The sequence below is a fragment of the Bradyrhizobium sp. CCBAU 53415 genome, assembly GCF_028128735.1.
GTDB lineage: Bacteria > Pseudomonadota > Alphaproteobacteria > Rhizobiales > Xanthobacteraceae > Bradyrhizobium.
On record NZ_LBJF01000022.1, the window covers coordinates 170,230 to 282,601 of the forward strand.

The following is a 112,372-nucleotide window of genomic DNA, read 5'->3' on the forward strand; positions in this document are numbered from 1 at the left end:
CAGTCCCTCCGGCAACGTGATCGCCCAAAACAATGCTGCGCCCGTCGAGCACAATAAGGCTCAAGCTTTTCTGTTCACGGGTCGAAAGCGCCCCGCCAACGGCTGGGACCCGGGCACCTACAAGGCGGAATACACCGTTGAGCACGCCGGCCAGGTCGTGCTGAGAGAGCTCTGGGAACTCCCGGTTCGATCGCGTTGATCCAGGATATTTTCCGTTGATCCGCGGAGCCCGCATCCGCCCGCCCGCCGTCAAATCCCCTCGTCCGCGCAATCCCGACAGTTCCATCGGTTGCTCAAACCGCCCGCGACCGGTATAGGGCCATGGAAAGGATCACACCATGTCCGACATGCGCTTGATTGTTGCAGGAGCCGGCGGCCGGATGGGACGGGCGCTGACGCGGGCGATCGCCGAGAGCAAGGGCGCGGTGCTGGCCGGCGCGCTGGAGGCGCCGGGCTCGGAACTGCTCGGCAAGGATGCCGGCGTGCTCGCAGGCCTGCCGGCGAACGGAATCAAGCTCTCCGCGGATCTCTGGGCAATGTCGAAGGATGCCGACGGCATCCTCGACTTCACCGTCCCGGCGGCGACCATCGCCAATGTCGCGATCGCTGCCGAGCGCGGCATCGTCCACGTCATCGGCACGACCGGATTGTCCGGTTCCGACAACGCCGTGATCAGGAGCGTCACCAATCGCGCCGTCGTGGTGCAGTCGGGCAATATGAGCCTGGGCGTCAACCTGCTCGCCGCGGTGGTCAAGCGCGTTGCCAAGGCGCTCGACCAGAGCTTCGATATCGAGATCGTCGAAACCCATCATCGCATGAAGGTCGACGCGCCCTCGGGCACGGCGCTGATGCTGGGCCAGGCTGCAGCCAGCGGCCGCGGCGTCACCCTCGATGAACATTCCGAGCGTGGGCGCGACGGCATCACCGGCGCGCGCCGGCCGGGCAATATCGGCTTCGCGTCCTTGCGCGGCGGCACCGTGGCCGGCGATCACAGCGTCAGTTTCCTCGGCCCGTTCGAGCGCCTGACGCTGTCGCATCAGGCCGAGGACCGCATGCTGTTCGCCCATGGCGCGCTGAAGGCGGCACTGTGGGCGCACGGCAAGCAGCCGGGGCACTACTCCATGGCCGACGTGCTCGGCCTCGCCGACATCTGAACGAACCCAACGGAAAGCAGTCAATGAGCGAACGTCTTCTCGTGCTCGTGCGCCACGGCCAGAGCGAATGGAATCTGAAGAACCTGTTCACGGGGTGGAAGGATCCTGACCTCACCGAGCTCGGTGTGAACGAAGCCAGGGAAGCCGGCCGCAAGCTGAAGGCGCAGGGTCTCGTGTTCGACGTCGCCTTCACCTCGGTCTTGACGCGCGCGCAGCACACGCTGGATCTCATCCTCGCCGAGCTCGGCCAGACCGGTCTGCCGACTTCGAAGGACCTCGCGTTGAACGAGCGCGACTACGGCGATCTCTCCGGTCTCAACAAGGACGATGCCCGCAAGAAATGGGGCGAGGACCAGGTGCTGATCTGGCGCCGCTCCTACGACGTGCCGCCGCCCGGCGGCGAAAGCCTGAAGGACACCCTCGCGCGGGCGCTGCCCTATTACGTGCGGGAGATCCTGCCCGGCGTGCTCAACGGCAAGCGCACCCTGGTTGCCGCCCACGGCAACTCGCTGCGCGCGCTGATCATGGTGCTGGAGAAGCTCTCGCCGGAGGGCATCCTGAAGCGCGAGCTCGCCACTGGCGTGCCGATCATCTATCGGCTCAATGCGGATTCGACGGTGGCCTCGAAGCTGGATCTGGCGGGCTAATCGACGCTGTCATTCCGGGGCGCCCGAAGGGCGAACCCGGAATCTCGAGCTTCTCAGGCGCGCAATTGCGCACCATGGTTCGATACTTCGCATCGCCCCGGAACGACATCGGAAAGTCACTCCATCCCCAGCTGCCCCGCTTCCCAGCCCAGCATCGCCTGTTTGCGGGTGATGCCCCAGTGGTAGCCGGTGAGCGTGCCGCTCTTGCCGAGCGCGCGATGACAGGGCACGACGAAGGAGACCGGATTCTTGCCGACGGCAGCGCCGACGGCGCGCGAGGCCTTCGGGCTGTTGATGTTGCAGGCGATGTCGGAATAGGACACCGCGCGTCCCATCGGAATCTTCAGCAGCGTCTCCCACACCCGCACCTCGAAATCGGTGCCGATCAGGACCACGCGCAGCGGCTGATCCGGCCGCCACAGCCTTGGGTCGAAGATGCGCGCTGCGAGCGGTGCGGTGCCTTCGTGATCTTCCACATAAGTGGCATTCGGCCAGCGCCGCGTCATATCGGCGAGCGCGATCCCCTCTTCGCCGGGATCGGCGAAGGCAAGTCCAGACAGCCCACGGTCAGTGGCGATCACGATCGCGGTGCCGAACGGCGAGGGATGGAAGCCGTAGCGCAGGGTGAGGCCGGCACCGCCGTTCTTCCACTCGCCTGGCGACATCGCTTCGTGGGTGACGAAGAGATCGTGCAGCCGGCCCGGCCCCGACAGGCCGGAGTCGAGCGCCGCGTCGAGGATGCTGGCGGACTCCCTGAGCAGGTTCTTGGCGTGGTCGAGGGTGAGCGCCTGCATGAAAGCCTTCGGCGTGATCGAAGCCCAGCGGCGGAACAGATGGTGCAGTTCATCCGGCGTGACGCCGGCGGCATCCGCCATCGCCTCGATGGTCGGCTGCGCGCGCCAGTTCGCCGAAATGAAGGCGATCGCCCGGCGCACCGAATCATAGTCGCGCAAGGCGGCGTTCTGGGTGCCCGGCTTGGCCAGGCGCTGGTCATGTATCGCGAGGGTCATCATGACCGGAAATGTAGGAGAGGGGGTGGCTCGAAACCACCCGATTTCTGACCGTGCTCAGGTCACCGGATTATAGGTCGGTCCACGCCGCGCAGCATTCAGGGCTCCGACCAAGGCATTGTAAAAACTGGCTTTTTCATCAGGTCCGAGAAAGCCGGCGATGAGCAGCCGGCGGCCGCGCGAGATCAGATAGAGGTGCTCGATGCCGTATTCCTCGTCGACCTCCTGGTCGAGCCGGACCCAGAGCGGATTGAAGGTCCATTCGGCAACCTGGCCACGATGGCTGACACGACGCACGCGCAGTTCCGACGGTGTAACCACGATCTCCTCGCTGGCCCGCGCCGCGCGGAAATTAACCTTGAAGGCCCACCAGATCACCAGCACGTCGAGACCGAAAAAGCCGAACACGGGCCAGGCGCCCATCATCAGGAAGGAGAGGCCGGTGATGAAGCTGACGACGCTCAGGAACAGCATCACGGCGAGGAAGCCGGCGCGGTTCAGCGAGCGGTGCGGCGTCAGGCGCGCGGAGAAGATCTGAGGCTCATCCTCCATTTCGGATCGCGCGCTCTCAATTTCGTTGCCTGTGCTCATCGCCCATCAGTATATCCCGATCATGGCGAAAATCACCCGCAAGCCGGCCCCGCGCAAAGCGGCGGTGTCGAAGAAAAAGGCAAAGCCGGTCGCGACCAAACCGAAGGCGCCCGCGAAGAAATCGCTCAAAGCCATGAAGCCGTGGACGCCGGCTGAGGTCCACGAGGTCTTCAGCCGTTTCCGCAAGGCCAATCCGGAGCCGAAGGGCGAGCTCGAGCACGTCAATCCGTTCACGCTGCTGGTCGCCGTGGTGCTGTCGGCGCAGGCGACCGACGCCGGCGTCAACAAGGCGACGCGCGCCTTGTTCGAGGTCGCCGACACCCCGCAGAAGATGCTCGATCTCGGCGAGGAGCGGCTGCGCGATTACATCAGGACCATCGGCCTCTACCGCACCAAGGCGAAGAACGTGATCGCGCTGTCGGCGAAGCTGCTCAGCGAATTCGGCGGCCAGGTGCCGCGCACGCGCGCCGAGATCGAGTCGCTGCCCGGCGCCGGACGCAAGACAGCGAACGTCGTGCTCAACATGGCCTTCGGCGAGCACACCATGGCGGTCGATACGCATGTCTTCCGCGTCGGCAACCGAACCGGACTTGCGCCCGGCAAGACACCCCTGGAGGTCGAGCTCGGTCTCGAAAAGGTCATCCCGGCCGAGTTCATGCTGCATGCCCATCATTGGCTGATCCTGCACGGCCGCTATACTTGCCTCGCGCGCAAGCCGCGCTGCGAGGTGTGCCTGATCAACGATCTTTGCCGGTGGCCGGAGAAGACGGTGTGAGATCGCGGTGAGTTCGTTTGAGGTTAAGTCGTGAGTCAACAAGAGCAAAGTCCATCATCGGCTCCGGCCGCACCGCCGGCCTCATCGCCCAAGCCAACACAGCGGCCGGCCACGCCGCTCTGGAGCCGGCTCGCGATTCCGCTGTTTGCGGTCATCGTCGCGCTCGCCTTCGTCGGGCTGGCGACGCTGCGCTTCGACGAATGGGTCGGCAGTGCGGTGATCCAGACCACCAATGACGCCTATGTGCGCGCCGAGCTGACGCGGCTTTCGAGCCGCGTCTCGGGCGAAGTGCTCAGCGTGGGGGTCACCGATTTCCAGCGCGTCAAGGCCGGCGACCTCCTGATCCAGATCGATCCCGCCGATTACGAGGCGCAAGTCGCGCAGGCCGAAGCTGCGGTCGCCGCGGCGCAAGCCGCGCTCGACAATCTCGCCAACCAGATCGAGCTGCAATATGCGACGATCGCGCAGGCGCAGGCCGCACGGCTGTCTGCGGAGGCCATGGAGGTCGAGGCACGGCAGGAGCAGGAGCGTCAGCAATCGCTGTCGCAGACCGAATCCGGCACGCGCCAGCGCCTCGAGCAGGCGGTGGCCGCTTACGCCAAGGCACAGGCCGACGTTCGCGCGAGCCGCGCAGTGATCGCGGCCCAGCAGCATCAGCTCGAAGTCCTGCAAGGTACCAGGAAGCAGCGCGCCGCCGATGTCGAGGCGGCCAAGGCGACGCTGGCGGGTACGAAGCTCAAGCTTGGTTACACGAAGATCACCGCCCCGTTCGACGGCGTTGTCGGCGAGCGCCAGGTGCAGCCCGGCGACTACGTCAATATCGGCACCAACCTCATCAACGTGGTGCCGCTGCCCAAGGTCTATGTGATCGCGAACTACAAGGAGACCCAGCTTACGCATGTGGCACCGGGCCAGCCGGTCGAGATCACCGTCGACAGTTTCCCGCGCGAGAAGCTGCGCGGCCGGGTCGAGCGCATTGCGCCGGCGACGGGTGCACAGGTGGCACTGCTGCCGCCCGACAATGCAACAGGCAATTTCACAAAGGTCGTGCAGCGCATTCCCGTGCGCATTCAGTTCGATGACGACCAGCCGCTGGTGGCGCGGCTGGTGCCGGGCATGTCGGTGGTCACCAGCATCGATACGAAGGCCGCGAATGGCCGAAAATGACGGTGCCAGCCGCGAACCGCTCTCGCGCGGCGGCGTCGCGCCGCAGCCCCTGTTCGCCGTCGTGGCGGTGCTGCTCGGCTCGTTTCTCGCCAATTTCGACAGCCGGCTGACCACGGTCGGCCTGCCGGATCTCCGCGGCGCGTTCTCGCTCGGTTTCGACGAGGGCGCCTGGCTCTCCACCGCCGGCATCGGCTCGCAGATATTCATCGCGCCTGCGGTGGCCTGGCTTGCCACGGTGTTTGGCCTGCGCCGCGTCCTTGGCATCCCCAGTCTCGTCTATGCCGCCGTCGCGTTCATCATTCCCTTCGTGCACGACTATCCGACATTGCTCGCGCTGAGCGTGGTGCATGGTCTCCTGCTCGGCACCTTCGTGCCGGCGACGCTGATGATCGTGCTCCGCAATCTGCCGATCCGCTGGTGGCTGCCGGCGATCTCGATCTATGCGATCCGCGTCGGCTTCGCGTTGGACACCTCGACCTCGCTGGTCGGCTTCTATGTCGACCATCTCGGCTGGCAATGGCTGTACTGGCAGGGCGTCGTGATCGCGCCCTTGATGGGCCTGATGGTCTATCTGGGCACGCCGCACGAGCCGGTGAACCGCGCGCTGCTGCGCGAGGCCGATTGGGGCGGCATGCTGCTGCTCGGCGCCTCGGTGTCGATGATCTATGCGGGGCTTGACCAGGGCAACCGGCTGGACTGGCTCGGTTCGGGCACGGTGATGGCACTGCTCGCAGCGGGCGCGGTGCTGTTTCTGGCCTTCTTCCTCAACGAATCGCTGGTGCGGCAGCCCTGGGCGCATGTGAACGTGCTGTTCTCGCGCAATATCGGCCTGGGACTGGTGCTGATCCTGCTCTACACGCTGACCAGCCTGTCCAATGCGTCGCTGGTGCCGAACTTCCTCGCCACCATCGCGCTGCTCAGACCGGAGCAGAGCGGCATGCTGCTGCTCACCTATGGCGCCTTGCCGATGTTCGTGCTGGTGCCGGTCTCGATCTGGCTGCTGAGGCATTTCGATACGCGGACCGTGATCGTCGTGGGCTTTGCCTGCTTCGCCGCGGCCAATCTTTGGGGCACGCGACTCACTCACGACTGGGCACGCGAGGACTTCGCCGGCATCGTGCTGCTCCAAGCGCTCGGGCAGTCGCTGACCCTGCTGCCGTTGATCATCACGCTGCTCTCCAACTCCGATCCGAGCCGCGCCACCTCCTTTGCCGCCTATATCCAGATCATGCGTCTCGGCGGCGCCGAGATCGGCGTGGCGCTGATGGGCACCTGGCTGCGCGTGCGCGAGCAGGTCCATTCCTTCTATCTCGGCCAGAACCTTGCGGTCGGCGATGTCGACGTGGTGCAGAGGCTGAAGCAGCTTGCCGATCACTTCGCCGCCTATGGCACAGGATCGGCGCAGGCGCGCGCGGTCGGCACGCTGGGGGGCATCGTCCAGCGCGAGGCCAATGTGCTCGCCTATATCGACGGTTTCTGGCTGTGCTTCTGGCTCGCGATAGCCGCGCTTGCAATCGTCGCGCTGGTCACGCGCGCGCCGACGGGTCCCTTCACGCCGGCGCCGTTCGGCTTCGCCAGGATGGTGTTGCGGAAGTGTGGGGTGCAGGTGAGCTGAACGAGTTCACGCCGCGGGGTCGGTCCCCTTTCCCACTTGCGGGAGAGGGGCGCACCTTTGCTGGCACGCAGTGAAGCGTCACCGCACCTGCCGCGCCGGCTCGACCAGCTCGGGCCGCGGGCCCGATAGCCGCTTGTGCATGTGGACCATGAAGGCCATGCCGAAGATCGGCGTCGCCAGATTGACGATCGGGATCGAGACGAAGGCGGCGATGAACAGGCCGGCGGTGAAGATGGTCGCGGCATGGTCGCGCCGCATCGCCTTGGCTTCTTCCGGGGGGCGGAAGCGCATCGCGGCGAGCTCGAAATATTCACGGCCGAGCAGCCAGGCGGCGGCGAGGAAGAAGATCAGGAAACCCGCGCCGGCGAACAGTACCAGCGGCAAGGCGGCGAGGTAGACCAGGATCGTCAAGAGGGCGGTCTTGATTCCCTCGAGGATCGCCTGGCTGAACGGCAGCGCCACGCCGGGCCGCTCGGCCGGATAATGCTCGCGCTCGACGATGTCGGCGACGTCGTCGACGAACAGGCTCGCCACCAGCGAGGTAATCGCGGGCATCAGGAAGACGCCGCCGAACACGACTCCCAGGCCCGCCGCGATCGAGACGATCCACGACAGGACTTCGATCGATGAATGCCAGCCCGGCCCGAGCAGGCCCTCCAGCCAGACCTCGCCATTGGTCGCAAACCAGCTGAGCAGCCGCTGCAAACCGATCGCCAGCACGGTGATCAGCACAAGCGCCAAGCCGATGGATCGCCACAGGATCGAGCGCATCGGCGGCGAGATCATTTGTGACAGCGCCTTGATGGCGGCATCCAGCATGGGGCACCCTCTCAGGTCAACACTTCGCGAGAGGTAGACACCCAATGCGGCTTCGGCAAGGGCGGCCGACTGCCCAGGACGCGACCGTGTCCAGGGCACGCAAGCACCCGGCTACCCATGCCTGTGCCCGTGCTTGCGTGCCTTCGCCTGCTTGCCTTCGCCGGTCGGAATCATCACCACGCGGCCGTAGCGCACGCCGCGTTCGGCGATGATGTGGTCGGCGAAGTGGCTGACTTCGGAGGCGTTGCCGCGCAGCGCCGTCATCTCCATGCAATTGTTGTCGTCGAGATGGACGTGCAGCGTCGCCAGCGCGAGGTCGTGATGACCGTGGAATTCCTGCACCAGGCGCTTTGAGAGATCGCGCGCGGCGTGGTCGTAGACATAGACGAGACCGGCCACGCATTGGCCGGTCTGTGCCGTGTCCTCCGTGCTCTGTTGCAGGCCGGCGCGGGCGAGATCGCGAATGATCTCGGAGCGGTTCTGATAGCCGCGCGCTTCCGCCGCGGCGTCGATCTCCGCCAGGAGATCGTCCTCGATCGTGATGGTTATCCGCTGCATCAGGTCCTCTCCATCGGGCTCAGGGGGGTTGTAGCCTTTCCTCCGAAGGGAGGCGAGGGAGTCTGCCAGCAGGTCACAGACGCGTCGTGCGCAGGCGCAGCGCATTGCCGACCACGCTCACCGAGGACAGCGCCATCGCCGCCGCGGCGATGATCGGCGAGAGCAGCACGCCAAATGTGGGATAGAGGACACCGGCCGCAATCGGAATGCCGGCGGCGTTGTAGATGAAGGCGAAGAACAGGTTCTGGCGGATGTTGCTCATGGTCGCCTGCGACAGTTTGCGCGCCCGCACGATGCCGACGAGGTCGCCCTTGAGCAATGTGACGCCGGCGCTCTCCATCGCCACGTCGGTGCCGGTGCCCATGGCGATGCCGACCTCGGCCGCCGCCAGTGCCGGCGCGTCGTTGACGCCGTCGCCGGCCATCGCGACGCTGCGGCCGGCCTTTTGCAGTTTTGCGACCACCGCGCTCTTCTGGTCCGGCAGCACCTCGGCTTCGACCTCGGCAATACCGAGCTGGCGCGCCACGGCTTGTGCCGTCGTACGGTTGTCGCCGGTGAGCATGATGACCTTGATGCCTTCGGCCGCGAGCGCCTTGAGCGCCTCCGGAGTCGAGGCCTTGACCGGGTCGGCGATCGCGAACAGGCCAGCAAGCCGGCCATCGACGGCCATGTTGATCACGGTCGCGCCGTCGCCACGCAGCCGTTCGGCTTCAGTGTCGAGCGATCTGGTATCGATGCCGATCGATGACAGATATCGTGCATTGCCGAGCACGATGGTCTTGCCGTCGACCTTGCCGGTCGCGCCCTTGCCCGTTGGCGAATCGAATTGCTCGACCTGGCCAAGGGCGAGCTGCTTTTCCCTGGCCGCGCGCATGATGGCGTCCGCCAGGGGATGCTCGCTGGCGCGCTCGACGCTGGCCGCAAGCCGCAGGATGTCATCTTCCGCAAAGCCGGCGGCCGGCACGATCGCGACCACCTTGGGCTTGCCCTCGGTCAGGGTGCCGGTCTTGTCGACCACGAGCGTGTCGATCTTCTCCATCCGCTCCAGCGCCTCGGCGTTCTTGATCAGCACGCCGCCTTGCGCGCCGCGGCCGACGCCGACCATGATCGACATCGGGGTCGCAAGTCCGAGCGCACAGGGGCAGGCGATGATCAGCACGCTGACGGCGGCGACGAGACCGAAGGCCAGCCGCGGTTCCGGTCCGAACCAGGCCCAGGCGGCAAAGGCTGCGATTGCGACCACGATCACCATCGGCACGAACCAGCCGGCGACCTGATCGGCCAGCCGCTGGATCGGCGCGCGCGAGCGCTGCGCATCCGCGACCATCTGCACGATCTGGGACAGCAGCGTTTCGCGCCCGACCTTGTCGGCACGCATCACGAAGCTGCCCGACTGGTTCAGCGTGCCGGCGATGACCTTTGCACCGGTCTCCTTGGTCACGGGCATGGACTCGCCGGTGACCAGGGATTCATCGAGCGACGAGCGTCCCTCCAGGATGATGCCGTCGACCGGCACCTTCTCGCCGGGACGAACGCGCAAGGAATCGCCGGCATGAAGCGTGTCGATCTCGACCTCGTGCTCGCTGCCATCGGCATTGACGCGGCGTGCCGTCTTCGGTGCGAGCTGAAGCAGCGCCTTGATTGCGCCCGACGTCGCATCGCGGGCGCGCAGCTCCAGCACCTGGCCGAGCAGCACCAGCACCGTGATGACCGCAGCCGCCTCGAAGTAGACCGCGACCGCGCCTTCATGGCCGCGGAAGGTGTCAGGGAATATCTGCGGCGTGACGGTGCCGAGGATGCTGTAGACATAGGCCACCCCGGTGCCCATCGCGATCAGCGTGAACATGTTGAGGTTGCGCCTCAGCAGCGACTGCCAGCCGCGGACGAAGAACGGCCAGCCCGCCCACAGCACCACGGGAGTTGCGAAGACGAGCTGGATCCAGTTCGACAGCGTCGGATCGATCCAGCTGTGGGGGCCTGCGAGATGGCCGCCCATCTCCAGCACCACCGGCGGCAGCGACAGCACGGCGCCGATCCAGAACCGGCGCGTCATATCGGCGAGCTCCGGATTGGGGCCGGTCTCCAGGCTCGCGATCTCAGGCTCCAGCGCCATGCCGCAGATCGGACAGCTGCCGGGTCCGACCTGGCGGATCTCCGGATGCATCGGGCAGGTGTAGATCGTGCCCGCGGGCATTTCCGGCTCGGGCGTCTTCTCCTTCGCAAGATACTTGGCGGGATCGGCGGCGAACTTGGTGCGGCAGCCGGCCGAGCAGAAATGGAAGGTCTCACCGTGATGTGTGAAGCGGTGCTTCGAGGTCGCGGGATCGACCGTCATGCCGCAGATGGGGTCCTTCACCTTGGTCGCGTCATCACCGTGGTCGTGGCCCTGATGATGGGCATGGCTGGAATGATCGCCGTCGCCGCCGCAGCACGAGGAGGTCGCGGGCTTCGCCGCCGGCGGTGCAGCTTTCGCGGAACAGCCGCATCCGGAATGGGTTTCCGCGTCGTGACGATGCTCGTTGTTGTTCATTGCCATGCTCCGGCCTTGTGCCTGGTCTTGTACCGGTCTTGCAACCCATACCCGGTAGGGGTATATAGAACGCATGCGCAAGGACATCAAGGCATCCGTCGGAAAACGTCTCGGCCGGATCGAGGGCCAGGTTCGTGGCCTCTCGAAAATGGTAGAGGAAGACCGCTACTGTATCGACATCGTCACGCAGATCTCGGCGGTGCGTGCCGCGCTCCGCCGGGTCGAGGAGGAGATCCTGAAGGACCATGTCGCCCATTGTGTCGAGCACGCCATTGCAAGCGGCGACAAGGTCGACCAGCGCGAGAAGATCGCGGAGCTGATGGCGGTGATCGGGCGGGCGGAACGGTAATTCTCGTCATTGCGAGGGCGCCGCGACGTGGACGCCGAAGCTTGACGGGGCGGAATCATCCAGAATTCGTCGCGGAAAGATTCCGCAGGCTTCGTCGCCGCGCTCTTCGCAATGACGGCTTCGGGCGAGATCTTCCCACAAGGTCGGTGTCGTCCCTGCGAAAGCAGGGATCCATAACCCCAGGGAGAAGTTTGACGAAGATTGGTCGTTCGGTACGCCTACAATCGGAACGATAGATTCCGCGGTATGGGTCCCGGCGTTCGCCGGGACGATAGCGGGGTTATGCCGCGATCTCGCAGGCGTTTCCGCGGCGCCGGGCGCGGTACATCGCGAGTTCGCTCAGCTGCACAAAATGCTCGGAGAAATTGGTGCTGATTTCCGCGGTCCGCGCACTCACTTGCTCAGCCGGAATCTCAGTCGGCGCCTCTTCGTCAATCGCTTCAGGAATGAGCGGCGGCGCCACGACCGTTTCTGGAAACACACCGAACGAGCCCGCTACCTCCTCGAGCGGCTTCTGCTTGTCGGCCCAGTGCAGGACGGTGTAGTCGAACCCGTGCACGATGGTGGGTTTGACGACTTCGAAATAGGGCGAGATGTCGAAGTCGCGGGGCATGTAGAGCGAGGAATCGCGGATGTGCAGGATCTCGCGGCGGGCGGCGCGGCTGCCGGCCTTGGTGATCTTCGGCAGGATCGGATAGCGCACGGCGTCGAACGCCTGCGCGATCAGCGCCGAGCAGATGATCTTGGTCGGGTCGCCTGAGCCGATCGCGATCATGCGCCGGCGCCAACGCTGCGGAACCGGCAGCGGGAACAGATAGCGCATGAGATCGACGATGTTCTTGGTGTCGTAGCCGAAGCCGATGCGGTTGATCGCATAGCGGCAGACTGTGGTGCGGTCCTCATAGGACAGCCCGACCGGGCGGCAGATGCGGGTGTGATACGGGAAATACTTCGACAGCGGCGCCGAGGTGACGCCTTCGCCGATATTGGCCTCGATCAGCACATGCGGCTCGCCGTCGGCCTCCTCCGCACCCTCGACCGGGCCGACATAGAGCGCGGCATGTGACCAGGTCGACTGCGTGAGATATTTGATGATGCCGGAGATGCGGTTGTTGCCCTCGACCAGCAGCACGTCGCCGGGCTCGATGACGCCGCGCAGATGCTCCGGGTCGCTCGGCGTGAACGGCTCGTAGCCGGGCACCTCCTTCGAGAGGTACGCGGCAATCACCTTGCCGACCGAATCCAGGACCGTCCCCATGTCAAACTCCCCCCACGGCCTTTTTCGGCCGTCTTTTCCCTTTCTCTATCATGGTCGAAACGTGTTGCAATTCGGTTCATCACTCTGTGAGATCAAGCACGATTGATTCACCATGATGGTTGCCGTGCAACATCAGATGCGCCAAGGTTCGCGGGCTGTTCTCTTTTGCCGCAAGTCCCCGGAAACCATGACATGACAATCACGCGCCGCGGCTTCCTTTCGGCGTCGGCGGCTTTTGCGGCGATGCCGGTCCTGCGCGCAATCGCCGCGCCCCTGCCGCGGGAGGCCGACATCGTCGTCATCGGTGCGGGGGCTGCGGGAATTGCCGCGGCGCGGCGCATCATGGCGATGGGCCGCAAGGTCGTCGTGGTGGAAGCGGCATCCCAGATCGGCGGCCGCTGCATCACTGATAGCACGACGTTCGACACGCCGTTCGACCGCGGCGCGCGCTGGATGCACAATCCCGACACAAATCCCATGATCCGGCTGGCGCGCAGTGTCGGGCTTGACGTGCTGCCGGTGTCATCGGGCCAGAAGATGCGCATCGGCCGCCGCAACGCGCGCGCGGGCGAGATCGAGCAATTCCTGGCCGCGCTGGTGCGCGCCAACCGCGCCATCGACGAGGCCGCGCGCGGCAAGCTGGATACCTCCTGCGCATCCGTGCTGCCGAAGGATCTCGGCGACTGGGCGGGCGCGGCCGAGTTCATGCTGGGCGCGAGCTTCGCCGGCAAGGACCTGAAGGAGTTGTCCGCGATCGACAAGGGACGCGCGCAGGATCGCAACGCGGCGATCGCCTGTCGCCAGGGCCTTGGCACGCTGATCACCAGGCTCGCCGAGCAGACGCCGGTGGCGCTGTCGACGCCAGCTAGCCGAATCGCCTGGAGCAGCCGCGACGTCAGCGTGGAGACGCAAGCCGGCAGGATCGCCGCGCGCGCCGCCATCATCACGGTCTCGACCAATGTACTGACATCGGGCGCGATCAGGTTCGCACCCGACATTCCCAAGCGCACGTTGGACGCGGCATCGAAGCTCACCCTCGGCAGCTACGATCGCATCGTGCTGCAACTGCCCGGCAATCCGCTCGGCCTGTCGCGCGACGATATTCTCATCGAGCAGAGCAATTCGACGCGCACGGCGCTCATGTTCGCCAATATCGGTGGCTCCTCGCTGTGTTCGATCGATGTCGGCGGCTCCTTCGGTCGCGATCTCTCCGAGCAGGGCGAGAAGGCCATGGTCGCCTTCGCGAAGGAATGGATCACAAAACTGTTTGGCAGAGAGGCCGCTTCCGCCGTGCAGAAGGCCAGTACGACGCGCTGGAACGCCTCTCCCTATGTGATGGGCGCGATGTCGGCATCCTCGCCCGGCGGCCAGCTTTCGCGAAAAACCCTGAGCGAGCCGATTGGAAACATGTTCCTCGCCGGCGAGGCCACGCACGAGACGCTGTGGGGCACTGTCGACGGCGCCTGGGAAAGCGGCGAGCGCGCCGCTGATGCCGCCTTGCGCAAGATCGGCGCGCTCAAGCCCGAGCCGGCCGACATGCCGACGCAATCGACGAAGAAGCGCAGGGCACCGCGGCAATAGCAACAAAGTCGCAACACTTCGCAGGGATGACGAAGAGAGTTAACGCAACACCCCATCCAGCACCGGCAGCCCGGCAATCACCGCTATCGCAATCAGCGCGTAGCAGATGCCGCGAAACACCTTTTCGCTGGCGCGGCCGAACAGAGAGGCACCGAAGGCAACACCGATCGCATAGACCGGTCCGACGATCAGCGAGAGCACCAGCGATTCGCGCGAAATCAGGCCTGTCGCTGCATAACTGACCATCGAGAAGAAATCCGACGCGCCGAAGAACAGCACGATGTTGGCGCGGGCGACGATCGGTGCGATCGGACGGCCGAGCCAGTAGCCGACGATCGGCGGGCCGCCGGTCTGCGCGAGGCCGCTACAGAAGCCAGAGAGGCCTCCGATACCGACCGAGAGCCAGGTGTGGTCCTTGCCGCGGTAGCGCCAGCCCGACAGCAGCAGAAGCAGGAGCGCGGCGACGAAGCAGGAGATGATCCAGCGCGTGGTGACGGGTTCGAGCACGCTCAGGAAATAGGTGCCGAGGGGCACGCCGATCAGCGCGCCGAGCACGATCACCGCGGTTGCCCTGCGGTCGGCCTTCCGCCATGCGTCGGGCAGCAGCGGTGTGGCCGCGACGAAATCGATGACGAGCAGCAAAGCCGCAACGAGCCGCGGCGCCGCGATGCTGCTTGCCAGCGGCATGAAGATCAGCGCCGAGCCGAAGCCGGAGAAGCCGCGCGCGGTGCCCGAAACGAAGGCGACGGCGCACAGCGCCATCGCAATGGCGAGGCTGACGTCCTTCGGGAGAAAGTCGGCGAGGCTCATGCTCCGTGCTTCTGGAGCAAGGTTTCGTCTGAAAACCGCTCCGCACTTCTCGCCATCATGCTCTCAGGGTGCCGCCGGTCTTCTTCGTGACCTCGGCCACGATCTTGGCGCCGACAGCCTCGATCTCCTGGTCGGTCAGCGTCTTCTCACGCGGCTGGATCGTCACCGCGATCGCGATCGATTTCCTGCCGTCATCGATGCCCTTGCCCTCGTAGACGTCGAAAACGTTCACGCCGGTGATCAGCTTCTTGTCGACGCCTTGCGCGGCGCGGACGATGTCGCCGGCCTTCACGGCGCGGTCAACGATGAAGGCGAAGTCGCGCGTAACCGGCTGGAAGGCGGAGAGCTCGATCAGGGGCTTGGCACGGGTCGGCTTCCTCTTCGCCTCAGGGATGCGGTCGAGAATCACCTCGAACACCATCAACGGACCGTCGACGCCGAGCGCCTCGAGCGCGCGGGGATGCATCTCGCCGAAACAGCCGAGCACATTCTGCGGACCGATCTGGATCGTGCCGGACCGGCCCGGATGCAGCCAGCCGGGGCCGCCGGCGACGATCTGCAGGGCCTGCATCGGAGCACCGGCCGCAGCCAGCACCGCCAGGGCGTCGGCTTTCGCGTCGAACACGTCCGCCTGCGCCGAGCCGGTCCAGTGCCGCCCGAGACCTTCCGAGGACGCAAAACCGCGGCGCACGCCGCTTGCCGCCATGAACTGGTCCTGCGGGCGATCGCCCTTGAAGATCTGGCCGACCTCGAACAGCGCGACATCGCCAAAGCCGCGATCGGCATTGGCCTGCGCGGCGGCGACGAGGCCCGCAAGCAGGGTCGGGCGCATGTCCGACAAATCAGACGCAATCGGGTTGGCCACTTCGAGCTCGCGCTGGCCGCCGCCGAACAATTCTGCCGCGGGTTTTGCGATGAAAGACCACGTCACAGCTTCGACCATGCCGCGGCTCGCGAGCGCGCGTCGCGCGCGGCGGGTGCGCAGCTGCAGCGAAGTCAACACGGACTTGCGCGCGTCCTCGCCGCGCTCGAACGGCGTCATCGGCACCTTGTCGACGCCGAAGATCCGCACGATCTCCTCGACGATGTCGGCTTTGCCGTGCACGTCGGTGCGCCAGGACGGCACCGCGACCTTCACGACCGGGCCGGGGCCCGCCATCATGAAGCCGAGATGGGTCAGGATGCGCTTCATCTCTGCTTGCGGCACTTCGATGCCGGAGAGGCGCTTCACTTCCGTGACGGGGAAATCGATCACGCGGTCGTCGCCGAAGGATTTGCCGGCCACGACGGTCTCGGACGGCGTGCCGCCGCACATCTCCATCACCAGCCTGGTCGCGAGCTCGAGGCCGGGCACCATGAAGGCCGGATCGACGCCGCGCTCGAAACGGTAACGCGCATCCGAGTTGATGCCGAGCTTGCGGCCGGTCTGGGCGATGTTGATCTCGTTCCACAGCGCCGATTCGATCAGCACGTCAGTCGTGCTCTCGTCGCAGCCCGAGGCTTCGCCGCCCATGATGCCGGCGAGGGATTCGACGCCATGCTCGTCGGCGATCACGCAAATGGCGGGATCGAGCTTGTAGGTGCGGCCGTCGAGCGCGAGCAGGCTCTCGCCCTCATGCGCGCGGCGCACGACGAGATTGCCCTTGACCTTCTTGGCGTCGAACACATGCAGCGGACGCGCGCGGTCGAAGGTCATGAAGTTGGTGATGTCGACCAACGCGTTGATCGGGCGCAGCCCGATCGCGGTCAGCCGCTTCTGCAGCCATTCCGGCGACGGCCCGTTCTTGACGCCGCGCACGAGACGGAGCGCGAAGCCGGGACACAGCGTGGAATCCTCGACCGTGACCTTCACCGGGCAGGGGAATTCGCCCTTGATCGGCTTGATGGCCGGGTCCTTGAACTTGCCCATGTCGGCCGCGGCGAGGTCGCGGGCGATGCCGTGCACGCCGGTGCAGTCCTGCCGGTTCGGCGTCAGGTTGATCTCGACCACGGGATCACCGAGCCCAGCCCATTCGGCGTAAGCAGCGCCAACAGGCGCGTCCGCCGGCAATTCCATGATGCCGTCATGGTCGTTGGAGATCTGCAGCTCGGCCGCCGAGCACAGCATGCCGCGGCTTTCGACGCCCCGGATGGTGCCGACGCCGAGCGTGATGTCCTTGCCGGGAATGTAGGTGCCCGGCGGCGAGAACACGCTGACGAGCCCGGCGCGCGCGTTCGGCGCCCCGCATACCACCTGCACCGGCGCGCCGCCGTCGCCGGTGTCGACCATGCAGACGCGCAGGCGATCCGCGTTGGGATGCTGCTCGGCCGAGATCACCTTCGCAATGGTGAACGGCTTGAGAGCCTTGGCCTTGTCCTCGATATTCTCGACCTCGAGCCCGATCATGGTGAGCTTCTCGGCGAGCTTGTCCAGCGGCTCGTCGGTGTCGAGATGATCCTTCAGCCAGGAGAGGGTGAATTTCATTTTGCGTTCCTAGAAAACCTCGACCAGGCGAAAGCGTTCGCACATCAGCATCATGTCTTCGCGAAACTTGCCTTGCCGACCGAAATAATTGCGATGCGCGTTGCGCCAGTAGTCGAGACTGCGATCACCTTCGCCCTCGTCGAAGGCAAAGGCTGCATCGACCTCGCCGAAGCGGCGATAGCTCACCTCGGTCGATTCGATGATGCAGCACGGCTCTCCGCGTCCGTCGAGCACGATCCAGCGTTCGCCCGGCGTCGAGGTGTTGGGCTCGTCCTCGGTGCTGCATGTTGCGGTCTTGACGCCCCGGATCACGAGATCGAGCAACTCGTCGGCCAGCGCCGGCCCGTCGCCGAAGGCGAACGACCGCAGGCCGCGATATTGCTCCGGGACGGCGCTCAGGTTCACGTGCTCAATCCCCCCGCGAGCGTCGGCACCTCCAGCGGCTTGAAGCCGTAATGGGACAGCCAGCGGACGTCGCTGTCGAACAGCTGGCGCAAATCGGCGATGCCGTATTTCAGCATGGCGATGCGGTCGATCCCCATGCCCCAGGCAAAACCCTGGTACTCGTCGGGATCGATGCCGCAGGCGCGCAACACGTTCGGATGCACCATGCCGCAGCCGAGAATCTCGAGCCAGTCCTCGCCCTCGCCGAAGCGGATCTCGCCCTTGTCGCGGCGGCACTGGATGTCGACTTCCAGCGACGGCTCGGTGAACGGGAAGAAGGAGGGACGGAAGCGCATGTTGATGTGGTCGACCTCGAAGAACGCCTTGCAGAACTCGTGCAGGATCCATTTGAGGTGGCCGAGATGCGAGCTCTTGTCGATGACGAGGCCTTCGACCTGGTGGAATTGCGGCGTGTGGGTCGCGTCCGAATCGATGCGATAGGTGCGCCCCGGGCAGATCACGCGGATCGGCGGCTTCTGGCTCAGCATGGTGCGCACCTGCACCGGCGAGGTGTGGGTGCGCAGCAGCATGCGCGAGCCGTCCTGCTTCGGATGGAAGAAGAAGGTGTCGTGCATCTCGCGCGCGGGATGGCCTTCCGGGAAGTTCAGCTTGGTGAAGTTGTAGTCGTCGGTCTCGATGTCGGGACCTTCGGCCACCGAAAATCCCATGTCGGCGAAGATCGTGGTCAGCTCGTCCCAGACCTGGCTCAGCGGATGGATGCGGCCGGCTTCGACCGGTGCCTCGCGCAGTGGCAGGGTGACGTCGACGGTCTCGGACGCGAGCCGCGCATCGAGCGCCGCCGATCTCAGCACGTCGCGTCGCGCGACAAGCGCCTGGCTGACCTCGTCCTTGGCCTGGTTGATCGCGGCGCCCTGCGTCTTGCGCTCGTCCGGCGACATCTTGCCGAGCGTGGCGAGCAGCGCGGAGATCGAGCCCTTCTTGCCGAGGGCTGCGACACGCACGACTTCGAGCGCGGCCTCGTCGCTGGCGGCGGCGATGTCGGCGATGATCTGGGCTTGGAGCTGAGCTAGATCGGTCATGGCAATCCCTTTTGGCCAGGATGCTGAGCCGATGATCCTAGCCCGTCACACCCGGCATTGCGCCGGGCTTCCACGTCGGAGAAGTGTGTTTGCGCGAGAAATGACGGCCGGGGCAGTAAAACGCGAGACGCGCCTTTGCCCGGGCCATCACAAGCTGAATGCTGCGCAGAGCACGGTGGAAGACGGCTTACGCCGCCAGCGCAGCCTTGGCCGCATCAAGCCGCAAGGGCGGCCTTGGCCTTCTCGGCGATCGCCTGGAACGCGGCGGGTTCGCGGATCGCGAGATCCGACAGCACCTTGCGGTCCACGGTGATGCCCGACTTGGCCATGCCGTCGATAAACCGGCTGTAGGTCAGGCCGAACGGACGAACGGCAGCATTGATACGCTGGATCCAGAGCGCGCGGAATGTCCGCTTCTTCCGCTTGCGGTCGCGGAAGGCGTATTGCTGGGCCTTCTCCACAGCCGGCTTGGCGGCGCGGATGGTGTTCTTGCGGCGGCCGTAGAAACCCTTGGCGGCCTTGTAGACTTTCTTGTGCTTGGCGTGGGCGGTCACACCGCGTTTGACGCGAGACATGACGAAATCCTTCAGAGATGACTTTGGTTATCGGATTGCCGCGCAAGACGCGGCACGGTGGCAGTGATCGTGGACGCGATCAGGCGTTCGGCAAGAAGTACTTCTTGACGTTGTCGCCGTCGGTCTTGAACAGCACGCGGGTGCCGCGGAGCTGACGGATCTGCTTCTTCGTCCGCTTGATCATGCCGTGACGCTTGCCGCGCTGGGCGTGCATCACTTTGCCGGTGGCAGTCACCTTGAAGCGCTTCTTAGCGCCCGATTTGGTCTTCAGCTTGGGCATTTGGCTCTCCTGTGGCCACAACAGAAATCCGCCCGTGAAGGCGGCTGGCCGTCTAAAATGCTCGTTAGAGCGTTGATTGTGCTCAGGTTTTGCGAACGAACGCGAAACCCGCACAGAACACCGCCACGGCAGCCCTTGATCAGCCGGGCGATGAAGGCTGGGCTTATGACAGAGCGGGAGCCAAATGGCAACGATGAACCGGCGGAATAGGCCCGGAGACTATTTCCCAAGCTGCCACATTCTTCTGCCGGAGCAGGACTCAAATGGCTGACTTCCCGCAATTCTCCATCCGCTTTCCGCGCCGCCTGGCTCTCTTTGCCGTGCTTGCTGCGGCCATGTTGCCTTCGGCGGCCGACGCCCGCGTCGGCGGCTATGACGGCATCTGGAACGTCACCTTCGCCACCACGAGGGGCAATTGCAGCTCAGGCTACAGTGTTCCCTTCACCGTGACGGGCAGCCGCGTCTCGTCCGCCGGCGGCGGCCGGGTCTCGGGCAGGGTCAACCGCTCCGGAGCCGTCGCGGTCCAGGTTTCAGTCGGTGCATCCCGTGCCAGCGGTGGCGGGCGGCTGGCCGGCATGAACGGCGCCGGCTCGTGGAGGGGCATCATTTCCGGCGACCAGTGCAGCGGCACCTGGCAGGCGACGAGGACGTAGCTGTCGCGAAGCGGGAGGTGCGCTCCCTCTCCCGCTTGCGCTTGCGGGAGAGGCAAAAAACAAAAACGGCCCGCCGGAGATCCGGACGGGCCGTTGGATTCTCAGTCCTGAACTTTCGGTCCCTGAGCGTCAGCGCGGCGCCAGCACCATGACGACCTGGCGGCCTTCGAACCGCGCGTCCTGCTCGACCTTGGCGAGCTCGGCGACGTCGGTCTTGATCTTGTCAAGCAGCTTGGTCCCGATCTCCTGGTGCGCCATTTCGCGGCCGCGATAGCGCAGCGTGATCTTGACCTTGTCGCCCTCTTCGAAGAACCGCTGCATCGCCCGCATCTTCACGTCGTAATCGTGGTCGTCGATCATCGGGCGGAGCTTGATCTCCTTGATCTCGACGGTCTTCTGCCGCTTGCGGGCTTCCGCAGCTTTCTTCTGAGCGGAATACTTATACTTCCCGTAGTCCATGATCTTGCAGACGGGAGGGCTGGTATTCGGCGAAATCTCGACCAGATCCATGCCAGCTTCCTGGGCCATCCGGATGGCGACGACCGTCTCGACCGTGCCTTTGTTATCACCGGTCTGATCGATCAGCTGGATCTGCGCATTGCGGATATCATCATTGATGCGCGGCCCGTCTTTGCTGGCAGCGGGCGGAGCTTTATTAGGACGGCGAATGGGTGGTTCTCCAAAGTTGTGAAGGAAGCGGCTATTTTGAAGGAAGATGCGTTTGCCGGCAAGCAAGTCGCTCGTGCCGCGGTCGAAAAACCCTCAAATGCGAGGCATTTTGGCCACGTCCTCCGGCACGTTGACCGACATAGACACCTTGCTTCTGTTCCGCAAGCGTCCCAAACGGCCAATGCCGGCATCGGATCGCTTCGTGGCACACGCCCGGACAGCTCAAACCGCGCAGCCGGAGTAAACGTTCCATGACCGATATAATTCCTGATGCCATGCTCGACTCCATCAATGTGGGCGAGGGCCCGTCCGCACGCAGGATCGCGGTCCGCAGCCGGCCTGGACAGGGGCCCGGACTGGTCTGGCTGGGCGGATTCAAATCGGACATGCAGGGCAGCAAGGCCTTGGCGCTGGACGCCTGGGCCCGGGATCACAACCGCGCAATGGTCCGGTTCGACTATTCCGGCCACGGCGAGTCCGGCGGCGACTTCGTCGACGGAACCATCGGGCGCTGGCTGGAGGAGAGCGTTGCAGTGTTCGAACGGTTCTGCGACGGCCCGCAGGTCCTGATCGGCTCGTCCATGGGTGGCTGGATGGCGCTGCTGCTCGCGCGCGAGATCAAGAAGCGGCAAGGGAAACAACGAGCCAAGGCGTCGCTGGCCGGCCTTGTCCTGATCGCGCCGGCGCCCGACTTCACCGAGGAGCTGATGTGGAAGAATTTCTCGTCCGCGGTGAAGAAAGAGATCGAAACCAAGGGCGTCTGGATGCGGCCGTCGGATTACGGCGACGGCTCACCCTATCCGATCACGCGGAACCTGATCGAGGAGGGCCGCAACCACCTTGTGCTCGGCAGCGCCATCGATCTCGGCTGCCCTGTCCGCATCCTGCAAGGCGCGCAGGATCCCGACGTGCCCTGGCGGCACGCGTTCGCGCTGACGCACCGCCTGCCGGCCGACGACGTCGTGCTGACCATGATCCAGGACGGCGATCACCGCCTCTCCCGCCCACAGGACATCGCGCGCATTCTTGCCGCGGTGGCGGAGATCGGGTGAAGTGTCGCCAAGCACTCCGTATCGTCGTCCGCGAAAGCGGACGATCCAGTATTCCACCAGCGCCCGTTATTGAGCCGATGGGCTGCGGCGTACTGGATGCCCGCCTTCGCGGGCATGACAGAAATTGGGAGCAACGCCGATGACCACCGCCATGCTGCGCGCCTTCTGCGACGCCGTCGAACAGCGCAACGGCCGCGCGTTCGCCGACCTCTTCACCGAGGACGGCGTCTATCACGACGTCTTCTACGGCGCATTCGCAGGCCGCACCAAGATCGCCGCGATGATCGACGACTGGTTCTATCGTACGGCGACCGACTTCCGCTGGGACATGCACGATCCGGTGTCGGACGGCACCACGCTCTATGCGCGCTACACCTTCAGCTATCGTTCGACCCTGCCGGAAGCGAACGGCGCGCGGGCGATGTTCGAGGGCGTTGCGATCATGACGCTGCGTGACGGCAGGATCGCGAGCTATCACGAGGTCGCCAACACCGCGCCGGCGTTCGTCGATCTGAACTTCGCGCCGGAAAGAATCGCCAAGATCGTCGCCAAGCAGGGCGCCGATCTGAAGGCGCGCCCGGAGATGCAGCGGCATTTGCGTTAAGCCGGCTCTCTCCACATCGTCATTCCGGGGCGCGCACTTGGCGCGAACCCGGAATCCATTTCGCCTCTCGGTCCGCGGCCCGATGGATTTCCGGGTCTGCGCCTGACGGCGCATCCCGGAATGACGGTCGGAGAGAGGCCCCGTATTCCTACCGCTTCGACGGATTCGTCGTCGGTTTGCGCTGCGCCAGCGCTGCGACCGTGGCGGTGCCGATCGGGCCCTGTTCGTCATAGAGCCAGCATTCGCCGATCGCGACGCCGTCGGTGGCGTGGTGGTTCACCACTTCGAAGCCGATCCACTTCGTCACCGGCAGGCGGTGCAGATAGATCGTGACGTCGCTGTTGATGTAGCCGAGCCCCTTGTCGCCGGCATTGGCAAAGGGGCTGGCGAAGTCGGCGGCAACCGTGACATGGACGAACGGTGTCATCGCAACGCCGGCGACGAGCTCGCGAACCTCGCTCATCCACAGCCGGCGCGGACCGAGCGAGCCCATATGGCCGACGATGGGGCGCGTCGTCCATTTGCCGTTCATGCCGAGCCTGGGATCGGTCGGCTTGGGAATGTCGGCCGGATTCGGCGCATCCCAGTTCGGTGGCGACCAGACGTTGCCTTCTGGATTTTGCGTCTTGCGCAACAGCTGGCAGGAGGCGCGCGCCATGCTGACGCCGCCGGAGATGAATTCCGCCTCGACCAGGCGGATGCGCAGACCGTCGCGCACGAGGCGCGTCGTCACTTGAATCGGCTTATCGATGGTCGGCAGCCGAAACATGTCGACGGTGAGCCGCGCCGGCACGAAATCGGGGCCGGAATGGCGCTCCTCGATGGCAAGGCCGAGCAGGCCGACAATGACGCGACCGTGCAGCGATTTCGGGTCCCATGGACCGTTGGCCGCCTCCGTCGGATGGAATGTATCGCCGTCGCGCGTGAAGAAAGGCATGTTTGTCATGGCGCGCGACTTTGCGGGAATGGGCGGGGAAATCAAGGGTGGTGGTATCGTGGGAGACAGGAGTGCAAGCTCTCGCCACGACAACGGGTGTCATCGCCCGGCTCGACCGGGCGATCCAGTACTCCGAGACAGTTGTGGTTCATCGATGGCTGCGGCGTACTGGATTCCCCGCCTGCCGCGGGGAATGACAGCGGTGGATCAGGAGGCGTCTTGCCACTCCTCACGCACGCTGTCGTCGTGCTCGTTGCTCATCGTGGCTGCTCTCATCGCCGCAAACTCCTCCCGGGACACCAGCTGTCCCAGCGCCCACACCGAAGCCCCGCGAACCAGCGGGCTTGCATCATCGAGCAAGCGCCGCGCCTCGTCTGCCAGCTCCACATCACCCGAATTGCCGATCGCGATCAGCACGTTGCGCAAGAAGCGGTCGCGGCCGACGCGCTTCACCGGCGACTTCGTGAACAGCGCACGAAATGCTGCATCGTCGAGCCGCGCCAGCTCGGCGAGCGCAGGCGCGCGCAGCTCGTCGCGTGCGGCGAGCTTGGCCTCACGTCCCTCCTGCGCAAACTTGTTCCACGGACACGCGGCAAGACAATCGTCGCAGCCATAGATTCGGTTGCCGATGCCCTTGCGAAATTCCCGCGGGATCGGTCCCTTGTTCTCGATGGTGAGATACGAGATGCAGCGCCGCGGATCGAGCTTGTAGGGTGCGGGGAACGCCGCGGTCGGGCAGATGTCGAGGCACGCCCGGCACGAGCCACAATGGTCGATCTCGGCGTCGTCGCGCGGCAGCTCGAGCGTGGTGTAGATCGCGCCGAGGAACAGCCAGGAGCCGAACTCGCGCGAGACCAGATTGGTGTGCTTGCCCTGCCAGCCGAGATGCGCGGCCTGTGCGAGCGGCTTCTCCATCACCGCCGCGGTGTCGACGAAAACTTTCACGTCCGACGGCGCGGTCGCGACCAGCCAGCGCGCCAGCGCCTTCAGGCGCTTCTTGATGAGGTCGTGATAGTCGTCGCCCTGCGCGTAGACCGAGATCGCCGCGCGCGTGCGCCGCTTCAGGATCGCCAGCGGATCGGAGCCCGGACCGTAGTTGACGCCGAGCATGATCACCGAGCGCACGTCCTGCCACAAGCCGCGTGGATCGACGCGGCGCTCCGGCTGCGCCGCGAGCCAGTCCATGTCGCCATGGCCGCCGCCGGCGATGAACGCGAGGAAGTGCTTTCCGGCCGCCTCGATCGTGCCGGGCGCCGTGATGCCGATGCAGTCGAAGCCGAGCGCGCGCGCCTCGCGTTCGAGCGCCGCCTTCAGTTCAGTCGGATCGGAGTTCAGAAGTCCAGGTCCACGTAGGTCCGCGACGCCGGCACGCCCGCCAGCCATTCGCTCAGCAGCGGACGGAACGACGGGCGGGATTTCACCCGCGCGTACCACGCCTTTGCTGCGTCGTCCTCGCTCCATGGCACGTCGCCCAGATAGTCGATCGCCGAGAGATGCGCCGCGGCGGCGAGATCCGCGTAAGTGAGCCGGTCGCCGGCGAGGAAATTGCGTGTCTGCGCCAGCCAGCCGATATAGGCCAGATGATAGCGCACATTGGCCTTCGCCGCGCGCATCACGTCGGCCGAAGGCGGGCCGCCGCCGTTCTCCTCGCTCATGAAGCGCTTGTAGATGCGCTCGGTGACGAGCGGATGCGAAACCTCCTCGAAGAACTTTTCGTTGAACCACGCCATCAGCCGGCGCACCTCGACACGTTCGCCGATGGTCTCCGGCATCAGGCGCTTCGGCCCCATCTCGGCACCATAGGCCTCGTCGACATATTCGGCGATGATGGCTGCGCCCGGGATCGGCGGCTGCTCCTGGTCCACAAGGACCGGCGTGGTTCCGGCCGCATTGAGCAGCAGAAACGCCTCGCGCCGCTCCCAGCTGCGCTCTTCGACCAGCTTCAGATCGAGCCCGTATTCGCCCGCGATCAGGCGGATGAAGCGCGAATGCGGACAGAACGGATGATGGAACAGCGTAAACATGAAGCCTTTGACTATTTGATGGTGCTTAAGAATCCATCAATGTTTGTGCGGCGCCACACTAGTCCCTCAAAATCGCGAAGCAAGAGAGTGACTTCGCATTTTGCGATTGCGGCATGGGAACGAATAGGCGAGAAGAACCCCGCTTTTCCAGCCGAAATGGACCGTAAATATGTCAGACGCGATACGGGCAGTGATCCTCGGCATCATCGAGGGTGTGACCGAGTTCCTTCCCGTATCCTCGACCGGTCACCTCTTGCTCGCGGAGCGCTTCTTCCATCTCGGCGAAGGCGCCTTCTGGGATTCGTTTACGGTTCTGATCCAGTTGGGCGCGATCCTCGCGATCGTCGGGCTGTATTTCAGAAAGCTGTGGGACGTCGTGATCGGCCTGTTCACAGGCGATGCGGATGCGCGGCGCTTCGTGATCGGCGTGCTGGTGGCGTTCCTGCCCGCCGTGATCGTCGGCCTCGTCGCCGGCAAGTACATCAAGAGCCTGCTGTTCAATCCCTGGGTCATCTGCTTCACGCTGATCGTCGGCGGCGCCATCCTGCTCTGGGTCGACAAGCTCGATCTCAAGCCGCGCGAGCATGACGCCACCAGATTTCCGCTGCTGATGTATCTCTATATCGGCATCGCGCAGTGCATGGCGATGATCCCCGGCGTGTCACGCTCCGGCGCCAGCATCGTCGCGGCGATGCTGCTCGGGGCCGACAAGCGCGCGGCGGCGGAGTTCTCGTTCTTCCTCGCCATCCCGACCATGATCGGCGCGTTCGCTTACGACTTCTACAAGAGCCGCGCCGAGATGACGATGGACCACATGAACATCGTCGCGATCGGCTTCGTGGTGTCGTTCATCACCGCCATCATCGTGGTGAAGACGTTCCTGACTTACGTCACCCGCCACGGCTTCGTGGTGTTCGCCTGGTGGCGCGTCATCGTCGGCACGCTCGGCCTGATCGCGCTGGCGCTGGGCCGGTAGAGCAGCGACTCTCACAATTGAATTGTGATGCGAGCCGCTGTGCTCCGACTTGCCTCTCCCGCAAGCGAGAGAGGTGAAGCGCCTCACACGCTCATGCGCTGGAACTGACCGGCGGCGCGGAAACGCCAGAGATATTGCGGGGCGATCGCTTCCAGCGAATCGGGGGCGATGCCGAGACCTTCCAGCGTCAGGCCGGCCGCCTTCGCCGCCTCCGAGACGACATTGTCGCGCTCGAGCAGCGTGACCTGGTCGGGCGTCAGCTTCAGCGCGCCCGGCGCGAATTGCAGGAAGGCCGCCTTGAAGCGGGCGAGGCCGAACGGCAGCGGGATCAGCATCCGCTTGCGGTCGGTGATCTCCAGGATGGTCTCGACGATCTCGCGCATGGTCAGCACTTCCGGCCCGCCGAGCTCGTAAGTAGCGCCCGCCTTGGCCTTGCCGTCGACAGCGTCCGCGATCGCGGTGGCGACATCGCCGACATAGACCGGCTGCATCTTCGTCTCGCCGCCGATCAGCGGCAGCACCGGCGACATCCGGGCCAGCGCGGCAAAGCGGTTGGTGAACTGATCCTCGGGGCCGAAAATCACGGAGGGGCGGAAGATCGTGGCGGAGGGAACCGCGGCCAGGACCGCGGCCTCGCCGGCCGCCTTGGCCCTGGCATAGCGCGAGGGCGATTCCGCGTCCGCGCCGATCGCCGAGACATGCACCAGGCTGGCATCGGCCGCGGCCGCCGCCTTGGCGACGGTTTCGGCGCCCTTGGCCTGGACGGCATCAAAAGTCTGCGCGCCGCCCTCGGTGAGGACGCCGACGAGGTTGATGGCGACATGGGAATCACGCAGCGCCGCCTCGACCGAGGCCGGATAGCGCAGATTCGCCTGCACGGTGTGGACCTGCCCGACCCGGCCAAGCGGCTGGAGGAAGCCGGCGAGTTCCGGCCGCCGCACCGCGACCCGGACCCGGTAATCCCTCTTGCACAGGGCACGGACGACGCTGCGGCCCAAAAACCCCGATCCGCCGAAAACCGTGACGAGCGTGTCCAGATTCGATGCCATGGGAGCCATTCCTGGGGTCCATTCCTGCGGAAAAGAGTGCGTCTTGTCAGACTTTTATCGGGCCGGTTTGCGATGCGCAATCGCCATCCCGAACCGGGCTTCACGCATGAATTGACAACGGCGTCACCGAACCGTAGTAACCGCCTCCGTGCCCCAAACGGCATGCCCAGGTGGTGGAATTGGTAGACGCGCTGGCTTCAGGTGCCAGTGGCTTAACGGCCGTGAAGGTTCGAGTCCTTTCCTGGGCACCATCCCATATCCAAGCGATTGAAATCGCTTATTTGCAGGGAATTTGAGCCGCGGACCGGGGCACATGTGGTCAGCCCCGTTTGCGGGGCCGACCAATCTTTTGATGAAACTGCTACCGCCTATCGGCGGCTTCCTTGGGTCGTTCCCGCGGCTGACATCTCGTCCGACCCGAGCTTCACCGTCAGCTTGTCGATCTTGCCGGTGAAGCGGAACGGCACTTGGTAGTCTTGATCGTCCACCGGCGTGCCAGTGTCGAGGCCGACGTTGAAGGTCTCGTCCCACATGACGGTGATCGGCAGACTGCGCGGCATGGGATGGCTGTCGGTGACCTTGCCGTCCGCCTTCAGGGTGCCGGTGCCGCCCTTGCCCAGGCCGGGACCGTCGTATTTCCAATCGAACTCCAGTGTGTGCTTGCCGGGCGTCAGTGCATCCTTGCCCTGCCACTTCACGCGCTCGAGGCCGAGCAGGTTCCAGGTGAACACCGGCTTGCCCTTGAGCAGATAGAAGCCGTAGCCGGCGAAGCGGCCGCCGTCGGTCATCAGCATGCCCTCGGCACCGCCCTGGGGAATATCGACCTCGGCCATGATTGTGTACGACCGGTTCAGCAAGCTCGGTGCGTTACCAGTGTCCGGGAACGGCACGTTGCTCACTTCGCCCGAATAGGTGAACAGGGTCCGGCCCGGCGCATAGCTTGGCTTGTGCGAGATGAACCTCTCAAGGCGAGAGTCGTCGAGCGGAAAGACCTGGTACTTCGTCGCCTCCATCGCAAACAGTTGCTGCATGGCGCGGAGCTTGTCCGGCATCTTGGCGGCGAGGTTGTTGGCCTGCGTCCAGTCCTCGGTGAGGTTGTAAAGCTCCCATGGGAAGTCGTTCATGACATCCGCGGGCGGCTTGTCCAAGGTGAGGACCCAAGGCGCGTGGATGGGAGGCGCGGAGGCCATCCATCCGTCGTGGTAGATCGCACGCGAACCAAACATTTCGAAATACTGCGTCGTTCGCTGGCCCGGCGCGTTCGCGTTGGCCTTGTCCCAGGTGTAGGTCATGCTCACCCCTTCGATCGGCTTCTGCGCGACGCCATTGACGCTCACCGGCTGCGGGAGGCCAGCCGCTTCGAGGATCGTCGGCACGATGTCAATCACATGGTGGAACTGGTGGCGGATGCCGCCGGCGTCCTTGATCCGCGCGGGCCAGGCCATGGCCATGCCATTGCGGGTGCCGCCGAAGTGAGAGGCCACCTCCTTGGTCCATTGATACGGCGTGTCCCAGGCCCACGCCCAGCCGACTGCGTAATGCGGGTAGGTCTGGTCGGAGCCCCAGGCATCGTAGAATTTCATGTTCTGTTCGACCGTCGGGTTCACGGCATTCGCAACGGCGAACTCGTTGAACAGGCCGTGCAGCGTGCCCTCGGGGCTCGCGCCGTTGTCGCCGCTGATGTAGATGACGAGCGTATTGTCGAGCTTGCCGATGTCCGCAATCGCCTGGACCACGCGGCCGATCTCGCTGTCCGTATAGGCCAGGAACGCCGCATAGACCTCGGCCTGGCGGATGTAGAGCTTCTTCGCCTCGGGCGAGAGCGTATCCCACTGCGGGATGTCTTGCGGCCAGGTGGTGAGCTTTGCGTTTTGCGGGATGACGCCGAGCTTCCTTTGATTGGCGAAGATGGTTTCACGCAGCTTGTTCCAGCCCTGGTCGAACAGGTGCAAGTCGCTGATCTTCTTGACCCACTCCGGCGTCGGATGGTGCGGCGAGTGCGTAGCGCCGGGGGCGTAGTAGATCATGAAGGGACGGTCGGGCTGAACGTCGTTCAGCATCTTGATGCGTCCGATCGCCTCGTCGGCCATGGCCGTGACCAGATTCCAGCCGGGATTGCCAAGGAAAGGCTGGATCGGTGTGGTGTTGCGGAACAGGTTGTTCGGTTGCCACTGGCTGGTGTCGTCGCCGGCGAAACCGTAATAGTAATCGAATCCCTTGATGGGGCCGGTCGGCCAGTTATGGAAGGGACCCGCCTGGCTCCCTTCCCACTGCGGGACGTTGTGATCCTTGCCGTACCAAGACGTGTCGTAGCCCTGCTGCCGCAGGATCTCGCCGATGGCGACGGCGTCGCGCGGGATGACGCTGTTGTAGCCGGGGTAGCCCGTCGCCTGGTCGACGACGACGCCCGTCGCCACCGAGTGGTGGTTGCGGCCGGTGAGGAGCGCGGCCCGTGTCGGCGAGCACAGCGCCGTGGTGTGGAACGCGGTATAGCGCAGACCGCTCGCGGCGACGCGGTCCAGCGTTGGAGTCGGAATCACGCCGCCGAACGTGGACGGCGCGGAAAAACCAACGTCGTCGGTCATGATCAACAGGATGTTCGGCGCGCCCTTGGGCGGCACGACACGCGCTGGCCAATAGGGCTTCGAGTCTACGGCGTTGGGACTGATCTGCCCCCGGAAGGATGGCGGCGGGTTCGGAAGGTACCGTCCGTCGATTGTCGTCGTGGCGTCGGGCGAGCCCGGCGTGCCGGTGGTCTGCTGCGCGTTAGCGGTGACCGCAGCCACTGCCAGCAACGCACAGCCGGCGAGCAGTCGATGTGCAAGGGCGAGTACCACCTTCATCGTGGATGACCTCCATCAAAGCGCGGCACACGCACGCCGCAGGCGGTCCCCTAGCCAAGCATCGACCCTCGCGCCACGCGGGCCGAAGCGTAAATCTACAGCCAACTGCCGCTTGGGACAATTGATCCACCTCAATGCCGTCGGCGCGAAAGTGTGCGTGCGGACGGCCTGCGTGCTGGATTTGCGGAGCGGTCGCGGCCTATCGAGTTCAGACGTGTGGACGAAAATTCCTTCGAAGAGGCACAGACCTAGGATATCAAGGCGATTGTTTCCGGCACACAATACCAGTACACGACGGTCTCCGGCTCGGTTCAAAAGGCCTGCAAAATCATCGTTTCTCAGGAGGGGCGGCCGAGTCCTTTCCTGGGCACCATACAATTCTGGATCACAAACGGATCCAGACAGATGAACTCTTTCAAAGTGTTGCGTTGGTATCGGGCCATGAGCCGAGAAAGTGCAATGCGCGGTGTCTTGGGATGGGGCGTCTTGGGCCTTTGCCTCCTGATTGGTCTGTGTGCCTCTGCGGACGCCGCCGCAAGAGGGCATCACAAGTTGCGACATGTCATCGCTCGAGCGGGCCACGCTGTCGTTCCAGTCGACGTCACGCCGAATGGTGCGCGCGTCTATCGCGACGACTCCGTTCCCGGCGGCCTGCGGACCAACCACGACGACCCTCCCGCCTATGACGATCCATCCAAGTTCGGTGGCGGCTGATCGACGAGCCGGGCTGCTGCTGCGTGGTGCCCTCACACCACCTGCTTCCCCATCCTCTCCGCCACCGCCTTCTGCACGAAGTACATTGCCACCAGCGTGACGATCGTCGTCGTGACGACGACGTAGCCGATCCGGTCGAAATGGATCAGTGCGCCGTCAGGCGCTTGCGCGATGATCGCGCCGGCGAGCACCGAGCCGAGCCCGCCGGAGAGCTGCTGCAGCGAGGCGCTCACCGCGCTGAACGAGCCGCGCTGGTCGGGATCGGGGATCGCCGACATCAGGGCCTGCGACGGGATCATGCGCGAGAAGATGCCGACGAACATCAGGACATTGACGAGGATCGCGGTCGCGAGCGAAACGTGGCCGAGATGTGTGTAGATCAGCACCATGACCACGGTCATCGCGCAGCCGAACACGAAGGTCGGGTATTTGCCGAACGCGTCGCTGGCCCGGCCGACCAGCGGTCCCGTGACGATGCTGAACAGGCCGGAGACGAGATAGATCGTCGGCAGATGCGTGATGTCGATGCCGAGATTGTGCACGGTGAAGGCGCTGGAGAACGGCATCAGCATGTAGCCGCCCGTCGCCAGCAGCGTCGTGACGGTGAAGGCGAGCGTATAGCGCGGCTGGCCGATCGTCGCGATCAGATGGTGGAACGGGTTCTTGTCCTGCTTCAGTTTCAGATGCGCATCGACCGGCTCCATCGCGAAGGCGATGATGGCGATCGCGACGATCGAGACGGCGACGATCGCCACGAAGCAGACATGCCAGTTCCAGTGATTGGCGAGAAACAGCCCGGCGGGAATGCCGAGCACCTGGCTCGCGGCGAACGCCGTCTGGATGAAGCCCATCACGCGACCGCGCATCTGCAGCGGGAACAGGTCGGTGACGATGGCCAGCACGACCGAGCCGATCACGCCGCCGAACAATCCGGTCACGATCCTGCCGAGCAACAGGACATGGTAGTTCTGCGCGGCGGCGCAGAGCATGGTTCCGAGCGTGAAGCCGACATAGAAGAACAGCAGAAGGCGCTTGCGATCGAAGCGATCGGCAAAGCCGGCGGCGAGGATGCCCGAAATGCCCGCGCTGAACGCGTAGGCCGACACCGCGATGCCGAACTGCCCCGCCGTGATGTCGAGCGCGGGCATCAGGATGGCGCCGAGCGGCGACATGATGATGAAGTCGAGGATGATCGTGAACTGCGTGAATGCGAGCAGCGCGATGAGGAGCGCCTGGTAGCGCGAAAAGCCGCGTTGGCCTTCCTGCGGATCGTCGATAGGCGCAGCGAGCGTCTGTTCGGTCATGTCCACCTGATTCATGGCGAGGGAGGAGGGAGCGCGCGAAACTGGCAGATGGGGTCGGCCGGGACGATGTCCACGGGGCGCATGGCACAAGTTGCGCTGGAATATGAAGCCCGCGCCGGGTTGTGGGATCCAGGCCACAGCCCGCCGGCCGGGGCGCCGTCCACCCCTGCGCGCAACCTTGCTTGCGCGGCCCGCCTGCAATGGCTACATCGCGGGCAATCCAAATGAGCCTATTGTGCCGACACAACCGATTCGATCGAGGTTTTGACACGCCATGACCGTACGCCTGCACCGCGGCGACCTGCCCGACCTGTCCCGCTACACCGGAGCGGTGGCGATCGACACCGAGACCATGGGGCTGAACCCGCACCGCGACCGGCTCTGCGTGGTGCAGCTCTCGCCCGGCGACGGCAGCGCCGACGTGGTGCAGATCCCAAAGGGGCACACCGACGCGCCGAACCTGTTGGCGCTCCTGGCCAATCCGGCCCTCACGAAAATCTTCCATTTCGCGCGGTTCGACGTCGCGGTGCTGTACCAGACCTTCGGCGTCATGACCGGGCCGATCTACTGCACCAAGATCGCCTCCCGCCTGACCCGCACCTATACCGACCGCCATGGCCTCAAGGACCTCGTGCGCGAGGTGCTCAACATCGACCTCTCCAAGCAGCAGCAGTCGAGCGACTGGGGTTCCGACAGCCTCACCGAGCCGCAGCTCGCCTACGCCGCCTCCGACGTGCTGCATCTGCATGCCTTGCGCGAACGGCTCGACGCCATGCTGGTCCGGGAAGGCCGCAGCCAGCTGGCACAGGCCTGTTTCGACTTCCTGCCGACCCGCGCCTTGCTCGATCTCCAGGGCTGGGCGGAAGAGGACATTTTCGCGCATTCCTGAGGCCCTGCGCGGCGGTTAGCCTGAGGTTGCCGCCCCGTTTCGGACACTTTCGTAACGGCCTGTCGCCGGCTGCATCTTCAGGCGGCGCCGGCTACAATGGGGCGCCCCCCTTTTGACCCGGCAAGGCGAGCGACACTTCAGGAGCCCAGGTAAGCAGGAACCCAGGTGAATTCGGCCCAGAATCCCACCTACGACGCCGCGCTTGCGGCGAAGTTCGCCAGCGCGGCGCGCCACAGCCGCATGGTGCGGATTCTGCGCATCGCGGTGCCGGGTGCGGTGCTGCTGTCCATGGCCGCCATCGTCGGCGTTTCGATCTTCAATCCCTTCCGCATGCTGATGCCGAAGCTGCCGCTCGATTCCGGAAACATGGTGGTGTCGGGCACCAGGATCACGATGGAATCGCCGCACCTCGCCGGTTACACGCCGGACCAGCGGCCCTATGAGCTCTGGGCCAAGACCGCGACGCAGGACATCACCGATGCCGACCATGTCGATCTATCGGACCTGCGCGCGAAGGTGCTGATGGAGGATCAATCGACGCTGTTCCTCGATGCCCGCACCGGCCGCTTCGACAACAAGCAGCAGCAGCTCGACCTGCACAAGGACATCCTCCTGCGCACCTCGACCGGCTATGAGGCGCGGCTGAACTCGGCCTTCGTCGACATGGGCAAGGGCACGGTCACCTCGGACGAGCGCGTCGACGTCAAGCTGACCAACGGCACGCTGAGCGCGGATCGCTTGCGGATTACCGATGGCGGTGACGTCATCCGTTTCGAGGGCAATGTGGTGATGCACCTGGACAAGCTGGACGAGCCCGCCGCTCAGCCTGCGCCGCCCGAGCCCGCGTCGGCGAAGACACGCGCGCCTCAGAACAAGTCTGCCAATTCAAGATGATTTTCATGATGACCTGTTTTCCGCGCGACGCTGTTGTCAGCAAGGCCGTGCTCGCCGTCGGCCTCGCGCTGCTCGTCACGGGTGCGGCCATTGCACAGAGCACGATGCAAGGCGTGCCCAATGCGATGCAGGGCTTTTCGCAGAACCGCGATCAACCGATCCAGATCGAAGCGGCCTCGCTGGAGATGCGCGACAAGAAGAAGGAGGCGACCTTCGCCGGCAATGTGAAGGTCGTGCAGGGCGACACCACCATGACCTCGAAGACGCTGGTGGTGTTCTACGAATCGAGCGGCGACAAGGCGGCCGCGCCGCAGCCCGCACCTGCGAAGGGCGCGAAATCGGCGCCGATGCAGTCGGCGACGCCCGGGCCCGGCGGCAGCTCCTCGATCAAGCGGCTGGAGGCGCGCGGCAATGTCGTGGTCACCCAGAAGGACCAGGTGGTGACAGGCGAGACCGCCGTGTTCGACACCAGGACCAACCTCATCACCATGCTCGGCGGCTCGGGCCAGGTGGTTCTGACCCAGTGCAAGAACGTGCTGCGCGGCGACCGCCTGATGGTCGACATGACGACCGGCGTGTCACGTGTGGAATCCGACAACGGCCGCGTGCAAGCGCTGCTGCCGCAGGGCGGCAGCAATGATTGCGGTCAAGGGGGACAAGGGGCCAAATCCGGCGCGGCGCCGCCTCTGCAATTGCCAAGTGCAACTAAACAAAAGTAGATTCAATCACTTGTCTTGGGTGCTCCCGATCCGAGGTTGAAGCTTGCCCGGCGAGACTGTATCTAGCGCGCAGGGCTTTCGAAGCGGGGTCCGCCGCTTTTCGGGCGTGTTTCACTGGGCATGAGACATCCCTTCACTGATGCTGCCTCGGCGAATCGAAAGGCCGATGCGGCAGATCGCGCGAATTTGCGCAGGATCGTCGCGAAAAGGCTAGAAGGCGGGGATGGTCGATCTCTTCAGCATGTTCCGTCGGCGCCCCGCCAAACGCGGCCGGCCAGGATTTGCGCGACAGGACATCACCGCGCTCGGCGACAGCGTCGCCGGCCTCGTGGCCAGTCCCGTCAGGGACGCGCCGCCGATCGCCCGCGACCAGCCGATGCGCGCGCCAGACCAATTCCAAGGGGACTATCAGGCTGACTACCAGGCCGACTATCAAGTCGAGACGCCGCGTCCGCAGGCGGTTCATCCCGTCAGAAGCGCCGCCGCCAGGTCGAACGGTGCCGGCGGGCCGCAGCTCCTGAAGCGGCCCGGCTTCCTGGCTGTGCATAGCGTGGAAAAGAGCTTCGGCAGCCGCCAGGTGGTGCGCGGCGTCAGCATCTATGTGCGCCGCGGCGAAGCCGTCGGCCTGCTCGGTCCGAACGGCGCCGGCAAGACCACCGTGTTCTACATGATCACCGGCCTGATCAAGGCCGACCGCGGCGCGATCGAGCTCGACGGCCACGACGTGACGAAGCTGCCGATGTATCAGCGCGCGCGGCTCGGCATCGGCTATCTGCCGCAGGAAGCCTCGATCTTCCGCGGCCTCACCGTCGAGCAGAACATCCGCGCCGTGCTCGAAGTGGTCGAGCCCTCGCGCAAGAAGCGCGAGCAGCAGCTCGATTCGCTGCTCGACGAGTTCAACATCACGCGCCTGCGCAAATCGCCCTCGATCGCGCTGTCCGGCGGCGAGCGCCGCCGCGTCGAGATCGCGCGCGCGCTGGCGACGCGGCCGAACTACATGCTGCTCGACGAGCCCTTCGCCGGCATCGACCCGATCGCGGTCGGCGACATCCAGGACCTCGTCCGCCATCTCACCAATCGCGGCATCGGCGTGCTCATCACCGACCACAATGTCCGCGAGACGCTCGGCCTCACCGATCGCGCCTATATCGTCTATGCCGGGGAAATCTTGACGGAGGGGACCCCGGATGAAATCGTCGCCGATCCGGACGTGCGCCGCCTTTACCTTGGCGAGGAATTCCGCCTCTAGCCCTTTTTTCCAATTCGTCAAGCCGTGTACATCGGGCTTGGACTAGGATAAGCAAAAATCGGACCAATTTTTGGGAACGGTTCTTGCTTCATGGCGCTCACGCAGAGATTAGAGTTCCGGCAATCGCAGTCGCTGGTCATGACGCCGCAGCTGATGCAGGCGATCAAGCTGCTGCAATTGTCCAATCTCGATCTCACGACCTTCGTGGAAGAGGAGCTCGAGCGCAATCCGCTGCTGGAACGGGCCAGTGACGAGGTCCCGGTGGGAGAGGCTCCGGCCGAGGCCGGGAACTACGGCGATTCCGAGGGTGGCCAGGGTGACGGTCAGGGCGAGGACGGCCTCGGCGGCAGCGCCGACGGTTTCGAGCCGGGCCAGGAAGAATGGATGAGCAAGGATCTCGGCACCCGCGCCGAGATCGAGCAGACCCTGGACACCGGCCTCGACAACGTCTTCTCCGAGGAGCCGGCCGAGGCCGCGGCGCGTAACGCCCAGGATGCCGTGCCGACCACCTATACCGAATGGGGCGGCGGCGCCTCTGGTGACGAAGACTACAATCTCGAGGCTTTTGTCGCGGCCGAGACAACGTTGTCGGATCATCTCGCCGAGCAGCTTTCGGTCGCCTTCACCGCGCCCGCCCAGCGCATGATCGGCCAGTACCTGATCGACCTCGTCGACGAGGCCGGGTATCTGCCGCCCGATCTCGGCCAGGCCGCCGAGCGTCTCGGCGCGACGCAGCAGGAGGTCGAGGACGTCCTCGCCGTGCTGCAAAAATTCGACCCGCCCGGCGTTTGCGCGCGATCCTTGAGCGAATGCCTCGCGATCCAGCTCCGCGAGCTCGACCGCTACGACCCCGCGATGCAGGCCCTGGTCGAGCATCTCGACCTCCTCGCCAAGCGCGACATCGTGGCCCTGCGCAAGATCTGCGGCGTCGACGACGAGGACATCGCCGACATGATCGGCGAGATTCGCCGCCTCAATCCCAAGCCGGGCATGAAGTTCGGCTCGGCGCGCTTGCAGACCATGGTGCCCGATGTCTATGTCCGCCCGGGCCCCGATGGCGGCTGGCATGTCGAGCTCAACAGCGACACCTTGCCGCGCGTGCTGGTCAACCAGACCTATTATTCCGAGCTGTCCAAGAAGGTCGGCAAGGACGGCGACAAGTCCTATTTCACAGACGCGCTCCAGAACGCGACCTGGCTCGTGCGCGCGCTCGACCAGCGCGCCCGCACCATCCTGAAGGTTGCAACCGAGATCGTGCGCCAGCAGGACGGCTTCTTCACCCATGGCGTGGCGCACCTGCGGCCGCTCAATCTGAAGGCCGTCGCCGACGCCATCCAGATGCACGAATCCACGGTGTCGCGCGTCACCGCCAACAAATATATGGCGACCAACCGCGGCACGTTCGAGCTGAAATATTTCTTCACGGCCTCGATCGCCTCGGCCGATGGCGGCGAGGCGCATTCGGCCGAGGCCGTGCGTCACCATATCAAGCAGCTGATCGATTCGGAGGAGCCCTCCGCGATCCTGTCGGATGACACCATCGTGGAACGCTTGCGCGCTTCGGGCATTGATATTGCCCGCCGCACGGTCGCGAAGTACCGCGAAGCCATGCGCATACCCTCTTCGGTGCAACGCCGCCGCGACAAGCAGAGCGCTCTTGGTAACGTCCTCTCCACCGCATTGTCCGATCGCTCCCGCAACACCGAACCGGCCTGATTGCGCTGGCGCGAAATCGCGCTACTCTCGATTTCCCATCGAGACCGATCCAAGCTCGGCACCAACCAAGCGAGGCATCACATGACTCTCCGAATCTCGGGAAAGAGCATCAGCGTCGGCGAGGCCCTGCGCGGCCGCGTTGCCGACCGCACCGACGAGGTGCTGCGCAAATATTTCGACGGCAACTATTCCGGTCACATCACGCTCAGCAAGGACGGCTTCGGCTTCCGCACCGATTGCGCCCTGCATCTCGATTCGGGAATCACGCTGGAGGCCGATTCGAACGCGCCGGATGCCTATGCCAGCGCCGACCAGGCGCTGCTGATGATCGAGAAGCGGCTGCGTCGCTACAAGAACCGGCTCAAGGACCGCTCCGCCCGCAAGGCCCATGCTGCCTCCGAAGCGATGGCAGCGCTCGACGCCACCAGCTATGTGCTGGAAGCGCCCGGAGAGGGCGAGGAGGAAGTCACCGGCTACAGTCCCGTCATCATTGCGGAGCAAACCACGTCGCTGAAGCGGCTCTCGGTCAGCGAAGCCGTCATGGAACTCGACCTCAGCGGGGCATCCTGCCTGGTGTTCCAGCACGGTTCGTCCGGCCGGGTGAACATCATTTACCGCCGGGCGGACGGCAATGTGGGCTGGATTGACCCGCCGGGGGCGAAGGTGGACGGCCAGTCCGACAATTAGGCCGGGGACCCGGGGCCCGTACCATCCCGCCCCTTAACAATGACGGGGCAAAGCCGCATGCGGGAGTTGGCACCGGGATTGCGTTGGAGTAGAAGCCCCCACATCTGGACCGGGACTAAGTCCGCCTCCTGCTTCATGTTATTGACGCCGGCTCAGCTTGCTCTATCAAGCTGGCCAAATCGGAACCTGACGGTTTAATTCACCTCGGAAACCCTCCATGCCGATTACCGATCTGGTCGCACCCGAGGCGATTCTCCCGGCATTGAAGGTCAACAGCAAGAAGCAGGCCTTGCAGGAGCTGGCGGCCAAGGCCGCCGAGCTGACCGGGCAGAACGAGCGCTCGGTGTTCGAGGTGCTGCTGCAACGGGAGAAGCTCGGCACCACCGCGGTCGGCTATGGCGTCGCCATTCCGCACGGCAAGCTGCCCAAGCTGGAAAAGATCTTCGGCCTGTTCGCGCGGCTCGATCGCCCGATCGACTTCGAGGCGATGGACGGCCAGCCGGTCGATCTCGTGTTCCTGCTGCTCGCGCCCGAAGGCGCCGGCGCCGATCACCTCAAGGCGCTGGCCCGCATCGCCCGCCTGCTGCGTGATCAGGACATCGCCAAGAAGCTCCGCGCCTCGCGCGATGCGCAGGCGATCTATTCGGTGCTTGCCCTGCCGCCGGCGACCGCGGCCTAGGTCGCACTGGCGATGCCAGGCATCCTCGCGTGCGCTCCGGGCCTCAGCATCGGATAAATCTCAAGCCCTGGGAACGCCGACCGCGCGAAGGCGGTCGCGATGGGGCATTAAGGAAAATATTAACCGTGCTTCTGGAAGGTCAGCTCATGGCCAGCCTGCACACGGTAGCGGATTCCGAGGCGTCCGACAGCGCGATCTGGAAAGCGCCCGGCGTCGGCGTGGAAACGCTTGCCAGAAACGTGATCCGCAGTTCGATCACCGTCAACGTGATCGCGTCGATGGGCGTCCTCCACCCCGCGTTGCTTCCCGCAGAGTGGAGCTACGTGCAGCAGGCCGTTGCGCTTCTGATGTGGGGCATCTTGATCTACGCCAGCGCCTTCGTACGTCCGCGCGTGAGAGTGCAGCCCAATCCCGATCTCATCGCGCTGGTCGCATTCTATGCTCTCGCCGCCGTTTCCGTTCTCTGGACCAGCCTCGCCGCTGCCGCGATCATGAAGAGCGCGGCACTCGCGGTGACGACCTTCGGTGCGTACTGCCTCATCACGCGTATCGACATCGACGAGATCGTCGGATCGACGGCGCTGGGGCTCTTCATCCTGGTCGCCGCCTCGGCCTTGTGCGCGGTCTTTGTGCCCGAGATCGGCGTGGACCAGAGCTGGATGCACAAGGGCCAGTGGCAAGGAATATATGAATCGAAGCAGACGCTCGGCTTCATCAGCGCATATCTCATGTTCTTTGCCTGCTATCAGAAGATGACGGGGCAGGGATGGACCGTTTTTCTCGCGACGTTTCTCCTGGCATCGACTTGCGTGATCGCCTCGGAATCTCGTGGTGCCGGTGCCGTTGCCGTTGCCGCGGGTGGACTGCTCGTGACCTCGATGTGGTCGATCCGCTGCATGAGAGTTTACGCGGTGCTGCCGTTCATCATGTGCATCCTGGCCGCCCTGCTGATCCTGTATTTCTATGTGACGGGGTACGATTCCATCCATCTCGGCGAATCGACCATCGATTTCACCGAGCGGACCTTCATCTGGCAGTACGCCATCAGCCATTTCAACGATGCGCCGCTGCTCGGCTTTGGCATCAACGGATTCTGGACGCGCCCTTCGATCTACGACTATTTCAACCAGAACCATGGCTGGGTGCTCGACAATTATCATAGCGGTTACATCGCGGTGGCGATTGAAACGGGGTTTCTGGGATACGTGCTGTTCGTCGCGAGCGTCTATCTGTTCTCGGAAAAGGTCCTGTATCTGATCGCCACCCGGTCGATCGATCGTCGCCACTGCGCGCTCATCATCGGATTCGTCGTCCTCAGCTTTCAATCGAACTTCACGGAGACGATGTTCCTTCGCTCGACGATGTTCACGTCGGTGCTGCTCGTCGCATTCCTCTTCGCAGTGTGCAGGCCTGTGCCGCAGCAAACCCTGCAGCAATGATGGAGGACGCAGGATGAATGCCATCTGCGCCCGCTGGCCGGTAGCTTTCGGTCTCGCCCTGGCAATGTCGATGCTTGCGATCTGCTCCCAGGCCGAGGCAGCCGGGCAAGGCACCGCGCCTGCTCCTCCGAAATTGGGGCGCGGCATCAACATCCTTGGCTACGACGGCATCTGGGAGGGAGGCCGGAACGCGCCGTTTCGTCTGGACAACCTCACTGCGATCAGACGCGCCGGCTTCTCGCACGTTCGGATCAACTTCTTCGGCTTCAAGTTCATGGGCCCCGGGAATCTGCTGGATGAGATCGTCTTGAGGCGGCTTGATGCCGTCATCGAGGAGGTGCTCGCCCGAAAGCTCATCCCCATCCTGGACGAGCACGATACCCATGTCTGCCAGCGCGACGTCTCCGAGTGCACCGAGAAGCTGAAAGCGTTCTGGACGCAGATCGCCGCGCGCTATGCCGGAAAATATCCGAAGCTTGTCTTCGAGGTCCTCAATGAGCCGGGCGGGCAGATGACGTCCGCCAACTGGAACACCCTGCTGAACGAGTGTCTCGGCATCATCCGCGCGACCAACCCCCGGCGGACGGTCATCGCCGCCGTCCTCAACGTCGACGACATGCCTGTCGACGACCTGGTCCTGCCGTCGGACGACCGAAACCTCATCGTGACGTTTCACTATTACGCGCCGATCCGTTTCACCCATCAGGGCGCACCGTGGTCGCCGACGTTCTCGCGAATCGGTCCGCTTGATTGGGGCACTGCGGAGGACGAAAGCAAGGCTCGCGCCGATTTCGAGAAGATCCGGTCCTGGTCCGAAAGGGAGAAGCGCCCGATTTATCTCGGCGAGTTCGGCGTGTACGAAGCCGCTCCAGCCGAAGCACGGACGAGATATCTGTCGTTCGTGGCGCGAAGCGCGGAGCGGCTCGGCTGGGCATGGGCCTACTGGCAGTTCGACCACGATTTCGCGGCCTTCGACAGCGAGCGCCAAGCCTGGAAGCCGGAGATCATCCGGGCGCTGATTCCCGCGACGCGTTGAAAGCGGAAGGTTCGCGGGTTGAGCTTCGCCGCGCCGGGCTGTGTCCGCAAGCTCGCTCGTGCCCCGGACGCAGCGCAGCGCTATTCCGGCGATGCGCAGCATCGTCCGGTCAGCGCTGCGCTGCAGAGCCGGGTGCCCATGCCGCAGACCGTGTCGCGGCTTCCCGGATCCCGGCTCTGCGCCGCAACGCCAGAAGCGTTGCAGCGCGTCCGGGACAGGGGAGAGATGCGCGCCATTGTCACGCTTCGTGGGCGCCGCTCGCGCGCTTCAGCAGACCGTCGGCAGCAGGTGCCGGACTTCGTCGAGCAGTTCGGGAACCGCCGTCCTGTCGCCCGCGAGGTGCTTGAGCAGCGCGCTCTGGAATAAACCGTCGAACAGCGCATAGAGCGCGCCTGGCGACGACGCCGGCCGCTTGCCGCCGAACTCGGCATAGCGAGAGGCAATGCGCCAGATCATCGCTTCCAGGCTCTTGTCGATCTCGAGTACATCCTTGCGAAACGCCGGCTCGAACATCGCCTGCGAGCGCAGGTCGTACCAAAGCCGGTGCATGCGGGCTTCGTTCTGCAGCGTCGCTGCGAGCTTGGCGAGGAAGCCCTCCGTCAATTCGTCGCGGCTCGTTGCTGTTGCGACGACCTCGTCATAGCGTGTCACGCACTTCGCCTTGTAGTGGCGAACGCAGCAGCAGATCAGGTCGAGCTTGTCGCTGAAATAATAGTGGAACACGCCGTGCGTGAACGCCGAGTTCTGCGCGATCTCCCGCAGGCTGGTCCGGGCGAAGCCGAGCTCTCCAAGCGTTTCGAGCGCGGCCTCGGCAAGCTCGATGCGTCGCGCGTTGAACTTCTCGTCGCGCAGCGCCTCGGCCGCCTCGGCCACACGCCGGGCTGCCCCCGTCACCTGCCGCGCCATCTCGTCCCTTCCTCAGTCCAGTTCTTACAAGGACTTATACCGCGCCGACCGCGGAATAACCCAATCCCATCACAATCACTCTCTTAGACAACTGTCAAATTCGAACTTGACAAGTGTCAAGATTCTGGCGGAGGTTCGCGTCAATAAATTTGGACAGTCGTCAAGACGTCCGACCATGGAGGAACGCTTCGCTGGGTGCGGTCGAAAGGCCTGCGTCCATCGACCTGGTGCGCGCGCCAATTCGCGCAGCACGAATCAATCACCAGCAACGGAGGAGTGCGTCATGAGTGGGAAGAGCCTTGCAGGCAGGAGAGCCCTGGTCACCGGCGGTGCCCGGGGAATCGGCGCGGCCACCGCGCAGGCGCTGGCGCGCGCCGGCGCCTCGATCATGATCGCCGACATTCTGGAGGAGGCCGGCCGCGCCAGCGCGGCCGCGATCGCAAAGGAAGACGTCGCGACGGGCTTCGTCCAGCTCGACGTCACCGACGACGCGCAATGGGAGCGGGCGGTGGCCAAGACTGTCGCCACCTTCGGCGGCTACGACATCCTCATCAACAATGCCGGCATTGAGATCACGTCGCTGGTCACCGAGATCAGGGCCGAGGATGCGCGGCGGATGTGCGACGTCAACATCGTCGGCACCGTGCTCGGCATGAAGCACGCCTTCCGCGCGATGCGGCCGGGCGGAGCGGCGGGCAAAGGTGGCGCGGTCGTCAACATCGCTTCTGTCGCGGCGACGATCGCCTTCCCGAGCATCGCGGTCTATTCCGGCACCAAATCCGCGGTCGATCGCATGACACGGGTCGCTGCGATGGAGGCCGGCAAGCTCGGCTATGGCGTGCGCGTCAACTGCATCTATCCCGGCTTGATCCCGACCGACATGGGCCTGCAGCTGGCCAACGACATCGTGAAGATCGGTCTTGCGCCCGACGTCGACGCCGCGGTCGGCTCGGTGGTGGAGCAGACGCCGCTCGGCAAGCTCGCGGAGGTCGGCGACATCGCCGACGCGGCGGTGTTCCTGTGCTCGAACGAGGCGCGTTTCATCACCGGCGTCGGTCTGCCGGTCGATGGCGGCATGGGAATGTAGCGGAGAACCCGACAACGAACATTTCGGAGGAACGAGAATGACCGCGAAGAAGCCCGTCATCGTCTATGGCGCGTCCGGCTACACCGGCCGCCTGGTCTGCGAATACTTACGCGAGTACAACATCCCCTTCATCGCCGCCGGCCGCAGCGCGGAGAAGCTCAACGCCGCAATGAAGGCAAACGTGGCCGGCATCGAGACTGCCGACTACGAGGTGGTGGAAGTGCCGCACACCGTGAGCGCACTGACGGAATTGTTCAACGGCGCCTCCGTGGTGCTCAACACCGTGGGCCCCTTCGCCAGGTTCGGAGGCGAGGTGGTGCAGGCGTGTTGGGCTGCCCGATGCCACTACACCGACACCACCGGCGAGCAGGACTGGCTGATCATGCTCGAGCAGGAGTGGGGCACCAGGTTCGCCAATGCCGGCCTGCTGCTCGCGCCGGGTATCGCGCAGATGTACACCACCGGCGAGATCGCTGCGCAGCTCTGCCTGGAGACGCCCGGCCTCGACACATTGGATATCGCCGTGTTCTGGGGCGGCAGCCCGACCATCGCCTCGACGCAGACCATCCTGGTCAACGCCGCAATGGCAAAGGCCTACTATCTGGAACAGAACAAGTATGTCGAGCATCAGGTGGATGCCGGTCTGTACAACCTCGCCATCCCCGGCCAGCATGAGCTCGCACTGGCGCTGCCCTGGGGCGGCACCTCGCACCCGGTGTGGTTCAAGCGCGATCCGCGCGTGGCCAACGTGAAGGTGCTGGGCGGCGTCTTCAATCGCGCGCTGATGCTGGGCGTGCCGCAGATCGTCGCCGCCGCGCTGGACGCGACCAAGGACATGAACCCCGACGACCGCTACGCCGCGTTGGCGCAGACCGCCGCCGGCGTCATGAACACCATGCCGCCGCGCGAGAACCCGCGCGTCAACAAGTCGCTGGATTCGGTGCATGCCTCCGGCCCGTTGGGGCGCGCGCACTGTGTCATAAACGGCAACAGCAACTACAAGCAGACCGGCTTGCTGCAGGCCTATGCCGCGGCGCACCTGCTGCAGCAGCCGCCCAAGCGCGTGGGCTTCGCCTCCGGTTGCCAGGCGTTCGGTCACCACGAACTGCTCGGCCAGCTGCGCAGCTTCGGGCTGGTCAGCAGACCGATCCTCACCGTGTACGACTGAGCAAGGATGGCGGGTGGCGCGGTGGGCGCGTCACCCGCCGGCGTTTCGGGGATTGATCATGCGCTTCATCGATTACCTGGACAAAGGTGCCTCGCTTGGCGCTGATGCGCCGTGCCTGACCATGGACGGGCGCGACCTCAGCTATCGCGAGGTGCAGTTGCTGAGCTACCGCGTCGCGCGCGGGCTCGCGCGATCGGGTATTGCTGCTGGCGAGAAGGTCGCAATCCTTTCCGGCAACGATCCGGTCGCGTTTGCATGCGTGTTCGGCATTTCCCGCGCGGGCTCGGTCTGGTGTCCGATCAATCCGCGCAACGAGGCGGCCGAAAACCGGCTCATCCTCGACCAATTCGACTGCAGCCTGCTGCTGTTTCATTCAAGCTTCGCGCCGATGGTCGAGGCGGTACGTGCAGAACTGCCGAAGCTGCGCGTCCTCGTCTGCCTCGATGCCGAGTTGCCCTTCGCGCCCTCGTTCGACGGCTGGCTCGCTGGCCTTGCCGCCGACCAATATCAACGTGCGACGGTCGACGATCTCGCGATGCTTCCCGGCACCGGCGGCACCACCGGAAAGCCGAAGGGAGTCATGCTGTCGGGTCGCAATATCGAGGCCATGACGGCACTGACGCTGATGGGCTATCCCTTCAAGGGCCGTCCTGTCTATCTCGCGCTCGCGCCGCTCACCCACGCGGCGGGCGTGTTGTGTTTCCCAATCATGACGCTCGGTGGGCGCGTCGTGATCATGCACCACCCCGACATCGCCGAATTCCTCGATCTGATCGAGCGCTACCATGTCACGCACACCTTCCTGCCGCCGACCGTGATCTACATGCTGCTCGATCATCCCAGGCTCGATTCCGCGGAGCTCGGGTCTCTGCAATGCTTCTGGTATGGCGCGGCACCGATCTCGGCCGCGCGGCTTGCGGAGGCGCTCCGGCGCATCGGGCCCATGGCGCAGTTGTTTGGTCAGACTGAAGCGCCGATGATGATCTCGATGATGGCACCTGACGAGCATTACAATGCCGATGGCACGATCGCGATGGAGCGCCTCGCCTCGGCCGGGCGGATCAGTCCGTTGGTGCAGGCCGGCATCATGGATGGCGACGGCAATCTGCTGCCGACCGGCTCACGCGGCGAGATCGTGGTTCGCGGCTCGCTGGTGATGGAAGGCTATTACAAGAATCCCGAGGCCACGGCGGAGGCTTCGGCGCATGGCTGGCACCACACTGGCGACATCGGCTACATCGACGACGATGGCTACCTCTATATCGTCGATCGCGCCAAGGACATGATCATCACCGGCGGGTTCAACGTCTACTCGATCGAGGTCGAGAATGCGCTGCGGTCGCACGAGGCGGTCCAGGATTGCGCCGTGATCGGCCTTCCGGACGAGAAATGGGGTGAGCGGATCGTCGCCGTGGTGCAGCTGCGCGCCGGACAGAGTGTCGACACGACGGTGCTGGCGGCCTTCGTCAAGCAGCGGATCGGCAGCGTCAAGACACCGAAACAGATCGAAGTCTGGGACGATCTGCCCCGTTCCAAGGTCGGCAAGGTCCTCAAGCCGGATATCCGTGCGCGGCTGGCCTCGCGCTCTTAGCAGGTGCCCAAAGAAAACGCGGGCCGCCTCGATCGAGGCATGCCCGCGCATTTGAATTCGTCAGTCGCGCGTGAAAGCGCGTGCGCTCAGTGCACGCTCACCGCTTGCAGCTCGTTGCTCCAGGCGTTGGCGATCGCAGCTTCCCGGCTGTCGGTCAGCATGATCGGCGTGCCGTCGGCGGCGTGGAGCGCGAACAGCTTGAGGCCCGGCGCAATCTTGGGCGCCTCGGGGAACAGGTCCGGCACGTCCTCGGAACGGATCTGCTTCACATAGGCGATATGGCCTTCGCCCAGGGTTGCCAGTGTCTCCGGAGAGACGTTCTTGGCTTCGTATTCGAACGCAGCGTGACCTTCACTCATGGTCTCGACTCCTCTGGAACACTAAGCGGTCGAGTCCGCTACTCGTTCCATTATTCGTGCTCATTGATAGCGATTGTCTTAACGATCCGCTCCGGTTCAGGCCGGGCCAGATCGATCGACAACAGCCCGTTCTTCAGATCCGCACCCAGCACCAGCATCCCCTCCGCCAGCACGAAGGTGCGCTGGAAGTGGCGCGCGGCGATGCCGCGATGGATGTATTGCCGGGTCTTGTCGTCCTGCTGCCGCCCGCGGATCACGAGCTGGTTTTCCTCAATGGTTACATCGAGTTGGTCGCGGGTGAATCCGGCAACCGCCAGCGTGATGCGCAACCGCTCGGGCTGGCCGTCCGAACCGCCGCACCTCTCGATATTGTAGGGAGGGTAGCCGTCGGCGCCTTTGACGACGCGGTCGAGCACGCGCTCGATCTCGTCGAAGCCCAGCAGGAAGGGACTGGAGAGCGTTGGAACACGAGACATAGTTTACAAAGTCCTCGCAGAAGCGACTTTGGTGTTTCAGGGCCCGTAGTGGCACCCCTTGATCAGCAATATGGGCATGTTTCCCTGTGGGTTCAAGGACGTAGCCGGGAGGCTGTGGATGGGGCATTGCACCGTCAGATGCCTCTGGATCGTCATGGCCGGGCTTGTCCCGGCCATCCACGACCTTGCTCGCGGCGCCAAGAACGTGGATGCCCGGGACAAGCCCGGGCATGACGAAGTTGCGGGCGAATTACCCTAATGAAAACAGACCCCCTTCTACTGTGCATGGGGTTGTTTTCGCGGTTTTTGATCGATCGCCCTTCGGGGCCCGTCAGGCCTCGATCCGCTTGCGCCCGTCGGCGCTGAACAGATGCAGCTTCGTCCGCGTCGCCGCGACACGAATCTTCTGGCCGATGGCGGGGGCTTCAGTTCCGGGAATGCGGACGATGATCTCGCCCGGCGGCAGCTCGCCGGGGGTGGCGGCGACGTGCTGCTCTTCCCGCTCGCGCGAGCCGTACACGAAGGTTTCGGCGCCGACACGCTCGATCGCCTCGACCGTGAGCGGCAAGGCGACGCCGCCGGCGGGCGTCTGGTCGGTGATGACGAAGTCTTCCGGGCGGATGCCAAGGATGCCGGCCTCGCCCGCGCTGCCGCCGAGCTGTGATTTGATCTCATCGGGGCGCGTCGACATCAGATTCATCGGCGGCGCGCCGATGAAGGAGGCGACGAAGGTGGTCGCCGGCTTCTCGTAGATCGCGAGCGGATTGCCGACCTGCTCGACCTGGCCGCCATTCATCACCACGAGGATGTCGGCGAGCGTCATCGCCTCGAGCTGGTCGTGGGTGACGTAGATCGACGTCGTGTTGAGCCGGCGCTGCAGTTTGCGGATCTCGACCCGCATCGCGATGCGCAGCTTGGCGTCGAGATTGGAGAGCGGCTCGTCGAACAGGAACACCTTCGGCTGGCGCACGATGGCGCGGCCCATGGCGACGCGCTGGCGCTGGCCGCCGGAGAGCTGGCGCGGCTTGCGCTCCAGCATGGCGGACAGCTCGAGCACGCGCGCGGCTTCCTCGACGCGGGTCTTGATCTCGGCCTCCGCCATGCCGCGGTTGCGCAGGCCATAGGCCATGTTGTTGTAGACGCTCATATGCGGATAGAGCGCGTAGTTCTGGAACACCATCGCGATGTCGCGGTCGGCGGGCTCGATCTGGTTGACGATTCGGCCGCCGATGTCGATCTCGCCGCCCGTGACCGTCTCCAGTCCCGCGACCATGCGCAGCAATGTCGACTTGCCGCAGCCGCTTGGTCCGACCAGCACGCAGAACTGTCCGTCGCCGACATCGACGTCGACGCCCTTGATGGCCTCGAAGCCGCCGGGATAGGTCTTGCGGACGTTGCGCAGGGTGACGTTAGCCATGGGTTGCACCGGCGAGTAGCGAATAGTGAATGGCGAATGGGGAAGGTGTCATACGTAAGGCGGACGTAGCGACCCCATTCGCTACTCGCCACTCGCTATTCGCCATACTCACTTTTCCGTCTCGACCAGTCCGCGCACGAACAGCTTCTGCATCACGACGACGACAAGGACCGGCGGCAGCATCGCGAGAACGGCCGTCGCCATCACGATCGGCCATTCGGTCAACGCGTCCGTGGTGGTGATCATCTTGCGGATGCCGATCTGGATGGTCTGCATGTCGTCGCGCGTGGTGATCAGCAGCGGCCAGAGATATTGATTCCAGCCGAGGATGAACAGGATCACGAACAGTGCCGCCATGTTGGTGCGCGACAGCGGCAGCAGCGTATCCCAGAAGAAGCGCAACGGGCCGGCGCCGTCGATGCGCGAGGCCTCCAGCAATTCGTCCGGCACCGTCATGAAGAACTGGCGGAACAGCAGCGTCGCCGTGGCCGATGCGATCAGCGGCAGCGACAGGCCGGCATAGCTGTCGAGCATGTGCAGGTCGGCGACGATCTTGTAGGTCGGATAGATGCGGACCTCGACCGGCAGCATCAAGGTGATGAAGATCAGCCAGAAGATCGGCATCCGGAACGGAAAGCGGAAATACACGATCGCATAGGCCGAGATGATCGAGATCGCGATCTTGCCGACCGCGATCAGCAGCGCCATCACCAGCGAGTTCAGCATCATGTTGCCGACCGGCTCGCGGGTCGAGCCGCTCGTGCCGACGAAGATCGTCTGGTAGTAGGTATCGAAGAAATGACCGCCGGGCAGCAGCGACATCTGCCCGTTCGCAATCAGCGCGTTGTCCTGGGTCGAGGCGACGATCGCGATGTAGACGGGGAACGCGACGATCGCGATCCCGATCCAGAGGATGAAATGGGCGACGTAGCGCCTGATGCCCTCGTCCTCGACCATCAGTAGGTCACCTTGCGTTCGACGAAGCGGAACTGGATTCCCGTCAGCACGATGACCATGACCATCAGGATCACCGATTGCGCCGCCGAGCTGCCGAGATTGCCGCCGAGCAGGCCGTCGGAATAGACCTTGTAGACCAGCGTCTCCGTCGACTTGCCGGGGCCGCCGCGGGTCATGGTGTCGATGATGCCGAACGTGTCGAAGAAGGCGTAGACGATGTTGACGACCAGAAGAAAGAAGATGGTCGGCGACAGCAACGGGAAGGTCACGGTCCAGAACCTGCGCATCGGGCGCGCGCCGTCGATCGCGGCGGCCTCGAGCACGCTGCGAGGGATGCTCTGCAGGCCGGCGAGGAAGAACAGGAAATTGTAGGAGATCTGCTTCCACGCGGCGGCGAGGATGATCAGAGCAGCGGCCTGGTCGCCGTCGAGCAACGGATTCCAGTCGACGCCGAGGGCGCGCACATAGCGCGAGAGCACGCCCAGCGAGGGATGCAGCATGAAGATCCAGAGCACACCGACGACCGGCGGCGCGACCGCATAGGGCCAGATCAGCAGCGTGCGGTAGAGCATCGAGCCGCGCAGCGGCTTGTCCGCCATCACGGCGAGCAGCAGCGCAAACGACAGCGACGAAACGGCGATCGCGAACGAGAAGAAGAAAGTCCGCACGATCGCCTCGAAATAGGCGCGGTCCTTCAGAAGCTCGAGATAATTGTCGAACCAGACGAAGCTCGTCGACAGGCCGAAGGCGTCCTGCAGCAGGAAGGACTGGATCACCGCCTGCAACGCCGGCCAGTAGAAGAAAATCAGGACGATCCCGAGTTGCGGCGCAACCAGCGCGTAGGGCAACAGCTTGGATTGGAAAATGGCTTGCTTTTGCATGATGCCCCGAGGCGGCAGGCCGGGGTACCGGCCTGCCGCTGATCGCCTTACTTCACGGCGGTCTTTTCGAACTGCCGCAGCATCGTGTTGCCGCGCTCGACGGCGGCGTCGAGCGCCTGCTTGGCGGTCTTCTTGCCGGCCAGCGCCTGCTCGATCTCCTCCGACCAGACGTCGCGCAGCTGCACCATGTTGCCGAGGCGCAGGCCGCGCGAATTCTCGGTCGGCTCCTTGTTGGTCAATTCGAGCAGCGGGGTCTCGAGATAGGGCTGGTCCTTGTAGAACCCTTCCGCCTTGGCCTTCGCGTAAGCCGCCTTGGTGATCGGGAGATAGCCGGACGACTTGTGAATATAGACCTGACGATCCGTATCGGAGAGGAAGGTCAGGAACTTCGCCACACCCTTGTATTCTTCAGCCGACTTGCCGCCCATGATCCAGAGCGAAGCGCCGCCGATGATCGAGTTCTGCGGCGCGCCCTTGACGTCGGGATAATAGGGCATCGGCACCGCGGTGAAGTTGAACTTGGCCTGCGCCTTGACGTTGCCGAAGAAGGCCGACGAGGTCAGGTAGAGCGGGCATTCGCCCGAGGTGAAGCGGCCTTCGCCGGTGTTGGTGCGGCCGGCATAGTCGTAGGTCTTGTCCTTCTGGAGCTCGACCAGCTTCTCGAGGTGCTTGACCTGGACCGGGCCGTTGAACTCGAGCACGGTATCGAAGCCGTCGAGGCCGTTGGCCTTGGTCGAGAGCGGCACGTTATGCCAGGCGGAGAGCTGCTCGAGATTGACCCAGGTCACCCATGAGTTGGAGAAGCCGCAGGTGGGATGGCCGTTGTCGTGCAGCTTCTTGGCGGCGTCGAACACTTCGGGCCAGGTCTTGGGGATCGCGACATTGGCCTTCTTCAGCTCGTCGAGGTTGACCCACATCACGGTCGACGACGAGTTGAATGGGAAGGACAGCATCTCGCCCTTCGAGGTCGAATAGTAGCCGGTGATCGCGGGCAGATAGGCCTTCGGATCGAACTTCTCCCCGGTCTCGGCCATCAGCTTGTAGACCGGCTTCACGGCGCCGGTCGCGGCCATCATGGTCGCGGTGCCGACTTCGAACACCTGCATGATATGTGGGGCGTTGCCGGCGCGGAACGCCGCGATGCCCGCGTTCATGGTGTCGGCGTAATTGCCCTTGTAGGTGGGAACGACCTTGTAGTCGGTCTGCGACGCGTTGAAGTCGTTGGCGAGCTTGACGATGACGTCGTTGTTGGCGCCGGTCATCGCGTGCCACCACTGGATTTCGGTCACAGCCAGCGCCGGCGACGCGCCGAGACCAACCGTGAGTGCAACAGCCGCAGCCGTGCCAAAATGTCGAAGAGCCATCAAGAAAACCTCCCTTGCCCGTCACTGAAGAAGCGCTTGCGCTAGCAGCGCGATATGACGTTCACATGACTGTGTAAGCGGGAGAAACGAAAGCGGCAAGCGCTGGAAAAGGGAAGCCGGAAAATAGGCGAAGACGTGCGCGCGGCCGTTCGCGGTGCACATGCGTAGACGCGCCGCAGTGCGGCATTGGTTCATTCAGGCAAGGAGAGCGCCGTCAGCGCGGAATGACGCGAGGTAACGGATGCGGCGCCCTTGACCTCTCCCGCTTGCTTGCGGGAGAGGGAGCGCACCTGCGCCGCCGCTCGACTTGTTCTGATCGACTACCGCTTGCGCTCGGGGCCGCAGACCGTGCCCTTCTCGACCATCGCGTCGATCTCGGCCTTGGAGTAGCCGAACTCGCCGAGCACCTCGGCCGCGTGCTGGCTGAATTTCGGCGGCAGCCGGCGCAGGCTCGGCTTTGAGCGATCGAGCCGGATCGGCGAGGCGACGCCCTTGTACCAATCCTTCTCGATAATATCGCCACGGTAGATCGTGTGCGGATTCTTCAACGCCTGGTCGATCTTCTGCACCGGGCCGGCGGGCAGGCCAGCGGCGAGCAGGCGGTTGCACAGCGGCTCGGCCTCGTGCTGGCTGAACACCGCGGCAAGCTCGGCACGCAGCGCCTCGCGATTGGCGATACGGTCCTTGTTGCGGGCAAAGCGCGGGTCGGTGCCGAGCTCGGGCTTGCCGATCTCCTTGGCGAGCTTGCGGAAGGTGCCGTCATTGCCGACACCGATGAAGATGTTGTCGGTCTTGGTCGGGAAGATCGCGTAAGGCACGAGGTTCGGGTGCTCGTTGCCGGTGAGCGAGGGCGGCTTGCCATGCATGAAATAGTTCGCGGTGTGCGGATGCATGATGGCAAGGCCGGTCTCGTACAGCGTCGTCTCCAGGAACTGGCCCTTGCCGGAGCGTTGCCGCTCCGACAGCGCCATCAGGATGCCGATCGCAGCATAAAGGCCGGTGGTGATGTCGACCAGCGGCACGCCGATCCGCATCGGCCCACTCTCGGGCGAGCCGGTTGCCGCGATCATGCCGGTCATGGCCTGGATGATGGCGTCATAGCCGGGATTGCCGCCGCGCGGCCCGTCGGCGCCGAAGCCGCAGATCCGGCAATGCACGAGGCGCGGGAATTTTTCGCGCAAGCTCTCGTTGCCGATGCCCCATTTCTCCAGCGTGCCCGGCTTGAAATTCTCGATCAGGACGTCGGCCGTCTCCAGCATCTTGAGCAGCACTGCGCGGCCGCCCTCGGAGGCGAGGTCGAGGCCGATCGAGCGCTTGTTGCGGTTGATGCCGACGAAATAGGCCGCGTCCTCCTCGTGGAAGGGAGGGCCCCATTCGCGCACCTCGTCGCCCGCGGGCGGCTCGACCTTGATCACGTCGGCGCCATGGTCGGCGAGGATCTGGGTGCAGTAGGGACCGCCGAGGACCCGCGTGAGATCGATGACGCGCAATCCGCTCATGGCACCTGTGGCGGCTTCAGAACTCATGCCTTCGCTTCTCCTGTGTCGACGCTTGATCACAGGCCTAGCGAGGTTTGCCAGGGGCAGCAATGGCTCCGGGCGTAGGGCCGCATGCACCGGCGCGCGTCAATCCCGCGGCGTGGCAAAACAGCGAAGCGGCCGGCCCGTGGGGGATCCCGGGCCAGCCCATCCGCCGTTCCGGTCAGACGACCGTCAGGCGAACGTCGACATTGCCGCGCGTGGCATTGGAGTACGGGCACACCTGGTGGGCCTTCGCGACCAGCGCCTCGGCCTCAGCGCGGGCAAGGCCCGGCAGCGAGACGGCCAGATCGATGTCGAGACCGAAGCCGCCTTCCGAGCGCGGGCCGATGCCGACGGTGGAGGTGACGGAGGTGTCGGGGGGGACTTTCGGGCCGCCCTGCGAAGCCACGAACTTCATCGCGCCGATAAAGCAGGCGGCATAGCCGGCCGCAAACAGCTGTTCGGGATTGTTGCCGGCGCCGCCGGCACCGCCGAGCTCCTTCGGCGTGGTGAGCTTGACGTCGAGCGCGCCGTCGAGGGTCGCAGCGTGGCCGTCGCGGCCGCCGGTCGCCTTGGCGCTGGTCTTGTAGAGCACGTTCACGGACATTGTGGTCTCCTGCGTCCCGGGATGGGGTGCGGTCTTTATTGCAGGCAATTAGATTGTGCGCAATTGAAAATGTGACGTCTCACATTTAATTGTTTGCAATTGAATGTGCCGCCGACCGGCCCCACAATGCGGCTGAACCTCGTGAGATTCTCCAATGGCCCGGAAATCATCGGCAGCGGACGCGCCGCTGCGGCTCGACAACCAGATCTGCTTCGCGGTCTATTCCGCCGCGCATGCGTTCAACCGCGTCTACAAGCCGCTGCTCGACCGGCTCGGCCTGACCTATCCGCAATATCTGGTGATGCTGGTGCTGTGGGAGCGCGACGACGTGCCGGTCAAGGACATCGGCGAGAAACTGTTTCTGGATTCGGGCACGCTGACGCCGCTGCTCAAGCGGCTCGAGGCCGCCCATCTCGTCCGGCGCAGCCGCTCGCGCGAGGACGAGCGCCAGGTGCTGATCGCGCTGACGCCGCAAGGCCATGCAATGAAGGAGAAGGCACGCAGCGTGCCGCAGTCGATCCTGGCGGCGTCGGACTGCTCGATGTCGGAACTGGTCGCGCTGAAAGACGAAATCGTCGCGCTGCGGGACCGGCTGAATGCGGTGATCGGGGAGTAGGGGTTAGCAGAGCCGCTTTTTCGAGAAGGCGCGACCGGAGTGTGATTTGAGGTATTTCTCGAATGCCAAGGCCTTCAGCTTATCAGGGAATGCGCAGTACCAGACCAGCTTCCACGGCACGAACTTGGCGGTGTGAGCGGATTTGCCGGCATTGTGCTCCGGGAGACGTCGCTTCAGATCTTCCGTGGCGCCAATGTATTCCTGGTCGGGGAACTCGATGCTCCGGATGATGTAGACATACCACATCGATGTCTCGCGGCTGGGTAGCCGGATGGGAAGTCGAGGAAATCAGAACGTGAGGCAGTCCATCTTCGCCCTACGGGCTACGCCGGACACCACGCTTCACCCTTCAGGCTCCGCGCGGCTGCGCCACGCGTAGCCCGAAGGGCGAAGCGTGGTGGAGCCAGGCGGGATCGAACCGCCGACCTCTTGCATGCCATGCAAGCGCTCTCCCAGCTGAGCTATGGCCCCTTAGTCCTTAACCGGGGTGAATCTGGTTGATCACCCCGGACCGGCGAGCCCAGCGACTCGCGCGGTGCACCCTTTTTCACAGATCAGGGCTGATCTCAAGTCTCTTCATCACCTCCGACATCACCAATGATGTCGGTGACGTCCTCGTCGCCCTCTTCCTCGTCGGCAATGAAGGTCGAATCATCGTCATCATCGTCGTCGATGGTCTCATCCACCTCGATATCGTCCTCGGATTCGGGCACGACGGCCTTGACCTTGCCGGTGTTCTCCTCGGCATCGGCCTCCTCGAGGGAGACCAACTCCTCGGTCTCCGCCGGCTCCGGCGCGGTGTCCTGGGCCATGCTGCGGGCCTCGGCGCCGCGGGGCGCACGGGCGGGGGCGATCGGTGCAATAGGCACCACCTCGCCGGTATAGGGCGAGATCACCGGATTCTTGTTGAGGTCGTAGAACTTCTTGCCCGTGGTCGGGCAAATACGTTTGGTTCCGAGTTCTGACTTGGCCACGGCAGGAATCCTGGGAATGTCTGAAAAGCGGTGCTTCACTTGGCTAGTTGGCGGCCCGCTGTCAATAGCGCATTACGGGAGAACGACATGCCCGTGACGGGGTGCGGACCATGTGGTACCTGCGCGCCAGCCCACAGGGCCTATTCAAGGACACAATCTTGACCCATTCCGACCAACCGAGGCCGCTCCAGTCTCGCGCCAGCGGTCCCCTGACCGGGAAAGTACGGGTGCCCGGGGACAAGTCGATCTCCCACCGTGCCCTCATCCTGGGCGCGCTCGCGGTCGGCGAGACCAGGATTTCGGGCTTGCTGGAGGGCGAGGACGTCCTCAACACGGCCAAATCCATGCAGGCGCTCGGCGCCAAGGTCGAGCGCATCGGCGATTTCGCCTGGAAGGTGCAGGGCGTGGGTGTCGCCGGCTTCGCCCCGCCCAAGGCGCCACTGGATTTCGGCAATTCCGGCACCGGCTGCCGGCTGGTCATGGGCGCCGTCGCCGGCTGCCCGATCTCGGCGGTGTTCGACGGCGATGCCTCGCTGCGCAGCCGCCCCATGCGCCGGATCCTCGATCCGCTGGAAAAGATGGGCGCCAGGGTCGTCTCCGGCGGCGAAGGCGGCCGTCTGCCGCTGACACTCCAGGGCGCGCGTGATCCGCTGCCGATCACCTACAAGACCCCGGTCGCCTCGGCCCAGATCAAGTCGGCCGTGCTGCTGGCGGGCCTGGCTGCGCCGGGCACCACGACCGTGATCGAGACCGAGGCCAGCCGCGACCACACCGAGCTGATGCTGAAGCATTTCGGCGCCGACATTACCTCGGTTCAGGAAGGCCCGCACGGCCGCCGTATTACGCTGGTGGGCCAGCCCGAACTGCATGGCGCGAACGTCGTCGTGCCCGCCGATCCCTCCTCGGCGGCCTTCCCGGTCGTCGCGGCGCTCATCGTCGAGGGCTCCGATATCTTGCTGTCCGACGTCATGACCAATCCGCTGCGCACCGGTCTGTTCACCACGCTCCGCGAGATGGGCGCCTCGATCGAGGAGAGCGAAGTGCGGGGCGACGCCGGTGAGCCGATGGCGCATTTGCGCGTGCGCGCGTCAAAACTGCGCGGCGTCGAGGTGCCGCCGGAGCGCGCGCCGTCGATGATCGACGAATATCTGGTGCTGGCTGTGGCAGCTTCCTTCGCCGAAGGCACGACGATCATGCGCGGCCTGCAGGAGCTGCGCGTCAAGGAATCCGACCGGTTGGAGGCCACCGCCGCCATGCTCCGCGTCAACGGCGTCAAGGTCGAGATCTCGGGTGATGATCTGATCGTCGAGGGCCGCGGCCATGTCCCCGGTGGCGGCACCGTCGCCACCCACATGGACCATCGGATCGCGATGTCGGCGCTGGTGATGGGCTGCGCCTCCGACCAGCCCGTGGCGGTCGACGACACCGCCTTCATCGCCACCAGTTTCCCGGATTTCATTCCGATGATGCGTTCGCTAGGGGCCGAGTTTTCATGATCATTGCCATCGACGGGCCGGCGGCTTCGGGCAAGGGGACGCTCGGCAAGCGCCTCGCTCACCATTACGGCTATCGCCACTTGGATACCGGCGTGATCTACCGCGCGGTGGCCTACTCTCTCATGCAGTCCGGCCACGATCTTCGCGACGAGGCGGCTGCGGTGCAGGCCGCATTGGAACTCGATCCCGAAAAGTTCGGCAATCCCGCGCTGAAGACCCAGAAGGCCGGCGAGGGCGCCTCGATCGTCTCGGCGATCCCCGGGGTTCGCGAGGTCCTGGTCAACTTCCAGCGGCAATTCGCCGCCGATCCGCCCGGGGCCGTGCTGGACGGCCGAGACATCGGAACCGTGATCTGCCCCCATGCCGACGTGAAGATCTTCGTCGTCGCAGACCCCAAGGTCCGCGCGCGCCGTCGGACCATGGAGGCCAGGGCGAGGGGCGAGGAGGCGGACGAGGCGGCCGTGCTCGCCGACATCATCCAGCGCGACGAACGCGACAAGAATCGGCCGATTGCGCCTTTGAAGCCGGCCCCGGATGCTTACTTGCTAGATAACTCCCAACTGGATATAGAAGGCGGCGTCCGGGCCGCCATCGACATTATCGAGGCCGTCCGAGCGGGCCGGTCGCGGGGTTAAGCCGCAGCCGTCATTGGAGGAAGCGCCCGCTCCCGCCTCTTTGAGGTCGATATCTTCGGTCCCCTCGTTTCGGGGCCGGCGCGATCAAGGTTCCGGACAAAGATTTCCACGTATCGAACGTGCGGGCCTCAGCCGGCCCGCTTCCGCCGTTCCGGTGCCAAGCCGGGGCAGCGAGCGGTCGCTCGAAGGTCTTGCGGACCTTCCGACACTGTGCGTGCGATGCGCCCATGAACCCAACGGCCGGCAAGACATCCGCAACTGGAGAACAAATGGCTTCGACTTCTGCTGATACCTATAGCCCCTCGCGTGACGATTTCGCCGCGATGCTCGACGAGTCCTTCGCAGGCGGCAACCTGCAGGAAAGCTCCGTCATCAAGGGCAAGGTGGTTGCAATTGAAAAGGACATGGCCGTCATCGATGTCGGCCTGAAGACCGAGGGCCGCGTCGCGCTGCGCGAATTTTCCGGTCCCGGCCGTGAAAGCGACCTCAAGGTCGGCGACGAGGTGGAAGTGTTCCTCGATCGCATCGAGAACGCGCTCGGCGAAGCCGTGCTGTCGCGCGACAAGGCGCGCCGCGAAGAGAGCTGGGGCAAGCTCGAGAAGGCGTTCCAGAACAACGAGAAGGTCAACGGCGTCATCTTCAACCAGGTCAAGGGCGGCTTCACCGTCGACCTCGACGGTGCCGTGGCGTTCCTGCCGCGCTCGCAGGTCGACATCCGTCCGATCCGCGACGTCGCGCCGCTGATGAACAACTCGCAGCCGTTCCAGATCCTCAAGATGGACCGCCGCCGCGGCAACATCGTGGTGTCCCGCCGCACGGTTCTCGAAGAGACCCGCGCCGAGCAGCGTCAGGAGCTGGTGCAGAACCTCGAAGAGGGTCAGGTCATCGACGGCGTGGTCAAGAATATCACCGACTACGGTGCGTTCGTTGATCTCGGCGGCATCGACGGCCTGCTGCACGTCACCGACATCGCGTGGCGCCGCGTCAACCACCCGACCGAGGTGCTCTCGATCGGCCAGACCGTGAAGGTCAAGATCATCAAGATCAACCACGAGACGCACCGCATCTCGCTGGGCATGAAGCAGCTGCTCGACGATCCGTGGCAGGGCATCGAAGCCAAGTACCCGCTGGGCGCCCGTTTCACCGGCCGCGTCACCAACATCACCGACTACGGTGCGTTCGTCGAACTCGAGCCGGGCATCGAAGGCCTGATCCACGTCTCCGAGATGTCGTGGACCAAGAAGAACATGCATCCCGGCAAGATCGTCTCGACCTCGCAGGAGGTCGACGTGCAGGTGCTGGAAGTCGATTCCGTCAAGCGCCGCATCTCGCTCGGCCTCAAGCAGACCATGCGCAATCCGTGGGAGGTCTTCGTCGAAGGTCATCCGACCGGTTCGGTGGTCGAGGGCGAGGTCAAGAACAAGACCGAGTTCGGTCTGTTCCTGGGTCTCGAGGGCGACGTCGACGGCATGGTCCACCTCTCCGACCTCGACTGGAAGCTTCCGGGCGAGCAGGTGATCGACAACTACAAGAAGGGCGACATGGTGAAGGCCGTGGTGCTCGATGTGGACGTCGAGAAGGAGCGTATCTCGCTCGGCATCAAGCAGCTCGAAGGCGACCCCTTCGCCGAGCCGGGCGATGTCAAGAAGGGCGCGGTCGTGACCTGCGAAGTGCTCGAAGTGAAGGAGAGCGGTATCGAGGTGAAGATCGCCGGTACCGACTTCACCACCTTCATCAAGCGCTCGGAGCTCGCGCGCGACCGCAATGACCAGCGCGCCGAACGCTTCGCCGTCGGTGAGAAGGTCGATGCCCGCGTGATCCAGTTCGACAAGAAGGCCCGCAAGGTCCAGGTGTCGATCAAGGCGCTCGAAGTCGCCGAAGAGAAGGAAGCCATCGCGCAATACGGCTCCTCCGATTCGGGTGCGACGCTCGGCGACATCCTCGGCACCGCGCTCAAGAACCGCGACAACAAGTAAGCGAAACGCTTTTTTCGCTGCATCAAAGCCCCGGCGCGAGCCGGGGCTTTTTCGTTGCGGCATACACAACTGTCGTCCCGGACAAGCGCAGCGAAGCGGAGCGCGGATCCGGGACCCATAGCCCCAGGGAGAAGTTTGGCGAAGACTCGCAGTTGCCAGCTCGCGCGACGACTTCTCCCTGGGGTTATGGATCCCCGCCTTCGCGGGGATGACGACTGAGTCTGCGCGACTTGCTCGCCCCTCACCAGGCCTTGTTTTCTTCAAATTGCGCCGCAATTGATGTATTCAACTAAGCCGATGGTCACGCTGTGACGGCACAACGCGCCCAGCCTTTCATTTGGAGATATTCCGATGTCGCTCGATTCGGACATCATCGTCGATCGCCGCAGGATCCGCCGCAAGCTGACGTTCTGGCGTGTGATGGCCGCGCTGATCGCGATCGCGGCAATTGCGAGCTTCGCGCTGATCGCGACACCCGGAGTGCGTGGCACCTTCGCATCCGCCGGCTCGATCGCGCGCGTCCATATCGATGGATTGATCCGCAGCGATTCCGAGCGGACGCAGGCGCTGGAGCGGCTGGAGAATTCGCGGGCCGCCGCGGTCATCGTTCACATCAACTCGCCGGGCGGCACCACCGCGGGCTCCGAGCAGCTCTACGATTCGCTCGTTCGGCTGAAGGCGAAGAAGCCGCTGGTCGTCGTGGTCGAGGGCCTCGCCGCATCGGGCGGCTACATCACCGCGATTGCGAGCGACCACATCATCGCCCAGCAGAGCTCGCTGGTCGGTTCGATCGGCGTGCTGTTCCAGTACCCCAACGTCTCCGAGCTGCTGAAGACCATCGGCGTCAAGGTCGAGGAGGTGAAGTCCTCGCCGCTGAAGGCGGCACCCAACGGGTTTGAGCCGACCAGCCCCGAGGCGCGCGCCGCGCTCGATGCGCTGGTCAAGGATTCCTATGCCTGGTTCAAGGGAATGGTGAAGGAGCGGCGTGGCATGGATGACACGCAGCTCGAAAAAGTCGCTGACGGCCGCGTCTTCACCGGGCGTCAGGCGATCGATCTCAAGCTGATCGACCAGATCGGCGACGAGAAGACGGCCGTGACCTGGCTGGTCGAGCACAAGAGCGTCAAGAAGGGGCTTCCCGTGCGCGATTACAAGCTCCAGCCGCGCTTTGGCGATCTTACTTTCCTCAGGACGGCCGCCGCCGTGACGCTTGAAGCGCTCGGTTTGGGCTCGATTGCGCATCAAATCGGCCAAACCGGCGTCGCGCAGGCGGTCGACCGGCTCGGAATGGATGGAATGCTGGCCCTGTGGCAGCCGGCCGCATCAAATTGACTGGGATAGGCGAGTTCCGAAAGGTTTTCTCGTGTGGCGAGTGCCGGGCCAGCCCGCTTTTTCGGCATTTGTCACGCATTTTCACGGCGCTCAGCCTTGATTTAGCGTCTTGACAGATCAAGGTATTTTCACGGAAATGGTCGTCCGCACGCTTCCGGGTCCTATCTCTCGATGATCAAATCCGAACTTGTTCAGCGTATCGCCGAGCACAACCCGCATCTGTACCAGCGGGATGTCGAGAACATTGTGAATGCGATTCTCGAAGAGATCGTAGCGGCCCTCGCGCGCGGTGATCGCGTCGAGTTGCGCGGCTTCGGTGCCTTCTCGGTCAAGCATCGTCCTGCTCGCGCAGGGCGCAATCCACGCACCGGCGCCCATGTGCCCGTCGATCAGAAGAGCGTTCCGTTCTTCAAGACCGGCAAGGAAATGCGCGAGCGGCTGAACCGCGACCATCCGGATCCCGGCGCGGCAGACTAAAGCGCGATGCGACCGCGCTTTAGGTTGTTGTTAGAGCATGATCTTTTCGGAAAGCCCTGCACACTTTTCCGGATCATGCTGAGGGCCGGCATCAGGGGTTTTCGCGGCCGCGCATGATGCGGCCGCAAGCTTGATTCAAGGCGAGCGAAGCGAGATGCGAAAGTTCCTGACCGCGCTGATCGTGATTCCGCTGGGCCTGATCCTGGTCGCGTTTGCGGTCGCCAACCGGCATTTCGTCACGGTCTCCTTCGATCCCTTCATTTCCGACGACCCGTCACTGTCGCTGACGTTGCCGCTGTTCCTGCTCCTGATCCTGGTGGCTGCGCTGGGCGTCGTCGTCGGGGGCTCAGCCGTCTGGTTCGGTCAGCGGCGCTGGCGGCGCGCGGCGCGCCGGAATGATGCGGAGGCCCGGGCCGTTAGGGCCGAACTGGCCGATCTGCGGGCCCAGGCGGCTGCGGCCAGGCCCGAGCCCCAGCGCCTTCCCTCCCCCTCCGGGGTGGGCCTGTACGGGCCCGTCGGGCGAGACAAGCAGCGCGCGACGTTGTAGAAGCGGCCCCGACCGAAAGCACCGTTTTCCGGCCGCGGATCCGCGGCCTCCATCTGCTTTGAGACCATGTCCCTGCTCGTCAAAATCTGCGGCCTGTCCACGCGCGAGACGCTTCAAACGGCGCTCGACGCCGGTGCCGACATGGTGGGGTTCGTGTTCTTTCCGCCGTCGCCGCGGCATCTCTCTCTGGAGGCCGGACGCGCGCTCGGCCGCCAGGTGAAGCAGCGCGCGCTCAAGGTCGCGCTCACGGTCGATGCCGACGACGCCACGCTCGACAACATCATGGATGCGCTGTCGCCGGACATCTTCCAGCTCCATGGCAAGGAGAGCGTAGCGCGGCTGCGCGACATCAAGCAGCGGTTCGGCCGTCCGGTGATGAAGGCGGTGCCGGTCGCAACATCAGCCGATCTCGCCATGGTGCCCGGCTATGCCGCGGTCGCCGACAGCATTTTGTTCGACGCGCGCGCGCCGAAGGATGCGACGCGGCCCGGCGGCCTGGGGGAGCCGTTCGACTGGCACCTGCTGGAAAATCTCGATCTGAAACTGCCCTACCTGGTCTCGGGCGGGCTTCACGCCGACAACGTCGCGGAGGCCCTCCGCGTTACCCGCGCCGACGGCGTCGACGTTTCTTCCGGTGTCGAGAGCGCCCCGGGCGTCAAGGACCCCGAGATGATCCAGACCTTCATTCGCGCCGCGCGCGCCACCCAAGATGCAAGCCAAGAGTTGAGTGTTCGATGAACGTCGCCAAACCCAATTCCTACCGCAGCGGTCCTGACGAGCGCGGCCATTTCGGCATCTTCGGCGGCCGCTTCGTCGCCGAAACCCTGATGCCGCTGATCCTCGATCTGGAAAAGGCCTACACCGCGGCCAAGGCCGATCCGGCGTTCCAAGCCGAGATGAACGGCTATCTCAAGAACTATGTCGGCCGGCCCTCGCCACTCTATTTCGCCGAACGCCTCACCTCGCATCTCGGCGGCGCCAAGATCTACCTCAAGCGTGAAGAGCTCAACCACACCGGCTCGCACAAGGTGAACAACGTGCTCGGCCAGATCATGCTGGCGCGACGCATGGGCAAGAAGCGCATCATCGCCGAGACCGGCGCCGGCCAGCACGGTGTCGCCACCGCGACGCTGTGCGCGCGCTTCGGCCTCGAATGCGTGGTCTATATGGGCGCCGTCGACGTCGAGCGGCAGCAGCCCAACGTTATTCGCATGGAGATGCTGGGCGCGAAGGTGTTTCCGGTGCAGTCGGGCACGCGCACGCTCAAGGACGCCATGAACGAGGCGCTGCGCGACTGGGTCACCAACGTGCACAACACGTTCTATTGTATCGGCACGGTGGCGGGCCCGCACCCCTATCCGACGCTGGTGCGCGACTTCCAGTCGATCATCGGCAACGAGACCAAGGCGCAGATGCAGGAGGTCGAAGGGCGCCTGCCGGATTCGCTGGTCGCCTGCATCGGCGGCGGCTCGAACGCGATGGGCCTGTTCCATCCGTTTCTCGATGACCCCTCCGTCGAAATTTTCGGCGTCGAAGCCGCGGGCCACGGACTTACGCAGCTGCATGCGGCCTCGATCGCGGGCGGCCGTCCCGGCGTGCTGCACGGCAACCGCACCTATCTGCTGATGGATGACGACGGCCAGATCCAGGACGCGCATTCGATCTCCGCCGGCCTCGACTATCCCGGCATCGGCCCCGAGCATTCCTGGCTGCATGAGGTCGGCCGCGTGAACTATCTCTCCGCGACCGACGACGAGGCGCTCGCCGCGTTCCAGCTGCTGTCGAAGCTCGAAGGCATCATCCCCGCGCTCGAACCCGCGCACGCCATCGCCAAGGTGATGGAGCTCGCGCCGAAACGGCCGAGAGATCACCTGATGGTCGTCAATCTATCCGGCCGCGGCGACAAGGACGTGCCGCAGGTCGGCGACATCCTGAGGGGCAAGAGCAAGTGACCACGCGTATCGACACCCGTTTTGCCGAGCTTGCGAAGCAGGGCCGCTCGGCCTTCGTGACCTTCCTGATGGCCGGCGATCCCGATCCCGCGACCTCGCTCGAGATCATCAAGGCGCTGCCGAAGTCCGGCGCCGACGTGATCGAGATCGGCATGCCCTTCACCGATCCGATGGCCGACGGCCCGTCGATCCAGGCTGCGGGCCTGCGCGCGCTCAAGGCCGGCATGACTCTGAAGAAGACGCTCGAACTGGTGCGCGGCTTCCGCAAGGACGACGACGCGACGCCCATCGTGCTGATGGGCTACTACAATCCGATCTACATCTATGGCGTCGACAAGTTCCTGGTCGATGCGAAGAGCGCGGGCGTCGATGGCCTCATTATCGTCGACCTGCCGCCGGAGGAAGACGACGAGCTCTGCCTGCCCGCGATGAAGGCCGGCCTCAATTTCATCCGCCTGGCGACGCCGACGACCGACGACAAGCGCCTGCCGGCCGTGCTCGCCAACACCTCGGGCTTCGTCTACTACGTCTCCATCACCGGCATTACCGGTGCGGCGACGGCGGACTCCGCGGCGGTGAGCGAGGCAGTTGCCCGCATCAAGCGGCACACCAAGCTGCCGGTCTGCGTCGGCTTCGGTATCCGTACGCCGGAGACGGCGCGCGCCATTGCCTCGCATGCCAATGGTGCGGTCGTCGGCACCGCGCTGGTCGATGCGCTCAAGACCAGCCTCGATGCGGAGGGGCGGGCGACCGGCACAACCGTCAACGCCGTCGCCGAACTGACGGCGGCCTTGGCCGAGGGCGTCAAAGGCGCGAAACAAGCGGCCGAATAGGTCATAATTCCGCTGCCAAGGCGGACGACACGGCGGCTTGCCGGACAGGCGCCCGGCGGCCATATATCCTTCAGGTGATCCGCGAAGCGGGTTCGCACATCGGAGCAAACCATGAACTGGCTTACCAATGTGGTCCGGCCGAAAATCCGCAACATGCTGCGGCGGCAGACGCCGGAGAATCTGTGGATCAAATGCCCGGATTCCGGGCAGCTCGTGTTCTACAAGGACGTCGAGGCCAACCAGTTCGTCATTCCCGGCTCGAACTACCACATGCGCATGGGCGCGGTGGCGCGTCTGAAGTCGATCTTCGACAACGAGACCTGGTTCGACGTCGCGCTGCCTGAGGTCACGCCCGACCCGCTCAAGTTCCGCGACGAGAAGAAATACGTCGACCGCATCAAGGATGCGCGGGCGCGGACCAATCTCAACGACGCGGTCAAGGTCGGCTACGGCAAGCTCGAAGGCTCCGCCGTCGTCATCGCCGTGCAGGATTTCGACTTCATGGGCGGCTCGCTCGGCATGGCCGCGGGCGAAGCCATCGTGCGCGGGATGGAGCTGGCGGTCGAGAAGAAGTCGCCGTTCATCGTGTTCGCCGCATCGGGCGGCGCGCGCATGCAGGAAGGCATCCTGTCGCTGATGCAGATGCCGCGCACCACTGTTGCGGTGCAGATGCTGCGCGAGGCAAAACTGCCTTACATCGTCGTGCTGACAAACCCGACCACCGGCGGCGTCACCGCGTCCTATGCGATGCTCGGCGACGTGCAGATAGCCGAGCCTGGCGCGCTGATCGGTTTTGCCGGCGCGCGCGTGATCGAGCAGACCATCCGCGAAAAACTGCCCGAGGGCTTCCAGCGCGCCGAGTATCTCAAGGAGCACGGCATGGTCGACATGGTCGTGCATCGTCACGAACTCCGCCCGACGCTGGCGCGGCTCTGCCGCTTGCTGACCAAGGCGCCGGCGCTGGAAGGCGCATCGAAATCGGTGCAGCCGGTCGCGAGCCCGGCGCAGATCGTATCGGCTGCCGAGACGGCGCCGGCCGCGCCGCACGCGTGAACGCCTCCTCCGACAGTGCAAAGACGCCGCTCGGCGAATTGATCGGGCGGCTGTCGGCCCTGCATCAGAAGCGCATCGATCTCGGGCTGGAGCGGATGCATCGCCTGCTCGAACGGCTCGGTCACCCCGAACGCAAGCTGCCGCCGGTGATCCATATTGCCGGCACCAACGGCAAGGGCTCGACGCTCGCTTATCTGCGCGCGACGCTGGAAGCTGCGGGCTTGCGGGTCCACGCCTATACCTCGCCCTATCTCGTCCGCATCAACGAATGCTTCCGGCTCGGCCGCGTGGGCGGCGGCGTGCTCGTCGACGACGGCGAATTGCGCGCAGCGCTGGAAGAGGTCGAGCGCGTCAATGCCGGCGAGGCCGCGACATTGTTCGAGCTGAAGACGGCCGCGGCCTTCCACCTGTTCGCGCAGAATCCGGCCGATGTGGTGCTGCTCGAAGTCGGCCTCGGCGGCCGGCTCGATTCGACCAATGTGATCGATGCGCCGGCGGGCTGCGTGATCACGCCTGTCAGCATGGACCACATGGATTTCCTGGGGTCGACCCTGGCGTCGATTGCCGGCGAGAAGGCCGCGATCATCAAGCGCGGCGTCCCCGTGATTTGTGCCGAGCAAATGCCGGAGGCTATGGCCGTGATCGAAGCGCAGGCGAGGCGCATGCGTGCGCCGCTGTTTGCCGCAAACGAGAGCTGGCACGTCAATGTCGAGCGCGGGCGTCTGGTCTATTCCGACGATCGCGGCTTGATGGATCTCCCGGCGCCGCGTCTGTTCGGCCGCCACCAATTCGCCAATGCCGGGCTCGCGATCGCGACGTTGCGCGCGATTCCAACCATCAAGGTCGATCAGGCAGCGTTCGAGGCCGGCATCGTCGGCGCCGAATGGCCGGCGCGGATGCAGCGCATCACTTCGGGCGAGCTGCTGTCCTGGGGACCGCAGGGCTCCGAGATCTGGCTCGACGGCGGCCACAATCCCGAAGGCGGCCGCGTTGCAGCCGCCGCGCTCGGCGATCTCGAGGAGCGGGTGTCGCGGCCGTTGGTGGTGATCGCGGGCATGATGGCCAACAAGGACGCACAGGGTTTCCTCGCCAATTTCGCCGGCCTCACCCGTCACATCATCGCGGTGCCGATCCCCGACGCCGAGAACGCAATGCCGGTCGATCGCCTCGCGGATGCCGCGCGCAGCCTCGGCATGCGCGTCGAGACCGTGTCAGGCGTCGAAGCCGCGCTGCGCGCCTTGGCGAAGCTCGCCTACGAGGTGCCGCCGCGCATCCTGATATCAGGCTCGCTGTATCTCGCCGGTCATGTGCTGGCGATCAACGGCACGCCTCCTGCATAGACGGTCTTGTGTCCCGGACAAGGCGCATCGCGCAAGCGATGAGCCGCAGAGCCGGGACCCAGAATGCCGCAACATGGGCCCCGGCTCTGCAGCGCACCGCTGAAAAGGCGCTGCGCTGCGTCCGGGGAACGAGAGAGAAATGCCAATGCGTTTCGCCGCGATTGCCGATATCCACGGAAACTACCGCGCGCTGGAGGCTGTCCTCGCCGACATCCGCGCTCACGGCATCACCGACATCGTCAATCTCGGCGATATGCTGAGCGGTCCGCTCGATGCGCGCCGGACCATCGACATCCTGATGCAGCTCGATGCCGTGCATGTCCTCGGCAATCATGATCGCTATCTGCTCGACCGTCCGCCGGAGAAGATGGGCTCGTGGGATCGGCCCGCCCACGCACAGCTCGATGCCGCCCAGCTCGACTGGCTGCGCGCCCAGCCGATGACGCGGGTGCTTCGCGACCAGGTGTTCCTCTGCCATGCGACGCCCGAGAATGACGAAATCTATTGGCTCGACACCGTGCATCCCGACGGTACGGTCGCGCCGTCGCCGCTCGATCGCATCGAGCAGTTTGCGCAAGGGATCACGCAGTCGCTGATCCTGTGCGCCCACACCCATCTCGCCCGCGCCGTGCGCCTGCGCGACGGCCGGCTGATCGTCAATCCCGGCAGCGTCGGCAGCCCTGGTTATCGCGACAAGCATCCATTCCCGCATGTCGTCGAGGCAGGCACCCCCCACGCGCGCTATGCGATCCTCGAGCTCGTCGATGGTGCCTGGCGGGTCGCCTTCCGCCATATCGCCTACGATCACGAGGCGATGGCCGCGCTGGCGCGGCGCAATGGTCAGCTGGAGCTCGCGAACGCGCTTGCGACGGGATGGATTGCATAGTCACGCTCGTGTCCCGGACGCGACGCAGAGCCGGAGCATGGGCGATCATCACTTCAACAGCTTCATCGGGTCGGCCACCTTCTGCTTCAACTGTTCGAAGCGGCATTGCCGCGGCGCCTTGTCGGGGCGCCAGCGCAGGATCGAGGTGCCGTGGCGGAAACGCTCGCCGCTGAAATGGTCGTAGCAGACCTCGACGACGAGCTTCGGCTTCAGCGGACACCATTTCGCCGAACGTTCTGTCGACCAGCGGCTCGGCCCGCCCGGGGCATTGCCGGTGAAGCCGGGCTCGCCGATCAGCGCCTCCAGCCGATCGGTCAGGGCAGGCTTCTCCTTCGCCTTGATGGCCGAGGTGAAGCCGACATGGTGCAGCAGGCCCTCATCGTCGAAGAGCCCGAGCAGCAGCGAGCCGACCACGTTGCGTCCGGCGATCTTGTTGGTGGCGTAGCGGAAGCCGCCGACCACGCAATCGGCGCTGCGGAATTTCTTGATCTTCTGCATGCCGTCGCGGTTGCCCGCCTGATAAGGCAGGTCGATGCGCTTGGCGATGACGCCATCCGAGCCGCCGCCGGATTGCGCGAGCCATTTCCCGGCCGTGGCGTAACTCGCCGTCGCAGGCGAAAGCCGGAAGATGCTGCCTTTGAGATAGGACTTCGCAAAAGCTTCCAGTGCCGGCCGTCGCTCGCTGAGCGGCGCCTTGGCAAGCTGCTTCTCCCCGGCCGTCGCGAGCAGGTCGAAAACAAGATAGAGCGCGGGCGTGTCCTGCGCGAGCTTCTTCACCCGGCTTGCGGCAGGATGGATTCGCTGCAGCAGTGCGTCGAACGAAAATCCCTTGCCCTGCGGCACGACGATCTCGCCGTCGAACGTGAAGCGATCCGGCTTCAGCCTCAGCGCGGCGGCAACGATCTCGGGAAAATAGCGCGCAAGGTCCTCGCCGGATTTCGAGCGCAGATCGAGGTTGCTGCCTTCGCGCGACAGCAGGCAGCGGAAGCCGTCCCACTTGGGTTCATATTGCCATTCCTTGCCACGCGGGATCCCGTCGACCGAACGCGCCTCCATCGCGACGAGTGAGCTCGATCTTCGGGCGAGCTTGGCGGGAGGGGCTGGCAAGGGCGGGACTCGTCATACGCTGAACACGTCCCATCAACGCAAAACGGCCGGCTTTGGCCGGCCGCTTCGAAAATAATCTTCGGGATGGATCAGACCGCGGACGTGATCCACTGCTGCAGCTTCGCCTTGGGCGCCGCGCCGACCTGGCGGGAGGCCATCTCGCCGCCCTTGAAGATCATCAGGGTCGGGATCGACATCACGCCGTATTTGGAGGCGGTCTTCGGGCTCTCGTCGACATTGAGCTTCACGATCTTGACCTTGTCGCCCATCGCGCCGGCGATTTCGTCGAGGGCGGGGGCGATCATGCGGCACGGGCCGCACCATTCGGCCCAGAAATCGACGACCACGGGGCCGTTCGCCTTGAGCACTTCGGCTTCGAAATCGGCGTCGGAAACCTTGCTAACGGCCATTGGGAGTACCTCACTCGGTTGAAAGAGAATCGGCGCGACATGGAATCGCGCCCGGGATCATGCGGTCAACCTATGAACGGCCCCTTGCCGGGTCAAGGACGCTCACACCGAGATGAAGGGATGCCAGCGCCGCGTCCAGCGCGGGGGCCGAAATCTCCATATATTCAAGGGCCTCCGTCCAGAGCAGGACGGCCCTGACGGGCTTTTGCGGATAAAGCCGCGACAGCACCGCCCGGTACAGCGCAAGCTGCCGGACATAGGCGGCGGGCGCCTCGGCGGCGCTCCTGGGGGCCGCCTGGTTGGTCTTGAAATCGACGATCAGGACCTCCTCGGGACGAACGACCAGCCGGTCGATCTGCCCCGACACCAGGGCCGGGCTGCGGTCCGGCCGCTCCAGCCGGCCGGCGATGGCGACCTCCGCCCGGCTTCCGGCGGCAAAGACGGGGGCGAAACGCGGCTCAGTGATCAAGGTGAGCACCTTGTCGGCCAGTGCGATGCGGTCGGCCTCCGCCCAGTCCGAGGCGTTGCGCACCATGAAGCCGAGCGCGGCCTCGCGCCGGCGCTCGGTGGCGATGTCGGGCAAGGATTGCAGCAGACGGTGCACCAGCGTGCCGCGTTGCAACGCCAGAGCGCGTGACTGGACCGATTCGCCTGATCGTACGGCGCGGCCCTCCTCGGCAGACTGGCCCGAGGGGCGCACGGCATCGTCGTCGATGGTCTCGCGCGGTGCCGGCGTTCGCAGCCAGTCCGGCAGCACGATCGATTGGTTCAGGGTCGCCGCCGGCGTGCCCAGCGCCGCGACATCCTCCGGCCGGGCGAATCGGGTCACCTTGCCGAGCGGCGTCTCGATCGTCTGCTTGTCCAGGCCCGAGCCGGCAAGGCCGGTGTCGACGAGGTCGTACCAGCTCAGCTTGCGGACCGTCTTCATATTGCCGGGCATGCAGCCGCCGACGACCAGCCGGTCGGCCGCGCGCGTCATCGCGACGTAGAGCAGGCGGCGATACTCGTCCTCGGTCTCCTCGAGCATGGCCTTGCGCGCCTCGGCAACTGGCCTGGGATCATCCGCCTTGCGGCCGGCCCAGACCACCACCTCGCCGCCATTGCCGCGCGGCACGTGAATCAGCCGAACCCGCTGCGAGTCCGCGGGCGACGACGTCGTGTCGACCATGAATACGACGGACGCCTCCAGGCCCTTGGCGCCGTGCACGGTCATCACCCGCACCTCGTCGCGCGAGATCTCCATGTCGCGCTTCACCTCGGTATCGGCCGAACGCAGCCAGGCCATGAAGCCCTGCAGCGAGGCCGGCGCCTTGCGTTCATAGTTCAGCGCCAGCTCCAGGAATTCGTCGAGCGCATCGTTGGCCTCGTGCCCGAGCCGGCGCAGGATGCGCGCCCGTCCGCCGTCGCCGCCGAGCAGCCAGGCATAGAAGGCGAACGGCGTCTCCTCGCGCGCGCGGATCTCGCAGGCTTCCAGGCGTCGCAATGCCGTGGCGAACTTCTCGCTTCCAGCCGCATGTTCGCCGAGCGCGCGGCGCAGCGAGCCCTTGCGGTCCCAGGCAAGCGTGAACAGGTCGTCGTCATCGAGCCCGAACAGCGGGCTCTTCAGCGCCACAGCCAGCGCAAGATCGTCCTGCGGCAGCAGCAGCGCGTCGGCGAGATTCATCAGGTCGATGATCGAGATATGCTCGGTGAGCTTGAGCCGGTCGGCGCCGGCGACCGGAATGCCAGCATGCTTCAGTGCCTGGATCACCGCATCGAACGCGTTGCCGCGCCGGCGCACCAGGATCAGCATGTCGCCATAGCGCAGGGGGCGGCGTTCGCCCTCGTGCCCGGTCAGCGTCCCGCTTTCGACCAGCCGCTTGATCTCGGCCTGGATGCGGCGGGCAAGCTTGACTTCGGGACTGGTGACGGCGACGCCGTCAAACGGTGCTCGCCAGCCCTCGATGTCCTGCCGATCGTCGGCCTCCGCGAGATCCCAGAGCTCGACGACGCTCGGACCGGCATCGCTGAGCGAATTGTGCAGGGGATGACCGATCTCGACCGAATGGATGCTCTTGTAGATCTGCGGATCGCGGAAGACGTGGTCGACCGAATGCAGGATCGCAGCACCCGAACGGAACGAATAGGTGAAGGCGACCGGATCGAATTTCAGCCCGGCTGCCGTGAATTTGCGATGCAGCTCGCGCCGGCGCGCGTCGAACTCGTGGGGCGCTGCGCCCTGGAACGAGAAGATCGACTGCTTCTCGTCGCCGACGGCGAAGATGGTGCGGTTCAGCCCCTCGCGCGCGCCTTCGCCGGCGGTGAACTCGGAGATGATGTGCGCGACGATGTCCCATTGCCGCGGGCTGGTGTCCTGGGCCTCGTCGATCAGGACGTGGTCCACGCCGCGGTCGAGCTTGTAATGCACCCAGCCCGAGGAAACCCGGTCCAGCATTGCCAGCGTCTTGTCGATCAGGTCGTCGTAGTCGAGCAGGCCGCGCTCCTGCTTCTCGCGCCGGTAATTTGCGGCAGCCGCGGTCGCGATATGCAACAGGGCCGCTGTGCGGTCGCGCAGGGTCACCGCGCGGCGCTTCTCGACCAGTCCAGCGAGGCGTTGCGCCTCGCTCTCGAACAGGCGCGCGACGGACGGATTGTGCTCACCAAACTTCTTGGTCAGAACCGTCTTGCGCAGCAGCTTGTCGTCGGTGAGGAAGACGCAGAGATAGGCATCGACCTGCGCGCTGCCGGAAAAGACCTTCGCCTCGCGGAGCCGGCCTGCCTGGTCGTTGTCGGACTTGCTGCCGTCCTCCAGCGCGAAGGCGATGTCGTCCCACCGCGATCGCGGCAGGAACGGGCCATCGAGAATCTCGGCCTCGACGTCCTCGATGCGGTCGCTCGCGTCAACGCCGAGCACCGCAGCCATCTGCGCCGCTGCGGCTTCCGCGTTGCCGGCCTCGTCGGCCCAGGCCATGAAGTGATCGCGGCTGAGGCACGCCTCGCGCACCACCTCCTTGAAGGTGACGTCGGCGGCGCTCGCCATCGCGGTCAGGAGCGCGCGTCCGGTCACGCTCTCGGGGTCGCGCGCTGCCTCCAGCAGCACCTTCAGATTGGCGCGTTCCATCATGTCGGTCTGGTCGCGCTCGTCGATCACGGCAAAGCGCGCCGGCACATTGGCCTCGAACGGAAACTGCTGGAGCAGGCGGGTGCACAGCGCGTGGATGGTCTGCACCTTCAGCCCGCCCGGGGTCTCCAGCGCACAGGCGAACAGCTTTCGCGCGCTACGGCGCAATGTTCTATCAGGATACGGAATGCCGACGGCACGGATCGCGGCATCGAGCCCGGCGTCATCCAGCGTCACCCAATGCCCGAGCGTGGTGAACACACGTTCGGCCATGTTGGCCGCGGCGGCCTTGGTGAAGGTGATGCAGAGGATCTTTTCCGGCGGCACGCCCGACAGCAGCAGGCGGATCACGCGCTGCACCAGCACATGGGTCTTGCCCGAGCCGGCATTGGCCGAAACGAACGCCGACGCCGTCGGATCGGACGCACGCGCCTGCCGCGCGCGCACCTCGTCAGGGATGGGACGCGGCGCCTTCACCATTCCTCGATCCCCAATCCGCCGGCCGCCGACCATTCCTTGATCCGGGCGAGATCGTCATAAGTGCCGTAGCGGTTCGCCCACATCGGCAGATTCAGCGAGGTATAGGCCTGGTTCTCGTCCTCGAAGGCGCGGATCAGGGCTTCCAGCTTGGCCCGCGCCTCGGCTGCCGCGGTGTCCGGCGGCTGGGGCTCGTCGCCTTGCTTGAACTTGAGCTCGAGGATGCGCTCCTCGCCCGGCGGGTTGTTGCCGCTGAGGCGGACATAGACGAGCTGGCTCACGGAGGAGCCGGCGTCGATATCCGGGAAGCCGCCCTCGCGCAGGATCGCGGCCTCCAGCGTGAGCTGCGGCGACAGGCCCATGCGGACTTGCTTGCCGGTCGGCGGCTGCCCGGTCTTGTAGTCGAGAATGGCGTAGCCGCCGCCCTGGCGCCGCTCGATGCGGTCGGCGCGCGCGGAAAGATGGAAAGCGCGCGCGTTGTCGAGCGGGATCGAGATCTCGCCCCGGGTCTCGGCCGTGATGGCCTCGATTGCGCCGCGCCGTGCCGTCTCCCATTCGCCGAACCAGCGGGCGATACGCTGGAAGCGTGGCCACCACAGCGCCCGCGCCTCGGGACGCTCCATCAGCGGCGCAAAATGCTTCTCGCCGATCGCACTCAGCACGCGCGCGGGATCGTCGGGCAGACGTGCGGCATAGGCCTCGGTGAACTCGCCGAGCGCATCGTGAATCGCCGAACCGCGGTCGGCAGCCGAGAGCGGCATGTCGACGGGATCGAGCGCATCGAGCCGCAGGATGCGTTTGGCGTAGATCGTATAGGGATCGCGCAGCCAGTCTTCGATTCCGGTGACGGACATCTTGAGCGGCCGCGTCGCGCGCGGCGGCCGCGGCTCCGGCTGCCTGATCGGTCTGACCTCGTCGGGCTGGTCCAGCGCGGCCGCGAACTGCACATATTTCTCGCCGGCGCGAATGGCCGCCTTCCAGATCTCGTCGCCCGCGACCGCCTCCAACCGGTGCAGGAAGCGCGAGGCCACCGCCGGTGCGCCGCCGGCCTTGGCGGAATGAGTGAGGATCACCTCATTGCCGCCGAGCAGCTGCGTGAAGTCATGGGCGGAGAGGCCGATGCGGCGCTCCGGCAGGTCGAGACCGAGCTCGTGCCGCATCGGCCGGCTGAGCCAGGGATCGATGCGCGGTGCCGGCGGCCAGACGCCCTCGATCAGGCCGCCCACGATGATGCGGTCGGCCTGCATCAGGCGCGATTCCAGCGGGCCGTAGATCTGCAAGCGGGCGCCCGGCCTGTCCCGCCGCCGCACCGCGCGGTCGCCGAACGCGGTCAGGAAGACATCGGGATAGTCGGGCGGCGACACCATCAACCCGCTCGTCGTGCCGCCGCGCAGGAGGTCGTCGAAGGCACTGGCAAGCGCGAGACCATCGCGATCCTCGAAGGCCAGCGGAATGCCCTGCTCGTCGCGCGACAGCTCGATCATGATCTCGCGATGCCGATGCGCCAGCTCTGCAAAGTCGTACGGCTTTGTTGATGCAAGGCTCTCGATCGGCGCCAGTGCTTTTTGCAGGACATCGATCAGCGCCCGGGTACGATCGAGATCCTCCGCCTTGAGACGCGCGCGAGGCTCGGCGCGATGGAGCGCGGAGACTTCGCTGCGCCACAGCTTTGTGAGTTCCTCGCGAAAGCGGTTGAATTCGCGCGAAAGGCCTGCGGTGCCCGCCGGTGGGCGCGTGCCACGCAGCACGCCAAGTTCCAGGCTCTCGGTCGCCATTTTCCAGGCGCCGGGCGCGCGGCCGAGTCGGCATAACGGATGCTTCAGCATCGCCAGCAATGTCGGCGGCTCCAGGCCCTTTGCCGCCGCCTCGGCCGCGAGACGCGCGAAAGTGCCGGCTGAGGTTTCCATCAGCACATCGCCGCCGGAATCGTCGAAGGCGAGGTCCCATCGAGTCAGCGCCGCCATCACCCGCCGCGCCAGCGCGCGGTCGGGCGTCACCAGCGCCGCCGATTTGTCGAGATGCCGCGCCTCGCGCATCGCAATGGCGATCGCGAGCGCTTCCATTTCGGGGTTGGGGGCCTCGACGACCGCGAGGTCTTTCATACCGCCGGCGATCCTTGCGGCGACGTCGGGCTGCTTCAGCCGGTCGTGCCAGACTTCGGTCTTGGCGGATGGCCGCATCGATTCGGACGCGAGCAGATCGCGGCCGCCTTCCGCTGGTGGCTGAAGCAATTCGACATCGCTGCGCTTGATGGCCAAGCGCTGCAGCAGCGCGTGCATGGCGTATTGCGGATGATTCGAGGCCGGATGCTCCACGAACTTGCCGAGCGAGTCGCGGACGCCACCGATGGTGCGCCAGGCGTCGTCGTCGAGGTCGGTGTCGAGGCCCGGCAACACCACCGCGCCATGCGGCAGCGACGCGACTGCGTGCAGAAATTTTGCGGTGGCCGGCATGGAGCCGGTCGAGCCCGCCGCGATCACCGGCCCGTTCGGGTGCGCGGTCAGTCGTTTGGCTTCCGCCGCAATCAGCAGATCGCGTCGCGCGGCCGGCTCGATCCGGTTGATCTCGGCGAGATGGTTGGGCCAGGCGATGCGTGCGATGCGCAGGAACTCGAGCGAGTGCTGCCAGTAGCGATCGAGCTGGTCTGGCACCAGGCTATCGAGTGCGCTCCAGTCGACGCCGCGCGTGACCATGTCGTCGATCAGGCGCGCGAGGTCGCCGGCAAGGGAGAGCGTCGAAGCAGGCCCGCCGACCACGAGCGGCGACAGCACCGGGCCCTTGGCCCAGGCCGCAACGAGCTGCGCCAGTGTCAGGCGCCGCTCGAGCTCGCCGAGCCGCGGCGGAATGTCGAGCGGCGCTGCGCCGGAAAACTGTTCGCTCTCGCTGGCGAAGGCGAGCTCGTCCTCGTCGATGTCGCCGAGCGCGACGATGCGCGGCAGCACGACCGCGTCGACCTTCATCTCGTCGAGAAAGATCTCGCGCACGACGCGCATCGCGCGCCTGGTTGGCAGGTACAGCGTGGCGTCGGCCAGCCGCGCCGGCTCCTTGCGGGCCTCGAATCCCTCGACCAGCCGGCCGTCGAGCAGGGCCGTGACGACCGTGCGCAGGAACGGAACTGAGATGGGAACGCTGAAAACGCGCATGGGTCGCCTGATTCGGGAATCAGGGCAATATAGGGAGGCGGGGTCAAATGGTCATGCGTTGCGGCGGGGTCTTCCCCGCTGTCCTATTGTCATTCCGGGGCGATGCGAAGCATCGAAGCCGGAATCTCGAGATTCCGGGCTCGCGCTGACGCGCGCCCCGGAATGACGGGACTTTCTACGCCACGCTCTCCAGAAACGCCTCTTCCGCGGCGTGCACGGCATCGGGCGTGCCGACATGCATCCAGACACCGTCAAGCCGCAGGCCGAACAGCCGCTCCTGCTCGTTGGCGCGGTCGAACATCTTGGTCAAAGAGAACTCGCCCTGCGGGGCGTCGGCGAAGATCGACGGCGACAGGATCGCCGCGCCGGCATAGACGAACGGAACGACCTCTTTTTCCTTGCGCTTGCGTAAGGCGCCATCGGGCAGCATGCCGTAATCGCCGCGGCCGCTATAGCCGATGCTGGTTGCGGTCGGCGCCATCAGCAGCAGGATGTCCATGCGCGCGGGGTCGAAGTTTTCGGCAAGCCGCGAAAGGTTCGAGCGTACGCCGTCGATCCACAGCGTGTCGGAATTGACGTGGAAGAACGGCGCGTCGCCGAGCAGCGGCAGCGCCTTGACGACGCCGCCGCCGGTGCCGAGGACCTGGTCGCGTTCGTCGGAGATGGTCACGCGCGGATGCTGGCGAGATGCGGTGTGATTGATGATCTGGTCCGGCAGGTAATGCACGTTGACCACCGCCTCGGTCACGCCGGCCTGGCCGAGCTTGTCGAGCACGTGGTCGAGCAGCGGCTGGCCGGCCACCGGCACCATCGGCTTCGGCATCTTGTCCGTCAACGGACGCATGCGCAGGCCAAACCCTGCTGCGAGCACCATGGCTTTGGTCGGTTTGACGGACATCCTTCGCTTTCTCAGACCCTTCGCGTTCGCAGCAAATCCTAGCACGGGACTTGATCAGCCGCACCGCGTCTCAACCGCCTTAACCACCCGCCGTGACGGTTGTACGACGGGTGTTGCCGTTACGCCCCAACGGTCGCGGAACGCGCCTTTTTCTTCTTGTCACCGAGCTTGAGGAAATTGACGCCGATCTGGTCGCCGTTGACCCAGGCAAGCTCGCAGCGCCGGTAGGCAAGTCCGGTGGACGACAGCAGCAGAAAGAATTCCTTCAAGTGTAGGCCTTCGACCGAACCGTCGATGGTCAGCTTGGCGCCGCTCTCGGAGACGTCCTCCATGGTGCAGTCGCGCCGCCAGGTGCCGTCGATTCCCATCATCTGAGCTGGAATCCCGCGTTCGAAAACAACCCGGCTGTTGCCGCGCTGGTCCGTCTTTACCGCCATCTGCCCCGCTCCAGCCCCGTAATTATCCGGCTGCCTCGCCGCCAGAATACCGGCGTCTTGGCTAACAGCCGGTAAATCGGCCCGAAATCAAGCTCGGGACGGTTCTTGAGGCGGTGGGACGTTGGCGAGATACCAGGCGCGCAAAGCGCCGAGCGCGGGATGCGCCAAAGAGCGCTGGAGGTAGGTCCAGATCCGCGGCTGATGGCGCAGATAATGCGGCTTGCCATCGCGGCGGTTGAGCCGGGCGAAGGTGCCGAGCAGGCGCGTGTTCCGCTGCGCCGACATGATGGCGTAGAGCTCGGCAAAGCCGGCCGCGTCGAAGCTCGAGTCCTGCGCACGCCGCGCCTTGATGTAGCGCGACAGCAGCGTCAGCTCGAGGGTCTCGGGTACGTCGATGCGCGCGTCCTGCAGCAGCGACACCACGTCATAGGAGTGCGGCCCGAGCACGGCGTCCTGGAAGTCGATCACGCCGACGCGCGCGATGCCGGTGCGATTCTCGAGCCAGATCAGGTTGGGCGAGTGATAGTCGCGGATGATCCATGTCTTCGGCGCCGCCAGCGGTTTCTCGAGCAGCTCGCGCCACATCGCGAAGAACTCCGCGCGCCTCTCGTCGCTCAACGGCGCGCTGCGATCGGGCAGGTACCATTCCGGCATCAGTCCGATTTCGATCAGCATCGCCTCGGTGTCGAAGACGGGGATGTCGTAGGTCTTCCCGTCCAGCGGCAGCGTCTCCGGCAGCGCCTTGCCGTGCAGTACCGCCAGCACGTCGGTCGCGGCTTCGTAGCGCTCGCCGATCGGGCGTGGCGGATCGCCCTCGACCACGCCCTCGCTGCCAAAGTCCTCGGTGATCAGGAAGCCATGATCGAGATCGGAGTGATGGATTGCGGGCGCGGAGATGCCCTGCGCGCGCAGGCCTTCGGCGATTGCGACGAAGGGTCTGACGTTCTCGGCGAGATGCACTGCAGCGCTGTAGGATTTTCCGTCGTAGAGGGCCGCGCCGTCTGGCCGCTGTGGAAAGTTCATCAGGATGACGATCTCGTCCTCGCGCAGCAGCCGCGCATAGGAGCGGGTCGAAGCATCGCCGGCCATGCGCTTGCGCGTCGCATCCATGTAGCCGGATGCCTCGAGAAATTCCCGCAACGCCTTCAGCCGCGCGATTTGTGCGGCGCTCTTGCCATGGCCGGTGATGTCGGCGGCGCGTGCATTCGATCCCAGCGCCGGCCGATGCGTCAGCGCGATGTCGATGCGGTCTTCAGGCATGGCCGCCGGCGCACGCTCGGGCCATTCGACCAGGACGAGGGTGGCGTCCGGGAGCGGCGACAGCCCGATCTCCTCGAGCTCGCTCTCGTCCTCGACGCGGTAGAGATCGGCATGCAGCACCGGGAACGGCGGCAGCTCGTAGCCCTGCACCAGCGTGAAGGTCGGGCTCGGCACTTCCAGCGCCTCGTCGCCGGCGAGGTAGCGGATCAGGCTGCGCGCCGCCGCGGTCTTGCCGGCGCCGAGATCGCCGGTAAGGGTGATGACGTCACCGGGGCCGACCAGCAGCGCCAGGTCGGCCATCAATTGCGCAGTGGCCGTCTCGTTGTGGAGCGCGACCGAGAATGTGGTTGGTTGCGTCATTCGGCGGCGTCGCGATGCGCCGCCTGGTCGGTCGGGAAGTCGCAGATCACGACCGTGCCCCGGCCGACGATCGAATCCACCCGCACCTTGCCGCCGTGCAGCTCGACGAAGGAGCGCACCAGCGACAGACCCAGCCCGGCGCCGCGGTGACGCGAGCCCTGCGAGCGGCTTTCGAACCAGTTGAACACCTTGTCCTTCATGTCGGCAGGTATTCCAGGTCCCGAATCTGTCACGGTGAAGACCACGCTGCGTTCGGTGCGCCGCGCGCTGATGCCGACGGTGGAATCCTGTGGAGAAAACCCGACCGCATTGGCGAGGAGGTTATAGAGCACCTGCACCACACGCTTCTCGTCGCCGATGAAGCTGCCGACATCGGGCGCGATCTCGACCTTGAGGCGGATGCGGTCGGTGGCGAGGCGGTCCTGGATGCCCTCGGCGGCGAGCTCGATGGCCTTGCTGACGTCGACCTGCCCGAGTTCCAGCTTCATCGCGCCGGCGTCGATGGTGGCGAGATCCAGGATATTGTTGGTGAGCGCGAGCAGCGCGTTGGTCGATTTGGTGACGTAGTCGAGATATTCGGCCTGCTTCGGCGTCAGCGGCCCGGTCGAGGGATCGCTGAGGAAATGCGCAAAGCCGATGATGGTGGTGAGCGGCGAGCGCAGCTCGTAGGAGACGTGGTGGACGAAATCCACCTTCATCTGGTCGGCGGCCTCAAGCGCCTCGTTGCGCTCGCGCAGCGCGCGCTCGACATTCTCGGTGTCGGTGATGTCCTGGAACGTCAGCATGGTGGCGCCGTCGGGCAGCGGCCGGATCATGCCGTCGAGCACGCTGCCGTCCTTGCGCTCCAGCTTCAGCGGCACGTCCGCGCGGTTCTCGATCGAGGTGATGGCCTCGCGGATCTGGCGCCAGACCACGGGGTCGTCGAACAGCTGATGGCACCAGCCTTCCACCGTCTGGATATGCGGCTCGTCGCGCATGGCATCGCTCGAGAGCTTCCACATCCGGACGAAGGCCGGATTGAACAGCTGCGCCTTGCCGTTGCTGCCGAACACCGCGACGCCCTCGGCGAGGCTGTCCAGCGTCTCGCGCTGGACGCGGATCAGGCCGTCGAAGCGGCGGGCGAGGTCGAGGCTTTCGGTGACGTCGTCGAACAGGTAAGTGACGCCGCCCTCCGGGTTCGGCGTGGTGACGACCGAGAGCGCGCGGCCGTCAGGCAGGAACCAGGTGTCCTTGGCGGTCTCGACCGCGCGATAGGCTTCCTGCAGCTTGGCTTTCCAGGCGCGGAAATCCGGCTGCTCCGGCAATTTGCGCGCGGCGCGGAGCTGGTCGAGCACGCTGGAATCGTCGGGGTTGGCGTCGAGGAAGTTGCGGTCGAGGTCCCACAGCCGCCGGTAGGAATCGTTGTAGAAGGCAAGGCGCCGGTGGCCGTCGAACACGGCAACGCCGGAGGACAGCTGGTCCAGCGTGCGGCGGTGCGCCTCTGCCATGCGCACGAGCGCCGAACTCAGCGCATCCGCCTCACTGGCATCGATGGCGATCCCGACGCTGCCGCTGCCGACATTGACGGCGCGTACGTCGTAGATGCGCCGCTCGCCGCCGATTACGATCGGCAGCCGCGAGCTGAAATTGGCCGCGTCCTTCAGTCCCCGCTCCATCGCGGTGCGGTCGGCGCTGTCGAGCAGCTCGAGCTTGCGCTGCTGGGCATCGGTGACGCTGTTCGCTTCGGTGGCGCGGACATAGGCCGGATTGGCGTAGGTCAGCGCGCCGTTCTCGCCCTTGGCCCAGATCGGCCAGGGTGCGGCGGCGGCAAGGCCGCGCAGCATCTCGGTTTCGTCGGAGAGCGCCTTGTAGCGCAGATGGGTCTCGGCCAGATCGCGGCGCAGTCCCGAGAGCTCGCGAATCCGGACGATGGCCTGGCCGCCGATGGCGCGGCCGATCGCTTCCAGCGTATGGCCGTGCGCAGTGGTCAATGTCAGCTGGAACCCGTCGCCGCGATCGCGCAGGGCGTCGACCGCATGGTCCATCTGGAGCGCCGGCTCGGGGGGCAGCCAGGTTCCGAACGCCAGCACGCGCTGCGGCGACGAATCGCGCGGCAGCACCATGGCGATGTCGCCGGAAATCTGCGCGCGGCTGTCGCCGGCCGGCCAGGAGATCAGGATCTGCGGCTCGGCGAACAGCAGCGCGCCGAAGCGGTCGGCCTGGAGTTGCAGTTCCCCGATCCGGGCGCGCAGCTGCGCTTCGTTGTTCGCCGTGCGCACCCTTGTGCGCATCAACAGGATCGCGGCCATGACCGAGAAGCCGAGCAAGGCCAGCGCGGTGGCGAGCACCGCGAGTTCCTGCCGGTTGAAATCCAGCAATGTCGAGAGTGTGTCGAAGAGGTCGGCGGCCTCGGCCGGCGCAGCCGGCAGCAGCGCTGCGAGAGCGCCGCCCATCAAGCCGTTGCGCGCCAGCGATGTGCACGACAGCAGCGTCCGACGCATCGACACGATCACGCCTGACATAGTTGCCCCAAGACCGCACGAATCTACGCGCGGCGACCCCCGTCGCGCGCGAATCAAAAGACAATACCCTCACCGCGACTCCGCCGGTAAGAGTCCAGATCGTGAACGTAAGGGAGGCCCCCCAAAAATGCCGGGCGCGCGGTTCCAGCGCACGTCATTCTTCGGGATGATTCGGCCGGAGTTGCCGTGCGTTAGCGGCCGGTCGAGCCGAAGCCGCCGGCGCCGCGACCAGTTGCCGACAAGGTGGCCACGGGAACCAGCGCGGCCTGCGCCACGGGCGCGATCACCATCTGGGCGATGCGCTCGCCGCGCTTGATCACGAAGGGGGCTGCGCCGTGGTTGATCAGGATGACCTTGATCTCGCCGCGATAATCCGCGTCGATGGTTCCCGGCGAGTTCAGCACGGTGACGCCGTGCTTGGCAGCGAGCCCCGAGCGCGGTCGCACCTGGGCCTCGTGGGCGGGCGGCAATGCGATCGCAAGGCCCGTCGGCACCAGCGCATATTGGCCGGGGGCGAGCGTTATCGGCTCGCTGTCCGCAACGGCTGCCATCAGGTCGAGGCCGGCGGCCTCCGCCGTCTGATAGGCCGGCAACGGCAGACCTTCGGCATGGGCGAGGCGTTGCAGTTCGACGGTGACCTTCGTGCTCAAGATGCCGGCTCCCGGGATTTGTCGGTCACGCTCCTTGCGACATGCGCGACGAGTTCGATGGCGACCTGTTCCTTGGTCATCACCGGCCAGGAATCAACTGCAATCTCGCCGTCCTTCGCACCGTTCTTGCGGCTGAGGAGGTGGACCGTGTTGCGGTCGCCGCCCATCACGCCGGTCGCGGGCGAGACGTCATTGGCGACGATCCAGTCGCAGCCCTTGCGCGCAAGCTTTGACTTGGCGTTGTCGATGAGGTGCTCGGTCTCGGCGGCAAAGCCGATCACCAGCGGCGGGCGCTTGTCGGTCAGCTTGGAGATCGTGGCGAGGATGTCGGGATTCTCGACCAGTTGCAGCGGCGGGATGCCGGCCGAAGTCTTCTTCAGCTTCTGCTCGCCTTCGTTGGCGACGCGCCAGTCGGCGACCGCGGCAGCGAAGATCGCGATATCGGCGGGGAGCGCGGCCTGCACCTGCTTGAGCATCTGCCGAGCCGATTCAACGTGCTTCACCGTCACGCCCGGGGGATCGTCGAGGTCAACCGGGCCGCTCACCAGGATCACCTCGGCGCCCGCGGCCTGCGCCGCGGCGGCAATGGCGAAGCCCTGCTTGCCGGAGGAGCGGTTGGCGATGTAGCGCACCGGATCGATCGGCTCGTGCGTGGGGCCGGCGGTGATCAGCACGCGCTTGCCGGCAAGCGGTCGCGGCACCGGCGGCCGCAGCAGCCGTTCGGCGGCATCGGCGATCTCGATGGCTTCCGACATGCGGCCGACACCGGCTTCACCCGCTTCGGCCATCTCGCCCGAATTCGGACCGATCAGCACCACGCCGTCGCGCTGGAGCGCGCCAACGTTGCGGCGCGTCGCTGCGTTGTTCCACATCAGCGGGTTCATCGCCGGCGCCAGCAGCACCTTGCGATTGGTCGCGAGCAGGATGGCGCTGGCGAGGTCGTCGGCGTGGCCGTTCGCCATCTTGGCCATCAGGTCGGCGGTCGCCGGCGCCACCACGATCAGGTCGCAGTCGCGCGCCAGGCGGATGTGGCCGGCGTCGAACTCACTCTGCGGGTCGAACAGGTCGGTGTAGACGCGCTCATGGGAGAGCGCGCTGACCGCCAGCGGCGTGACGAATTGCTGTGCCGCCTTGGTCAGCACGCAGCGGACCTCGATGCGGCGCTCCTTCAGCCTGCGGATCAGGTCGAGTGATTTGTAGGCCGCGATGCCGCCGCCGATGATCAGGGTGACGCTGGCCTCGGGGAGGGCGCCGGTGCGCTGCGGCGTCGGGGCGGTGGATGACGCCGGCGGCACCGCAAACGGTGTCAGCGGCTCCTCGCGGCCCTCGATCAGTTCCCGCAGGATGACCCGGACCTCTTCCTCGACCGACCTGCGATTTCTGGCCGAGCGCAGCCGCAAATAGGTTTTGACGGCGTCGTCGAGCTTGCGGATGGTCAGGCTTGCCATGACGCCCCTCCAGCACGGAATGATAGCGATGCTATCATCCGCGTGATTGCAGTGCAATCATAGATTCCGGACAGCGATCAGGATGCCAATGAAGGTCGCGGCGATGATCCAGAGCGCCACGGTGCGCCAGCGGTTCTTGCGGCCCTCGCTGCGGCCCATCGCGGCGATGCTCTCCGGCGACAGTCTTATGCCGTCCCGGGTCATGGTCTCGAGCTGCTCCAGCACCTTTACCGAACGCTCGGCGATCTCCGGCAGACGCATCAGCACGCGCGCGATGTCGCCGGTCCCGGCGAGCGCGCCCTGCACCCGGCCGATCGGGCCGAGATTGCGCTCGATCCATTCGCGCACCACGGGGTCGGCGATCTTCCAGATGTCGAGCTTGGGATCGAAGCCGCGCGCCACGCCCTCGACCACCACCATGGTCTTCTGCAGCAGGATCAGCTCGGGCCGGGTGGTCATGTCGAACAGGCCGGTGACCTCGAGCAGCAGCGTCAGCAGCCGCGCCATCGAGATCTCCTCGGCGGTGCGGTTGTGAATCGGCTCGCCGATGGCGCGGATGGCCTGTGCAAAATTCTCGACCGAGTGATGCGCGGGCACATAGCCCGCCTCGAAATGCACCTCGGCAACGCGGCGATAGTCGCGGGTGATGAAGCCGAGCAGGATTTCGGCGAGGAAGCGCCGTTCCTTCATCCCGAGCCGGCCCATGATGCCGAAATCGACAGCGACGAGGCGGCCGGCATCATCGAGGAACAGGTTGCCCGGGTGCATGTCGGCATGGAAGAAGCCGTCGCGCAGCGCGTGCCGCAAGAAACTCTGGATAACCTTGCGGCCGAGATCGGGCAGGTCGACCTGCGCCTCTTCCAGCCGCTTGTGGTCGTTCAGCGCGATGCCGTCGATCCACTCCATCGTCAGCACGTTGTGCGTGGTGCGGTCCCAATCGACTTCAGGCACGCGGAAATCAGGATCGTTCTGCGTGTTCTCCGCCATCTCCGACAGCGCGGCGGCCTCCAGCCGCAGGTCCATCTCCATCGCGACCGAGCGCGACATGGTGTTGATGACCTCGATCAGGCGCAGTCGCCGCGCCTCGGCCGAATAGGCCTCGGCCTTGTGCGCGACGTAGAAGAAGTCGGAGAGATCGCGGCGGAAGCGTGCAGCGACGTTCGGCCGCAGCACCTTGATCGCAACCGGCTTCCGAATGCCGTCGCGCAACACCTCGCCGCGATGCACCTGGGCGATCGAGGCGGCCGCGACCGGCGGGCCGAAGCTCACGAAGATGTCCTTCAGTGGCCGTTCCAGCGATGTCGCGATGGCGGCCTCGGCTTCGTCCTGCGGAAACGGCGGCAAGCGGTCCTGCAGGCTTTCGAGGTCGCGCGCCATGATGACGCCGACCACGTCGGGGCGCGTCGCCAAGAATTGTCCGAGCTTGAGATAGGCCGGGCCCATCCGCGTCAGCGCGCGCGATATCCGCGGGCCATGCTTGGTGCCGCGCCGTTCGACGAGGCGCGCCAGCTTCAGCGCGAGCTGCCCCGGGGGCGGCACCAGGCTCGGATCGACCGAGCCGAACACGCCCTCACGCGCAAACACGAACGCAGCGCGGATCAGGCGCGTAATGTGGGTGAAAGCAGAGATCACAAACGCCAGCCCGAATGCAGTGCGACGATGCCGCCGGAGAGTGTCTGCCAGCTGACGCGGGAAAAGCCGGCCTCGCGGATCATGTCGGCGAAGGCGGCAGGCTTCGGAAACCTGCGGATCGATTCGACGAGATATTGATAGGATTCGGCGTCGCCGGTGACCATGCGACCAAGCGGTGGGATCACCTTGAACGAGAACAGATCATAGAGCCTGTCGAGCCCGGGCATCTCGACCGTGGAGAACTCCAGGCACAGGAAGCGGCTGCCGGGCTTGAGCACGCGATAGGCCTCGCGCAGCGCAAGGTCGATCCGCGGCACGTTGCGAATGCCGAAAGCGATCGTATATGCATCGAAGCTGCGATCGGCGAAGGCGAGCGCTTCGGCATTACCCTCGACGAAATCGACCTGGGCGTCGAGATGGCGCTTGGCGGCACGCTCGCGGCCGACGGCCAGCATGTCGGAATTGATGTCGCAGACCGTGGCATGGAAGCCGGGGCCGGCCGCCTTGGCGGCGCGGAACGAGATATCGCCGGTGCCGCCGGCAACGTCGAGCAAAGCGAACGGCCGGTCGCTCCTCGGCGGGTCGAGCGCCGTGATCATGATGTCCTTCCAGATCCGGTGCAGGCCGCCGGACATCAGGTCGTTCATCAAATCATAGCGCGACGCCACGCTGTGAAACACATCGTTCACCAGCGTCTGCTTGTCCCCCAGGGGGACGTCCTTGAAGCCAAAATGCGTGGTTTCGCCCGGCCGATCCATTACTCTACTCCGCGAGGCGGACCATAGCCTGCCCGCCGCAATGGCGCTATCACACCGCCCTCATAAGGTGAATGCCTGACCATGCCTGAATTGCCCGAAGTCGAGACCGTCCGCCGCGGCCTTCAGCCCGTCATGGAGGGTGCGAAAATCCTCAATGCTGAGGCTCGCCGGCCGGACTTGCGCTTTCCGTTCCAACCCGACTTCGTGGCCCGGCTCGAGGGGCAGGTCGTCACCGGCCTCGGCCGCCGTGCAAAATATCTCATGGCCGATCTCGGCTCCGGCGACGTGCTCTTGATGCATCTGGGCATGTCGGGCTCGTTCCGTGTCATCAAGCCGGGCAATGACATTCGGCCTGGCGAGTTTCACTATCCGCGGGCCAAGGACTCCACGCACGACCACGTGCTGTTTCGGATGTCGTCCGGCGCCGACATCGTGTTCAACGATCCGCGCCGCTTCGGTTACATGAAAGTGATCGCGCGCAATGCGCTTGAAGACGAGCCGCTGCTGCGCGGGCTTGGACCCGAGCCGCTCGGCAACGAATTCGACGCCGCGATGCTGGCGCGCTCCTGCGCCGGCAAGACCACCAGCCTGAAGGCCGCGCTGCTCGACCAGCGCGTCGTGGCAGGGCTCGGCAACATCTATGTCTGCGAGGCGCTGCACCGCTCGCATCTGTCGCCGCGTCGGATCGCCGCGACGTTGTCGACGAAGTCCGGACAACGCAAAGGCGTTGCCGGGGGCGAGCCGACCGATCATGCAAAGCGATTGGTCGGTGCGATCCACACCGTGCTGAACGATGCCATCAAGGCCGGCGGCTCCAGCTTGCGCGACCATCGCCAGACCTCGGGCGAGCTCGGTTATTTCCAGCACTCGTTCAAGGTCTACGATCGCGAAGGCGAGAAATGTGCCACGCCGCGTTGCGGCGGCACGATCAAGCGCTTCACCCAGAACGGCCGCTCGACCTTCTGGTGCCCGAAATGTCAGAAGTGACGCAGCCCGGATGGAGTGCCGCGCAATCCGGATCAAGCATGTCCGCAGGGAGACTTTCCCGGATCGCGCTGCGATTCATCCGGGCTACGAGGGGTCATGAAAGCGCGAAGCGAAGCAATCAGACCGGGCTGGTGGCCGGATTGCTTCGTCGCCGGGGCCCTTCCGGATGGTGAAGGGCCGACTGCCGTCCGAGCGATTGTCCCGCTCAGGACGCCAGAGTCGTGGCCTCGTCTGCCGCAAGATCGGCGGCGACATGCAGCATGCCGTCCGCAGCCGACATCACCTGGTCGATCAGCACATTGGTCGTGGTGCCAAGCTCGAGACGTTTCTCGATCCAGTGCCAGAGGCCGCGGATCTCGTCTGCCGACTTGCCGTTCGGCGCGAACTCGCTCACCGCAAGGCCGCTCGCGAGCGCGTCCTGGTGATCGTTGCGCATCACGATCAGAGGGCGCGCGAGCACGTCAGCGAGATCGAGCGAAGCCTCGTCGGCGAGCGCATCCGCGGCATTGTCGATGCGCTGACCGCGGATCGGCGTCTGGTTCAGCACGAAGCTATAGGGCCGCTTCCAGGCGCGCGCGACGCTGAGCGTCGAGACGGTCGCCTCGATATCGGCGACGCTCGGGCGGGCCGGGATCAGGCAGAGATCGGAATGGCGGATCGCGGCGGTGGTCGCCGCGCTGAGGCCGGCCGCGGTGTCGACGATCGCGAGCTGGAGGCCGCTGTCGGCCAGCATCTTCAGGCGCGGCTGGATGTCGGCGGCGTGATAGATCGGCTCGACCACGAGATCGTCCGTGGTGCGGCGGCGTTGCCAGTTGGACAGGGTGCCCTGCGGGTCGGTCTCGATCAGGCGAACGGAAAAGCCGGCCTGCTTGGCGGCCAGCGCGAGGCCGATGGCGAGCGTGCTCTTGCCGCTGCCGCCCTTTTGGGTGGCCAGTACGATCGTGTGCATTTGAACGTCAATCCTTTGGAGTGCTTGGGTCAGGAATACGCCACGCGAACGTGCATCCATGGATGCTGAGCTCTTCTCGCTCAGGACGTGCCGGCCCGATCCAAAGGGGGATCGCGGTGGTCCGAATCAACGGTCATGATGATGGCGGAATAGGGAATGCCAGCTAATCCGTACCATTACTGGACCAGTAGTCGTACGTGTGATGTGTTCGCCGGCGTGAATGAAGAGGGCAGGCGAGATGAGCGGCAACTGGCGCGACCGGACGGCAACCACCTTTGAATGCCAGAAGATGCCGGCGCTCTCCAGCCGCGGCATGGTGGTCAGCAATCACCCCCTGGCCTCCAGCGCCGGCGCCGAGATGCTGGCCGCCGGCGGCAACGCCATCGATGCCGCGATCGCGACCCTGTTCACGCTGACCGTGGTCGAGCCGATGATGGTCGGCATCATCGGCGGCGGCATGGCGCATATCCGGCTGGCCGACGGCAGCCACCGATTCATCGACGGCCAGAGCACCGTGCCCGCTTCCGTGCGCGACACCACCTACACCTCGAAGCCGGGCTCGGCGCATGACGTGTTCGACACCATCGGCAACGAGAATCTCAACGGGCCGAAGGCCGTCGCGGTGCCGGGCTCGCTCAAGGCCTGGTGCGAGACGCTGCACCGGTTCGGCACCATGAGCCTCGCCGACGTGATGCAGCCCGCGATCAAGCATGCCACCCGCGGCTATGCGGCGACGCCGTACCTGCACGAGTGCATCAGCGAGAGCGCAGATGAAATGCGCAAGGACGAGCCGATCGCCGCGATCTTCCTGCCTGCCGGTGAGCCGCTGAAGGTCGGCGAGCGCGTGGTGCAGGCCGAATATGCCGAGACGCTGCGCACCATCGCCGATCACGGCGAGAAGGCGCTCTACGAAGGACCGCTCGGCAATATCCTCGTCGACTACATGGAGAAGACCGGGGGTTTCATCCGCCGCAATGATCTCAAGGCTTACAAGACGGTCGAGCGGCGACCGATCCGGGCCGACTATCGCGGCTGGACCATCCTCGGCCCGCCGCCTCCCGCCGCGTCCGGCGTGCACATCGCGCAAATGCTCAACATTCTGGAAGGCTACGACATCGGCGCCCTCGGCTTCGGCACCTCCGACACGATCCACTATCTCGCCGAAATCCTGAAGATCGCCTTCGCCGATCGCGCCGCGGCCAGCGGTGATCCTGATTATGTCGGCGTGCCCGTTGAGAAGCTGACCTCGAAAGCCTATGCCGAGGAGCGCCGCCGTGCGATCGATCCCGCACGGGCGCAGGCCTGGGGCGCCAACGTGTCGCAATTCGAGGGCGCGCACACCACGCATATGACGGCGGCCGATAGCTTCGGCAACGTGGTCGCGACGACGCAGACCATCAACAATCTGTTCGGCGCCAAGATCATGATCCCGGGCTTGGGGGCCATCGCCAACAACTACATGAATCTGTTCGATCCGCGTCCGGGCCACGCACTGTCGCTCGCACCTGGCAAGCGCGTGACGACCTCGATGTCCCCGATGATGGCGCTGGATGGCGGCAAGCTACGCTTTGCGCTGGGGTTGCCCGGCGGCAAGCGCATCTTCCCGAGCGCGATGCAAGCGCTGGTCAACCTGATCGACCACGGCATGAGCCTGCAGGAGGCGGTGGAGGCGCCCAGGGTCTGGACCGAGGGCAATGCGCTCGAGGTCGAGCAGGCGGTGCCGGAGAGCGTGCGGGCGAAGCTCGCAGCGCTGGGCCACGAGGTGCAGCCTGTTGCAACGGTCGCCGGCGGCATGAATGGTATCGCCTTCCATGACGACGGCACCATGACCGGCGCTGCCTGCTGGCGCGCCGACGGTACGCCGGTGGGCATTTCGGGCGGCCTTGCGAAGAGCGGGATCAGGTTCAGGCTCGCCTGACGGCTCTCATTTCTGTCCGCCGCGACCCGCGAGGTCCGCGGCGGCGCGCGCGACCAGGTCGGTTGCGTTCGCATTGGTCTGGAGCGATCGAATCTTGACGTCGATGGTGATCAACTTCCATTCGCCTTCCGACATGCGTAGTCCAGCGCGTAGCTCAGCCGCGAGGGAGTCGTGTCGAAATGGCCGCGCAACAACAGCGCGCCATTGTCGTCGATCCTGGGCTGTTCGGTGGTCACGATCGGCATGCCGGCAATGGCGTCGCTGTGATGCCCGGCAAAGGTTGCGAATGCCTGCTTCAGCGTGGCGGCCGAAAAGCGTTCGCGAAACGGTCTCGCCATTTTGGCATAGAGGACATTGTAGTTTCCGGTGAGATTGGCGTCGTTGAGCGTCAGCAACGCCACCTTCACCATCACCTCCTCCACTTTCGGCGTCGGCAGCGCCGACGATTGCGCCCAGGCCGAAAAGCTCAGCAGCGCAGTCGCTGCCGCCGCGGAAGGTGAGACGAGACGCCGCAACATGCTACTTGCGCACGCAGATCACGCGCACGACGGCGGCCTTTGCGTCCGTCGACGTGCCGTTCGCAGTGACCCGGTTGGCTTTCAGGAAATCGCGCACGGCATCCGCGGACACCATCACGGCTTGCGAGGCCGGCACCGATGTCGCAGGGCCCGCCAGCATCGCCGGCTTCAACAGCGCAATGCCCGAGAACTTGCCGTCGCCATCGATCGCCGGAGCGCCGGAAAACCCGACCGCCGGCGCTGGGGACAGCGTGGGATCGCCGCTGGGAGCCGGCGCCAGCGTCGCCTTGACGATCGACACGCCGCCTGCGCCACCCTGGCTCTGCGGATCGGCGATGCCGACGACATCCACGTTCGTCCTCGCCGCGCCGCCAGCGAGGCTGAACGGTTTCAGGCCGCGTGCGCCGTAGATGTGCAGGAGCGCGAGACCGCGCTCCTTGTCCTCGGCAAGACGATCGGCATTGCCATGGCCGGCAATCGTGATCGCGAGGCAGCTGTCGGTGACGAGGCGGTCGGCAACGATCGCGCCATCGTCGCTGACGACGACGCCGGAGCCGTATTCGACGGTCTTGCGCGGCGGCGGTCCGGCCTGCGGTCCCGACGGGAACGCATTGAACGCACTCGACATCGCAATCACGACCGGCTCGACCGTGTTCTCGGTCGCCTGGTCGTAGAGGATCGTCATGGTGCGGACCTCGTCGCCCTTGAAGGTGCCGCGGACGTAAAACTTCTTCAGGCCCTGCAAGCCTGACAGCACGAAGAAGTCGGGCTTCACCACGGTGTAGTCGACCTTGCGCCCGGACGGCTCCTTCTCCAGATCGGCGAGCTTCGCCGAGGTCGGGTTCGCCTCCTTGCGGCGGCTGAGCAGCACCTGCACGGTTCCGGTCGGCGAGGTCCATTTCGAGCCGTTGGCGTCGCTCGCCTGCTGCGGCACCAGCTTGCCGGGGATGCCGAGCCGGGCGCCGCTGGTCGGCTCCGTCACGATCTTCCAGCCGACGCTGTCCTGCTTTTTTCGCGCCGTCTCGGCGAGCGCTGCGCGCTCCTGCGGGTTGAGCACGCCGGTCGGCTTGCCGCCCTTGGCCTTCTGGTATTCCTTGATGGCGTTGACCATGCGCTCGCTGACGTCGCCAGTGATGGCGCCGTTGTACTGGCCGACCCAGGCGAGGTCGGACTGCAGCGCCAGCCGCTCGGCTTTTGCCATGGCATCCGCCGTCGCCGCCGGCGTCTGCATCGCAGGTGGCTGGATCGGTACGGTCTCGACCGTCTTCGGCTTGCTGCCGGAAATCTGCGGCGTCGTCATCTGGGCGTTCGCAGCCGTGGCAGCCGCACACATCAAGGTTGCCGCAAGCATCGATCTCATGACAAATCCAGCCAGCCCATTGAACGCCAAGCCATTGAAGCACATCTCGTTGGTCGCGAACAATGTTGGGGTGGTTCAGGCCCGCGGCCGAGCCACCATGGTTCGAGACGGCGCTGACGCGCCTCCTCACCATGAGGGGATAGAGCGATGGCCCGGTAGGAGAGACTTAAGACGATGCTGAGCCCGGACGAACTCGAACGCTATGCCCGCCATATCGTGCTGCGCGATGTCGGCGGACCCGGCCAGGCCGCGCTGAAGCGGGCCTCCGTGCTGGTGATCGGCGCCGGCGGCCTCGGCGCGCCCGCGCTGATGTATCTGGCCGCGGCCGGCGTCGGCACGCTCGGCGTGGTCGACGACGACGTGGTGTCGCTGTCCAACCTTCAGCGTCAGGTGATCCACACCACACCCGACATCGGCCGGCACAAGGTCGAGAGCGCCGCCGAACGCATCTCGGCGCTCAATCCGCATGTCCGCTTCGTCGGCCACGCCACCTGGCTCAATGCCGACAATGCGCTCAGCCTGATCGGCGACTACGACCTCGTGCTCGACGGCTCCGACAATTTCTCGACGCGCTATCTCGTCTCCGACGCCTGCTTCTTCGCCAAGCGGCCGCTGATCACGGCGGCGCTCGGCACCTTCGACGGCTCGCTCACCACCATCCGCGCGCATGAGACGAACGAGCAGGGCGAGTTCAATCCGACCTACCGCTGCCTGTTTCCGGAAGCGCCGCCACCGGGAACCGTTCCGGCCTGTGCGGAGGCCGGCGTCATGGGGGCGCTGGCGGGCGTACTCGGCTCGATGATGGCGCTGGAGGCGATCCGCGAGATCGTCGGCTTCGGCGACGGCCTCGTCGGCCGCCTTCTGATGATCGACGCACGCGCGATGCGCTTCGAGACGCTGCGCTACGGGCGCGATCCGGCCAACCCGCTCAACGGCGACGGGCCTGTGATCGAGGATCTAGGCATCCATCGCGAGTAGGCGCGTGGCACGGCACTGGCGATGACCGAGCGAAGCGACTGCTCCCGTTGCCGGGCGGAAACAGTCGTGCTCGTCGCGTCGCCTATGCCGTCCCCTGATGGGGGTCGGGACGGCCCAAATAGACACTTGCAAGTGTCTCTCTTCGTGATTGAATTCGCGGCGCCGCAAGGCAAATCGGATATTTCAGATGGAGATTGCTATGAAGTACATCTCGAGCTGGAAATTGCCGCCGAATTTGATCGACTCTGCAATCGAAAAATTTCTGAAGACAGGGGGAGCGCCACCGGAAGGCGTGAAGATGCTCGGCCGCTGGCATGGAATGAATGGAACGGGCTTTGCAATTTCGGAGAGCAACGACCCGAAGGCCATGTACCAATGGTATGCCCAATGGGCCAACGTGATGGAGATCACCGTCACTCCATGCGTGGAAGACGCCGAAGCCGGCCCAATCCTGGCCGCCTTGGCGAAGCAGTGACTTGGCTCGGAGCGGCCGCGATACGCCGGCCGCTCCGGTCAGCTCTGCGAGCCCTGCGCGCAGCGCCTCAGAGCATGCTCGGTAGCACGCGATCCGGAGGCTTGTGGGCGTCGAGGAAGGTGCGGATGTTGATGATCACCTTCTCGCCCATCTCGACGCGGCCTTCGATCGTGGCCGAGCCCATATGCGGCAGCAACGTCACCTTGCCGGCCTTGGCGAGCCGGACCAGCTTCGGATTGACCGCGGGCTCGTGCTCGTAGACGTCGAGGCCGGCGCCGGCAATCTCGCCGCCTTCGATCAGCTTGATCAGCGTGTCCTCGTCGGTCACCTCGCCGCGCGCGGTGTTGACGATGTAGGCGTCTTTGCGGATCAGCTTCAGCCGCCGCGCAGAGAGCAGATGATAGGTCGCCGGCGTGTGCGGACAGTTCACCGAGATGATGTCCATCCGCGCCAGCATCTGGTCGAGGCTTTCCCAGTAGGTCGCGCCCAGCTCTTCGGCGATGACGGGCGCCACGGGACGGCGATTGTGATAGTGGATCTGAAGGCCGAAGGCGCGGGCGCGGCGCGCGACCGCCTGGCCGATGCGGCCCATGCCGATGATGCCGAGACGCTTGCCGCCGATGCGGTGGCCGAGCATCCAGGTCGGCGACCAGCCAGCCCAGGGTTTCCCCTCCGTCAGGATCGAGGCGCCTTCGATCATCCGCCTGGGCACCGCGAGGATCAGCGCCATGGTCATATCAGCGGTATCTTCGGTCAGAACCTTCGGCGTATTGGTGACGGTGATGCCGCGGGCATGGGCGGCCGCGACGTCGATATTGTCGACGCCGTTGCCGAAATTGGCGATCAGGCGGAGCTTGCAGTCGGGCTGGTTCACGACATCGGCGCTGATGTGATCGGTGACGGTCGGAACCAGCACGTCGGCGGTGCGCGCGGCCTCCGCGATCTGCTCGGCCGACATCGGGGTGTCCTCGAGATTGATCCGCGCGTCGAACAGCTCGCGCATTCGCGTTTCGATCGAATCCGGCAGCTTGCGCGTCACCACGACGAGGGGCTTTTTCTTCACCGACATGTCCTGCTCTCATGAGGCGTCGCAAGGCCGCCTCTGTCGCCAAAGGCCGGTCGTTGATGCCTCATTAACCCGGTTGTCCGACACTGCCCTTGCCGTGTCCGTCCCCGGCGTTTCCTCCAAGTTCTCCCGACATTTCCGGCCGGAAAATCGGGGCAAACTGGTTGTTCAAGTGCCCGTCCTCTCTAGCAGAAGGCCGGGCCAAGACAAGAACCACGGGTCAAGGCTTCGGGAACACCCGCGTGGGGCGGGAAAGGGGCAGGCGCGGCAGGGGTCTTGGAATTTGGGTGAGGATCCGGCAAGGCCGGGTCTTCGACAGGAGACGGGTTGATGGCGTTGGGGCGTTTTTGTTCGGTGATGGCGCTCGTTTGCACCTGGTTGAGCGCCTCGGTCGGCCCCTCGCATTCGGCGAAGGACAATACCCCGCAGACCGCCAGCGGCTTGCCGGTGCCGCGCTATGTCAGCCTCAAATCGGATCACGTGAACGTTCGCGCCGGCCCGACCAAGGACAATGACGTCGCCTGGGTCTACACCCGCGCCGGCCTGCCGGTCGAAATCACCGCCGAGTTCGAGAACTGGCGCCGGGTGCGCGATTCCGAAGGTGCCGAGGGCTGGGTCTATCACTCGCTGCTGTCGGGACGCCGCACCGCGGTCGTCACCATGAAGCACAAGGACGACCTCGCCCCGATCTACGATCGGCCCGATCCCGACAGCGCGGTTGCAGCAAAGCTCCAGGCCGGCGTCGTCACGCAGGTGAAGAAGTGCGCCGCAAACTGGTGCCGCGTCATCGGCAACGGTTTTGACGGCTGGATCCAGCAGGAGCGCCTCTGGGGCGTCTACTCGGACGAGCAGGTGAATTGACCCGAAGGGTCATCCCGGAGCGATGCGTAGCATCGAATCCGGGATCTCGAGATTCCCGGGTTCGGTGCTGCGCACCGCCCCGGAATGACGGTCAAATAACAATGGCCGGAACAAGCCCGGCCATGATGACGAATTCAGCAGTTCTATACTGATGCTCAGCGCTTCTTGCGCAGGCGCACGACCATGTCGATGCGCGAGATCTCGTAACCCTCGGGCACCTCCGGCATCTTGGACAGCGCCAGATGCGGATCCTCGATGTCGACCAGCTCGTGGCTGTTCTCGAGGTAGTAGTGATGGTGGGTCGTGACGTTGGTGTCGAAATAGGTCTTGGTGCCGTCGACACTGACCTGGCGGAGCAGGCCGGCATCGGTGAGCTGGTTCAACGTGTTGTAGACGGTCGCCAGCGACACCGGAACCTTGGCAAGCGTCGCCTCCTCGTAGAGCATTTCGGCCGTGAGGTGACGTGCACCCTTGCCGAACAACAGCCAGCCGAGCGCCATGCGCTGGCGCGTCGGACGGAGCCCCGCTGACTGGAGCATTTCATTGACGTCGTGCCACGGGCAGCCGGTCAGGGCCGGCTGGCGGCCGGACAGGAGGGCCGCGGCGTGGGCGTCGTCGTCGGGATGGGACGCGGTATTCTCGCTCATTTCCAGATTTCGGGCACACGTGAACAATATCTCTCTGTAATATAAGAACAGAAAGATGCAGATGCAAGTTTCTCGCAACTAGAGAGGTTCTAATCAGGCTTGGAACTGCGTTGGGAGCGCGTCATTTTACCTTCATGGATGCGCTTTGCCACCCGAAATGGCCTGTGTTAGAGAGCGCGCGGTTCCGCTTAGCCGGTTTTGGCGCAGCCGGGCGAGGAGGCTTGGTTCGCAGTCCATCCGGGGCTTGCGCGAGTCGCGGCCGGCGGTGGCAATTGGCGTTGCTCTCCGAACGAGACGGGGCCCATTTTCGCCAAAAAACGCCGCTCAACCGGAATTTGAACAGAGGCTCGTCAATGCTGAACAGGCGCAACGGTTACGAATACGAAGATCTGCTGGCCTGTGCCCGTGGCGAGATGTTCGGTCCGGGCAATGCCCAGTTGCCGTTGCCGCCGATGCTGATGTTCGATCGCATCACGGAAATCACCGACGATGGCGGTGAGTTCGGCAAGGGTCTCGTGCGCGCCGAGCTCGACGTGAAGCCTGACCTCTGGTTCTTCGGCTGCCACTTCAAGAACGACCCGGTGATGCCCGGCTGCCTTGGCCTGGATGCGCTGTGGCAAATGGTCGGTTTTTACCTCGGCTGGATCGGCGGCGAAGGCCGGGGCCGGGCGCTCGGCCTGAGCGAGCTGAAGTTCGGCGGCCAGGTGCTGCCCGAGGCCCGCAAGGTTGTGTACAACGTCGATATCAAGCGCGTGATGCGGTCAAAGCTCGTGCTCGGTATCGCCGACGGGTGGCTTTCGGTCGATGACCAGATTATCTATCGCGCCAAGGATCTGAAGGTCGGCCTGTTCAAGCAGGGCACGAGCCTGGGCTGAGCGCATCACCAAGAAGACAACGATTGAGGCGAGGCTGTCATGAGGCGGGTTGTGGTCACCGGAATGGGCATCGTCTCGTCCATCGGAAACAACACCCAGGAAGTGCTTGCGAGCCTTCACGAGGCGAAGTCGGGCATTTCGCGGGCTGAGAAATATGCCGAGCTCGGCTTCCGTTCGCAGGTGCAAGGTGAGCCGACGCTCGATCCTTCGACGGTGGTCGACCGCCGCGCGATGCGTTTCCTCGGCCAGGGTGCGGCGTGGAATCACGTCGCGATGGAGCAGGCGATCCAGGACTCCGGCCTGTCGCCTGACGAAGTCTCCAACATCCGTACCGGCATCATCATGGGCTCCGGCGGTCCCTCGGCGCGCACCATCGTCGAAGCCGCCGACATCACCCGCTCCAAGGGACCGAAGCGCGTCGGCCCGTTTGCGGTGCCGAAGGCGATGTCCTCCACCGCCTCCGCGACGCTTGCGACCTGGTTCAAGATCAAGGGCGTGAACTATTCGATCTCCTCGGCCTGCGCGACGTCGAACCATTGCGTCGGCAATGCCTATGAGACCATCCAGATCGGCAAGCAGGACGTCATCTTCGCCGGCGGCTGCGAGGAGCTGGACTGGTCGCTGTCGGTGCTGTTCGACGCCATGGGCGCGATGTCTTCGAAGTACAACGACACGCCGGCCACGGCCTCGCGTCCATACGACCTCAATCGCGATGGCTTCGTCATCGCCGGCGGCGCCGGCGTGCTGGTGCTGGAAGAGCTCGAGCATGCCAAGGCGCGCGGCGCGCGCATCTATGGCGAGATCGTCGGCTACGGCGCGACCTCGGACGGCTACGATATGGTCGCGCCGTCGGGCGAAGGCGCCGAGCGCTGCATGCGAATGGCGATGTCGACGGTGAAGACCAGGGTCGACTACATCAACCCCCACGCGACCTCGACGCCGGCCGGCGATCCGCCGGAGATCGAGGCGATCCGAAAGGTCTTTGGCGTCGGCGAGAAGTGCCCGCCGATCTCGGCGACCAAGGCGCTGACCGGCCACTCGCTGGGCGCCACCGGCGTGCAGGAAGCGATCTACTCGCTGCTGATGATGAACAACGGCTTCATCTGCGAGAGCGCGCACATCCAGGAGCTCGACCCTGTTTTCGCCGACATGCCGATCGTGCGCAAGCGCATCGACAACGTCAGGATCGGCACCGTGCTGTCGAACTCCTTCGGCTTCGGCGGCACCAACGCCACGCTGGTGTTCAGCCGGCTGGATGCGTGATTTCTGACCTTGTCATGCCCCGCGAAGGCGGGGCATCCAGTACGCCGCGGCTTCTCTATTTATCACGACGGTCTCTGGAATACTGGATCGCCCGCCGGCGCGGGCGATGACGTCGAAAATAGGAGCGATGGCGGCAATGGAAGGTTTGATGAAGGGCAAGCGCGGTCTGATCATGGGCATCGCCAATGATCATTCCATCGCCTGGGGCATGGCGAGGACGCTGCATGCCCACGGAGCCGAGCTCGCCTTCACCTTCCAGGGCGAGGCCCTCGGCAAGCGCGTCAAGCCGCTGGCGGAGCAGCTTGGCGTGGACCTGGTGCTGCCTTGCGACGTCGAGGACATCGCCAGTGTCGATGCCACCTTCGCGGTGCTCCGCGAGAAATGGGGCAATCTCGATTTCGTCATCCATGCGATCGGCTTTGCCGACAAGAACGAGCTGAAGGGCCGCTATGCCGACACCAGCCGCGAGAATTTCTCGCGGACCATGGTGATCTCATGCTTCTCGTTCACGGAGGTCGCAAAACGCGCCGCCGAGCTGATGACGGAAGGCGGCAGCATGATCACGCTGACGTTCGGCGCATCGGAGCGCGCGATGCCGAATTACAATGTGATGGGCGTGGCCAAGGCGGCGCTGGAAGCCTCCGTGCGCTATCTCGCTGCCGATTTCGGACCGCGCGGCATCCGCGTCAACGCGATCTCCGCCGGCCCCATCCGCACGCTCGCCGGCTCCGGCATCGGCGAGGCGCGGGCGATGTTCGCCTTCATGCAGAAGCATTCGCCGCTCCGCCGCGGCGTCACGCTCGAAGACCTCGGCGGCTCGGCGCTGTATCTGTTGTCGGATCTCTCCGGCGGCGTGACCGGCGAGGTTCATTACGTCGATTCCGGCTACAACATCGTCCTGATGCCGCGGCCGGACGATTTGAAGGCGCCGGACTAGAGCCATTTCCGTTCCGATGGAATCGGAACGGGGCTCTAGACTCTTGTTTTTGACGCGTTTTCTTGACGCGAACCGGCGTCCACTTCGCTCGAAAAGGCTCTAGCCCGCCGCGATCGCCTCCGCGCGCTGGAACGCCGGGCGTACCATGCAACGCGCGAGATAAGCGTCGAAGGCCGGGCGCGACGGCACCATCTTGAACAGGCGCACCGCGAAATTCAGGCCGGAGCCGACCGTGATGTCGGCGGCGGAAAATTCCTCGCCGAGAATCCACGGTCCCTTCTCGAGCGCAGCTTCCAGCACGTCGAAGACTTGGGTTGCGCTGCCCCACGCGGCGGTCGAGGTCGGAATCTCGATCTTGGTGAAGATCTGGATGATGGCGGGCTCGATGCAGCCCGGCGAGAAGAACAGCCATTGCAGATAGCGCGCGCGGCGCGGATCGGTCACGGCGGGCGCCAGCTTCGTCTCGGGATAGCGGTCGGCGATGTAGGCGCAGATGGCCGCGGCTTCCCCGAGCGCCACATCGCCGTCGGTCAGCGCCGGCACCTTGCCCATCGGATTGATCTTGAGAAAGTCCGGCGCCTTCTGCGCACCGGTCGAAATGTCGGTCAGCACGCGCTCATAGGGCAGGCCGGTCTCCTCCATCAGCCAGAGCGTCGTGAACGAGCGCGAGCGGGGCGACCAGTAGAGCTTGATCATGGCGAAAACCCTTTCATCGGCGGAGGCCTATAGCGCGCGATTCATGGCGCGTTCGCCGTGCATTCGCAACGCACTTTGCCTAGGCAGAAGCCAAGCGGCGTGAACGACATGTGGGTCAACGTTCTCTGGTGTCGCTTTGGCGCGCTGCTGGTCGAAGTCTAAGGCAAGAGCGGCAGCGTCTTGTCGAGGCTTTCCGCCAGCATGCTGCGTACGCCATCGCGCAGTGCGGGATTGCCGGCGGCGTCTTCAGGGCGCACTGGGAACGATTCTGCGGGCAATTCGCGATAGGGACCGCTGACCAGCGCGCCCAGAAGCCTCTGCACCAGGGAATGATGTACGTTGATCAGCGCAGAGCTCTGTCTGACAACGGAGAAGTCGCGCCCGTCGAAGATGCGGATAAACGCCAGGGCATAGAGATAGATGCGACGCCCGAGCACCACATCCTGGTTGAGGATACCGAAGCCGCGGATCGTATAGTTGGATGACCCGATAGGACTGACTGAATTGAGGATCTGGATGTAGTGCCGGCAATTCGTTCCTTTCACGACCTCGCGCGTGTATGCGGCCAGCTCCGCATTGAGATCGCGGAACAACCTGTCCTTCAATGTGTCCTCGGACTCATCGCGGGGAGGAAATTTTGCCGGGTCGTAGGGGATTCTCAGGACGGACACGCCGGCAGGGATCGCGGCGCGGGTCCGCGCGAAGATCAGATCGCTGAGTCCCCAGCCTGGAATCGGGACCACCATCTTCTTGTTCTGAAATACGGTCAGGCCGGTCGTCAGCACGGTGAACTCATCGCTGGTGGTGACCATGACACCGAAGTCGCACGAGCCGCCGGCCACGGGAGCGGGCTTGCCCGTCGCTTCTCGCCCCGTAGTCGAATTGCCTTTGGCTTGCTTGACGGCCGGTCCTGCCGTCGCCGTCCCTGGCGGTCCCGATTTGGTCCGCGCCGAAGCAGATGTCGAAAAGAATCACAGGACAGCCGCAACGACGACCAGCCGGGCCAGAACGTCAAATGCGGCCCAGCCGCAGGAAGCGGACGAGCGGTATCCTTTGTCGCGTCCCGTCGGCAAGGGTGCTTACTCGCCCTTGATGTATGCGGGTAGATACTTGTCCAACTGGGCCGTGAGCAGGCTGCGTGTGCTGTCACGCAGCAATGCACTGTTGGTCACCTGTTCAGGAGTCTTGGGAAACTCGAGATTGTTGAGGATTTGCATATTGTCGTTCTTGTTGGAAAAACTCGAAGCAAGCACATCGCCGAAGCTCCGGGTGGGCGCTCGATGGATGTTGAAAGTCCGTCCGTCAAAAACGTTGATACGGAAATAGGCAACCACGACGCCGCGCCCGGAAGGGCTCGCCCAATTCTTGTAGACCCCGAGGCCCTCGATTGACTGATTGGTGCCATCAACCGAAACGCGGGCTTTCGTGGCTACGACGTAGCGTTCGCAATTTGCAGTTCCGGCGATCTGCCGCACCAGGGCCGTCAGGTCGTCGCGGTCATTGCGGAACAGTTTCGCTTCCGGATGATAGTAAGCCTTGAAGGCTCCGCTGGCGTAAGCGATCTTTCGGACAGCCGTGCCGGAAGCCGCGGCACGAACCTTTGCGACGAACAGATCATCGATACCCCACGTCTCGATCGGCGCCTCCATATACTCATTGCCGAACATCGTGAGACCGACATGTTGCACCGAGAACCGGTCTCCGATCGCGGCAATGACGCCAATCTGACAGGGGCCGCTCTCCGCTGCGACCGGCTGTTGTGCAGCCGGTTTGGCCTTCGGCGCTGCCTTCTTGACCGCCGGCTTGGCCGGCGCCGCAGTCCGAGCGGGAGGCGCGGCGGGTGTTGGAGGAGTTTGCGCGACTGCCGAGGTCCAAATGGACGAGAGCGCGATCAGCGAGACAGCAATGCGGAGCATGGATTCCGGGAGATCAGAGGCAGGAGGTCATCGATCTCGCCACACTAGGTGGGGATCGTGACAACCGCAAGCTGCAGCCGGAGATCGCTGTCTATTCGCCGGGCCGCTGCCGCTTCCACCGATAATACTTCATCACGAACCCATTCGACGCCTCGATCTCTTCCTTCTCGAACACGAACCCCTCGCGCTCGTACCAGCGCCAGGCTTTTTCGTTCTCGCGCACGCAACGCAAGTACATTTCATCGGGCATCTGCGTCCGCGTGAACGCGAGCAGTTGCCGTCCGAGCGATTGACCCTGATAGGCGGGCGCGACGAAGAGCATGTCGAGATAGAGCTTGGGCAGATGCAGTGCCAGCATCGCAGCGATCGTGCCGTTGTCGTCGGCGACGAACAGGCTCCAGCCGTTGTCGATCTCGCGCCTGATCCGCGCGCGCAAATTGGCCAGCAGGAAGTCGGTCGGCTCGGCAAGCCCGGTCGAGACCCAGCTCTCCATCCATACGCGGCCGATCTCGTCGTATTCGTCCGGGCGGGCGGAGCGGATGAAGGGATTTGACATCTGGCCTCAAGCTCGATGATTGCGTACGCTCTGGCGGGTGCGCACCTTGCCGGCCGACAGGCACACCACCTCGGAAATCTGCAGCAGCTGCCGCGCCAGCGGGCTGGTCTTGCGCCAGACCATGCCGATGGTGCGGGACGGCTCGGGGTCACGGAAGCGCGCCAGCGAGACCGAGGCCGATCGCGTCTCCACCGGTACCGCCATCTCCGGGATCAAGGTGACTCCGATGCCGGCGCTGACCATCTGCACCAGTGTCGAGAGTGAATTGGCATCCAGCATCTCGCGCGGCGGTGCCGATTGCATGTTGCAGAAGGAGAGCGCCTGGTCGCGGAAGCAGTGCCCCTCCTCGAGCAGCAGAAGCCGCATCTCGCGCATCATCTCGCGCGACGGCACCGGCGTGCCTTCATCCGCGCCCGGCCGCACCAGCAAAAATTTCTCCTCGAACAGGGCGACCTCAGTGAGCGAAGGCTCCGATACCGGCAGCGCCACGATGGCGGTGTCGAGCCGACCCTCGACGAGCTCCTGGATCAGCCGCGGCGTCATGGTTTCACGCACGCGGATGTCGAGCTCCGGATGCATGCGCGTGAGATTCTTGGTGATCTTCGGCAGGAGGTAGGGCGCGATGGTCGGGATCATGCCGATGCGTAAGCGGCCCGCGAAACGATCCTGCGAGGCGCGGGCGAAATCGCCGAGCTCATCGACCGAGCGCAAAATGTCGCGGACGCGCTGCGCGAGTTCCTCGCCGAACCGGGTCAGCGCCACCTGGCGCGCGCTGCGTTCCAGCAGCAGGCCGCCGAGCGCTTCCTCCAGCTCCTTGATCTGCATCGACAAGGCCGGTTGCGAGATGGAGCAGGCCTCGGCCGCGCGGCCGAAATGACCGTGACGCGCCAGCGCGTCGAAATACCGGAGCTGCCGCAGAGTGACATTGAGCATCAGAAAATCTTATTGCAGCGATCATTAAAGTCAACTTCACCTGATCGAACGCGGAGCTTAGAGTGGTTCTACCTGGTCAAGGGCGCGAGTTCGACGCCGCCAGAGGAGGTATTCATGGACGACACTTCAAAGTGCCCGTTTTCGGGCGGAAAACCCACGCGCGTGAACCGCGACTGGTGGCCGACGCAGCTCAACGTCGAGGTGCTGCACAAGAATTCCGACCTGTCCGACCCGATGGGCAAGGAATTCGACTATGCCAAGGAATTCAAGTCGCTCGACCTGAATGCGGTCATCAAGGACCTGACCGCTCTGATGACAGACTCGCAGGAGTGGTGGCCCGCCGACTTCGGTCATTACGGCGGCCTCATGATCCGGATGGCCTGGCACAGCGCGGGCACCTACCGCATCACCGACGGTCGCGGTGGTGCCGGCGCCGGTCAGCAGCGCTTCGCTCCGCTGAACAGCTGGCCCGACAACGCCAACCTCGACAAGGCGCGCCGGCTGCTTTGGCCGATCAAGCAGAAATACGGCCGCAAGATTTCCTGGGCCGATCTGATGGTTCTCGCCGGCAACGTCGCGTTGGAATCGATGGGCTTCAAGACGTTTGGTTTTGCGGGTGGCCGCGCCGACGTCTGGGAGCCGGAAGAGCTCTATTGGGGTCCGGAAGGCACCTGGCTCGGCGATGAGCGCTACAGCGGTGAGCGTCAGCTCGCCGAGCCGCTCGGCGCGGTGCAGATGGGCCTCATCTACGTCAACCCGGAAGGCCCGAACGGCAAGCCGGATCCGGTCGCCGCGGCCAAGGACATCCGCGAAACCTTCGCCCGCATGGCGATGAACGACGAAGAGACCGTCGCGCTGATCGCGGGCGGCCACAGCTTCGGCAAGACCCATGGCGCGGGTGACCCGTCGCTGGTCGGTCCGGAGCCGGAAGCGGGCGCGCTGGAAGATCAGGGCCTCGGCTGGAAGAGCAAGCACGCGTCGGGTCTCGCGGGTGATTCCATCACCAGCGGTCTCGAGGTGACCTGGACGACGACGCCGACGAAGTGGAGCAACAACTTCTTCGAGAACCTGTTCAAGTACGAATGGGAGCTGACGAAGAGCCCGGGCGGCGCGAATCAGTGGACGGCCAAGGGCGCCGACGCGATCATTCCCGATGCTTTCGACAAGTCGAAGAAGCATCGCCCGACGATGCTGACGACCGACCTCTCGCTGCGCTTCGATCCGGCCTACGAGAAGATCTCGCGCCGCTTCCTGGAAAACCCCGATCAGTTCGCGGACGCCTTCGCCCGCGCCTGGTTCAAGCTGACCCATCGCGATATGGGCCCGATCCAGCGTTATCTCGGCCCGCTGGTGCCGAAGGAAGCGCTGATCTGGCAGGATCGGATTCCGGCCGTGAATCACGAGCTGGTTGGCGACCAGGACGTCGCGGCGCTGAAGAGCAAGATCCTGGCGTCGGGCCTCTCGGTGTCCGAGCTGGTCTCGACCGCCTGGGCGTCGGCCTCGACGTTCCGTGGTTCGGACAAGCGCGGCGGCGCCAACGGCGCGCGCATCCGCCTGGCCCCGCAGAAGGATTGGGAGGTGAACCAGCCGGCTCAGCTCTCCAAGGTTCTCGGCAAGCTCGAAGCGATCCAGAAGGACTTCAACGCGTCGTCAGGCGCGAAGAAGGTCTCGCTCGCGGACCTCATCGTCCTCGGCGGCACGGCTGCGGTCGAGAAGGCCGCGAAGGATGGCGGCGTCGACGTCAAGGTCGGCTTCACGCCCGGCCGCATGGATGCCTCGCAGGAGCAGACCGATGCGGAGTCCTTCGCGCCGCTCGAGCCGCGGGCCGACGGCTTCCGCAACTATGTCGGCAAGAAGAATCAGTTCCTGCAGCAGGAGGAAGCCCTCGTCGATCGCGCGCAGCTTCTGAAGCTGACCGGACCTGAGCTGACGGTGCTGGTCGGCGGCCTGCGCGTGCTCGGCGCCAACGCAAACGGCTCGAAGCACGGCGTCCTCACGTCGAAGGTGGGTACGCTCAGCAACGACTTCTTCGTCAACCTGCTCGACATGAGCACGCAATGGACGCCGGTCGCCGACGGCAGCTACGAGGCACGCGACCGCAAGACCAATGCGGTGAAGTGGACCGGCACGCGCGCCGATCTCATCTTCGGCGCGCACTCGCAGCTCCGCGCCTTCGCCGAGGTCTATGCGACCTCGGATTCGAAGGAGAAGTTCGTGCAGGACTTCGCCAAGGCTTGGACCAAGGTGATGAACCTCGACCGCTACGATATCGTGGCGTGAGGCCGGTTCCCCTCTCCCGCTTGCGTGAGAGGGGGCGCAGATCACCCGGAGCGAACACAAAAAAGGGCGGCCTTTCGGCCGCCCTTCGTATTTCTGGCAAAGTCCCGAGGCTTACTCGCCGGCCGCTTCGCGCGGAGCATTCTCGCCCTCGGCGGCCTTCTCCTTGGCCTCGAGGTCCTCGCCTGTGGTCTGATCGACCACCTTCATCGACAGGCGGGTCTTGCCGCGGTCGTCGAAGCCGAGCAGCTTGACCTTGACCTTGTCGCCTTCCTTGACGACGTCGGAGGTCTTCTGCACGCGGTTGGCCGCGAGCTGGCTGATGTGGACGAGGCCGTCCTTGGAGCCGAAGAAGTTCACGAAGGCGCCGAATTCCATCACCTTGACGACGGTGCCGTCATAGATCTGGCCGACTTCCGGCTCTGACGCGATCGACTTGATCCACTTGATCGCGGCCTTCATGGCTTCGCCGTCGCTGGAGGCGACCTTCACGGTGCCGTCGTCCTCGATGTTGACCTTGGCGCCGGTCTTCTCGACGATCTCGCGGATCACCTTGCCGCCGGTGCCGATCACTTCGCGGATCTTGTCGGTCGGGATCTTGAAGGTCTCGATGCGCGGCGCATATTCGCCGAGCTCGGCGCGGGCCGCGGTGAGGGCCTTCGCCATCTCGCCGAGGATGTGGATGCGGCCGTCCTTGGCCTGGCCAAGGGCGACGCGCATGATCTCTTCGGTGATACCCTCGATCTTGATGTCCATCTGGAGCGAGGTGATACCCGCTTCCGTGCCGGCCACCTTGAAGTCCATGTCGCCGAGATGGTCCTCGTCACCGAGGATGTCCGAGAGAACCGCAAATCGCTTGTCCTCGAGGATCAGGCCCATCGCGATGCCTGCGGTCGGCCGCTTCAACGGCACGCCGGCATCCATCAGCGCCAGCGAGGCGCCGCAGACCGACGCCATCGACGAGGAGCCGTTGGATTCGGTGATCTCCGAGACCACGCGCACCGTGTAGGGGAACTCGTGGTGCGGCGGCAGCACCGGATGGATCGCGCGCCAGGCCAGCTTGCCGTGGCCGATCTCGCGGCGCTTGGTGCCGCCGAGGCGGCCGGTCTCGCCGACCGAATAGGGAGGGAAGTTGTAGTGCAGCAGGAACGTTTCCTTGTACGTTCCCGACAGCGCGTCGATGTACTGCTCGTCCTCGCCGGTGCCGAGCGTGGTCACGACCATCGCCTGGGTCTCGCCGCGGGTGAACAGCGCCGAACCGTGGGCGCGGGGCAGCACACCGACTTCGGCGATGATGTTGCGGACCGTCTTGCTGTCGCGGCCGTCGATGCGCTTGCCGGTGTCCAGGATGTTCCAGCGAACGATCTTGGCTTCCAATTCCTTGAACACGCCAGCGACGCGGAGCTTGTCGTATTTCGGCTCCTGCCCTTCGGGGAAGTAATGGGCGATCACCTTTTCCTTGACCTTGCCGACCGCGGCGTAGCGATCCTGCTTGACGGGAATCGCATAGGCGGCGCGCAGCTCCTGCTCGACGAGGCCGAGCATCTCCTTCTCGAGCGCGGCGTTGTCGATCACGGTGACTTCGCGCGGCTCCTTGGCGGCCTTCTCGGCGAGCTCGATGATCGCGTTGATCACCGGCTGGAAGTGGCGGTGACCGAACATCACGGCGCCGAGCATGATGTCTTCGTTCAGCTCCTTGGCTTCCGATTCCACCATCAGCACGGCGTCGGCGGTGCCGGCGACGACGAGGTCGAGCTGGGTGTCGACCATCTCGTCGAGCGTCGGATTGAGGATGAACTCGTCATTGGCGAAGCCGACGCGCGCTGCGCCGATCGGACCCTTGAACGGGGCGCCGGACAGGGTCAGCGCAGCGGACGATGCAACCAGCGCGACGATATCCGGGTCGTTCTCCATGTCGTGCGACAGCACGGTGGCGATCACCTGGGTCTCGTTGCGCCAGCCGTCGACGAACAGCGGGCGGATCGGACGGTCGATCAGGCGGGAGACCAGCGTCTCCTTCTCGGTCGGACGGCCCTCGCGCTTGAAATAGCCGCCGGGGATGCGGCCCGCAGCGTAGGTCTTCTCCTGGTAGTCGACGGTCAGCGGCAGGAAGTCGACACCCTCGCGCGGGGCCTTCGCCGCGACGACGGTGGCGAGCACCACGGTCTCGCCATAGGTGGCGACGACGGCGCCGTCGGCCTGGCGCGCGATCTTGCCGGTTTCGAGCTTGAGTGGGCGTCCGCCCCAGTCGATCTCGACTGAATGCTTATTGAACATAGTGGTCTTCTTTCATGGGTTCTCGAAAGAAGGGACGGCCATCGAAAAACAAAAACCATGCGCAAGATTGCGGGGCGCTGATCGAAGCGGGTGATCAGCGTCCTGCGATCCTGCCATGGTTTTTGGATTTCGGATGGCGTCCATCCTTTCGGGTCATACGGGCGCCTTGCCCGTTGTGCCCAGCCGCCGGATTGCTGCTGGACTGTCAGTCGGCACGAACGCGAACACCAAATCTTAGGTCTTCGCTCATCATGCCCCGGATGCGACTCGTCAACGTTCCGCATCCGACGCGCGCGCAGCTTCGATCAAAAAGCTTTAAATAAACGCTCTCGCTCGAAACCACGCACGAAAACGCGCGCCGGCGGCGCGCGTGGGAACACTTAGCGACGAATGTTGTGCTTCTCGAGCAGCGCCTTGTAACGCGCCTCGTCCCGCTTCTTCAGGTAGTCGAGCAGCGAGCGGCGGGTCGAGACCAGCTTCAAGAGGCCGCGACGCGAATGGTTGTCCTTCACGTGGGTCTTGAAATGGTTGGTGAGGTTGTTGATGCGTTCCGACAGGATCGCGACCTGAACCTCGGGCGAGCCGGTGTCACCGGCCTTGGTGGCATTCGTCTTGATGACTTCCGCTTTGCGTTCTGCGGCAATCGACATCGTCAATTTCTCTCGTTGCGACCGGAGCTGGCAGTCAGGCCGGTCAGGTTGAACACACGCTTGGGGATGATTTCGCCATTGCCGACTTCAGCAAGCGCGAGAAGCCGGCCTGCCACCGTGACATAGACTGTGCCGCTACAAGTGGGCGCATCCCGTCCGCGCAACAAAACGGCTTGGCCCCGATGGAGCCTTGCCGCATCAGCCCGAGTGACGGCCAGTGCCGGGATGTCGTCCAGCGCGGTCTCAACGGGCAAAAGCGCGTCGGCGAGGCTGCCCTCGCCGGACGCGGCTCTATCGCACAAAGCCTCCAGCTGATCCAGCGGAATCATGTCGTTTTCGCCAAATGGGCCGACCAGGGTCCGCCTGAGCGCGCAGATATGGCCATAAGTGCCAAGAATCCGGCCCATATCGCGGGCCAGCGCCCGGACATAGGTGCCCTTGCCGCACTCGGCCTCGAACACGGCGTGGTCGTTATCCGGTTGATCCACAAGGGTTAAATGGTGAATCTCGACCGGACGGGGCGCCAGCTCCACGACCTCGCCGTCGCGGGCGAGATCGTAGGCACGCTCGCCCTGGACCTTGATCGCGGAATAGCGCGGCGGGATCTGCTCGATCACCCCGGTGAAGCGGGGCAAGAGGGCCAGGATGGCGTCGCGGGTCGGGCGCTGGTCGGAGGTCGCGGTGACCCGGCCCTCGATGTCGTCGGTGTCGCGCTCCTCGCCCCAGCAGACCGTGAACTGGTAGCGCTTGCGGCCGTCCATGACGAAGGGAACGGTCTTGGTGGCTTCGCCGAGCGCGATCGGCAGCCCGCCCGAGGCAAGCGGATCGAGCGTGCCAGCGTGCCCGGCGCGCTTGGCGTTGAACAGGCGCTTGAGCACGGCAACGGCCTGCGTCGAGGTCATGCCGATCGGCTTGTCGAGCACGACCCAGCCGTGGACGTCGCGGCGGTCCCGGCGCGGCTGATTGCCCTTCTGCTGCCTGGCGCGCGGATCGTTGTTGACGCGGCGCGGCTCCTGATGCGGCCGAGCATCGCCTCCCACATCCGCAAAATTATTTTTCTGCGCCTCGCGCTGATCGGCATCGTTGTCGCCGATCGTGCCGTGAGCCGGGTCCATCGTCATTGCTCTTCTTCCCGATCCGAAGCCGGATTCTGTTCCAGATCCTTGTCCAAGTCCTTCTGCACCGCAGGTGTTCGCAAAAGCTTCTCGATCCGTTCCGCTTCGTCGAATCGCTCGTCGACGCGGAAGCGAATGTCAGGTGCAAATTTCAGGTTAACGCGCCGCGCGACCTCGCCGCGCAGGAATTTCTTGTTGCGCTCGAGCGCCGCGATCACGATCTCGGTGTCGCGGCCACCGAGCGGCATCACGTAGACCGTCGCGAGCTTCAGGTCGGGCGACATCCGCACCTCCGGCACGGTGATGATGTGACCTTCGAGGTCGGCATCATGCACATTGCCTTGCGCCAGAATGTCGGCCATCGCGTGGCGGACCTGCTCGCCGACGCGCAACTGACGCTGCGAGCCTCCGCCGGGCGCGGAACCCTTCTTCTGATGGTGGCGTGGCATTCTCGAAAATCACCTCGTCGTGCCCGTGCCGGGACACGGGCATTGTCATTTGTCCTGTTGAAACGAAGAGGGGTGGATGGCCGGAAAAAATCCGGCCATCGCACTCCCGCAATTTCAGTTCAAAAAGATCCGAACGCTTCGGTAAGATTTGGACTTACAGGGAGCGCTGGATCGTCTCCACGCGATAACACTCGATCACGTCACCGGCACGCATGTCGTGATAGCTCTCGAAGGCCATGCCGCATTCCTGGCCGGACTGGACTTCCTTCACTTCGTCCTTGAAGCGCTTGAGCGTCGACAGCTTGCCTTCGTGCACGACGACGTTGTCGCGGATCAGGCGCACATTGGCGCCGCGCTCCACGGTGCCGTCGGTGACGCGGCAGCCGGCGACCTTGCCGACCTTGGAGATGTTGAAGATCTCCAGGATCTCGGCATTGCCCAGCATGGTTTCGCGCAAGGTCGGCGCGAGCAGACCGCTCATCGCCTTCTTCACGTCGTCCACGAGGTCGTAGATGATGTTGTAGTAGCGGATCTCGATGCCGTTGCGCTTGGCGGCCGCAGCGGCTTCCTTGTTGGCACGAACCGAGAAGCCGATGATCGCGGCGTTGAAGCCTTCCGCGAGCGTCACGTCGGATTCCGAGATGCCGCCGACGCCGGCATGCAGGATGCGGGCCGCGACTTCGTCGGTGCCGAGCTTCTCCAGCGAGCCGAGGATCGCTTCCAGCGAGCCCTGCACGTCGGCCTTGACGATCAGCGGGAATTCCTTGCGGCCCGCCGTCTTCAGCTGCGACATCATCTGCTCGAGCGAGCCGCGCATGCCGGAGATCGAAGCTGCCGCGTTCTCGCGCTTCTGGTGCGCACGGTAGCTGGTGACCTGACGGGCGCGGGCTTCGTTCTCGACCACCGCGAGACGATCGCCGGCCTCCGGCGGACCGTTGAAGCCGAGCACTTCGACCGGCACCGAGGGACCGGCCTCCTGCACCGTCTCGCCCTGATCGGAGATCAAGGCGCGGACACGGCCCATTTCCGCTCCGGCGACGATGATGTCTCCGACCCGGAGCGTGCCGCGTTGCACCAGCACGGTCGCGACCGGACCGCGGCCGCGATCGAGCTTGGCCTCGATCACGGTGCCTTCGGCCGGACGATGCGAATTGGTCTTCAGGTCGAGGATTTCGGCCTGGAGGGCGATCATCTCGAGCAGCTTGTCGAGATTGGTCTTGTTCTTGGCGGACACCTCGACGTCGACGACCTCGCCGCCGAAGGACTCCACCTGCACCTCGTGCTGGAGCAGCTCGGTGCGCACGCGCTCGGGCCTGGCGTCGGGCTTGTCGATCTTGTTGATGGCAACGATGATCGGCACCCGCGCCGCCTTGGCGTGGTTGATGGCTTCGACCGTCTGCGGCATCACGCCGTCGTCGGCCGCGACCACCAGCACGACGATGTCGGTGACCTTGGCGCCGCGAGCGCGCATCGCGGTGAACGCGGCGTGGCCGGGCGTGTCGATGAAGGTGATCTTCTTGCCGCTTTCGGGCGACACCACCTGATAGGCGCCGATGTGCTGGGTGATGCCGCCGGCCTCGCCGGAGACGACGTTGGCGTGGCGGAGCGCATCGAGCAGCGAAGTCTTGCCGTGATCGACGTGACCCATGACGGTCACGACGGGCGAGCGCGTCTCGGTATCGGTGGAATCGTCGACGGTGTCGAACAGGCCTTCTTCGACATCCGATGCCGCAACGCGCTTGACGGTGTGGCCCAGTTCTTCGGCGATCAGCTGCGCGGTGTCGGCGTCGATCACGTCGGTGATCTTGTGCATCGCGCCCTGCTTCATCAGCATGCGGATGACGTCGACCGCGCGCTCGGCCATGCGGTTGGCGAGTTCCTGGATGGTGATCGCTTCCGGAATGACCACCTCGCGGATGAGCTTTTCCTTCGGCTCGTTCGAGGCGTGGCCCTTCAGGCGCTGGGTGCGGCGGCGGAACGAGGCGATCGAGCGCTCGCGCACCTCGTCGGCGTTGAGCGCGGTGACCACGGTGAGGCGGCCGCGCTCCTTCTGCGGGCCGGGCTTGTGGGTGGTCTTCGGGGGAGGCGCGGGACGCGCGGCGCCGCCGGGGCCGCGACGGATCTGGCGCGGAGCCTCTTCCTCATCAGGCTCGGCCGCAACTGCGGGGCCGCGGCCAGCCGGTCCACCCGGACGCTGCGCGGTGGTTGTTGCAGGCCGCGCCGGCGTCGTTCCCGGGC

At 64.9% G+C, this 112,372-nt stretch carries 104 protein-coding genes and 2 tRNA genes (1 of these 106 cut by a window edge); 48 read left to right on the forward strand and 58 right to left on the reverse strand.

What is annotated here, in order from left to right:
• From XH87_RS15280 to XH87_RS15290, 3 genes are all read left to right on the forward strand, one after another.
• Positions 1 to 199 carry the 3' end of a M23 family metallopeptidase gene (locus tag XH87_RS15280; RefSeq protein ID WP_271587923.1) on the forward strand. It extends 830 nt beyond the left edge of the window, so 199 of the gene's 1,029 nt are visible here — the last part of the coding sequence; its start codon lies off the left edge, out of view; its stop codon occupies positions 197 to 199.
• Positions 200 to 338: 139 nt separating this feature from the next.
• The gene (gene dapB, locus XH87_RS15285) at positions 339 to 1,154 is read left to right on the forward strand and encodes a 4-hydroxy-tetrahydrodipicolinate reductase (RefSeq protein WP_035712139.1); all 816 of its coding nucleotides are present in this window, start codon (positions 339 to 341) and stop codon (positions 1,152 to 1,154) included.
• 23 nt (positions 1,155 to 1,177) lie between these two features.
• Positions 1,178 to 1,801 (forward strand): 2,3-bisphosphoglycerate-dependent phosphoglycerate mutase, encoded by a 624-nt coding sequence (locus XH87_RS15290; protein ID WP_271587924.1) that lies wholly within the window; start codon positions 1,178 to 1,180, stop codon positions 1,799 to 1,801.
• A gap of 116 nt (positions 1,802 to 1,917) precedes the next feature.
• Here XH87_RS15290 and XH87_RS15295 read toward each other — a convergent pair whose 3' ends face one another.
• Together XH87_RS15295 and XH87_RS15300 are read right to left on the reverse strand one after the other, a co-directional pair.
• Positions 1,918 to 2,814, reverse strand: coding sequence for a methylated-DNA--[protein]-cysteine S-methyltransferase (locus XH87_RS15295; protein ID WP_158667762.1), 897 nt, complete (start codon positions 2,812 to 2,814; stop codon positions 1,918 to 1,920).
• Between the two features lie 54 nt (positions 2,815 to 2,868).
• Complete coding sequence (locus XH87_RS15300) at positions 2,869 to 3,402, reverse strand: DUF2244 domain-containing protein (RefSeq protein WP_271587925.1); 534 nt, start codon at positions 3,400 to 3,402, stop codon at positions 2,869 to 2,871.
• Between the two features lie 22 nt (positions 3,403 to 3,424).
• On the opposite strand from XH87_RS15300, the gene nth reads away from it, so the two are divergent.
• The 3 genes from nth to XH87_RS15315 are packed head-to-tail and all read left to right on the forward strand — an operon-like array spanning position 3,425 to position 6,959.
• Positions 3,425 to 4,177 carry an endonuclease III gene (gene nth / locus XH87_RS15305; protein ID WP_271587926.1) on the forward strand — a complete coding sequence of 251 codons (753 nt, stop codon included), beginning with the start codon at positions 3,425 to 3,427 and terminating at the stop codon, positions 4,175 to 4,177.
• Between the two features lie 30 nt (positions 4,178 to 4,207).
• Complete coding sequence (locus XH87_RS15310) at positions 4,208 to 5,344, forward strand: HlyD family secretion protein (RefSeq protein ID WP_035712152.1); 1,137 nt, start codon at positions 4,208 to 4,210, stop codon at positions 5,342 to 5,344.
• A complete protein-coding gene (locus XH87_RS15315) occupies positions 5,331 to 6,959 on the forward strand; it encodes an MFS transporter (protein WP_271587927.1) in 1,629 nt (542 codons plus the stop codon). Before XH87_RS15310 ends, XH87_RS15315 begins: the two co-directional genes overlap by 14 nt.
• A 78-nt stretch (positions 6,960 to 7,037) precedes the next feature.
• Here XH87_RS15315 and XH87_RS15320 read toward each other — a convergent pair whose 3' ends face one another.
• The 3 genes from XH87_RS15320 to XH87_RS15330 form a co-directional block, all read right to left on the reverse strand.
• Entirely contained in the window at positions 7,038 to 7,778 is a 741-nt protein-coding gene (locus tag XH87_RS15320) for a sulfate transporter family protein (protein ID WP_271587928.1), read from the reverse strand.
• Positions 7,779 to 7,889: 111 nt separating this feature from the next.
• A complete protein-coding gene (nikR, locus tag XH87_RS15325) occupies positions 7,890 to 8,336 on the reverse strand; it encodes a nickel-responsive transcriptional regulator NikR (protein WP_035712159.1) in 447 nt (148 codons plus the stop codon).
• 73 nt (positions 8,337 to 8,409) lie between these two features.
• Positions 8,410 to 10,866: a heavy metal translocating P-type ATPase gene (locus tag XH87_RS15330; RefSeq protein ID WP_271587929.1), complete on the reverse strand. Its 2,457-nt coding sequence runs from the start codon at positions 10,864 to 10,866 to the stop codon at positions 8,410 to 8,412.
• 73 nt (positions 10,867 to 10,939) lie between these two features.
• Here XH87_RS15330 and XH87_RS15335 point away from each other — a divergent pair, with 73 nt between their 5' ends.
• On the forward strand, positions 10,940 to 11,215 hold the full coding sequence (locus XH87_RS15335; protein WP_035712163.1) for a metal-sensitive transcriptional regulator: 276 nt from the start codon (positions 10,940 to 10,942) through the stop codon (positions 11,213 to 11,215).
• Between the two features lie 280 nt (positions 11,216 to 11,495).
• Here the strand turns inward: XH87_RS15335 and XH87_RS15340 are convergent, their stop codons facing one another.
• Positions 11,496 to 12,473 (reverse strand): YiiX/YebB-like N1pC/P60 family cysteine hydrolase, encoded by a 978-nt coding sequence (locus tag XH87_RS15340; RefSeq protein WP_271587930.1) that lies wholly within the window; start codon positions 12,471 to 12,473, stop codon positions 11,496 to 11,498.
• Between the two features lie 192 nt (positions 12,474 to 12,665).
• On the opposite strand from XH87_RS15340, the gene XH87_RS15345 reads away from it, so the two are divergent.
• On the forward strand, positions 12,666 to 14,054 hold the full coding sequence (locus tag XH87_RS15345) for a flavin monoamine oxidase family protein (RefSeq protein ID WP_271587931.1): 1,389 nt from the start codon (positions 12,666 to 12,668) through the stop codon (positions 14,052 to 14,054).
• A 39-nt stretch (positions 14,055 to 14,093) separates the two neighbouring features.
• Here the strand turns inward: XH87_RS15345 and XH87_RS15350 are convergent, their stop codons facing one another.
• The 6 genes from XH87_RS15350 to rpmI form a co-directional block, all read right to left on the reverse strand.
• Entirely contained in the window at positions 14,094 to 14,864 is a 771-nt protein-coding gene (locus XH87_RS15350; RefSeq protein ID WP_271587932.1) for a sulfite exporter TauE/SafE family protein, read from the reverse strand.
• A gap of 55 nt (positions 14,865 to 14,919) precedes the next feature.
• Complete coding sequence (gene pheT / locus XH87_RS15355; RefSeq protein ID WP_271587933.1) at positions 14,920 to 17,328, reverse strand: phenylalanine--tRNA ligase subunit beta; 2,409 nt, start codon at positions 17,326 to 17,328, stop codon at positions 14,920 to 14,922.
• Between the two features lie 9 nt (positions 17,329 to 17,337).
• Positions 17,338 to 17,727, reverse strand: coding sequence for an ASCH domain-containing protein (locus XH87_RS15360; protein WP_271587993.1), 390 nt, complete (start codon positions 17,725 to 17,727; stop codon positions 17,338 to 17,340).
• A 2-nt stretch (positions 17,728 to 17,729) separates the two neighbouring features.
• On the reverse strand, positions 17,730 to 18,812 hold the full coding sequence (pheS, locus tag XH87_RS15365; protein ID WP_271587934.1) for a phenylalanine--tRNA ligase subunit alpha: 1,083 nt from the start codon (positions 18,810 to 18,812) through the stop codon (positions 17,730 to 17,732).
• A gap of 215 nt (positions 18,813 to 19,027) precedes the next feature.
• The gene (rplT, locus tag XH87_RS15370; protein WP_035704086.1) at positions 19,028 to 19,387 is read right to left on the reverse strand and encodes a 50S ribosomal protein L20; all 360 of its coding nucleotides are present in this window, start codon (positions 19,385 to 19,387) and stop codon (positions 19,028 to 19,030) included.
• A 79-nt stretch (positions 19,388 to 19,466) separates the two neighbouring features.
• Positions 19,467 to 19,667, reverse strand: coding sequence for a 50S ribosomal protein L35 (gene rpmI / locus XH87_RS15375; protein ID WP_008539890.1), 201 nt, complete (start codon positions 19,665 to 19,667; stop codon positions 19,467 to 19,469).
• Positions 19,668 to 19,930: 263 nt separating this feature from the next.
• On the opposite strand from rpmI, the gene XH87_RS15380 reads away from it, so the two are divergent.
• Positions 19,931 to 20,320, forward strand: a complete 390-nt coding sequence (locus XH87_RS15380; RefSeq protein ID WP_271587935.1) for a hypothetical protein — start codon at positions 19,931 to 19,933, stop codon at positions 20,318 to 20,320.
• Between the two features lie 129 nt (positions 20,321 to 20,449).
• Here the strand turns inward: XH87_RS15380 and infC are convergent, their stop codons facing one another.
• Entirely contained in the window at positions 20,450 to 20,989 is a 540-nt protein-coding gene (gene infC, locus XH87_RS15385) for a translation initiation factor IF-3 (RefSeq protein WP_080134054.1), read from the reverse strand.
• Between the two features lie 251 nt (positions 20,990 to 21,240).
• On the opposite strand from infC, the gene XH87_RS15390 reads away from it, so the two are divergent.
• Both XH87_RS15390 and XH87_RS15395 read left to right on the forward strand, forming a co-directional pair.
• Positions 21,241 to 22,041: an alpha/beta hydrolase gene (locus XH87_RS15390; protein WP_271587936.1), complete on the forward strand. Its 801-nt coding sequence runs from the start codon at positions 21,241 to 21,243 to the stop codon at positions 22,039 to 22,041.
• A 139-nt stretch (positions 22,042 to 22,180) separates the two neighbouring features.
• Positions 22,181 to 22,645, forward strand: coding sequence for a nuclear transport factor 2 family protein (locus XH87_RS15395; RefSeq protein ID WP_271587937.1), 465 nt, complete (start codon positions 22,181 to 22,183; stop codon positions 22,643 to 22,645).
• 148 nt (positions 22,646 to 22,793) lie between these two features.
• On the opposite strand, the gene XH87_RS15400 is transcribed toward XH87_RS15395, so the two are convergent.
• From XH87_RS15400 to XH87_RS15410, 3 genes are all read right to left on the reverse strand, one after another.
• Positions 22,794 to 23,591, reverse strand: a complete 798-nt coding sequence (locus XH87_RS15400) for an acyl-CoA thioesterase domain-containing protein (RefSeq protein WP_271587938.1) — start codon at positions 23,589 to 23,591, stop codon at positions 22,794 to 22,796.
• A 198-nt stretch (positions 23,592 to 23,789) separates the two neighbouring features.
• Complete coding sequence (queG, locus tag XH87_RS15405; RefSeq protein ID WP_271587939.1) at positions 23,790 to 24,965, reverse strand: tRNA epoxyqueuosine(34) reductase QueG; 1,176 nt, start codon at positions 24,963 to 24,965, stop codon at positions 23,790 to 23,792.
• The gene (locus XH87_RS15410; protein WP_035704106.1) at positions 24,914 to 25,606 is read right to left on the reverse strand and encodes a glutathione S-transferase family protein; all 693 of its coding nucleotides are present in this window, start codon (positions 25,604 to 25,606) and stop codon (positions 24,914 to 24,916) included. Before XH87_RS15410 ends, queG begins: the two co-directional genes overlap by 52 nt.
• A 169-nt stretch (positions 25,607 to 25,775) precedes the next feature.
• On the opposite strand from XH87_RS15410, the gene XH87_RS15415 reads away from it, so the two are divergent.
• A complete protein-coding gene (locus tag XH87_RS15415) occupies positions 25,776 to 26,582 on the forward strand; it encodes an undecaprenyl-diphosphate phosphatase (RefSeq protein WP_271587940.1) in 807 nt (268 codons plus the stop codon).
• An 83-nt stretch (positions 26,583 to 26,665) separates the two neighbouring features.
• Here XH87_RS15415 and XH87_RS15420 read toward each other — a convergent pair whose 3' ends face one another.
• Entirely contained in the window at positions 26,666 to 27,631 is a 966-nt protein-coding gene (locus XH87_RS15420) for a complex I NDUFA9 subunit family protein (protein WP_271587941.1), read from the reverse strand.
• A gap of 164 nt (positions 27,632 to 27,795) precedes the next feature.
• Here XH87_RS15420 and XH87_RS15425 point away from each other — a divergent pair.
• Positions 27,796 to 27,882 (forward strand) — tRNA-Leu (locus XH87_RS15425).
• A 117-nt stretch (positions 27,883 to 27,999) separates the two neighbouring features.
• On the opposite strand, the gene XH87_RS15430 is transcribed toward XH87_RS15425, so the two are convergent.
• A complete protein-coding gene (locus XH87_RS15430) occupies positions 28,000 to 30,474 on the reverse strand; it encodes an arylsulfatase (protein WP_271587942.1) in 2,475 nt (824 codons plus the stop codon).
• Positions 30,475 to 31,026: 552 nt separating this feature from the next.
• Between XH87_RS15430 and XH87_RS15435 the strand changes: the two genes are divergently transcribed.
• A complete protein-coding gene (locus XH87_RS15435; RefSeq protein ID WP_271587943.1) occupies positions 31,027 to 31,188 on the forward strand; it encodes a hypothetical protein in 162 nt (53 codons plus the stop codon).
• A 32-nt stretch (positions 31,189 to 31,220) separates the two neighbouring features.
• On the opposite strand, the gene XH87_RS15440 is transcribed toward XH87_RS15435, so the two are convergent.
• Positions 31,221 to 32,492 (reverse strand): MFS transporter, encoded by a 1,272-nt coding sequence (locus tag XH87_RS15440; RefSeq protein ID WP_271587944.1) that lies wholly within the window; start codon positions 32,490 to 32,492, stop codon positions 31,221 to 31,223.
• A gap of 274 nt (positions 32,493 to 32,766) precedes the next feature.
• Between XH87_RS15440 and XH87_RS15445 the strand changes: the two genes are divergently transcribed.
• The 9 genes from XH87_RS15445 (at position 32,767) to XH87_RS15485 (ending at position 41,800) form a co-directional block, all read left to right on the forward strand.
• Positions 32,767 to 33,381: a ribonuclease D gene (locus XH87_RS15445; RefSeq protein WP_271587945.1), complete on the forward strand. Its 615-nt coding sequence runs from the start codon at positions 32,767 to 32,769 to the stop codon at positions 33,379 to 33,381.
• Between the two features lie 165 nt (positions 33,382 to 33,546).
• On the forward strand, positions 33,547 to 34,275 hold the full coding sequence (gene lptC / locus XH87_RS15450) for an LPS export ABC transporter periplasmic protein LptC (protein ID WP_271587946.1): 729 nt from the start codon (positions 33,547 to 33,549) through the stop codon (positions 34,273 to 34,275).
• The gene (locus XH87_RS15455; protein WP_035704117.1) at positions 34,272 to 34,994 is read left to right on the forward strand and encodes an LptA/OstA family protein; all 723 of its coding nucleotides are present in this window, start codon (positions 34,272 to 34,274) and stop codon (positions 34,992 to 34,994) included. The genes lptC and XH87_RS15455 overlap by 4 nt, the downstream gene beginning before the upstream one ends.
• Before the next feature lie 223 nt (positions 34,995 to 35,217).
• Positions 35,218 to 36,243 carry an LPS export ABC transporter ATP-binding protein gene (lptB, locus tag XH87_RS15460; RefSeq protein WP_035704120.1) on the forward strand — a complete coding sequence of 342 codons (1,026 nt, stop codon included), beginning with the start codon at positions 35,218 to 35,220 and terminating at the stop codon, positions 36,241 to 36,243.
• Positions 36,244 to 36,333: 90 nt separating this feature from the next.
• Positions 36,334 to 37,959 (forward strand): RNA polymerase factor sigma-54, encoded by a 1,626-nt coding sequence (rpoN, locus tag XH87_RS15465; RefSeq protein ID WP_271587947.1) that lies wholly within the window; start codon positions 36,334 to 36,336, stop codon positions 37,957 to 37,959.
• An 81-nt stretch (positions 37,960 to 38,040) separates the two neighbouring features.
• Positions 38,041 to 38,646 (forward strand): ribosome hibernation-promoting factor, HPF/YfiA family, encoded by a 606-nt coding sequence (gene hpf / locus XH87_RS15470; protein WP_271587948.1) that lies wholly within the window; start codon positions 38,041 to 38,043, stop codon positions 38,644 to 38,646.
• Positions 38,647 to 38,863: 217 nt separating this feature from the next.
• Positions 38,864 to 39,325, forward strand: coding sequence for a PTS IIA-like nitrogen regulatory protein PtsN (gene ptsN / locus XH87_RS15475; protein ID WP_008141251.1), 462 nt, complete (start codon positions 38,864 to 38,866; stop codon positions 39,323 to 39,325).
• Positions 39,326 to 39,471: 146 nt separating this feature from the next.
• Positions 39,472 to 40,764, forward strand: coding sequence for an O-antigen ligase family protein (locus XH87_RS15480; RefSeq protein ID WP_271587949.1), 1,293 nt, complete (start codon positions 39,472 to 39,474; stop codon positions 40,762 to 40,764).
• Between the two features lie 13 nt (positions 40,765 to 40,777).
• Positions 40,778 to 41,800, forward strand: coding sequence for a glycoside hydrolase family 5 protein (locus tag XH87_RS15485; protein WP_271587950.1), 1,023 nt, complete (start codon positions 40,778 to 40,780; stop codon positions 41,798 to 41,800).
• Between the two features lie 267 nt (positions 41,801 to 42,067).
• Here the strand turns inward: XH87_RS15485 and XH87_RS15490 are convergent, their stop codons facing one another.
• The gene (locus XH87_RS15490; protein WP_035704137.1) at positions 42,068 to 42,706 is read right to left on the reverse strand and encodes a TetR/AcrR family transcriptional regulator; all 639 of its coding nucleotides are present in this window, start codon (positions 42,704 to 42,706) and stop codon (positions 42,068 to 42,070) included.
• Positions 42,707 to 42,989: 283 nt separating this feature from the next.
• On the opposite strand from XH87_RS15490, the gene XH87_RS15495 reads away from it, so the two are divergent.
• The 3 genes from XH87_RS15495 to XH87_RS15505 are packed head-to-tail and all read left to right on the forward strand — an operon-like array spanning position 42,990 to position 46,552.
• Positions 42,990 to 43,793 (forward strand): SDR family NAD(P)-dependent oxidoreductase, encoded by an 804-nt coding sequence (locus XH87_RS15495; RefSeq protein ID WP_271587951.1) that lies wholly within the window; start codon positions 42,990 to 42,992, stop codon positions 43,791 to 43,793.
• 37 nt (positions 43,794 to 43,830) lie between these two features.
• Positions 43,831 to 44,961: a DUF5938 domain-containing protein gene (locus tag XH87_RS15500; RefSeq protein WP_271587952.1), complete on the forward strand. Its 1,131-nt coding sequence runs from the start codon at positions 43,831 to 43,833 to the stop codon at positions 44,959 to 44,961.
• A gap of 58 nt (positions 44,962 to 45,019) precedes the next feature.
• Complete coding sequence (locus XH87_RS15505) at positions 45,020 to 46,552, forward strand: AMP-binding protein (RefSeq protein WP_271587953.1); 1,533 nt, start codon at positions 45,020 to 45,022, stop codon at positions 46,550 to 46,552.
• Positions 46,553 to 46,638: 86 nt separating this feature from the next.
• Here XH87_RS15505 and XH87_RS15510 read toward each other — a convergent pair whose 3' ends face one another.
• The 8 genes from XH87_RS15510 to XH87_RS15545 form a co-directional block, all read right to left on the reverse strand.
• Positions 46,639 to 46,911 carry a DUF1150 domain-containing protein gene (locus tag XH87_RS15510; protein ID WP_271587954.1) on the reverse strand — a complete coding sequence of 91 codons (273 nt, stop codon included), beginning with the start codon at positions 46,909 to 46,911 and terminating at the stop codon, positions 46,639 to 46,641.
• A gap of 50 nt (positions 46,912 to 46,961) precedes the next feature.
• Complete coding sequence (locus XH87_RS15515; RefSeq protein WP_035704151.1) at positions 46,962 to 47,387, reverse strand: Hsp20 family protein; 426 nt, start codon at positions 47,385 to 47,387, stop codon at positions 46,962 to 46,964.
• A gap of 331 nt (positions 47,388 to 47,718) precedes the next feature.
• Positions 47,719 to 48,804 carry a sn-glycerol-3-phosphate import ATP-binding protein UgpC gene (locus tag XH87_RS15520; RefSeq protein ID WP_271587955.1) on the reverse strand — a complete coding sequence of 362 codons (1,086 nt, stop codon included), beginning with the start codon at positions 48,802 to 48,804 and terminating at the stop codon, positions 47,719 to 47,721.
• Positions 48,805 to 48,912: 108 nt separating this feature from the next.
• Entirely contained in the window at positions 48,913 to 49,761 is an 849-nt protein-coding gene (gene ugpE / locus XH87_RS15525; RefSeq protein WP_271587956.1) for a sn-glycerol-3-phosphate ABC transporter permease UgpE, read from the reverse strand.
• On the reverse strand, positions 49,761 to 50,642 hold the full coding sequence (ugpA, locus tag XH87_RS15530) for a sn-glycerol-3-phosphate ABC transporter permease UgpA (RefSeq protein ID WP_035704168.1): 882 nt from the start codon (positions 50,640 to 50,642) through the stop codon (positions 49,761 to 49,763). Before ugpA ends, ugpE begins: the two co-directional genes overlap by 1 nt.
• Before the next feature lie 47 nt (positions 50,643 to 50,689).
• Positions 50,690 to 52,006 carry a sn-glycerol-3-phosphate ABC transporter substrate-binding protein UgpB gene (gene ugpB, locus XH87_RS15535; protein WP_035704170.1) on the reverse strand — a complete coding sequence of 439 codons (1,317 nt, stop codon included), beginning with the start codon at positions 52,004 to 52,006 and terminating at the stop codon, positions 50,690 to 50,692.
• Between the two features lie 320 nt (positions 52,007 to 52,326).
• Positions 52,327 to 53,532, reverse strand: a complete 1,206-nt coding sequence (locus tag XH87_RS15540) for a CaiB/BaiF CoA transferase family protein (RefSeq protein WP_035704172.1) — start codon at positions 53,530 to 53,532, stop codon at positions 52,327 to 52,329.
• 175 nt (positions 53,533 to 53,707) lie between these two features.
• Positions 53,708 to 54,133 (reverse strand): organic hydroperoxide resistance protein, encoded by a 426-nt coding sequence (locus XH87_RS15545; protein ID WP_035704174.1) that lies wholly within the window; start codon positions 54,131 to 54,133, stop codon positions 53,708 to 53,710.
• Positions 54,134 to 54,287: 154 nt separating this feature from the next.
• Between XH87_RS15545 and XH87_RS15550 the strand changes: the two genes are divergently transcribed.
• A complete protein-coding gene (locus XH87_RS15550; RefSeq protein ID WP_271587957.1) occupies positions 54,288 to 54,749 on the forward strand; it encodes a MarR family winged helix-turn-helix transcriptional regulator in 462 nt (153 codons plus the stop codon).
• A 3-nt stretch (positions 54,750 to 54,752) separates the two neighbouring features.
• Here XH87_RS15550 and XH87_RS15555 read toward each other — a convergent pair whose 3' ends face one another.
• The 3 genes from XH87_RS15555 to XH87_RS15565 all read right to left on the reverse strand — a co-directional run bounded on the left by XH87_RS15555 (position 54,753) and on the right by XH87_RS15565 (position 55,723).
• Positions 54,753 to 54,995, reverse strand: a complete 243-nt coding sequence (locus XH87_RS15555) for a GIY-YIG nuclease family protein (protein ID WP_028180118.1) — start codon at positions 54,993 to 54,995, stop codon at positions 54,753 to 54,755.
• Between the two features lie 149 nt (positions 54,996 to 55,144).
• Positions 55,145 to 55,220: transfer RNA gene (locus XH87_RS15560), tRNA-Ala, on the reverse strand.
• A 95-nt stretch (positions 55,221 to 55,315) separates the two neighbouring features.
• On the reverse strand, positions 55,316 to 55,723 hold the full coding sequence (locus tag XH87_RS15565) for a TIGR02300 family protein (protein ID WP_035704183.1): 408 nt from the start codon (positions 55,721 to 55,723) through the stop codon (positions 55,316 to 55,318).
• A 158-nt stretch (positions 55,724 to 55,881) separates the two neighbouring features.
• Between XH87_RS15565 and aroA the strand changes: the two genes are divergently transcribed.
• The 12 genes from aroA to XH87_RS15625 all read left to right on the forward strand — a co-directional run bounded on the left by aroA (position 55,882) and on the right by XH87_RS15625 (position 68,250).
• On the forward strand, positions 55,882 to 57,219 hold the full coding sequence (aroA, locus tag XH87_RS15570; RefSeq protein ID WP_271587958.1) for a 3-phosphoshikimate 1-carboxyvinyltransferase: 1,338 nt from the start codon (positions 55,882 to 55,884) through the stop codon (positions 57,217 to 57,219).
• Positions 57,216 to 57,854 (forward strand): (d)CMP kinase, encoded by a 639-nt coding sequence (gene cmk / locus XH87_RS15575; RefSeq protein ID WP_271587959.1) that lies wholly within the window; start codon positions 57,216 to 57,218, stop codon positions 57,852 to 57,854. Before aroA ends, cmk begins: the two co-directional genes overlap by 4 nt.
• A 269-nt stretch (positions 57,855 to 58,123) precedes the next feature.
• Positions 58,124 to 59,830 (forward strand): 30S ribosomal protein S1, encoded by a 1,707-nt coding sequence (rpsA, locus tag XH87_RS15580; RefSeq protein WP_035704188.1) that lies wholly within the window; start codon positions 58,124 to 58,126, stop codon positions 59,828 to 59,830.
• Between the two features lie 351 nt (positions 59,831 to 60,181).
• On the forward strand, positions 60,182 to 61,162 hold the full coding sequence (gene sppA / locus XH87_RS15585) for a signal peptide peptidase SppA (RefSeq protein WP_035704189.1): 981 nt from the start codon (positions 60,182 to 60,184) through the stop codon (positions 61,160 to 61,162).
• A gap of 171 nt (positions 61,163 to 61,333) precedes the next feature.
• Entirely contained in the window at positions 61,334 to 61,639 is a 306-nt protein-coding gene (locus tag XH87_RS15590) for an integration host factor subunit beta (RefSeq protein WP_008539997.1), read from the forward strand.
• A gap of 154 nt (positions 61,640 to 61,793) precedes the next feature.
• Complete coding sequence (locus tag XH87_RS15595) at positions 61,794 to 62,186, forward strand: lipopolysaccharide assembly protein LapA domain-containing protein (RefSeq protein WP_035704191.1); 393 nt, start codon at positions 61,794 to 61,796, stop codon at positions 62,184 to 62,186.
• A gap of 66 nt (positions 62,187 to 62,252) precedes the next feature.
• Positions 62,253 to 62,924, forward strand: coding sequence for a phosphoribosylanthranilate isomerase (locus XH87_RS15600; RefSeq protein WP_271587960.1), 672 nt, complete (start codon positions 62,253 to 62,255; stop codon positions 62,922 to 62,924).
• Complete coding sequence (gene trpB, locus XH87_RS15605) at positions 62,921 to 64,138, forward strand: tryptophan synthase subunit beta (protein ID WP_158670098.1); 1,218 nt, start codon at positions 62,921 to 62,923, stop codon at positions 64,136 to 64,138. Before XH87_RS15600 ends, trpB begins: the two co-directional genes overlap by 4 nt.
• Positions 64,135 to 64,971, forward strand: coding sequence for a tryptophan synthase subunit alpha (trpA, locus tag XH87_RS15610; RefSeq protein WP_271587961.1), 837 nt, complete (start codon positions 64,135 to 64,137; stop codon positions 64,969 to 64,971). The genes trpB and trpA overlap by 4 nt, the downstream gene beginning before the upstream one ends.
• 111 nt (positions 64,972 to 65,082) lie before the next feature.
• The gene (accD, locus tag XH87_RS15615; protein ID WP_271587962.1) at positions 65,083 to 66,024 is read left to right on the forward strand and encodes an acetyl-CoA carboxylase, carboxyltransferase subunit beta; all 942 of its coding nucleotides are present in this window, start codon (positions 65,083 to 65,085) and stop codon (positions 66,022 to 66,024) included.
• A complete protein-coding gene (locus XH87_RS15620; RefSeq protein ID WP_271587963.1) occupies positions 66,021 to 67,364 on the forward strand; it encodes a bifunctional folylpolyglutamate synthase/dihydrofolate synthase in 1,344 nt (447 codons plus the stop codon). Before accD ends, XH87_RS15620 begins: the two co-directional genes overlap by 4 nt.
• Before the next feature lie 145 nt (positions 67,365 to 67,509).
• Positions 67,510 to 68,250, forward strand: a complete 741-nt coding sequence (locus XH87_RS15625) for a metallophosphoesterase family protein (RefSeq protein ID WP_271587994.1) — start codon at positions 67,510 to 67,512, stop codon at positions 68,248 to 68,250.
• A 48-nt stretch (positions 68,251 to 68,298) separates the two neighbouring features.
• Here XH87_RS15625 and XH87_RS15630 read toward each other — a convergent pair whose 3' ends face one another.
• The 12 genes from XH87_RS15630 to ubiE all read right to left on the reverse strand — a co-directional run bounded on the left by XH87_RS15630 (position 68,299) and on the right by ubiE (position 86,431).
• Positions 68,299 to 69,306, reverse strand: coding sequence for an ATP-dependent DNA ligase (locus tag XH87_RS15630; RefSeq protein WP_271587995.1), 1,008 nt, complete (start codon positions 69,304 to 69,306; stop codon positions 68,299 to 68,301).
• Between the two features lie 140 nt (positions 69,307 to 69,446).
• Entirely contained in the window at positions 69,447 to 69,767 is a 321-nt protein-coding gene (gene trxA / locus XH87_RS15635; protein WP_008540017.1) for a thioredoxin, read from the reverse strand.
• Between the two features lie 70 nt (positions 69,768 to 69,837).
• Positions 69,838 to 73,347, reverse strand: coding sequence for a double-strand break repair helicase AddA (gene addA, locus XH87_RS15640; protein ID WP_271587964.1), 3,510 nt, complete (start codon positions 73,345 to 73,347; stop codon positions 69,838 to 69,840).
• Positions 73,341 to 76,487: a double-strand break repair protein AddB gene (gene addB, locus XH87_RS15645; protein WP_271587965.1), complete on the reverse strand. Its 3,147-nt coding sequence runs from the start codon at positions 76,485 to 76,487 to the stop codon at positions 73,341 to 73,343. Before addB ends, addA begins: the two co-directional genes overlap by 7 nt.
• Before the next feature lie 175 nt (positions 76,488 to 76,662).
• Positions 76,663 to 77,385 carry a nucleotidyltransferase family protein gene (locus tag XH87_RS15650; protein ID WP_271587966.1) on the reverse strand — a complete coding sequence of 241 codons (723 nt, stop codon included), beginning with the start codon at positions 77,383 to 77,385 and terminating at the stop codon, positions 76,663 to 76,665.
• 119 nt (positions 77,386 to 77,504) lie between these two features.
• Positions 77,505 to 77,822, reverse strand: coding sequence for a PilZ domain-containing protein (locus tag XH87_RS15655; protein WP_158670627.1), 318 nt, complete (start codon positions 77,820 to 77,822; stop codon positions 77,505 to 77,507).
• A gap of 87 nt (positions 77,823 to 77,909) precedes the next feature.
• Positions 77,910 to 79,442 (reverse strand): tRNA (adenosine(37)-N6)-threonylcarbamoyltransferase complex ATPase subunit type 1 TsaE, encoded by a 1,533-nt coding sequence (gene tsaE, locus XH87_RS15660; RefSeq protein WP_271587967.1) that lies wholly within the window; start codon positions 79,440 to 79,442, stop codon positions 77,910 to 77,912.
• Complete coding sequence (locus tag XH87_RS15665) at positions 79,439 to 81,943, reverse strand: sensor histidine kinase (protein WP_271587968.1); 2,505 nt, start codon at positions 81,941 to 81,943, stop codon at positions 79,439 to 79,441. The genes tsaE and XH87_RS15665 overlap by 4 nt, the downstream gene beginning before the upstream one ends.
• Positions 81,944 to 82,134: 191 nt before the next feature.
• Entirely contained in the window at positions 82,135 to 82,593 is a 459-nt protein-coding gene (dut, locus tag XH87_RS15670; RefSeq protein ID WP_271587969.1) for a dUTP diphosphatase, read from the reverse strand.
• Positions 82,590 to 84,041, reverse strand: coding sequence for a bifunctional phosphopantothenoylcysteine decarboxylase/phosphopantothenate--cysteine ligase CoaBC (gene coaBC / locus XH87_RS15675; protein WP_271587970.1), 1,452 nt, complete (start codon positions 84,039 to 84,041; stop codon positions 82,590 to 82,592). Before coaBC ends, dut begins: the two co-directional genes overlap by 4 nt.
• 57 nt (positions 84,042 to 84,098) lie before the next feature.
• Entirely contained in the window at positions 84,099 to 85,673 is a 1,575-nt protein-coding gene (gene ubiB, locus XH87_RS15680) for a 2-polyprenylphenol 6-hydroxylase (RefSeq protein ID WP_271587971.1), read from the reverse strand.
• Complete coding sequence (gene ubiE, locus XH87_RS15685; protein ID WP_035704251.1) at positions 85,670 to 86,431, reverse strand: bifunctional demethylmenaquinone methyltransferase/2-methoxy-6-polyprenyl-1,4-benzoquinol methylase UbiE; 762 nt, start codon at positions 86,429 to 86,431, stop codon at positions 85,670 to 85,672. Before ubiE ends, ubiB begins: the two co-directional genes overlap by 4 nt.
• Before the next feature lie 81 nt (positions 86,432 to 86,512).
• Between ubiE and mutM the strand changes: the two genes are divergently transcribed.
• The gene (gene mutM / locus XH87_RS15690; RefSeq protein WP_158669065.1) at positions 86,513 to 87,418 is read left to right on the forward strand and encodes a bifunctional DNA-formamidopyrimidine glycosylase/DNA-(apurinic or apyrimidinic site) lyase; all 906 of its coding nucleotides are present in this window, start codon (positions 86,513 to 86,515) and stop codon (positions 87,416 to 87,418) included.
• A gap of 205 nt (positions 87,419 to 87,623) precedes the next feature.
• Here the strand turns inward: mutM and XH87_RS15695 are convergent, their stop codons facing one another.
• Complete coding sequence (locus tag XH87_RS15695) at positions 87,624 to 88,367, reverse strand: ParA family protein (RefSeq protein WP_271587972.1); 744 nt, start codon at positions 88,365 to 88,367, stop codon at positions 87,624 to 87,626.
• Between the two features lie 238 nt (positions 88,368 to 88,605).
• Here XH87_RS15695 and ggt point away from each other — a divergent pair, with 238 nt between their 5' ends.
• The gene (gene ggt / locus XH87_RS15700; protein ID WP_271587996.1) at positions 88,606 to 90,285 is read left to right on the forward strand and encodes a gamma-glutamyltransferase; all 1,680 of its coding nucleotides are present in this window, start codon (positions 88,606 to 88,608) and stop codon (positions 90,283 to 90,285) included.
• A gap of 110 nt (positions 90,286 to 90,395) precedes the next feature.
• On the opposite strand, the gene XH87_RS15705 is transcribed toward ggt, so the two are convergent.
• Both XH87_RS15705 and XH87_RS15710 read right to left on the reverse strand, forming a co-directional pair.
• On the reverse strand, positions 90,396 to 90,803 hold the full coding sequence (locus XH87_RS15705; RefSeq protein ID WP_271587973.1) for a hypothetical protein: 408 nt from the start codon (positions 90,801 to 90,803) through the stop codon (positions 90,396 to 90,398).
• 1 nt (position 90,804) lies between these two features.
• On the reverse strand, positions 90,805 to 92,163 hold the full coding sequence (locus XH87_RS15710; RefSeq protein ID WP_271587974.1) for a peptidoglycan-binding protein: 1,359 nt from the start codon (positions 92,161 to 92,163) through the stop codon (positions 90,805 to 90,807).
• A gap of 174 nt (positions 92,164 to 92,337) precedes the next feature.
• Between XH87_RS15710 and XH87_RS15715 the strand changes: the two genes are divergently transcribed.
• Positions 92,338 to 93,141: a HesA/MoeB/ThiF family protein gene (locus XH87_RS15715; RefSeq protein WP_271587975.1), complete on the forward strand. Its 804-nt coding sequence runs from the start codon at positions 92,338 to 92,340 to the stop codon at positions 93,139 to 93,141.
• Between the two features lie 199 nt (positions 93,142 to 93,340).
• Positions 93,341 to 93,616 (forward strand): DUF3303 domain-containing protein, encoded by a 276-nt coding sequence (locus XH87_RS15720; RefSeq protein WP_027572360.1) that lies wholly within the window; start codon positions 93,341 to 93,343, stop codon positions 93,614 to 93,616.
• Positions 93,617 to 93,683: 67 nt separating this feature from the next.
• On the opposite strand, the gene XH87_RS15725 is transcribed toward XH87_RS15720, so the two are convergent.
• A complete protein-coding gene (locus XH87_RS15725; RefSeq protein WP_271587976.1) occupies positions 93,684 to 94,685 on the reverse strand; it encodes a 2-hydroxyacid dehydrogenase in 1,002 nt (333 codons plus the stop codon).
• A gap of 327 nt (positions 94,686 to 95,012) precedes the next feature.
• Between XH87_RS15725 and XH87_RS15730 the strand changes: the two genes are divergently transcribed.
• Entirely contained in the window at positions 95,013 to 95,543 is a 531-nt protein-coding gene (locus tag XH87_RS15730) for an SH3 domain-containing protein (RefSeq protein ID WP_028176484.1), read from the forward strand.
• Between the two features lie 155 nt (positions 95,544 to 95,698).
• Here the strand turns inward: XH87_RS15730 and irrA are convergent, their stop codons facing one another.
• Positions 95,699 to 96,190, reverse strand: coding sequence for an iron response transcriptional regulator IrrA (irrA, locus tag XH87_RS15735; protein WP_158669060.1), 492 nt, complete (start codon positions 96,188 to 96,190; stop codon positions 95,699 to 95,701).
• 353 nt (positions 96,191 to 96,543) lie between these two features.
• Here irrA and fabA point away from each other — a divergent pair, with 353 nt between their 5' ends.
• The 3 genes from fabA (at position 96,544) to fabI (ending at position 99,265) form a co-directional block, all read left to right on the forward strand.
• Complete coding sequence (gene fabA / locus XH87_RS15740) at positions 96,544 to 97,065, forward strand: bifunctional 3-hydroxydecanoyl-ACP dehydratase/trans-2-decenoyl-ACP isomerase (protein ID WP_271587977.1); 522 nt, start codon at positions 96,544 to 96,546, stop codon at positions 97,063 to 97,065.
• Between the two features lie 39 nt (positions 97,066 to 97,104).
• Positions 97,105 to 98,328 (forward strand): beta-ketoacyl-ACP synthase I, encoded by a 1,224-nt coding sequence (gene fabB / locus XH87_RS15745; RefSeq protein WP_271587978.1) that lies wholly within the window; start codon positions 97,105 to 97,107, stop codon positions 98,326 to 98,328.
• Between the two features lie 136 nt (positions 98,329 to 98,464).
• Positions 98,465 to 99,265 carry an enoyl-ACP reductase FabI gene (gene fabI, locus XH87_RS15750; RefSeq protein WP_158669058.1) on the forward strand — a complete coding sequence of 267 codons (801 nt, stop codon included), beginning with the start codon at positions 98,465 to 98,467 and terminating at the stop codon, positions 99,263 to 99,265.
• A 99-nt stretch (positions 99,266 to 99,364) separates the two neighbouring features.
• Here the strand turns inward: fabI and XH87_RS15755 are convergent, their stop codons facing one another.
• From XH87_RS15755 to XH87_RS15775, 5 genes are all read right to left on the reverse strand, one after another.
• On the reverse strand, positions 99,365 to 99,961 hold the full coding sequence (locus XH87_RS15755; RefSeq protein ID WP_271587979.1) for a glutathione S-transferase family protein: 597 nt from the start codon (positions 99,959 to 99,961) through the stop codon (positions 99,365 to 99,367).
• Between the two features lie 158 nt (positions 99,962 to 100,119).
• Positions 100,120 to 100,773: a hypothetical protein gene (locus XH87_RS15760; protein WP_271587980.1), complete on the reverse strand. Its 654-nt coding sequence runs from the start codon at positions 100,771 to 100,773 to the stop codon at positions 100,120 to 100,122.
• A gap of 267 nt (positions 100,774 to 101,040) precedes the next feature.
• Positions 101,041 to 101,877 carry a hypothetical protein gene (locus XH87_RS15765; RefSeq protein WP_271587981.1) on the reverse strand — a complete coding sequence of 279 codons (837 nt, stop codon included), beginning with the start codon at positions 101,875 to 101,877 and terminating at the stop codon, positions 101,041 to 101,043.
• 91 nt (positions 101,878 to 101,968) lie between these two features.
• Entirely contained in the window at positions 101,969 to 102,433 is a 465-nt protein-coding gene (locus XH87_RS15770; protein WP_271587982.1) for a GNAT family N-acetyltransferase, read from the reverse strand.
• 6 nt (positions 102,434 to 102,439) lie between these two features.
• Positions 102,440 to 103,366, reverse strand: coding sequence for a hydrogen peroxide-inducible genes activator (locus XH87_RS15775; protein ID WP_271587983.1), 927 nt, complete (start codon positions 103,364 to 103,366; stop codon positions 102,440 to 102,442).
• Positions 103,367 to 103,480: 114 nt separating this feature from the next.
• Between XH87_RS15775 and katG the strand changes: the two genes are divergently transcribed.
• A complete protein-coding gene (gene katG / locus XH87_RS15780; protein WP_271587984.1) occupies positions 103,481 to 105,646 on the forward strand; it encodes a catalase/peroxidase HPI in 2,166 nt (721 codons plus the stop codon).
• 111 nt (positions 105,647 to 105,757) lie between these two features.
• On the opposite strand, the gene pnp is transcribed toward katG, so the two are convergent.
• The 5 genes from pnp to infB form a co-directional block, all read right to left on the reverse strand.
• Complete coding sequence (gene pnp, locus XH87_RS15785; RefSeq protein ID WP_035704285.1) at positions 105,758 to 107,920, reverse strand: polyribonucleotide nucleotidyltransferase; 2,163 nt, start codon at positions 107,918 to 107,920, stop codon at positions 105,758 to 105,760.
• A 380-nt stretch (positions 107,921 to 108,300) separates the two neighbouring features.
• Complete coding sequence (rpsO, locus tag XH87_RS15790; RefSeq protein WP_018644188.1) at positions 108,301 to 108,570, reverse strand: 30S ribosomal protein S15; 270 nt, start codon at positions 108,568 to 108,570, stop codon at positions 108,301 to 108,303.
• 2 nt (positions 108,571 to 108,572) lie between these two features.
• Positions 108,573 to 109,691, reverse strand: a complete 1,119-nt coding sequence (truB, locus tag XH87_RS15795) for a tRNA pseudouridine(55) synthase TruB (protein WP_271587985.1) — start codon at positions 109,689 to 109,691, stop codon at positions 108,573 to 108,575.
• The gene (gene rbfA, locus XH87_RS15800; protein WP_158669051.1) at positions 109,688 to 110,134 is read right to left on the reverse strand and encodes a 30S ribosome-binding factor RbfA; all 447 of its coding nucleotides are present in this window, start codon (positions 110,132 to 110,134) and stop codon (positions 109,688 to 109,690) included. The genes truB and rbfA overlap by 4 nt, the downstream gene beginning before the upstream one ends.
• Before the next feature lie 154 nt (positions 110,135 to 110,288).
• The coding region (infB, locus tag XH87_RS15805; RefSeq protein ID WP_271587986.1) for a translation initiation factor IF-2 at positions 110,289 to 112,372 on the reverse strand (2,084 nt) is incomplete at its 5' end.

Coding starts and splice junctions, on each gene's coding strand:
- dapB (WP_035712139.1), top strand. CDS start 339: ATGTCCGACATGCGCTTGATTGTTGCAGGAGCCGGCGGCCGGATGGGA.
- XH87_RS15290 (WP_271587924.1), top strand. CDS start 1,178: ATGAGCGAACGTCTTCTCGTGCTCGTGCGCCACGGCCAGAGCGAATGG.
- XH87_RS15295 (WP_158667762.1), bottom strand. CDS start 2,814: ATGATGACCCTCGCGATACATGACCAGCGCCTGGCCAAGCCGGGCACC.
- XH87_RS15300 (WP_271587925.1), bottom strand. CDS start 3,402: ATGAGCACAGGCAACGAAATTGAGAGCGCGCGATCCGAAATGGAGGAT.
- nth (WP_271587926.1), top strand. CDS start 3,425: ATGGCGAAAATCACCCGCAAGCCGGCCCCGCGCAAAGCGGCGGTGTCG.
- XH87_RS15315 (WP_271587927.1), top strand. CDS start 5,331: ATGGCCGAAAATGACGGTGCCAGCCGCGAACCGCTCTCGCGCGGCGGC.
- XH87_RS15320 (WP_271587928.1), bottom strand. CDS start 7,778: ATGCTGGATGCCGCCATCAAGGCGCTGTCACAAATGATCTCGCCGCCG.
- nikR (WP_035712159.1), bottom strand. CDS start 8,336: ATGCAGCGGATAACCATCACGATCGAGGACGATCTCCTGGCGGAGATC.
- XH87_RS15330 (WP_271587929.1), bottom strand. CDS start 10,866: ATGAACAACAACGAGCATCGTCACGACGCGGAAACCCATTCCGGATGC.
- XH87_RS15335 (WP_035712163.1), top strand. CDS start 10,940: ATGCGCAAGGACATCAAGGCATCCGTCGGAAAACGTCTCGGCCGGATC.
- XH87_RS15340 (WP_271587930.1), bottom strand. CDS start 12,473: ATGGGGACGGTCCTGGATTCGGTCGGCAAGGTGATTGCCGCGTACCTC.
- XH87_RS15345 (WP_271587931.1), top strand. CDS start 12,666: ATGACAATCACGCGCCGCGGCTTCCTTTCGGCGTCGGCGGCTTTTGCG.
- XH87_RS15350 (WP_271587932.1), bottom strand. CDS start 14,864: ATGAGCCTCGCCGACTTTCTCCCGAAGGACGTCAGCCTCGCCATTGCG.
- pheT (WP_271587933.1), bottom strand. CDS start 17,328: ATGAAATTCACCCTCTCCTGGCTGAAGGATCATCTCGACACCGACGAG.
- pheS (WP_271587934.1), bottom strand. CDS start 18,812: ATGACCGATCTAGCTCAGCTCCAAGCCCAGATCATCGCCGACATCGCC.
- rplT (WP_035704086.1), bottom strand. CDS start 19,387: ATGTCTCGCGTCAAACGCGGTGTGACCGCCCACGCCAAGCACAAGAAA.
- rpmI (WP_008539890.1), bottom strand. CDS start 19,667: ATGCCCAAGCTGAAGACCAAATCGGGCGCTAAGAAGCGCTTCAAGGTG.
- XH87_RS15380 (WP_271587935.1), top strand. CDS start 19,931: ATGGCTGACTTCCCGCAATTCTCCATCCGCTTTCCGCGCCGCCTGGCT.
- XH87_RS15390 (WP_271587936.1), top strand. CDS start 21,241: ATGACCGATATAATTCCTGATGCCATGCTCGACTCCATCAATGTGGGC.
- XH87_RS15395 (WP_271587937.1), top strand. CDS start 22,181: ATGACCACCGCCATGCTGCGCGCCTTCTGCGACGCCGTCGAACAGCGC.
- XH87_RS15400 (WP_271587938.1), bottom strand. CDS start 23,591: ATGACAAACATGCCTTTCTTCACGCGCGACGGCGATACATTCCATCCG.
- queG (WP_271587939.1), bottom strand. CDS start 24,965: ATGGCTGGCGGGCGTGCCGGCGTCGCGGACCTACGTGGACCTGGACTT.
- XH87_RS15410 (WP_035704106.1), bottom strand. CDS start 25,606: ATGTTTACGCTGTTCCATCATCCGTTCTGTCCGCATTCGCGCTTCATC.
- XH87_RS15415 (WP_271587940.1), top strand. CDS start 25,776: ATGTCAGACGCGATACGGGCAGTGATCCTCGGCATCATCGAGGGTGTG.
- XH87_RS15420 (WP_271587941.1), bottom strand. CDS start 27,631: ATGGCATCGAATCTGGACACGCTCGTCACGGTTTTCGGCGGATCGGGG.
- XH87_RS15430 (WP_271587942.1), bottom strand. CDS start 30,474: ATGAAGGTGGTACTCGCCCTTGCACATCGACTGCTCGCCGGCTGTGCG.
- XH87_RS15440 (WP_271587944.1), bottom strand. CDS start 32,492: ATGACCGAACAGACGCTCGCTGCGCCTATCGACGATCCGCAGGAAGGC.
- XH87_RS15445 (WP_271587945.1), top strand. CDS start 32,767: ATGACCGTACGCCTGCACCGCGGCGACCTGCCCGACCTGTCCCGCTAC.
- XH87_RS15455 (WP_035704117.1), top strand. CDS start 34,272: ATGATTTTCATGATGACCTGTTTTCCGCGCGACGCTGTTGTCAGCAAG.
- lptB (WP_035704120.1), top strand. CDS start 35,218: ATGGTCGATCTCTTCAGCATGTTCCGTCGGCGCCCCGCCAAACGCGGC.
- rpoN (WP_271587947.1), top strand. CDS start 36,334: ATGGCGCTCACGCAGAGATTAGAGTTCCGGCAATCGCAGTCGCTGGTC.
- hpf (WP_271587948.1), top strand. CDS start 38,041: ATGACTCTCCGAATCTCGGGAAAGAGCATCAGCGTCGGCGAGGCCCTG.
- ptsN (WP_008141251.1), top strand. CDS start 38,864: ATGCCGATTACCGATCTGGTCGCACCCGAGGCGATTCTCCCGGCATTG.
- XH87_RS15480 (WP_271587949.1), top strand. CDS start 39,472: ATGGCCAGCCTGCACACGGTAGCGGATTCCGAGGCGTCCGACAGCGCG.
- XH87_RS15485 (WP_271587950.1), top strand. CDS start 40,778: ATGAATGCCATCTGCGCCCGCTGGCCGGTAGCTTTCGGTCTCGCCCTG.
- XH87_RS15490 (WP_035704137.1), bottom strand. CDS start 42,706: ATGGCGCGGCAGGTGACGGGGGCAGCCCGGCGTGTGGCCGAGGCGGCC.
- XH87_RS15495 (WP_271587951.1), top strand. CDS start 42,990: ATGAGTGGGAAGAGCCTTGCAGGCAGGAGAGCCCTGGTCACCGGCGGT.
- XH87_RS15500 (WP_271587952.1), top strand. CDS start 43,831: ATGACCGCGAAGAAGCCCGTCATCGTCTATGGCGCGTCCGGCTACACC.
- XH87_RS15505 (WP_271587953.1), top strand. CDS start 45,020: ATGCGCTTCATCGATTACCTGGACAAAGGTGCCTCGCTTGGCGCTGAT.
- XH87_RS15510 (WP_271587954.1), bottom strand. CDS start 46,911: ATGAGTGAAGGTCACGCTGCGTTCGAATACGAAGCCAAGAACGTCTCT.
- XH87_RS15515 (WP_035704151.1), bottom strand. CDS start 47,387: ATGTCTCGTGTTCCAACGCTCTCCAGTCCCTTCCTGCTGGGCTTCGAC.
- XH87_RS15520 (WP_271587955.1), bottom strand. CDS start 48,804: ATGGCTAACGTCACCCTGCGCAACGTCCGCAAGACCTATCCCGGCGGC.
- ugpE (WP_271587956.1), bottom strand. CDS start 49,761: ATGGTCGAGGACGAGGGCATCAGGCGCTACGTCGCCCATTTCATCCTC.
- ugpA (WP_035704168.1), bottom strand. CDS start 50,642: ATGCAAAAGCAAGCCATTTTCCAATCCAAGCTGTTGCCCTACGCGCTG.
- ugpB (WP_035704170.1), bottom strand. CDS start 52,006: ATGGCTCTTCGACATTTTGGCACGGCTGCGGCTGTTGCACTCACGGTT.
- XH87_RS15540 (WP_035704172.1), bottom strand. CDS start 53,532: ATGAGTTCTGAAGCCGCCACAGGTGCCATGAGCGGATTGCGCGTCATC.
- XH87_RS15545 (WP_035704174.1), bottom strand. CDS start 54,133: ATGTCCGTGAACGTGCTCTACAAGACCAGCGCCAAGGCGACCGGCGGC.
- XH87_RS15550 (WP_271587957.1), top strand. CDS start 54,288: ATGGCCCGGAAATCATCGGCAGCGGACGCGCCGCTGCGGCTCGACAAC.
- XH87_RS15555 (WP_028180118.1), bottom strand. CDS start 54,995: ATGTGGTATGTCTACATCATCCGGAGCATCGAGTTCCCCGACCAGGAA.
- cmk (WP_271587959.1), top strand. CDS start 57,216: ATGATCATTGCCATCGACGGGCCGGCGGCTTCGGGCAAGGGGACGCTC.
- rpsA (WP_035704188.1), top strand. CDS start 58,124: ATGGCTTCGACTTCTGCTGATACCTATAGCCCCTCGCGTGACGATTTC.
- sppA (WP_035704189.1), top strand. CDS start 60,182: ATGTCGCTCGATTCGGACATCATCGTCGATCGCCGCAGGATCCGCCGC.
- XH87_RS15590 (WP_008539997.1), top strand. CDS start 61,334: ATGATCAAATCCGAACTTGTTCAGCGTATCGCCGAGCACAACCCGCAT.
- XH87_RS15595 (WP_035704191.1), top strand. CDS start 61,794: ATGCGAAAGTTCCTGACCGCGCTGATCGTGATTCCGCTGGGCCTGATC.
- XH87_RS15600 (WP_271587960.1), top strand. CDS start 62,253: ATGTCCCTGCTCGTCAAAATCTGCGGCCTGTCCACGCGCGAGACGCTT.
- trpB (WP_158670098.1), top strand. CDS start 62,921: ATGAACGTCGCCAAACCCAATTCCTACCGCAGCGGTCCTGACGAGCGC.
- accD (WP_271587962.1), top strand. CDS start 65,083: ATGAACTGGCTTACCAATGTGGTCCGGCCGAAAATCCGCAACATGCTG.
- XH87_RS15625 (WP_271587994.1), top strand. CDS start 67,510: ATGCGTTTCGCCGCGATTGCCGATATCCACGGAAACTACCGCGCGCTG.
- XH87_RS15630 (WP_271587995.1), bottom strand. CDS start 69,306: ATGGAGGCGCGTTCGGTCGACGGGATCCCGCGTGGCAAGGAATGGCAA.
- trxA (WP_008540017.1), bottom strand. CDS start 69,767: ATGGCCGTTAGCAAGGTTTCCGACGCCGATTTCGAAGCCGAAGTGCTC.
- addA (WP_271587964.1), bottom strand. CDS start 73,347: ATGGTGAAGGCGCCGCGTCCCATCCCTGACGAGGTGCGCGCGCGGCAG.
- addB (WP_271587965.1), bottom strand. CDS start 76,487: ATGCGCGTTTTCAGCGTTCCCATCTCAGTTCCGTTCCTGCGCACGGTC.
- XH87_RS15650 (WP_271587966.1), bottom strand. CDS start 77,385: ATGTCCGTCAAACCGACCAAAGCCATGGTGCTCGCAGCAGGGTTTGGC.
- XH87_RS15655 (WP_158670627.1), bottom strand. CDS start 77,822: ATGGCGGTAAAGACGGACCAGCGCGGCAACAGCCGGGTTGTTTTCGAA.
- tsaE (WP_271587967.1), bottom strand. CDS start 79,442: ATGACGCAACCAACCACATTCTCGGTCGCGCTCCACAACGAGACGGCC.
- XH87_RS15665 (WP_271587968.1), bottom strand. CDS start 81,943: ATGTCAGGCGTGATCGTGTCGATGCGTCGGACGCTGCTGTCGTGCACA.
- coaBC (WP_271587970.1), bottom strand. CDS start 84,041: ATGGCAAGCCTGACCATCCGCAAGCTCGACGACGCCGTCAAAACCTAT.
- ubiE (WP_035704251.1), bottom strand. CDS start 86,431: ATGGATCGGCCGGGCGAAACCACGCATTTTGGCTTCAAGGACGTCCCC.
- mutM (WP_158669065.1), top strand. CDS start 86,513: ATGCCTGAATTGCCCGAAGTCGAGACCGTCCGCCGCGGCCTTCAGCCC.
- XH87_RS15695 (WP_271587972.1), bottom strand. CDS start 88,367: ATGCACACGATCGTACTGGCCACCCAAAAGGGCGGCAGCGGCAAGAGC.
- ggt (WP_271587996.1), top strand. CDS start 88,606: ATGAGCGGCAACTGGCGCGACCGGACGGCAACCACCTTTGAATGCCAG.
- XH87_RS15705 (WP_271587973.1), bottom strand. CDS start 90,803: ATGTTGCGGCGTCTCGTCTCACCTTCCGCGGCGGCAGCGACTGCGCTG.
- XH87_RS15710 (WP_271587974.1), bottom strand. CDS start 92,163: ATGAGATCGATGCTTGCGGCAACCTTGATGTGTGCGGCTGCCACGGCT.
- XH87_RS15715 (WP_271587975.1), top strand. CDS start 92,338: ATGCTGAGCCCGGACGAACTCGAACGCTATGCCCGCCATATCGTGCTG.
- XH87_RS15720 (WP_027572360.1), top strand. CDS start 93,341: ATGAAGTACATCTCGAGCTGGAAATTGCCGCCGAATTTGATCGACTCT.
- XH87_RS15725 (WP_271587976.1), bottom strand. CDS start 94,685: ATGTCGGTGAAGAAAAAGCCCCTCGTCGTGGTGACGCGCAAGCTGCCG.
- XH87_RS15730 (WP_028176484.1), top strand. CDS start 95,013: ATGGCGTTGGGGCGTTTTTGTTCGGTGATGGCGCTCGTTTGCACCTGG.
- irrA (WP_158669060.1), bottom strand. CDS start 96,190: ATGAGCGAGAATACCGCGTCCCATCCCGACGACGACGCCCACGCCGCG.
- fabA (WP_271587977.1), top strand. CDS start 96,544: ATGCTGAACAGGCGCAACGGTTACGAATACGAAGATCTGCTGGCCTGT.
- fabB (WP_271587978.1), top strand. CDS start 97,105: ATGAGGCGGGTTGTGGTCACCGGAATGGGCATCGTCTCGTCCATCGGA.
- fabI (WP_158669058.1), top strand. CDS start 98,465: ATGGAAGGTTTGATGAAGGGCAAGCGCGGTCTGATCATGGGCATCGCC.
- XH87_RS15755 (WP_271587979.1), bottom strand. CDS start 99,961: ATGATCAAGCTCTACTGGTCGCCCCGCTCGCGCTCGTTCACGACGCTC.
- XH87_RS15760 (WP_271587980.1), bottom strand. CDS start 100,773: ATGGTCACCACCAGCGATGAGTTCACCGTGCTGACGACCGGCCTGACC.
- XH87_RS15765 (WP_271587981.1), bottom strand. CDS start 101,877: ATGCTCCGCATTGCTGTCTCGCTGATCGCGCTCTCGTCCATTTGGACC.
- XH87_RS15770 (WP_271587982.1), bottom strand. CDS start 102,433: ATGTCAAATCCCTTCATCCGCTCCGCCCGCCCGGACGAATACGACGAG.
- XH87_RS15775 (WP_271587983.1), bottom strand. CDS start 103,366: ATGCTCAATGTCACTCTGCGGCAGCTCCGGTATTTCGACGCGCTGGCG.
- katG (WP_271587984.1), top strand. CDS start 103,481: ATGGACGACACTTCAAAGTGCCCGTTTTCGGGCGGAAAACCCACGCGC.
- pnp (WP_035704285.1), bottom strand. CDS start 107,920: ATGTTCAATAAGCATTCAGTCGAGATCGACTGGGGCGGACGCCCACTC.
- rpsO (WP_018644188.1), bottom strand. CDS start 108,570: ATGTCGATTGCCGCAGAACGCAAAGCGGAAGTCATCAAGACGAATGCC.
- truB (WP_271587985.1), bottom strand. CDS start 109,691: ATGACGATGGACCCGGCTCACGGCACGATCGGCGACAACGATGCCGAT.
- rbfA (WP_158669051.1), bottom strand. CDS start 110,134: ATGCCACGCCACCATCAGAAGAAGGGTTCCGCGCCCGGCGGAGGCTCG.